This window comes from Stenotrophomonas sp. Steno-Z10-BAI, assembly GCF_056393115.1.
The window spans coordinates 114,868-230,210 of the sequence record NZ_JBWJOZ010000008.1 but is presented as its reverse complement, the minus strand read 5'-3'; the positions used below and the strand labels follow the sequence as shown (position 1 = coordinate 230,210).

Annotated in this window: 89 protein-coding genes (2 of these 89 only partly in view); 29 read left to right on the top strand and 60 right to left on the bottom strand. The window is 67.1% G+C overall.

What is annotated here, in order from left to right; translation table 11 throughout:
• From AC06E9_RS17835 to glnA, 17 genes are all read right to left on the bottom strand, one after another.
• Positions 1-450, bottom strand: the 5' portion of a protein-coding gene (locus tag AC06E9_RS17835; protein ID WP_478056535.1) for a hypothetical protein. The gene continues 279 nt to the left of window position 1, outside the view; only the first 450 of its 729 coding nucleotides appear in the window; its start codon is at positions 448-450; its stop codon lies off the left edge, out of view.
• Positions 451-944: 494 nt separating this feature from the next.
• Entirely contained in the window at positions 945-1,745 is an 801-nt protein-coding gene (locus tag AC06E9_RS17830; protein WP_478056538.1) for a hemagglutinin repeat-containing protein, read from the bottom strand.
• Between the two features lie 103 nt (positions 1,746-1,848).
• Positions 1,849-2,055, bottom strand: coding sequence for a hypothetical protein (locus AC06E9_RS17825; protein ID WP_152154167.1), 207 nt, complete (start codon positions 2,053-2,055; stop codon positions 1,849-1,851).
• A gap of 93 nt (positions 2,056-2,148) precedes the next feature.
• On the bottom strand, positions 2,149-2,430 hold the full coding sequence (locus tag AC06E9_RS17820; RefSeq protein ID WP_121044669.1) for a YrhB domain-containing protein: 282 nt from the start codon (positions 2,428-2,430) through the stop codon (positions 2,149-2,151).
• Between the two features lie 12 nt (positions 2,431-2,442).
• Positions 2,443-3,876: a toxin glutamine deamidase domain-containing protein gene (locus AC06E9_RS17815; RefSeq protein ID WP_259462223.1), complete on the bottom strand. Its 1,434-nt coding sequence runs from the start codon at positions 3,874-3,876 to the stop codon at positions 2,443-2,445.
• 45 nt (positions 3,877-3,921) lie between these two features.
• Positions 3,922-4,677, bottom strand: coding sequence for a hypothetical protein (locus AC06E9_RS17810; RefSeq protein ID WP_282261092.1), 756 nt, complete (start codon positions 4,675-4,677; stop codon positions 3,922-3,924).
• A gap of 72 nt (positions 4,678-4,749) precedes the next feature.
• Positions 4,750-5,040 carry a barstar family protein gene (locus AC06E9_RS17805; RefSeq protein ID WP_220668931.1) on the bottom strand — a complete coding sequence of 97 codons (291 nt, stop codon included), beginning with the start codon at positions 5,038-5,040 and terminating at the stop codon, positions 4,750-4,752.
• A gap of 248 nt (positions 5,041-5,288) precedes the next feature.
• Complete coding sequence (locus AC06E9_RS17800) at positions 5,289-5,768, bottom strand: hypothetical protein (protein WP_478056534.1); 480 nt, start codon at positions 5,766-5,768, stop codon at positions 5,289-5,291.
• A gap of 117 nt (positions 5,769-5,885) precedes the next feature.
• Positions 5,886-6,212: a hypothetical protein gene (locus tag AC06E9_RS17795; protein WP_147433931.1), complete on the bottom strand. Its 327-nt coding sequence runs from the start codon at positions 6,210-6,212 to the stop codon at positions 5,886-5,888.
• 175 nt (positions 6,213-6,387) lie between these two features.
• Entirely contained in the window at positions 6,388-8,499 is a 2,112-nt protein-coding gene (locus tag AC06E9_RS17790; RefSeq protein ID WP_478056533.1) for a hemagglutinin repeat-containing protein, read from the bottom strand.
• A gap of 7 nt (positions 8,500-8,506) precedes the next feature.
• Complete coding sequence (locus tag AC06E9_RS17785; protein WP_147433820.1) at positions 8,507-8,722, bottom strand: hypothetical protein; 216 nt, start codon at positions 8,720-8,722, stop codon at positions 8,507-8,509.
• Positions 8,723-8,800: 78 nt separating this feature from the next.
• Complete coding sequence (locus AC06E9_RS17780; RefSeq protein WP_478056532.1) at positions 8,801-9,424, bottom strand: hypothetical protein; 624 nt, start codon at positions 9,422-9,424, stop codon at positions 8,801-8,803.
• The gene (locus tag AC06E9_RS17775) at positions 9,421-25,926 is read right to left on the bottom strand and encodes a hemagglutinin repeat-containing protein (RefSeq protein ID WP_478056531.1); all 16,506 of its coding nucleotides are present in this window, start codon (positions 25,924-25,926) and stop codon (positions 9,421-9,423) included. Before AC06E9_RS17775 ends, AC06E9_RS17780 begins: the two co-directional genes overlap by 4 nt.
• Before the next feature lie 69 nt (positions 25,927-25,995).
• The gene (locus AC06E9_RS17770; RefSeq protein ID WP_478056537.1) at positions 25,996-27,654 is read right to left on the bottom strand and encodes a ShlB/FhaC/HecB family hemolysin secretion/activation protein; all 1,659 of its coding nucleotides are present in this window, start codon (positions 27,652-27,654) and stop codon (positions 25,996-25,998) included.
• A gap of 327 nt (positions 27,655-27,981) precedes the next feature.
• Positions 27,982-29,412, bottom strand: coding sequence for an ammonium transporter (locus AC06E9_RS17765; RefSeq protein ID WP_478056530.1), 1,431 nt, complete (start codon positions 29,410-29,412; stop codon positions 27,982-27,984).
• Positions 29,413-29,430: 18 nt separating this feature from the next.
• A complete protein-coding gene (locus AC06E9_RS17760) occupies positions 29,431-29,769 on the bottom strand; it encodes a P-II family nitrogen regulator (RefSeq protein WP_019184907.1) in 339 nt (112 codons plus the stop codon).
• A 313-nt stretch (positions 29,770-30,082) separates the two neighbouring features.
• The gene (glnA, locus tag AC06E9_RS17755; RefSeq protein WP_121044004.1) at positions 30,083-31,492 is read right to left on the bottom strand and encodes a type I glutamate--ammonia ligase; all 1,410 of its coding nucleotides are present in this window, start codon (positions 31,490-31,492) and stop codon (positions 30,083-30,085) included.
• A 277-nt stretch (positions 31,493-31,769) separates the two neighbouring features.
• Between glnA and AC06E9_RS17750 the strand changes: the two genes are divergently transcribed.
• Positions 31,770-32,564, top strand: a complete 795-nt coding sequence (locus AC06E9_RS17750) for an undecaprenyl-diphosphate phosphatase (protein ID WP_121044001.1) — start codon at positions 31,770-31,772, stop codon at positions 32,562-32,564.
• 71 nt (positions 32,565-32,635) lie between these two features.
• The gene (locus tag AC06E9_RS17745) at positions 32,636-33,460 is read left to right on the top strand and encodes a DUF4377 domain-containing protein (protein WP_478056529.1); all 825 of its coding nucleotides are present in this window, start codon (positions 32,636-32,638) and stop codon (positions 33,458-33,460) included.
• Between the two features lie 200 nt (positions 33,461-33,660).
• Here AC06E9_RS17745 and AC06E9_RS17740 read toward each other — a convergent pair whose 3' ends face one another.
• From AC06E9_RS17740 to AC06E9_RS17700, 9 genes are all read right to left on the bottom strand, one after another.
• Entirely contained in the window at positions 33,661-34,272 is a 612-nt protein-coding gene (locus AC06E9_RS17740; RefSeq protein ID WP_478056528.1) for a YbhB/YbcL family Raf kinase inhibitor-like protein, read from the bottom strand.
• Between the two features lie 10 nt (positions 34,273-34,282).
• Entirely contained in the window at positions 34,283-36,352 is a 2,070-nt protein-coding gene (locus AC06E9_RS17735) for a tetratricopeptide repeat protein (RefSeq protein WP_152153829.1), read from the bottom strand.
• Positions 36,353-36,413: 61 nt separating this feature from the next.
• Positions 36,414-37,409: a YheT family hydrolase gene (locus tag AC06E9_RS17730; RefSeq protein WP_183073831.1), complete on the bottom strand. Its 996-nt coding sequence runs from the start codon at positions 37,407-37,409 to the stop codon at positions 36,414-36,416.
• Positions 37,410-37,465: 56 nt separating this feature from the next.
• Positions 37,466-38,257, bottom strand: coding sequence for a lysophospholipid acyltransferase family protein (locus tag AC06E9_RS17725; protein WP_121043987.1), 792 nt, complete (start codon positions 38,255-38,257; stop codon positions 37,466-37,468).
• 181 nt (positions 38,258-38,438) lie between these two features.
• Positions 38,439-38,876, bottom strand: coding sequence for a hotdog fold thioesterase (locus AC06E9_RS17720; RefSeq protein ID WP_121043984.1), 438 nt, complete (start codon positions 38,874-38,876; stop codon positions 38,439-38,441).
• 25 nt (positions 38,877-38,901) lie between these two features.
• Positions 38,902-40,935, bottom strand: a complete 2,034-nt coding sequence (locus AC06E9_RS17715; protein WP_121043982.1) for a phospholipase D family protein — start codon at positions 40,933-40,935, stop codon at positions 38,902-38,904.
• Positions 40,932-41,489: a YceI family protein gene (locus AC06E9_RS17710; RefSeq protein ID WP_259462215.1), complete on the bottom strand. Its 558-nt coding sequence runs from the start codon at positions 41,487-41,489 to the stop codon at positions 40,932-40,934. Before AC06E9_RS17710 ends, AC06E9_RS17715 begins: the two co-directional genes overlap by 4 nt.
• A gap of 42 nt (positions 41,490-41,531) precedes the next feature.
• Positions 41,532-42,008: a SixA phosphatase family protein gene (locus AC06E9_RS17705; RefSeq protein WP_121043976.1), complete on the bottom strand. Its 477-nt coding sequence runs from the start codon at positions 42,006-42,008 to the stop codon at positions 41,532-41,534.
• A 13-nt stretch (positions 42,009-42,021) separates the two neighbouring features.
• Positions 42,022-42,654 (bottom strand): ParA family protein, encoded by a 633-nt coding sequence (locus tag AC06E9_RS17700; RefSeq protein WP_121043973.1) that lies wholly within the window; start codon positions 42,652-42,654, stop codon positions 42,022-42,024.
• A gap of 132 nt (positions 42,655-42,786) precedes the next feature.
• Here AC06E9_RS17700 and AC06E9_RS17695 point away from each other — a divergent pair, with 132 nt between their 5' ends.
• A complete protein-coding gene (locus AC06E9_RS17695; protein WP_152153833.1) occupies positions 42,787-44,271 on the top strand; it encodes an AAA family ATPase in 1,485 nt (494 codons plus the stop codon).
• Positions 44,272-44,281: 10 nt separating this feature from the next.
• Here the strand turns inward: AC06E9_RS17695 and AC06E9_RS17690 are convergent, their stop codons facing one another.
• The 3 genes from AC06E9_RS17690 to AC06E9_RS17680 form a co-directional block, all read right to left on the bottom strand.
• A complete protein-coding gene (locus AC06E9_RS17690) occupies positions 44,282-45,199 on the bottom strand; it encodes an AEC family transporter (protein ID WP_152153835.1) in 918 nt (305 codons plus the stop codon).
• 113 nt (positions 45,200-45,312) lie between these two features.
• Complete coding sequence (locus tag AC06E9_RS17685; protein ID WP_478056527.1) at positions 45,313-45,951, bottom strand: tetratricopeptide repeat protein; 639 nt, start codon at positions 45,949-45,951, stop codon at positions 45,313-45,315.
• 92 nt (positions 45,952-46,043) lie between these two features.
• Positions 46,044-46,667 carry a DUF938 domain-containing protein gene (locus tag AC06E9_RS17680; RefSeq protein ID WP_478056526.1) on the bottom strand — a complete coding sequence of 208 codons (624 nt, stop codon included), beginning with the start codon at positions 46,665-46,667 and terminating at the stop codon, positions 46,044-46,046.
• A gap of 144 nt (positions 46,668-46,811) precedes the next feature.
• On the opposite strand from AC06E9_RS17680, the gene AC06E9_RS17675 reads away from it, so the two are divergent.
• From AC06E9_RS17675 to AC06E9_RS17635, 9 genes are all read left to right on the top strand, one after another.
• On the top strand, positions 46,812-48,440 hold the full coding sequence (locus tag AC06E9_RS17675; RefSeq protein ID WP_478056525.1) for a TldD/PmbA family protein: 1,629 nt from the start codon (positions 46,812-46,814) through the stop codon (positions 48,438-48,440).
• Positions 48,441-48,572: 132 nt separating this feature from the next.
• Entirely contained in the window at positions 48,573-50,207 is a 1,635-nt protein-coding gene (locus AC06E9_RS17670) for a TldD/PmbA family protein (RefSeq protein ID WP_478056524.1), read from the top strand.
• Positions 50,208-50,227: 20 nt separating this feature from the next.
• Complete coding sequence (locus AC06E9_RS17665; protein WP_121043955.1) at positions 50,228-51,562, top strand: TldD/PmbA family protein; 1,335 nt, start codon at positions 50,228-50,230, stop codon at positions 51,560-51,562.
• Between the two features lie 67 nt (positions 51,563-51,629).
• Positions 51,630-52,331, top strand: coding sequence for a DUF4159 domain-containing protein (locus AC06E9_RS17660; RefSeq protein ID WP_121043952.1), 702 nt, complete (start codon positions 51,630-51,632; stop codon positions 52,329-52,331).
• A 61-nt stretch (positions 52,332-52,392) separates the two neighbouring features.
• Entirely contained in the window at positions 52,393-53,376 is a 984-nt protein-coding gene (locus tag AC06E9_RS17655; RefSeq protein ID WP_121043949.1) for an AAA family ATPase, read from the top strand.
• 10 nt (positions 53,377-53,386) lie between these two features.
• Positions 53,387-54,283 carry a DUF58 domain-containing protein gene (locus tag AC06E9_RS17650; protein WP_478056523.1) on the top strand — a complete coding sequence of 299 codons (897 nt, stop codon included), beginning with the start codon at positions 53,387-53,389 and terminating at the stop codon, positions 54,281-54,283.
• A complete protein-coding gene (locus AC06E9_RS17645; RefSeq protein WP_461769769.1) occupies positions 54,280-55,398 on the top strand; it encodes a BatA domain-containing protein in 1,119 nt (372 codons plus the stop codon). Before AC06E9_RS17650 ends, AC06E9_RS17645 begins: the two co-directional genes overlap by 4 nt.
• Positions 55,395-57,566 (top strand): hypothetical protein, encoded by a 2,172-nt coding sequence (locus tag AC06E9_RS17640; RefSeq protein WP_478056522.1) that lies wholly within the window; start codon positions 55,395-55,397, stop codon positions 57,564-57,566. The genes AC06E9_RS17645 and AC06E9_RS17640 overlap by 4 nt, the downstream gene beginning before the upstream one ends.
• Entirely contained in the window at positions 57,563-59,392 is a 1,830-nt protein-coding gene (locus tag AC06E9_RS17635; RefSeq protein WP_478056521.1) for a hypothetical protein, read from the top strand. The genes AC06E9_RS17640 and AC06E9_RS17635 overlap by 4 nt, the downstream gene beginning before the upstream one ends.
• A gap of 43 nt (positions 59,393-59,435) precedes the next feature.
• On the opposite strand, the gene AC06E9_RS17630 is transcribed toward AC06E9_RS17635, so the two are convergent.
• Positions 59,436-59,873, bottom strand: coding sequence for a hypothetical protein (locus tag AC06E9_RS17630; protein WP_121044050.1), 438 nt, complete (start codon positions 59,871-59,873; stop codon positions 59,436-59,438).
• Positions 59,874-60,101: 228 nt separating this feature from the next.
• Here AC06E9_RS17630 and AC06E9_RS17625 point away from each other — a divergent pair, with 228 nt between their 5' ends.
• Genes AC06E9_RS17625 through AC06E9_RS17615 form a run of 3 tightly spaced genes read left to right on the top strand, consistent with a single transcriptional unit; the run spans position 60,102 to position 64,078 of the window.
• Positions 60,102-62,582, top strand: a complete 2,481-nt coding sequence (locus AC06E9_RS17625) for a DEAD/DEAH box helicase (protein WP_478056520.1) — start codon at positions 60,102-60,104, stop codon at positions 62,580-62,582.
• Positions 62,579-63,694, top strand: coding sequence for a ribonuclease H-like domain-containing protein (locus tag AC06E9_RS17620; RefSeq protein WP_478056519.1), 1,116 nt, complete (start codon positions 62,579-62,581; stop codon positions 63,692-63,694). Before AC06E9_RS17625 ends, AC06E9_RS17620 begins: the two co-directional genes overlap by 4 nt.
• Before the next feature lie 48 nt (positions 63,695-63,742).
• Positions 63,743-64,078 carry an I78 family peptidase inhibitor gene (locus AC06E9_RS17615; protein WP_478050162.1) on the top strand — a complete coding sequence of 112 codons (336 nt, stop codon included), beginning with the start codon at positions 63,743-63,745 and terminating at the stop codon, positions 64,076-64,078.
• Positions 64,079-64,131: 53 nt separating this feature from the next.
• On the opposite strand, the gene AC06E9_RS17610 is transcribed toward AC06E9_RS17615, so the two are convergent.
• A complete protein-coding gene (locus tag AC06E9_RS17610; protein ID WP_478056518.1) occupies positions 64,132-65,958 on the bottom strand; it encodes a M56 family metallopeptidase in 1,827 nt (608 codons plus the stop codon).
• A 15-nt stretch (positions 65,959-65,973) separates the two neighbouring features.
• A complete protein-coding gene (locus AC06E9_RS17605) occupies positions 65,974-66,360 on the bottom strand; it encodes a BlaI/MecI/CopY family transcriptional regulator (RefSeq protein ID WP_019184134.1) in 387 nt (128 codons plus the stop codon).
• A 207-nt stretch (positions 66,361-66,567) separates the two neighbouring features.
• Between AC06E9_RS17605 and AC06E9_RS17600 the strand changes: the two genes are divergently transcribed.
• Positions 66,568-67,713, top strand: a complete 1,146-nt coding sequence (locus AC06E9_RS17600) for a serine hydrolase domain-containing protein (RefSeq protein WP_478056517.1) — start codon at positions 66,568-66,570, stop codon at positions 67,711-67,713.
• Here the strand turns inward: AC06E9_RS17600 and AC06E9_RS17595 are convergent.
• Entirely contained in the window at positions 67,670-68,791 is a 1,122-nt protein-coding gene (locus AC06E9_RS17595) for an SDR family oxidoreductase (protein ID WP_478056516.1), read from the bottom strand. The genes AC06E9_RS17600 and AC06E9_RS17595 overlap by 44 nt on opposite strands.
• Before the next feature lie 216 nt (positions 68,792-69,007).
• Between AC06E9_RS17595 and AC06E9_RS17590 the strand changes: the two genes are divergently transcribed.
• Positions 69,008-69,349, top strand: coding sequence for a hypothetical protein (locus AC06E9_RS17590; protein ID WP_123731009.1), 342 nt, complete (start codon positions 69,008-69,010; stop codon positions 69,347-69,349).
• 9 nt (positions 69,350-69,358) lie between these two features.
• Here the strand turns inward: AC06E9_RS17590 and AC06E9_RS17585 are convergent, their stop codons facing one another.
• Positions 69,359-70,423 carry a DNA topoisomerase IB gene (locus AC06E9_RS17585; RefSeq protein WP_346468085.1) on the bottom strand — a complete coding sequence of 355 codons (1,065 nt, stop codon included), beginning with the start codon at positions 70,421-70,423 and terminating at the stop codon, positions 69,359-69,361.
• Between the two features lie 134 nt (positions 70,424-70,557).
• On the opposite strand from AC06E9_RS17585, the gene AC06E9_RS17580 reads away from it, so the two are divergent.
• The 3 genes from AC06E9_RS17580 (at position 70,558) to AC06E9_RS17570 (ending at position 77,157) form a co-directional block, all read left to right on the top strand.
• Complete coding sequence (locus AC06E9_RS17580; protein WP_121043917.1) at positions 70,558-70,959, top strand: I78 family peptidase inhibitor; 402 nt, start codon at positions 70,558-70,560, stop codon at positions 70,957-70,959.
• Positions 70,960-71,130: 171 nt separating this feature from the next.
• Positions 71,131-75,585, top strand: a complete 4,455-nt coding sequence (gltB, locus tag AC06E9_RS17575; RefSeq protein WP_478056515.1) for a glutamate synthase large subunit — start codon at positions 71,131-71,133, stop codon at positions 75,583-75,585.
• Between the two features lie 126 nt (positions 75,586-75,711).
• The gene (locus AC06E9_RS17570; RefSeq protein ID WP_478056514.1) at positions 75,712-77,157 is read left to right on the top strand and encodes an FAD-dependent oxidoreductase; all 1,446 of its coding nucleotides are present in this window, start codon (positions 75,712-75,714) and stop codon (positions 77,155-77,157) included.
• A 26-nt stretch (positions 77,158-77,183) separates the two neighbouring features.
• On the opposite strand, the gene AC06E9_RS17565 is transcribed toward AC06E9_RS17570, so the two are convergent.
• Positions 77,184-77,480 (bottom strand): hypothetical protein, encoded by a 297-nt coding sequence (locus AC06E9_RS17565; RefSeq protein WP_121043907.1) that lies wholly within the window; start codon positions 77,478-77,480, stop codon positions 77,184-77,186.
• A 173-nt stretch (positions 77,481-77,653) separates the two neighbouring features.
• On the opposite strand from AC06E9_RS17565, the gene AC06E9_RS17560 reads away from it, so the two are divergent.
• Positions 77,654-78,526 (top strand): methylglyoxal synthase, encoded by an 873-nt coding sequence (locus AC06E9_RS17560; RefSeq protein ID WP_121043904.1) that lies wholly within the window; start codon positions 77,654-77,656, stop codon positions 78,524-78,526.
• A gap of 114 nt (positions 78,527-78,640) precedes the next feature.
• Here the strand turns inward: AC06E9_RS17560 and AC06E9_RS17555 are convergent, their stop codons facing one another.
• Genes AC06E9_RS17555 through ttcA form a run of 3 tightly spaced genes read right to left on the bottom strand, consistent with a single transcriptional unit; the run spans position 78,641 to position 81,354 of the window.
• On the bottom strand, positions 78,641-79,429 hold the full coding sequence (locus tag AC06E9_RS17555) for a M48 family metallopeptidase (RefSeq protein WP_282263396.1): 789 nt from the start codon (positions 79,427-79,429) through the stop codon (positions 78,641-78,643).
• A 57-nt stretch (positions 79,430-79,486) separates the two neighbouring features.
• Complete coding sequence (locus AC06E9_RS17550; protein ID WP_121043899.1) at positions 79,487-80,392, bottom strand: recombination-associated protein RdgC; 906 nt, start codon at positions 80,390-80,392, stop codon at positions 79,487-79,489.
• Positions 80,393-80,442: 50 nt separating this feature from the next.
• Complete coding sequence (gene ttcA / locus AC06E9_RS17545; protein WP_121043896.1) at positions 80,443-81,354, bottom strand: tRNA 2-thiocytidine(32) synthetase TtcA; 912 nt, start codon at positions 81,352-81,354, stop codon at positions 80,443-80,445.
• Between the two features lie 96 nt (positions 81,355-81,450).
• On the opposite strand from ttcA, the gene AC06E9_RS17540 reads away from it, so the two are divergent.
• Positions 81,451-81,654, top strand: coding sequence for a YdcH family protein (locus AC06E9_RS17540; RefSeq protein ID WP_121043893.1), 204 nt, complete (start codon positions 81,451-81,453; stop codon positions 81,652-81,654).
• A 69-nt stretch (positions 81,655-81,723) separates the two neighbouring features.
• Here the strand turns inward: AC06E9_RS17540 and plsB are convergent, their stop codons facing one another.
• From plsB to AC06E9_RS17520, 4 genes are all read right to left on the bottom strand, one after another.
• Positions 81,724-84,438, bottom strand: a complete 2,715-nt coding sequence (plsB, locus tag AC06E9_RS17535; RefSeq protein WP_121043889.1) for a glycerol-3-phosphate 1-O-acyltransferase PlsB — start codon at positions 84,436-84,438, stop codon at positions 81,724-81,726.
• Positions 84,438-85,406, bottom strand: a complete 969-nt coding sequence (locus AC06E9_RS17530; RefSeq protein WP_461769759.1) for a hypothetical protein — start codon at positions 85,404-85,406, stop codon at positions 84,438-84,440. Before AC06E9_RS17530 ends, plsB begins: the two co-directional genes overlap by 1 nt.
• A gap of 150 nt (positions 85,407-85,556) precedes the next feature.
• Positions 85,557-86,282: an orotidine-5'-phosphate decarboxylase gene (gene pyrF / locus AC06E9_RS17525; RefSeq protein ID WP_478056513.1), complete on the bottom strand. Its 726-nt coding sequence runs from the start codon at positions 86,280-86,282 to the stop codon at positions 85,557-85,559.
• Positions 86,279-87,202 carry a 5'-nucleotidase, lipoprotein e(P4) family gene (locus tag AC06E9_RS17520; protein WP_183073827.1) on the bottom strand — a complete coding sequence of 308 codons (924 nt, stop codon included), beginning with the start codon at positions 87,200-87,202 and terminating at the stop codon, positions 86,279-86,281. The genes pyrF and AC06E9_RS17520 overlap by 4 nt, the downstream gene beginning before the upstream one ends.
• A gap of 111 nt (positions 87,203-87,313) precedes the next feature.
• On the opposite strand from AC06E9_RS17520, the gene AC06E9_RS17515 reads away from it, so the two are divergent.
• Entirely contained in the window at positions 87,314-87,982 is a 669-nt protein-coding gene (locus AC06E9_RS17515) for a YceH family protein (RefSeq protein ID WP_121043881.1), read from the top strand.
• 79 nt (positions 87,983-88,061) lie between these two features.
• Here AC06E9_RS17515 and AC06E9_RS17510 read toward each other — a convergent pair whose 3' ends face one another.
• On the bottom strand, positions 88,062-88,598 hold the full coding sequence (locus AC06E9_RS17510; protein WP_121043878.1) for a GNAT family N-acetyltransferase: 537 nt from the start codon (positions 88,596-88,598) through the stop codon (positions 88,062-88,064).
• 73 nt (positions 88,599-88,671) lie between these two features.
• Positions 88,672-90,648 (bottom strand): UvrD-helicase domain-containing protein, encoded by a 1,977-nt coding sequence (locus tag AC06E9_RS17505; protein ID WP_121043875.1) that lies wholly within the window; start codon positions 90,646-90,648, stop codon positions 88,672-88,674.
• A gap of 162 nt (positions 90,649-90,810) precedes the next feature.
• Between AC06E9_RS17505 and AC06E9_RS17500 the strand changes: the two genes are divergently transcribed.
• Both AC06E9_RS17500 and AC06E9_RS17495 read left to right on the top strand, forming a co-directional pair.
• Positions 90,811-91,500, top strand: coding sequence for an SEL1-like repeat protein (locus AC06E9_RS17500; protein ID WP_152153871.1), 690 nt, complete (start codon positions 90,811-90,813; stop codon positions 91,498-91,500).
• A gap of 45 nt (positions 91,501-91,545) precedes the next feature.
• Positions 91,546-92,166 carry a thymidine kinase gene (locus AC06E9_RS17495; RefSeq protein ID WP_282263414.1) on the top strand — a complete coding sequence of 207 codons (621 nt, stop codon included), beginning with the start codon at positions 91,546-91,548 and terminating at the stop codon, positions 92,164-92,166.
• Here the strand turns inward: AC06E9_RS17495 and AC06E9_RS17490 are convergent, their stop codons facing one another.
• The 6 genes from AC06E9_RS17490 to AC06E9_RS17465 all read right to left on the bottom strand — a co-directional run bounded on the left by AC06E9_RS17490 (position 92,167) and on the right by AC06E9_RS17465 (position 99,825).
• On the bottom strand, positions 92,167-93,768 hold the full coding sequence (locus tag AC06E9_RS17490) for an OpgD/OpgG family glucan biosynthesis protein (RefSeq protein WP_478056512.1): 1,602 nt from the start codon (positions 93,766-93,768) through the stop codon (positions 92,167-92,169).
• 92 nt (positions 93,769-93,860) lie between these two features.
• Positions 93,861-96,692, bottom strand: coding sequence for a protein kinase domain-containing protein (locus AC06E9_RS17485; RefSeq protein WP_478056511.1), 2,832 nt, complete (start codon positions 96,690-96,692; stop codon positions 93,861-93,863).
• 30 nt (positions 96,693-96,722) lie between these two features.
• Positions 96,723-97,286, bottom strand: a complete 564-nt coding sequence (locus AC06E9_RS17480) for an ECF-type sigma factor (RefSeq protein WP_088435324.1) — start codon at positions 97,284-97,286, stop codon at positions 96,723-96,725.
• A 65-nt stretch (positions 97,287-97,351) separates the two neighbouring features.
• Positions 97,352-98,164: a bifunctional DNA-formamidopyrimidine glycosylase/DNA-(apurinic or apyrimidinic site) lyase gene (mutM, locus tag AC06E9_RS17475; protein ID WP_478056510.1), complete on the bottom strand. Its 813-nt coding sequence runs from the start codon at positions 98,162-98,164 to the stop codon at positions 97,352-97,354.
• Positions 98,165-98,241: 77 nt separating this feature from the next.
• Complete coding sequence (locus AC06E9_RS17470; RefSeq protein WP_478056509.1) at positions 98,242-98,619, bottom strand: EF-hand domain-containing protein; 378 nt, start codon at positions 98,617-98,619, stop codon at positions 98,242-98,244.
• 3 nt (positions 98,620-98,622) lie between these two features.
• Positions 98,623-99,825: a DesA family fatty acid desaturase gene (locus AC06E9_RS17465; RefSeq protein ID WP_176990302.1), complete on the bottom strand. Its 1,203-nt coding sequence runs from the start codon at positions 99,823-99,825 to the stop codon at positions 98,623-98,625.
• Positions 99,826-99,975: 150 nt separating this feature from the next.
• Between AC06E9_RS17465 and AC06E9_RS17460 the strand changes: the two genes are divergently transcribed.
• Entirely contained in the window at positions 99,976-100,806 is an 831-nt protein-coding gene (locus AC06E9_RS17460; RefSeq protein ID WP_121043854.1) for an ABC transporter ATP-binding protein, read from the top strand.
• Between the two features lie 2 nt (positions 100,807-100,808).
• Here AC06E9_RS17460 and AC06E9_RS17455 read toward each other — a convergent pair whose 3' ends face one another.
• Positions 100,809-102,014 (bottom strand): DUF4785 domain-containing protein, encoded by a 1,206-nt coding sequence (locus AC06E9_RS17455; RefSeq protein WP_478056508.1) that lies wholly within the window; start codon positions 102,012-102,014, stop codon positions 100,809-100,811.
• 14 nt (positions 102,015-102,028) lie between these two features.
• On the bottom strand, positions 102,029-102,910 hold the full coding sequence (locus tag AC06E9_RS17450; protein ID WP_121043847.1) for a lipase family protein: 882 nt from the start codon (positions 102,908-102,910) through the stop codon (positions 102,029-102,031).
• 257 nt (positions 102,911-103,167) lie between these two features.
• Between AC06E9_RS17450 and AC06E9_RS17445 the strand changes: the two genes are divergently transcribed.
• Entirely contained in the window at positions 103,168-104,016 is an 849-nt protein-coding gene (locus AC06E9_RS17445) for an acid phosphatase (RefSeq protein ID WP_121043844.1), read from the top strand.
• Positions 104,017-104,231: 215 nt separating this feature from the next.
• Here the strand turns inward: AC06E9_RS17445 and AC06E9_RS17440 are convergent, their stop codons facing one another.
• On the bottom strand, positions 104,232-106,502 hold the full coding sequence (locus AC06E9_RS17440; RefSeq protein ID WP_121043841.1) for a TonB-dependent receptor: 2,271 nt from the start codon (positions 106,500-106,502) through the stop codon (positions 104,232-104,234).
• A gap of 239 nt (positions 106,503-106,741) precedes the next feature.
• Here AC06E9_RS17440 and AC06E9_RS17435 point away from each other — a divergent pair, with 239 nt between their 5' ends.
• The gene (locus AC06E9_RS17435; protein ID WP_121044033.1) at positions 106,742-107,737 is read left to right on the top strand and encodes a patatin-like phospholipase family protein; all 996 of its coding nucleotides are present in this window, start codon (positions 106,742-106,744) and stop codon (positions 107,735-107,737) included.
• 30 nt (positions 107,738-107,767) lie between these two features.
• Here the strand turns inward: AC06E9_RS17435 and AC06E9_RS17430 are convergent, their stop codons facing one another.
• A complete protein-coding gene (locus tag AC06E9_RS17430) occupies positions 107,768-108,250 on the bottom strand; it encodes an Lrp/AsnC family transcriptional regulator (RefSeq protein WP_121043838.1) in 483 nt (160 codons plus the stop codon).
• Positions 108,251-108,377: 127 nt separating this feature from the next.
• On the opposite strand from AC06E9_RS17430, the gene phhA reads away from it, so the two are divergent.
• Positions 108,378-109,274, top strand: a complete 897-nt coding sequence (phhA, locus tag AC06E9_RS17425; protein WP_121043835.1) for a phenylalanine 4-monooxygenase — start codon at positions 108,378-108,380, stop codon at positions 109,272-109,274.
• Between the two features lie 112 nt (positions 109,275-109,386).
• On the opposite strand, the gene AC06E9_RS17420 is transcribed toward phhA, so the two are convergent.
• The 6 genes from AC06E9_RS17420 to pelA form a co-directional block, all read right to left on the bottom strand.
• Complete coding sequence (locus AC06E9_RS17420) at positions 109,387-110,490, bottom strand: GDSL-type esterase/lipase family protein (protein WP_478056507.1); 1,104 nt, start codon at positions 110,488-110,490, stop codon at positions 109,387-109,389.
• Between the two features lie 101 nt (positions 110,491-110,591).
• Positions 110,592-111,347, bottom strand: coding sequence for a 2-dehydro-3-deoxy-D-gluconate 5-dehydrogenase KduD (gene kduD / locus AC06E9_RS17415; protein ID WP_019184096.1), 756 nt, complete (start codon positions 111,345-111,347; stop codon positions 110,592-110,594).
• Between the two features lie 66 nt (positions 111,348-111,413).
• Positions 111,414-112,262: a 5-dehydro-4-deoxy-D-glucuronate isomerase gene (gene kduI / locus AC06E9_RS17410; RefSeq protein ID WP_121043829.1), complete on the bottom strand. Its 849-nt coding sequence runs from the start codon at positions 112,260-112,262 to the stop codon at positions 111,414-111,416.
• A gap of 217 nt (positions 112,263-112,479) precedes the next feature.
• A complete protein-coding gene (locus AC06E9_RS17405) occupies positions 112,480-113,538 on the bottom strand; it encodes a LacI family DNA-binding transcriptional regulator (protein WP_121044030.1) in 1,059 nt (352 codons plus the stop codon).
• 43 nt (positions 113,539-113,581) lie between these two features.
• Positions 113,582-115,162 carry a family 43 glycosylhydrolase gene (locus AC06E9_RS17400; protein WP_121043826.1) on the bottom strand — a complete coding sequence of 527 codons (1,581 nt, stop codon included), beginning with the start codon at positions 115,160-115,162 and terminating at the stop codon, positions 113,582-113,584.
• A 38-nt stretch (positions 115,163-115,200) separates the two neighbouring features.
• On the bottom strand, positions 115,201-115,343 hold the end of the coding sequence (pelA, locus tag AC06E9_RS17395) for a pectate lyase (RefSeq protein ID WP_478056506.1). 1,015 nt of this gene lie beyond the right edge of the window; the window shows 143 of its 1,158 coding nt (coding positions 1,016-1,158); its start codon lies off the right edge, out of view — the gene reads right to left on this strand; it ends in the stop codon at positions 115,201-115,203.

The following is a 115,343-nucleotide window of genomic DNA, read 5'->3' as shown; positions in this document are numbered from 1 at the left end:
CGACAAAGACAACTTCGCTTGCTCGCCCATCCAATGCTCGTACATCTCAATGCCTGCCTCCCAATGGTCCGGACCTGCCAGCCATGAGTACGCCATATAATCGCCCAGAGCGCCCTCGCTCACTATCTCGTGCCTGGTCCACACCCTGTCACCATTACGCCAGGCAGCCTCAGCGAAAACACGGGCATCGTCCCATTCTTTTTCGTTGATGAATCCGTTAATCATCCAAGAAGCAATACCACGTGCGACTTTAAGTTGACTCTTGTAAAAATGCGGATTCTTTCCAACGACATCTCCATTATCAAGCGAGAGATCAATCCAGCTTAGCGCTCGTTCTAGCATTGGCTTGACAGGTTCGTAACAATCTACAAGGACGCCATACACGCACTTCTCTATTTTTCCAACGGCGACACTACCCATCGGCCGGCTTGCGTCATAGGTGGTGGTCATGAAGTACTGGACCATCTCGTCCGAGAAACCATTTTCTCTAAGTTGCACTGGATTAAATATCATCCCTCACTCACAGATTGATCCGTTACAAAATCTTGAAATTGTAGAGTTTCGCGCTGAGCCAGACCCTACCGTGTGAGTGGTGAAGGTCCGGTCCAGCAACTGGTCAAGTGCTTTGGCCTTGGTTGCCGCCGGCAGTGACGACATCTCGATGGCAATGATGGCTTCTTGGCGAGCGGATTCCAATGCTGGAGACCCTTCAGCGAAGGTTGGCGAGCCCTTTACGCCAGCAGGAGTTGAGCGAAACTTGTTATCCCATAGCGTCACTGCGCCGGTCCTTGCATCCACAGAGATGACGTCTGCGCCATTCCTTCCGATAGCGTCACCGTACTTCACTACGACCTGATCCGGCAGTGACGCCACGGTGTTAGCGAGCTTGAGCTCTCCCACATAGCCATTCAGATGCGAATTGGCAATATTCGGATTAGAGCTGTTCAGAACTGTTGGCTCATACCCGAGCCCGGCGACCGGATCTGGTAGCCGTGGGTCGAGAATGACTCCATTACTTGTTCGTGGAGGCGCAGATCCGAGATCAACAGGCCCATTCGGCGGCTTGATTGCCGGAGCCCTAGCGCAGCTCCAAGCTGCGTCAACGCATACAATGCCTCCGCGACTTCAGGCGAAAGTCCAGCAGCCTGAAGCAATTGACCGCCCCAAGTCGCTGAAGGCTTACCGGAGAGCAGGGTAATGAATCCGGCCACGGTGTTGTCATACCCACCATCACCGGCGAACAGGCCCGACTGCTGGCCCACGCCCTGATAGCTGCCGTTGGATTTGCCTGCACTGGCGTAGCCGTCGGCACTCCAGGCGGTACCGAACGACACCTGCACCCGGCCGCCCACCTGGCTGTTCTTGGACATGCTTTCCGCCACGTCCTGCAGCGACTCGATGGTCAGCGTGCCGCCGGTCTTTACATCGATGCGGTCGGCCGTCGCGGTGGCACCGCGCAGGGTGGTGTCACCCTCGGCCTTGAGCGAGATGTTCTGGCCGGTGAGGGTGGTGTTCTGCCAGGTGGTGCTGTTCGCGTTGGACTTGCTGCTGCCCACGCTGGCTTCGGCGTACACGTACACGCCGGTCTGCGCGCCTACCGTGACACCCACGCCCACTTCAGCACCCGCGTTACTGCTCTTGCTCTTGTCCTGCAGATGCGCCTTACCGGCCTCCAGCAGGATGTCGCGCGCCGAATCCAGGCTCACCGTGTTGCCCGCGCTCAGGCTGCCCTTCACAACATGGATGTCACCGCTGTCAATTGGTCACGTCGACGGTACAAACATCTGTCGTCGTGACTGCGTGCCGGAATTCCCGCCGTCTACAGGACAGAGAAGGCGCAGAACGACGCTACTGTTCAACCCCCTCTCGTTCCATGAGATGGATCAGTTCATCACTAAGTGCGCTTCCAACGTCCATCGTTACGCCAATTCTCGTTCGATAAGAATTCTTACCCAACGTTGCAAATGACTCACGGAGACAGGCGAAAATAACATTCAGCTCATCTCCAGTCAAAATCAGTCCAAAGCTCCCTTCGCCCAGGCTGTTCAGGTCCATCGCTTACTCCCTCATACTCGCTCGGCGTGGCGCGGAAAGCGATCTCTACGTAACGCATCATCTGATTACGCCAGTCCTTTAAGAGAGACCGAGTCAAGCTATTCTCGCTCTTTTCTGTTCCACGTACTCATTTAGGTATTCCTCCAATGGTCTAGCTGTGCCAAGTACCACAAGCTCCCCAGAGTCCCTATCAATCAAGAAGGGTCCATTACCCGCCAATTGTGCAGAGAAGTCCCCGGTCTCTAAAAACTCTTTTGACTGGTAGCAGAAGTACCAACCTTCCTGGAACTCACCCTCAAGGCAAATCTGGAGCGGAATCTCAGACTGCCCCAAGTACTCAACAGCTTGCGATAGAGCCCGGCTGTATGTGATCACAACTCACCTCATTTACCTTGTCTTTAGAAGATGCAGGGTTTTGAACTTGCTCAAATCAGCAGCCTTACCTGTCTGCCCATCAAGGAAGCGAATTACCCCGTTTTGATTGACGACATTGAATACATGACCAGTCTGTCCTGGACCATACGACCCGTAAATTATGCCTCGAGATCCAGTTCCAGAACGCAACATTTGTTGGACGATATCATCGGGTTGAGTGATGGGGCCGAACTTTGATCCGTATTGCTTTTCCAGAACGCTCAACGGGACGCCGTTTGTGTGGTTGATTGGCAGTGCTGATGCAGGATTTCCTGCCAAGGTTGAGTCAGTGGCGATGGAACAGTTCACGCAATTGTGAGTTCGACCAAAGTTTGGATAGCCAGGGTTAACATCTCGTATCGAGCCGGCAGCCTCATCAGCTAGCCCGCCCGCATTTCGAAGATTGATGTCGCTTGCTACCTTGCCGCTTCTCCAAGCCGCGCCGAGCAGAGCCAAGTCGAGGCCCGCGAGATTTCCGAGCTTGTAGCGTCCGGCTTCGATTGGGTTACCAGATGTGTCCCCAAAGATCGGCGTTCCCACAATCATGCGTTCGTATTTGAACTCAACCGTGACAGGGTCACGATGATATTGAGGGGCCAGGGCTATATCTCCCAAGGCGAGCGCATAGCCCAATGCTCCGGTTACGAGCTCGGACGCGGGATCCACTGCCCCCATCCCCATTTGCATGAAGAATGAGCCTGTCCCTCCCCTATACGGTTTGCCGGCGGCAGTCTCGAGGAACCTCATGACAAGTTCCTTGCTTGCCGCTTGGTCAAGACCCAAGCCAAGTTGGCTCGCATCGGTCTTCCCATATGCCCATGCCTGAGCGAACTGAAGATCACATGCGCCGTCAGCTTGCTGACATGTCGCCAACATCTCCTTGCCCTGCAGTTTTGAGACCTTAGCCCAGCGCTCACTTGCCGCGCTCTCACAGGCTTCGTTGCCGTTGCACTCCTTGCGTTCCTCAGCCAATGCAAGAAGCTGCTTGGCATCGAGATAGTTGTTCTCAACAGAGTTTTTCGCGATTCCAGCGGCCAATGCAGTGCCTGCAAGCCCATCACCAGCACTGCTTCCAGCCACGGCGGCCACCGCCTGCGACAACGCCAGAATCGTCTGCTTCTGCTGATCATTCAGCTCGCCGGTGTAGCCGGGATACAGCGCCTCGGTCAGCAGCTTCGCCGCCAGTTCGCCACCAGCTGCTGCTGCCGCACCACCCCCAGCGTTACCGCCATTGACCTCAGCCAGCAGCGCACCCAACAGCGCATGTGACAGCAACTGCAACGCGGCGTTTGGGTCACTGCCGTGTTTTGCATCGAACTTGTCACCGATAAGGTTCGCCGCATACGGCGCCAGGGCATTGGCCACCACTTGGCCGCCGCCCTGCCCGGAGGTGGCACCTAACAGCAACGTGGTAACTGCGTCGAGCGCGCGGCTGTTGTCACCACCGATATCCTACTGCTTCGAGTCCCGGTAGGCCTGGCTGTATCGGGTGAGCACCGCATCACGCGCCGCTGCATCCATGGCATTGAAATTTGCCTTTTCCTGTGGTGTCAGGTCGGCAAAGTAGGCTTCAACGGCCTTGTTGGCCTTATAGGCCTGCACATCATTGGCAATCTGCTTGCTGGTGGCCATCACCGTGCCCATCGCATTGGCCATCGCCTGCTGATTGGCCAGCTGCAACTCGGCATTGGGCATCGCCTCAATCGCGCGGTGTGCGGTTGCGGCATCGGTGTTCACGCCCAGCTCGGCGGCGGTCACCTTCTGGCCGCCGATGACGATGTTGCCTTCGGTCAGCGTGGCGTAGGTGGTGCTGCTGTCGCCGCCCTTCTCGTTCATCGGCACGCCACCGCCGAAGTTCGGCGTGGCACCGGCAAACACCGGCGTGTTGCCCTCCATCGCGCCGCCGTAGCCACCGCTGATGCCGCCCGAGCTGGTGCTGTGCTGCATCTGGTTCTGCAGGTCGCTGAAGGTCAGCGTCTGCGCGGTCAGCTCGCTGTTGGTGGCATTGGTGCTGGCAATCGCACCGCCGACCAGGTTCACGTGGCCGGCATCGACGTGGTACCCACCATCACCGGCGAACAGGCCCGACTGCTGGCCCACGCCCTGATAGCTGCCGTTGGACTTGCCCGCGCTGGCGTAGCCGTCGGCGCTCCAGGCGGTGCCGAACGACACCTGCACCCGGCCGCCCACCTGGCTGTTCTTGGACATGCTTTCTGCAACGTCCTGTAGCTACTCGATGGTCAGCAACCGGCCCAATGACAACTCCGTGCCATTGATGATTTATGACAACGCAAAGCTGAACCTATCTTCCCAACCGTATTGAGCATCCTGCTCGACAACTCGTCGCAAAGTTTCGACTATGTCGTCAAAACGAGGTCCAAGCGCTAGTGCAGATTTTTGACTTGAGATCCACGACAGCTCGACTGGGCGTTCAATACTGGAGCTCAAGAGGTCCCATAGTGCGTCCAAGTTTCTGCCATAGAACACACCGACGCCTAGCTGCTCTGCAATCTGCGCATGAAAATCACGTTCTGAGTTGATAAGCTCTCCATCGATAATAATCTTATTCAATATCATTTCCATCGCCCAATGCCATGCACGGAATTATAGTGATCATTCGTGATGAACAGGAGGTCGTCGTTTGAGTAGAGGGGCCGAGTTCCTGGCTGGCTTGCTTTGGATCTTGAACCGGTTAGTTCTACATCGGCCTCCTACTAGACTCTGCCAACGCTGCTTGGAAGCACGCCGGTCGTATTGTGAAACACATCGCCACCAATCTGCCCGCCCGGGACGCTGTTTTCTAGCGCTTTGCCAGGTCGTCAGCCATTCTGCGCTGCTTCGCTCTTAGTCACATAGCTCGGAGGCAACTGACCAGTCGCCCTGAGGCAAACCACGATATCGTTCGCATCTGCTGTGGTACGCAGATCCACTTTGAGCTTCGCGTAGATTGCCGCGTTATGCGCAGAATTACCGATGCCCGAGAGCGCGTTCGGCGCCCCACCAGTGAAGTCCAGCGCATTTGGTCCTGGACCTTCCAAGCTAGGCTTTTGACCCGTCAGCGGCAACGATTCGGTCTCCACCACCTTGGTGCTGCCGCCATCGACCTTGCCCATCCCGCGGGTACTCTTGGGCCTGAGAACAAACCCTGATCCCGCGATATCCCACCCAAGCATCCCAAGCTGATTGGTCATCGGTACGGTTTGCGGGTCGACACCAAATGCAGTGAGAGTTGCACTGGGCATCCCGAAGATAGGCCCGAGCAACGCCATTTCAATCCGGTTCCTGTCGCTCACCGACATGCCGGGCGCCAACGGACCAAACTCAGAGGTTAGACCAAGCCTGCGCCAAGTTAAATTCGGCCCGCAAGAAAGCCTCCTTCCCAAGTTAGATCATTGGCACCCATACCGACCCACATCTTAGTCAACAGGCCAACTTACCCCGTCAACAAACCTTCCATGCCAGTAACGCCTAGAATATTCGTCATCTCTATCCATGTGATACACAAAATCATCAAGCCGGTCTCCCAATGGGAACTCAAACTTGTATTTTGCAGTTGCCAGAACACCCTGAATTGAATGGAGCTCATCAAATTCGGCCGCGGTCGCATCATAATCAAGACAACCAATGGAAGCAATGATCTCAGAAATTCTGAGCTCGCACGCTATTAGTGCGCGCCTCAGATTACCAACGACCTTTCGATATTCTTCAAGCTCACCTTCAAATTCAGAAAATATTTCTATCATTTCTTTCTCACTGGCTGAATATGACCAATCTGACCTGTTATCGGATTGTAAATAACCTCCAATCCTGCCCCCTCGTATCTGAAATAGCCTGGGGCACCCCTAGGGTCAGGCGTAATCACAGGATTGCTGGCGAAGACCTCCTTCACTTGTAGGAATGGAGCGAGCCTTCCTTCCTTCAAAGCCTCTCATAGTAGGACTCACTGATCTTCAGCCCGTCAACCACATAGAAGCCGTCCATTAGCTGAATTTTATTTCGCGGAGCTCCGGTTGTAGGTGTGGGCTTTGTGAGATTGCCAGCAGAATTTTGGATAAGCACCACTTGGGTGCTCCCTCCATCAACGTTAGCGGGTCCGCGGGTACTCTTGGGTCTGAAGATGAAACCTGACCCCGCGATATCCCACCCAAGCATCCCAAGCTGATTGGTCATCGCTACGGTTTGCGGGTCAACACCAAACGCAGTGAGAGTTGCACTGGGCATGCCGAAAATAGGCCCGAGCAACGCCATCTCAATCCGGTTCCTGTCAGTCAGCGACATGCCAGGCGCCAACGGACCAAACAGTGCGCCATCCCAATCCGTTTCGCGCAGCAGCCCGATCTCTCTGTTGAGCAGTGTTCCCAGATGAGGAGGCTGGCTGGACGCCTCCCGCGCAATCGCGCTGGCCAGGATCTGGTCGTACTCCTTCGTTCCAGGCTTCAGACTGAAGAGTACATACTGCTCGTCGGGCGTGAGATAGGGTGCGTACCGCTCCATGACATCACGGCTCTGCTCTTGGCTGACCTCAGCCCAGCGCGCGTCCGTGGCCTGCAGGCACACTGAGTCCTTTCCACATGCTGCACGGTCAGCATCCTTCGCCTTCCGCTGCGGGGCACTAAGGTAGTTGTTCTCCACCACATTTTTTGCGATCCCAGCTGCCAGTGCAGCTCCTGCAAGCCCATCACCAGCGCTGCTTCCAGCCACGGCCCCCACCGCCTGCGACAGCGCCAGAATCGTCTGCTTCTGCTGATCATTCAGCTCGCCGGTGTAGCCGGGATACAGCGCCTCGGTCAGCAGCTTCGCCGCCAGTTCACCGCCGGTCGCTGCGCCCGCACCGTTTGCTGCGTTACCACCATTGGCCTCAGCCAGCAGCGCACCCAACAGCGCATGAGAGAGCAGCTGCAGTGCAGCGTTCGGATCACTGCCATGGTTCGTATCGAACTTGTCGCCGATCAGGTTCGCCGCATACGGCGCCAGGGCGTTGGCCACCATTTGGCCGCCGCCCTGCCCGGAGGCAGCACCCACCAGCAGCGTGGTAACAGCTTCAAGCGCGCGGCTGTTGTCGCCACCGATGCCCCAGTTCTGCTGCTGTGCCACGGCGTCGCTGTAGCTGTACGGGAACCTGGCTGCGAGCTCATTGGACTTGCCTTCCGCGCTCTGGCTCTTGAAGCGATCCTTCTCCTCATCGGACAGGGTAGAGAGATAGGAATTCTCCAGGTCCCGCATTGCCTGGTTGCCGATATCCCCAGCAATCTGCTTGCTGGTGGCCATCACCGTGCCCATCGCATTCGCCATCGCCTGCTGATTGGCCAGCTGCAGCTCGGCATTGGGCATCGCCTCAATCGCGCGGTGCGCCGTGGCGGCATCGGTGTTCACGCCCAGCTCGGCGGCGGTCACCTTCTGGCCGCCGATGACGATGTTGCCCTCGGTCAGCGTGGCGTAGGTGGTACTGCTGTCGCCGCCCTTCTCGTTCATCGGCACGCCACCACCGAAGTTCGGGGTGGCACCCTCCGTGGTCGGCTTCCAGTTCTCTGCCCGCCCGCCGTAGCCACCGCTGATGCCGCCCGAGCTGGTGCTGTGCTGCATCTGGTTCTGCAGGTCGCTGAAGGTCAGCGTCTGCGCGGTCAGTTCACTGTGGGTGGCGTTGGTGCTGGCAATCGCACCGCCCACCAGGTTCACGTGGCCGGCATCGACGTGGTAGCCGCCATCACCGGCGAACAGGCCCGACTGCTGGCCCACGCCCTGATAACTGCCGTTGGATTTGCCTCCGCTGGCGTAGCCGTCGGCACTCCAGGCGGTGCCGAACGACACCTGCACCCGGCCGCCCACCTGGCTGTTCTTGGACATGCTTTCCGCCACGTCCTGCAGCGACTCGATGGTCAGCGTGCCGCCGGCCTTTACATCGATGCGGTCGGCCGTCGCGGTGGCACCGCGCAGGGTGGTGTCACCCTCGGCCTTGAGCGAGATGTTCTGGCCGGTGAGCGTGGTGTTCTGCCAGGTGGTGCTGTTCGCGTTGGACTTGCTGCTGCCCACGCTCGCTTCAGCGTAGACATAGAAGGCAGCCTGCGCGCCTACCGCCGACACCCACGCCCTGCGCCACGTGGATGCCACCGCTGGTGCTGGTCAGGTTGAGGTTCCCACCTGCCAAAAGGGTAAGGTCCTGCGAGACCACACTGCTGCAGTCGGCACTGCCCTTGGCGGTCTTGAAGCCGATACCGGCCTCGGCATTGAACAGTGCGTCGTCGGAATTAGTCACCATTCTTATCCAGACGGCGACAGACAACGGCGGCAGCGGCAGCGGCAGCACCTAACCAACTATAAAGCTATCTCGGGATCAACGAGAAAGTTGATTAATATACAGGGCATCTTCGACCAGAACGCAGCGCCCACCATTGCTCCAAAGCTCAAAGTACGCGGATAGGTCAATATCAAGGTTAATTAGCGGACTAGCCATATACCACGCAATATAATAATCCGCCGAAAGACCGTAGAATGCCTCAAGCAACGCATAGACAATTTCCGAATCTGAAACGAGATTTTCCAATACAGAATCAGAAATAAGATCGAAGAACCAGACATTCGGATTGTCTTTCGATAGAGCAACCTTCAGAACTTCTTCGCCAACTAACTCAATGGATGCGTGACGGCAAACCTCTGCAATCTCCTCATCACCCAACATAGTTGAGGAACGCTCTATTTCACTCAACCAGCGATGCCCTATTTTTAGCAAAGACTGCTTGTCTGCCACCACTTTAGGAAGCAGGTAAGTGGAGAGATTTCCACTGGACAGTACCGTTCTTGCGATCTCCAGGAGCGCGCCGGAATGCGGAAGATAGCTGAATATCACCGCGAGCTCCTCGTCGCTATTGTGACTTTTCAGCAATCCCAGAAAATGAGATTTATCGAAGAATGCATCGCCGCGACAGTAGGCAGACCAATCCTCTAGAAGAGTTGTCACCTCCTTACCCCCGAAGTTGGCAGCTCAGGAAGCAGATGCGGTTCGATTTTCCATTTGTCTCGCAACAGCATGACTCCTCGATTGAAATCTTCCAAAGACTTACTCCCATCAATGACGGCCTTCAACTCATTATGAAATGTGGTTGAACTATCCCTACCATGCCCGCCTTTGACGCCAGTGTAAGGATTGACCCAATCCAACTCCGAAGTTTTAGTTCTAAATCGCTGAATTTCATCCATTGAGACGCCCCATTCCTTGAACTCCGGTGCTCTACAGACCATGCACCACTCATGTAACTGGCCTGGATAGCGAATTCTAGTCTCGATAGACGTCCGTACTTCCTTATTCTGCCACAGGAGGTTTAGCTCTTCTGAACTGAGGTTGTCAAACCACTTGTTAAATTCGCCGCCTCGGGTGCCTGGCACCTTTCCATTCGGGAGGAGCTGTTCCATTGACCTAGCGGCTGGAGCGGCGCTGTCTCGAACCGCAGTCCTCGCCGCTTGCTCAACCAATACCTCAGCGGTCTCAGCAATGAGCGGCTTGCCCACCGCCCTTGCACTGGCCGTTCCTCCCCCAATCATTGCCGTCGCAATGTCTACAACCGTCAGGAACCGGGCATCCCAAGCTTCTACACCTACAACTTCCTTGCCATTAGCAGGATTGGTTCCTGTCCATCCACCCACAGACTGGCCAAGAGAATCCATGATGCTCGCGATGACCGCTGCGTTCGTTCCGCTGCCAGGTATGATTCCATTCATTGTCTCGGCATTTTCGGAAATAGCGTCCCGGAGTTGCCAGATCACTCCCTTGTAGGTTGCCTGGACATTTTTCCCCAAGAAGCGCGCGTCGTAGAAATCAACGCCTTGCTTTTCCCAATAGCGCGCATCAACTGCCGCCATTACCTTGGGGGTGATCTCATATCCGCTTGCAATCAAAGCCTCACGTGCCGCATTGATGTAGTCAGCCCGCTCTGTGTCCCGCTGTTTTGATAGCGCTTCCAATCGTTCCATGGTCGCGCAACTGTCGCCGCCGGCCGGAGAACAGTTCTTCTTGGCCTTCTCGTACTGCTCCCATTCGCCTTGGCTTAGCCAGTTGTGCTCAACCGAGTTGCCCGCAATACCGGTGCCAAGCGCCGCCTCCGCAACGCCGTTGCCAATCCCACCCGCCACCGCCCCGACCGCCTGCGACAACGCCAGAATCGTCTGCTTCTGCTGATCATTCAGCTCGCCGGTGTAGCCGGGATACAGCGCCTCGGTCAGCAGCTTCGCCGCCAGTTCACCGCCGGCCGCTGCGCCCGCACCGGTGGCTGCGTTACCACCGTTGGCCTCAGCAAGCAGCGCACCCAACAGTGCATGTGACAGCAACTGCAATGCCGCGTTCGGATCACTGCCATGGTTCGTATCGAACTTGTCGCCGATCAGCTGGGCTGCATACGGTGCCAATGCATTGGCTGCGACCTGCCCGCCGCCTTGGCCCGATACGACGCCCACCAGCAGCGTAGTCACTGCTTCCAGCGCGCGGCCATTCTGGCTGCCGATGCCCCAGTTCTGCTGCTGTGCCACGGCGTCGCTGTAGCTGTACGGGAACCTGGCTGCGAGCTCATTGGACTTGCCTTCCGCGCTCTGGCTCTTGAAGCGATCCTTCTCCTCATCGGACAGGGTAGAGAGATAGGAATTCTCCAGGTCCCGCATTGCCTGGTTGCCGATATCCCCAGCAATCTGCTTGCTGGTGGCCATCACCGTGCCCATCGCATTCGCCATCGCCTGCTGATTGGCCAGCTGCAGCTCGGCATTGGGCATCGCCTCAATCGCGCGGTGCGCCGTGGCGGCATCGGTGTTCACGCCCAGCTCGGCGGCGGTCACCTTCTGGCCGCCGATGACGATGTTGCCCTCGGTCAGCGTGGCGTAGGTGGTACTGCTGTCGCCGCCCTTCTCGTTCATCGGCACGCCACCACCGAAGTTCGGGGTGGCACCCTCCGTGGTCGGCTTCCAGTTCTCTGCCCGCCCGCCGTAGCCACCGCTGATGCCGCCCGAGCTGGTGCTGTGCTGCATCTGGTTCTGCAGGTCGCTGAAGGTCAGCGTCTGCGCGGTCAGTTCACTGTGGGTGGCGTTGGTGCTGGCAATCGCACCGCCCACCAGGTTCACGTGGCCGGCATCGACGTGGTAGCCGCCATCACCGGCGAACAGGCCCGACTGCTGGCCCACGCCCTGATAACTGCCGTTGGATTTGCCTCCGCTGGCGTAGCCGTCGGCACTCCAGGCGGTGCCGAACGACACCTGCACCCGGCCGCCCACCTGGCTGTTCTTGGACATGCTTTCCGCCACGTCCTGCAGCGACTCGATGGTCAGCGTGCCGCCGGCCTTTACATCGATGCGGTCGGCCGTCGCGGTGGCACCGCGCAGGGTGGTGTCACCCTCGGCCTTGAGCGAGATGTTCTGGCCGGTGAGGGTGGTGTTCTGCCAGGTGGTGCTATCCGCGTTGGACTTGCTGCTGCCCACGCTGGCTTCGGCATACACGTACACGCCGGTCTGCGCGCCTACCGCGACACCCACGCCCACTTCCGCGCCAGCGTTGCTGCTCTTGCTGCGGTCGGCAAGCTGCGCTTTACCGGCTTCCAGCAGGATGTCGCGTGCCGAATCCAGGCTCACCGTGTTGCCCGCACTCAGGTTGCCCTGCACCACATGGATGTCACCGCTGGTGCTGGTCAGGTTGAGGTTGCCACCAGCCTGAAGCGTGGAGCCCTGCGAGACCACGCTGCTGCTGTCCGCGCTGCTGTTGGCGGTTTTGAAGCCGATACCGGCCTCGGCATTGAACAAGGCACCGCTGCCACCGGCACCGGCCGCGTTGGCGATCGCACTGGCCGACTGGTAGGCATTGGCGGCCGCTGCCATGTTCTGCATGGACGACAGGCGACCGTCGGACTGCCGGGCCGCATCCACGTTGTTGATGAGGTCGATGAAGGGCGACTTCACCCGTGCGAACACACCGATCTTCAGATCGTCATCGCGCTGCGAGGAGTGCCCGACCTCGTCGGCGGTGAGCAGCTCGATCTGCGCGGCGGTGATGTTGATGTCCTTGGCCGACACCACATTGCTGGCAATCTGGCTGTAGGTGCCGCCGGCGCTCAGGTTGACGTTGCCACCCAGGCTGCCGACATTGCTGGCCACCTGCGATACCTGCGCACTGTCATCGTCATGCTCCTGACGGTGCCAGCCGGAGAACTTCTCGGTGTCGGAGATCTGCACCGTGCCGATCGCCTTGCTCTGCGAGGTGTTGGTGTTGCTCACCGTGTCCTGGCCACTGCGGATGGTCAGGTCGCCTGCGGCGTGGATGTTCACGTCCTTCTCGGCCACGATGTTGGCGGCGGTGAGACGGATATCCCCCTCGCTGGTCGCCATGCGCACCCCACCGCCCACCGACAGCTGGGTACCGGTGATGGTGTCGCTGCTGCCGCTGCCTTCACTGCGCGAATTGTTGGTGCCGAACGGCAGGCCACTGGTGTTGTTGGCGATGCCCCAGCCCTTGCCGCTGCTCTGGCTGGTGCTGGATTCGGTGTTGTGGGCGACATCGAACACGATGTCCTTGGTGGCCAGCAGCAGGGCATCGCCCTCGGCCGCCATCTGCGCGCCCTGGCTGTAGATCGAGCCGCCGTTGGCGATCAGGGTGAGGTCGCCGCCCGCACTGAGCTGGCTTACCCGTGCATCACTGCTGGAGTGACTCTCGTTGCTGTTGGAGCGCTGGCTGCCCGCGGTGATCACCGTGGAGGTGGTGGCCGCCCGCAGGCCGGAGGCGGCGCCTTCGGCATTGCGGGTGATCTTGCCCATGGTGGAGCCACTGTCGGCCATGCCGTCGGTGGTGGAATCGCGGGCGCTGCGGTAGGCCTTGGTGGGATCGTAGGTCACCCCCACCGAGAGGCCACTGGATTTGCTGGAGGCGCTGCTCTGCGTCTCCAGCGTGTCCTGCCGCGCGATCAGGTTGATGTCCTTGCCGGCCAGGGTGAGGTTGTTGCCGGCGGCGACATCGGAGGCCGCGATGGTCAGCTGGTTGCCGGCATTGATCAGCACGTTGCCGTCCATCGAGCCCACGGCCGAGGCCACCTGGGTGGTGGACTGGGTGGCGCTGTCGTTGGTGCTGCGCGAGCTGCTGTACCCTACCGACGCCACGCCGTTGCCGAAGCCGCCGGTGATGCCGGATTTCTTCTGGCTGAAGCTGCTGGCCTCGCTGTAGGTGTCCTGCGCCGATTCGATGGTGATGTTGTTGGCCGCGGCGATGCGCAGGTCGTTGTCCGCAAGCACGGTGGAGCCGGTGATGGTCACATCGTTGCCGGCGATCATGTCCACCGTCTTGCCACCGATGGTGCTGCCCACCGCATAGCTGGCCGAGCTCTGGTCATGGGTAGTGGTGGTGGTGCTGGACAGCGTCTTCTTCTTGCGGGTGGTTTCGTCCACCACCAGATCGTGGGTTTCCTGCGCGGTGGTCAGCGCCAGGTTGCGCCCGGCCGAGAGCAGCACGCCGCCGTCGCTGCTGTCCACCGTGGTGGCCTGCAGGGTGAGGTCGCGGCCGGCCTGCAGGGCAACGCCTTCGCCACCGGTGAGCTGGTTGCCCAGCACCCAGCCATCGGCGGCAGTGACCTCGCGCGAGCCGTTCTTGCTCTTGGCACCGCTGTCGAACGTGCGCGTGTCCACCACGGCAACGCTGTTGATATCGCGCCCTGCCTGGGCCACCAGTGCGTTGGCGGCCGAGACGTTGGCAGCGGTCAGGTTCAGATCGTTGCCGGCCTTGAGCACCACATCGCCGGCACCGCGGATGGTGGTGCCGATGTTGATCAACTGGCTCTGGCTGTTGAAGTTGCGGGCGTCATGGGTGAGCGAAACGCTGCTCTGCTCGGCCACCGAGGTAAGGCTGAGGTCGCCACCGGCCACGATGGCGGTCAGGCCGTCGGTCCCGGCGTTGGCCAGCTGCGCGGCCCGCAGCTCCACGTTGCCACCGGCGTTGACGCTGAGCACGCCGGCGCCGTCCTTGTTGGTCACGTACAGCCCGGCTACGCGGTCCAGCGTGGTGGTCTGCTGCACCAGCAGGTCGCCGTTGTCGCGCCACTCGCGCGTGGTCGAGGCGACGGTGATGTTGCCACCGGCCTTGAGCCCCAGTGCATCGGTGGCGGTGACCGTGCTGCCGATGATGTCGATGTCGTGGGTGGCCTGCAGGCCGACCTGCTGGCCGCTGATCTGCCCACCGCTGACGTTGCGGATGTTGCCGGCATCGATGCTCACCAGCTGGCGCCCGGCGATGGCGCCGCTGTTGACCAGGTCGCCGCGCAGCTTGATGTCGATGTCGGCACCGGCCAGCAGCGCACCGTTGGTATCCAGATCGCCCGGCATCACCCGCAGGTACACCTGCGGCACCAGCGCGCGCACGGTGGTGCCGTCGGCCAGGGTGACGTCCTGCTCCACCAGCCAGACGATGTCGCTGGTGAGACGGGCCATCTGCTCGGCGGTCAGCGCCACGCCGGGGCGCAGGCCCCACGCACTGGCGACGGTGGCACCGGCCTCCAGCAGCGCGCGGTACTGGTCTTCGTCGCTGGCATGGCCATCGAGGAAGCGGCGGCCGGTGAGTTCGCCGATCTGTTCGCGCACCAGCTTCTGTTCGTAGAAACCGTCACCCAGGCGCTTCTGCGTCTGCGAGGGCTCATAGCCGGCGCGCTGCAGCAGGTAGTCCGAGCTGAGCCAGCTGCGGTAGCTGGCAAAGCGCGGGTCGGTTTCCACAAGGTAGCTGCCGCGGTTGGCATCCACGTTGAACAGGCTGGCGCTGGGTGCACTGGCATTGGGCGTGGTGGTGACCACCACGTGCGGGTCATTGCCGGCGGCGGCGACGGCCTGCTTGTTGGCCAGTGCGGCATTGCCACCGCTGCCGGCGTGGCTACCGGCCTGCACGGCCCCCGGGCCGGTGGCCGTGGCCTGTGCTGCCTGCCCGGCCACGATGTCCTGCACGGTGCCCGTGCCCGGGCCCGCCGAGCCGACCTGGCTTGGCCCCTGCGCGTTGGCGGCATCGGCCAGCTGGCCGCTGGTACGGTCGGCACCCTGCAGGCCCTGGCCTGCCGCGCCCTGTGCGGCACCGGCCGCAGACGGTCCTTGGGCGTGCGCGCCATCGGCGATATGGCCACCGGCGTGCCCCGGCCCCTGTGCCGCACTGCCGGTTTGACCGTGCGCCGCGCCGGCCGCCGTCGGCCCCTGTGCGTTCACCGGGCCGGCGCCCTGGCCGCTGCTCTGCCCTGGTCCCTGCACCGCGCCTGCGCCCGGGCCGACCGAGCCTGCGCCCGGCCCACCAGTGTTGAGGTTGGCCATGCTGTCGCCATCGCGCACGTTCGGCGCGTCACGGCCGGTGTTCTCGTTGCGCAGGTTGCCGACATCGATGCTCAGCTTGCCGCCGGCGGTGATGCCCGCACCGAGCACGCCGAGCTGCTCGGAGATCGGCGCGGCATTCCACTGGCTGCGCGAGCCGCCATAGGTGATGGAGACATTGCTGAAGCTATGTGTGCGGAACAGCGTCTTGGCGGTGTTGATGATCGAGGATTCACCCACGTTCAACCCGACCACGGCCAGGTTGCCACCGGCGGCGATGCTGGCGTACTCGTTGCGCAATGCATCGGTGGCGATGCGCATGTGGCCACCGGCATTGATCACCGCATCGGCACCGGCGGAGACCACCACGTCTTCGGTGGTGGTACGGGTGGCGACGCGGGTCTTCTCGTTGCCACTGGTGTTGCTGGTGTGGCGCTGCATGTTGATCAGCATCGCCTCCGGATTGTCGTAGTCCGGGTAGGTGATCAACTGCACGCAGGTGGTGGTGCAGGTGCCGTAGGCGTTGTTGTAGGCCAGGGTGTCCGAGTCGTAACGGAACTGCCGGTTTCCCGGCGGCATCAAGGAGAGATCGCGGAACGGATCTTCGGCCCCGGCGCCCAGCTGGTCCGGATTGTTGCGGCTGTCCGCACGGCTGACGTAATAGATGACCACCGTGCCATCCTGCGCGGGCAGGCGCGAGCGCTCGCCGCGCTCGCCGTCCAGGCCACCGCGCGCGAAGTAGTAGGCGCTGGTGCTGGCCGTCAGCCGGACCACCGCGCGGCGGATCTGCTGGCCGTCGGGCGTGATGTACGCGGTGTCTTCCAGGATGTCGGCCGGATTGAGGTAATAGACCTCGTAGGGCTGGAAGTTGGAGGTGTCGCGCAGATTCCCGGCGGTGTTGTTGCCGTTCTTGAACCAACCCGGCTGGGTGAGCGTGACCGGCCCATGCTGGATGGTCTGCTGCTGCACCACCACGTTTTCGCGGATGTTGTTCACCGCCAGCGCGGACATGTCCAGGTTGCCGGCGATCTCGATGGTGGAGCTGAGGTTGTCGATGCGCTGCGCGCTGCCCACGGCCGTCAGCCCGTTGAGCGCCCCGCCGATGGCCGCATCGCCATCGCTGAAGATGAGGCTTTGGCCGCGGTTGTCCAGCACGCCCACGCCGAGGTCCAGACGCTGGCGTGCGGCGATGGTGGCCGAACGCTGGGCGCCGCCCACGTTTTCGGCCAGGTTGTTGAGGGTGCCGGCCTGGATGGCGATGTGGTCGCCGTAGATGCGGCCGGTGCCGATGTTGTTCAGCGTGCCGGCGTCGATGTGGGTGATGCGCCCGTCCAACAGGCCGCGGTTGAGCAGCTCACCGCTGGCCACCAGCCGGGTCAGGCCGACGCTGCTGATCTCGCCGGAAGCGGCGTTGTGGATGTTGCCGGCGCTGATGTTCACCCCGGCGCCCTGCAGCTTGCCCAGGTTGTCCAGGTTGCCCTGGATGGCGAGGGTGAGCGTGCCGTTGGCGGCGAGTTCGCCGGTGTTGGTGTGGCTCTGGCCCAGCTCCAGGGTCATGTCACCTTGCGAGAGCAGCTTGCCGTCACCGGTGATCTCACGCGTGCGCACGATCTGGTTGCTGCCGGCCACCAGGGAACCGCCGGCGTTGGCGATGCTGTCGGCGCGGATGTCAGAGGTTTCAGACGCGGATATCTGGCCGCCGGTGTTGTTCAGCTGCCCGGCCACCTGCACCACCAGGGTGTCGGCCAGGATCTGGCCCTGCTGGTTGTCCAGGCTGCCGGTGCCCAGCTGCAGGTGCTTGCCCTGCAAGCCCAGTGCCGGGCCAGTGGGCGCACTCAGGGTGTATCGGTTATCGATGTTGCCCGCCTGCAGGGCGAGCGTGCCACCGGCGGCCACCAGGCCCCCGCGGTTGTCCAGCGCGCCGGGCAGGACGATGTCCGCATTGCGACCCACCGTGATCTTGCCGCCGGCGTTGGCCACCGATTGCGCACGCAGGGTCAGGTCGGTTGCGCCCACCAGCGCGCCGCCGGCCGTGTTGTCGACGCTGCTGGCATTGACGGTGATCGCGCCCTGGCCGAATACCGCACCGGCGCGGTTGTCGAACGCACCGCTGTGGATCTCCAGCGTACCGCTGCTGTTGATGCCGTTGCCGTTGGCGTTCGTATTGATCAGCGCCTGGCCGGCCGTGTTGATGTGCAGGTTGCCGGCGGACTGCAGCAGCCCACCACTGTTGTCCAGCAGGCCGGTGCGCAGCGCGGCGCCGCCGGTGAGGCTGGCCACGGTGCCTGCGCGGTTATCCAGGGTGTAGCCGCGCGTATCCAGATCCACCGTGCCGGCGATGATCCGGCCGCTGTGGTTGTCGATGCCGTTGCTGGTCGCGCGCAGATCGGTACCGGCCTGGATCAGGCCGGCGGTGTTGCGTACCTGCGTGGCCGTGTCGAGCTGCAATGCGGCGCCGGCGGCCAGGGTGCCCGCTTCATTGTTGAGGGACTGCGTGGTGATGTGCGCGTTGCCACCCGACGACACCGTACCCTGCGCGCTGTTGTCGAGCAGGCCATCGACGGTGACCGTCAGGGTGGAGCTGCCATCGCTGTGCAGGGTGCCACCGCGGTTGTCCACGCTGGCCGCGGTGACCGTGGCGTTGCCGGTGGTCAGGATGCGACCGCTGCGGTTCTCCAGTGCACCGCCGAGGGACAGCTGATTGCTCCCCGCCCCGGCCGCCTGCACGGTGCCCTGGTTGTTGAGCAGCTGCGCGGTGCGCAGATCCAGCGTGCCATTGCTGGCGAGGGTGCCGGCGGTGTTGTCCAGCCGGCCGCGCACGTTCAGCGCCAGCACGTCGGTGCCGGTGGCGGTGAGCGTGCCGCCTGCGGTGACCAGTTCCCCGGTCTCGATACGGATGCGCTGCGCGGCGGTAGTGCCATCGCGCAGGTCGGTGTTCTCACCGATCAGCGCCAGGCTGCCATTGCTGAGCAGCTTGCCGCCTTGGCCGTTGAGGGTGTGAGCGTTGATCGCCAGCGTGCCGGTGCCCGCCTGCTGCACGGTGCCGCCGGCATTGCCGAGGGTGGCCGCGGTGATCTGCAGGTCGCCGTTGCTGGCCAACGTGCCGCCGTTGCCATTGTCGAGCACGCCGCTGACGTCCAGGCTGCTGGCCTGCCCGCCCGTGGCCAGCACGGTGCCGCCCTGGTTGTTGAAGGACTCGGCCTGGACGGTCAGCTGGGTTGCGTTGAGGGTGGCACCGCGGTGGTCCACCGCACCGGCCTGCAGCGCCAGTGCGCCTGCGCTGACGATGGTGCCCTTCGCGCCGTCGAGCTGGCCGACCGTCAGGGTCAGCGACTGGGTGCCGCCGTGGCTGAGGGTGCCTTCCTCATTGATCAGGCGCGCGGCATCGATCTGCAGCTGGCGGCCATTGCTGGCCACATCGCCGCGGGTGTTGTCGAACGTGCCGAGCACGTTGATGCGGGTATCGCCGGCGCCGGCCGCGCTCAGCGTGCCGTCGATATTGGACAGCGAACCGGCCGTGATCTGCTGGGCGCCATTGGCGGCGATGGTGCCGCCGTTGTTGGTGAGCGCCCTGTCCACCTGCAGGGTCATGGCCTGCGTGCCAGTGGAGGTGAGCGTGCCCTTGCTGGTGTCCAGGCTGCCCGCGGTCACCGTGACCTGACGCGCGCCGGTGGTGGCGCCACTGAGATCGAGCGTATCGCCCTTCAGTTGCAGTGCCCCGTTGCCGACGATGCGGCCACCCGCACCGTGCAGGTCGGTCGCCTCGATGGCGAGCGTGCCTTCACCGGCGTGCTCGATGCTGCCGGTCTGGTTGTCCAGGGTGGCGGCGGTGAGGTGCGCATCGCCGCCGCTGGCGATGACACCCTGGCCGCTGTTGTCCAGCCGCCCGTCCACGCCGATGGTCAACGCCCCGCCGGTCTGCAGGGTGCCGCCGCGGTTGTCTACGCTGGCCGCACCGATGACGGTCGCGCCGGTGGCGAGAATGCGCCCGCCGCGGTTCTCCAGCGCCTGGCCAAGCTGCAGCTGGTTGCTGCCCGCGCCAGCCGCCTGCAGCGTGCCCTGGTTGTTGATGAGAGTGGCCGCGCGCAGATCCACCGTGCCATTGCTGGCCAAGGTGCCGCCGGTGTTGTCCAGGCGGTTGCGCACGTTCAGCGCCAGCGGCCCCGTGCCGGTGGCGACGAGGTTGCCGCCGGCGGTGGTCAGGTCACCGGTGTCGATGCGGATCTGCTGCGCCGAGGTGGTGCCGTTGCGCAGATCGGTGGTGTCGCCGCTGAGCGCCAGCGCGCCATTGCTGACCAGCGTACCGCCGTGGCCATTGAGGGTCGCCGCGGTGATGCTCAGCGTGCCGGTGCCGGCCTGCTGCACGGTGCCGCCGGCGTTGCCGAGGGTGGCTGCGGTGATCTGCAGGTCGCCATTGCTGGCCAGGGTACCGTCGTCGCCGTTGTCCAACGTGCCATCCACCCGCACCGTGTTGGCCTGGGTGCCGGTGGAGAGCACGGTGCCGCCGCGGTTGTCGAGGGCGGTCGCGATGATGTCCAGCTGGCCGGCGCTGAGGGTGGCGTCGCGGTGATCGATCGCGTCCGCGCGCAGGGTCAGTGTGCCGGCGGTGGCGATGCTGCCCTTCTGGCCCTGCAGGCTGCCGGTCTGCAGGGTGAGGCCATTCCGGCCCGCATGGTGGATGCGGCCGGTGTCATTGACCAGGCTGCCGGTCTGCACCGTCAGGGCGCCGCCGTTGCTGGCCAACGTGCCGCGGGTGTTGTCGAACTGGCCAGCGACTTCAATGCGGGTGTCTGCAGTTCCTGCCGAACTCAGCGTACCGGCAACGTTGGACAGCGTACCGGTGTTGATCTGCTGCGCACCGTTGGCGGCGATGGTGCCGCCATCGTTGCCCAACGCGTCGCGCACCTGCAGGACCATGGTCTGCTCGCCGGTGCTGCTGAGCGTGCCACCGGCGTTGTCCAGGCGGCCGGCGGTCACCGTGACCTGGCGTGCTGCGGTGGTACCACCGCGGATATCCAGTGCTTCGCCCTGCAGGGTCAACGCGCCGTTGCTGATGATGCGGCCACCGGCGCCCTGCAGCGTGCCGGTATCGATCTGCAGCTGGCCCTCGCCGGCCTGTTCGATGCTGCCGCTGCGGTTGTCCAGCGTGCCCGCGCGCAGCTGCGCATCGCCGCCACTGGCGATCAGGCCGGTGTTGCTGTTGTCCAGCAGGCCATCCACGCCCACGCTCAGGTCGGTGGTGCTGTGGACCGTGCCGCCCTGGTTGTCCAGGCTGGCCGCGGTGACGTCGAGATCGCCGCTGGTGAGGATCTTGCCACCGCGGTTCTGCAGCGCCTGGCCGATGCTCAGCTGGCTCGCGGCGGCCCCTGCGGCCTGCAGGTTGCCACCGGTGTTGAGCAGGGTGGAGGCGCGCAGACCCAGCGCACCATTGGTCGCCACGGTGCCGCCGGTGTTGTCCAGCCGGTCGCGGGCCTGCAGTACCAGTGCATCGGTGCTGGTGGCGGTGAGCGTGCCGCCAGCAGTGGTGAGATCGCCGGTGTCGATGCGGATGCGCTGGGCCGAGGTGGTGCCAGCGCGCAGGTCGGTGGTGTCGCCCTGCACGTGCAGCGTGCCGTTGCTGAGCAGGGTGCCGCCCGCACCGTTGAGGGTGGCGGCGTTGATCGCCAGCAGGCCATTGCCGGCCTGCTGCACGGTACCGCCGGCATTGCCGAGCAGCGCTGCGTTGAGGGTCAGGTCGCCATTGCTGGCGACCAGGCCATCGTCACCGTTGTCCAGGGCGCCGGCCACGTCGATGTGGTTGGCCTGGGTGCCCGTGGCCACGAGTTGCCCGCCGCGGTTGTCGAACGCCTGTGCCGCCAGCGCGATCTGCGTAGCCTGCAGGGTCGCGCCGCGGTGGTCCACCTCGCCCGCGGTGAGCGTGAGGCCGCCGGCGGTGACGATGTGGCCGTCCTGGCCCAGCAACTGCCCGGTGCTCAGGGTCAGCCCCTGGGTGCCGGCATGGCTGAGGGTGCCGTCGATGTTGCGCAGGCTACCCGATGCCACCTCCAGTGCAGCGGCGTTGCTGGCGATCACGCCCTTGCTGTTGTCCAGCTGACCGGTCACGTGGATCTGGCTGTTGCCGGTGCCAGCCGAGCTCAACGTGCCACCCCGGTTGGACAGCGCGCCGGCCTCGATGCGCTGGGCACCGTTGGCGGCGATCGTGCCGGTATCGTTGGTCAGCTGCTCGCGCACCTGCAGGTGCATGTCCGCCGTGCCGGTGGCGCTGAGCGTGCCACCGGTGTTGTCCAGGCTGCCGGCCTGCACGGTGATCTGCGTGGCGCCCACCGCACCATCGCGCAGGTCCAGCGTTTCGCCCTGCAGGTGCAGCGCATCGGCCGCGACCAGGGTGCCATCGGCATTGCGCAGCACCTCGGCCTCGATCCGCAGATCGCCATTGCCGGAGATCGCGCCGCCGGTATTGTCCAGCAGCTGGGCCACGCGCACCTGCGAGGCGGCCTCGCCAGCGGCGATGAGCTTGCCGTGGTCATTGATGAAGCGGCCGGCGTTGATGTCCACCGCGCCGTTGCTGCCGAGGGTGCCGCCACTGTTGTCCAGCAGGGTGCGTGCCTGCACCTGCAGTGCCTGGGTGCCCAGTGCGCTGAGCTGACCACCGGCGGTGATCAGGCGCTCGCTGTCGATGCGGATCTGCTGTGCCGAGGTGGTGCCATTGCGCAGATCCAGCGTGTCGCCCTGCAGGTCGAGCGCGCCGTTGCTGAGCAGCGTGCCGGCGTGGCCGTTGAGCGTGTCCACCTTGATGGCCAGGGTGCCGGTGCCGGCCTGCTGGATCGTGCCGCCGGCGTTGCCGAGGGTGTTGGCGCTGATGGATAGATCGCCATTGCTGGCCAGGGTGCCGCCATCGCCGTTGTCCAGCGTATCGGTGACCTGCAGCGTGTTGGCGGCGGTGCCGGTGGCGATGATGCTGCCACCGCGGTTGTCCAGCGACTGCGCGGTGATGTCCAGCTGCTCGGCGGCCACGGACGCGCCGCGATGGTCGACGGCTCCGGCGCTGAGCTCCAGCGCACCGGCGGTGCCGATGCGGCCACGCTGACCGTCCAGCCGGCCGGTGGTGATGGACAGCCCGTTCTGACCGGCATGGCTGATCGTGCCATCGGCATTGACCAGGGCACCTGCCTGCAGCTGCAGTGCGCCTGCATTGCTGGCCACGGTGCCACCGGTGTTGTCCAGCGTGCCGGCCACGATCAGGCGGGTATCGGCGGTGCCGGCCGCGTTCAGCGCGCCGGCCCGGTTGGACAGCGCGCCCGCCTCGATCTGCTGCGCGCCGTTGGCGGTCAGGGTGCCGCCGTCATTGACCAGGCTGCCACGGATGCGCAGCTGCATGGCCTGCTCGCCCAGCGAGAGCAGGGTGCCGCCGGTGTTGTCCAGCGCGCCGGCACGGATGTCGACCTCGCGGCCGCGGGTCGTGGCCTTGTGCAGGTCCACTGTCTGCGCCTGCAACTGCAGCAGGCCGTTGCTGGCGATGTTGCCTTCGCCGCCGCTCAGGGTGGCCGTGGTGATCTGCAGCGCGCCGTTGCCGGCATGATCGATGCTGCCGCCGCCATTGAGCAGACGGCCGGCATCAATGCGCAGGTCGCCATTGCTGGAGAGCGTGCCGCCCTGGTTGTGCAGGGCCTCGCTGGCGTGCAGCGTGGTCTGCCCGGTGCCCGCGGCGATCAGCTTGCCGCCGGTGTTGATCAAGGTGGTGCTGTCGATGGCCAGCGCGCCGTTGCTGCCCAGCGTGCCCCCGGTGTTGTCCAAGGTGCGGGCCACCTGCAGGTCCAGTACCTCGGTGCCGGCCGAGGTGAGCGTGCCACCGGCAGTGATCAGATCGCCGGTGGTGATCACGATGCGCTGCGCGGAGGTGGTGCCATCGCGCAGGTTGGTGGTGTCGCCCTGTACCACCAGGCTGCCATTGCTGAGCACGGTGCCGCCCTGGCCCTGCAGGTTGACCGCATCGATACGCAGGCTGCCGGTGCCGGCCTGCTGCACGGTGCCGCCGGCATTGCCCAACTGCGCTGCGGTGATCTGCAGATCGCCATTGCTGGCCAGGGTGCCGCCATCGCCGTTGTCCAGCGTGCCCTGCACGGTGAGCGTGCTGGCCCGCTGCCCGGTGGACAGCACCCGCCCGCCGCGGTTGTCGACGTCGCCGGCGGTCAGGCTCACCTGGTTGGCGATCAACTGCGCCTTGCGGTGGTCGGCACTGCCCAGCTGCAGGGCGATGTCGCCGGCGGTGGCGATGGTGCCCTGCACACCGTCCAGGCGATCAGCGCGCAGCTGCAGCCCGTTGCTGCCCGTATGGCTTAGGCTGCCGCGGGTGTTGATCAGATGGCCCAGGTCCAGGCCGAAGGTGGTGGCGTTGCTGGCCAGGCTGCCGTCGCTGTTGTCCAGCGTGCCGATGGACCAGGTGGTGGCCGCGCTGCCACCGTGCGCGAGGGTGCCGCCGCGGTTGAACAGCGACTGTGCCTGCAGCTGGAAGGTCTGCGCCAGCGCCAGGTGGCCGCCGCTGTTGTCCAGCGTCTGCACCTGGGCCGAGGCCGCTCCCTGCACCTCCAGCCGGCCGTCGACATTGCGCAGCGCTTCGCCCTGCACCTGCAGGGTCTGTACCCCCAGCGTGCCGCGGCTGTTGTCCAGGCTGTTGCGGGCGCTCAGCTGGAGGATGCCGGTGGCATCGACGGCACCGCCGTCGTTGTCCAGCAAGGTGGCGATGTTGAGCGCGCCTGCCGCCAGCGGGGCGGTGGGGGTGGGCGGCGTGGTACCGCCGGTGCCGCCCTGGCCCGGCGTGGGCGTGCCGGTGCCGGGCGTACCGCCGCTGCCGGGCTGTCCGGTAGTGCCGCCGCCGGTTTCCTGCCCCGGCGAGGTGCTGGCCACCGTGCCGATCCGGCCCTGCTCGTTGCTGATGTCCGCGCCGCTCAACTGCAGCGTCTGGCTGCCCACCTGCTCGATACTGCCGCCGCGGTTGCGCAGCGCATCGGCGTTCACCTCGATGCGGCGGGCATTGAGGGTGCCGCCGCTGTTGTCCAGATCGGCGGGCGTCTCCACGCGCAGTTCGCGCTCGGCGCTGAGCGTGCCCGCATTGGCCACGCCGCCGGCGGCGGTGATCCGGGTGTCCTGCTGCGCGTGCAGCGCACCGGTGTTCTCCAGCCGGCCATCGGCGGTGACCACCAGTTCGCCGGCCTGCGCGCCGATCTTGCCGGCGTTGCTCATGCCGACGCCATGCTCGTTGCCGACCAGCCAGATGCGGTTGGCATACATGCCCCCGAGCGCGCCGACATCCAGCGCGAAGGCCGGCGCACCGCCGGTGGGGGTCTGGGCGGTCACGCTGCTGTGGTCGGCACTGACCACGTTGGTGCCCAGGCTGGCCTGCAGCTGGTTGGCCCAGATACCGGCGTTGACCTGCAGCGAGCGGGTGATGATGTCGGTGTAGTCGGTCAGGCTGGCATCCAGGCCCGCACCGGACACGCGGATCGCGCCGCCCTGGACCCGGTAGCCTTCCAGCGCGCCGTTGTTGAGGATGGGCGTGCCGGTGGTCAGGGTGACCCGGCTCGCATTGAGGAAGCCGGCGCCATCGATCTGGATGCCGGCCGGGTTGGCGATGACCACCTGGGCCCGGGCCCCGGCCACTTCGACATACCCGTTGAGATGGCTGGGGTTGCTGCCGTTGACCTCATTGAGGATGACGCGCGCGGTGCCGGTGGCCAGCCAGGGATTGCCCTGCACCCAGCCACCGATCTGCGTCTGCACGTCCGTGCGCGAATTGTTGAGGATGACGCCCTGGCGGCCGACATCGAGCTGCTGGTACTGGTTGCGCGAGACACCGGCCGCGCTGGGCGTGGTGATGTTGACCTGCGGCGTGCCGTTGGCCGAGGTCACCACCGTGGGCCGCTGCTGGGCCGGTGCGCCGGGGTCGGCGATGATGCGGCCGGCATCGGGCACCTGCTGCGCCGACAGCGGCTGCACCAGGCCCACCCAGCCGAGCACCAGCCACAGCGCGAAGCTCATCGGCCGCAGCGTGGCCATCGTGTTGCCGCCGCGCGCATCGCAGCCCCCGCGGGGTGCGGTCACCAGTTCGGAGGCGACCTGCATGACACCCAGGGTACGGTTGAAAACCAGGCGATAGACTCGATTCACGGCGTTGCTTCCTTTCAATGCGGTGTGGGGTCGCGCGCCGCAGCGGCGCGCAGGGCCGTACAGCTGGCGTCAGAACGAGACGCCGAGGTTCATGCCAAACGTGGTGTAGGCGGTCTGGAAGCCATCGGGCTTGTGCAGCGGGCTGCCGACGAAGCCTTCCCATTGCACGTGTCGCGAGCCGCCACGCAGGCCCAGCGCCATGCCGGTGAGGCGGTCGCCGAGCAGCCACTCGGTCGAGGGGCCGCCCACCTGGCCATGGTCCACGGCCACGAAGCTTTCGACACCGCCGCCCATGGCGACGGCCAGCTCGTTGCGCAGCAGCCAGCCGCGCTCACCGGTGAGCGAGAGCTCCCCGTCGAAGCCGCGCACGGTGTAGCGGCCGCCGATGGAGAAGCGGTCCTGCGGCACCAGCCGCGAACGGTTCCACTGCGCACGCCAGCTGCCGGTGTAGCGCAGTGCCTGGCGGCCCCATTGCATCGGCACGGTGAGCTGCGCATCGGCGGTCACCACCTTGCCGCGCGCGGTGCCTTCGCCAAAGCCCTCTTCTGGTGCCTGCAGCGCGTTGAACGCCCCGGTGCCGCGGCGGTAGGCCAGGTTCGCATCCAGCGTGGCCTTGCCGATGAAGTGGCGGTGCGCGATCCCCAGCTCCCACCCGGCCATGCGCCGGCGCTGCACGAGGATCTCGGTGTCGTCGATGAAGTTGTCCGATTCGCGGTACCAGCCGCGCGCATGCATGCTGGTCTTGGCATGCGCATTGCGGAACAGCATGCGGGTCAGGCGCAGCTCGGCATTGCGGCTGGAGCCGCTGTACTCATAGCTCTCGTAGGCACCGGCCACGGTCTGCTGGTAGTCGTATTCGCTGGCGTTGGCACCCAGCAGCCACCCACCCAGCGGCACGCTGTAGTGCGTGGACCAGCTGTCGGTGCCGCGGTCGCTGCCGTTGAGCACGGACTTGCCCGCATTGAAGTAGAACAGGTCGCTCAGCCCGGCCAGGTTGTCCAGCGACAGCGTGGCGCCGGCCTGCAGCTTGCCGGTGGACTGGCTGCCGGCGTCATCCAGGGTCAGGCTCACGCGCACCGGTGTGCGCTGCGCCCAGCTGATGACCAGGTCGCTTTCACCGGGCTTGTCCTGTGCGCCCTCCTGCGGTGGGGCGATCTGGATGTCGACTGCGGCGGTCGGCACGCGCTGCAGGTTCTCCAGCGCCTGTTCGATATCGCGCAGGTTGAGCACATCGCCCGGGCCCACCGCCAACGCATTCCACAGGGCGGGCGTACGCCCTTCCTCGCTGGCGAAGCGGACGGCGTTGATGCGACCCGGCACCACGGTGAGGGTCAGCGTGCCGGTCTTCAGGTCCTGCGGTGCGGCCAGGATGCGGGTGGTCACATAGCCCCGCGCGATGATCGCGTTCTGCATGCGCTTGATAACGATGTCCACGCCGCCGGTGCCCAGGCAACGGCCGGTGGCCGGATCGTCGCTCGGATCAGCCGCGCGCAGTGACCAGCGGAAGCGATCGGCCAGCTCCCCCTCCAGCACGATGCGCTGGATCGGGAAGCACGGCGATTCGGCAGCCGGCAGGCGACCCACCGCCTCTTCCGGCGCGGCCTGGAGGCGCACGTCCGGTGTGGTCTCCTGCTGTTCACGCAGGGCCCGCTCGCGTTCCTGCTGGCGCAGCAGTTCCTGATCCGGTGGGGCAACCTGCGCGCACACGGCGGCCGGCAGGCAGCCCATGGCCACTGCAACACCCACAGTCAGTCGCCAGCGCAGCGCACGGCTGCGTTCATTACGTCCCTGTTGCACGATTACGCTCTTCCTTGGAAAGAATCCGGGCCAGCCGACGCGATGGCCGCTGGCGCGCGCACTGTAAGCCAATCGGGCCGCCGGAAACAGGGTTGGAAATGACCGTTGGTCGGATCGTGTGTGAAAACGCGCGTGTGAAAGCGTGACGCCGGTCAGGGCATGTGGGCTTATGGGCCGCCCACAAAAAAGCCGGCGACCCGAAGGCCGCCGGCGAAGGTGAAGCAGCTCTCTCTCGTTTCTAATGCGGCATCGCGCGGCTCAGGCCTCGTAGGCCGATTCGCCGTGCGAGGTGACGTCCAGGCCGGTGCGCTCGGCTTCTTCGGTGACGCGCAGGCCGAACACCATGCGCACCACCAGCAGGATCAGCACGGTGGCCACGGCACACCAGACGATGGTGAAGCCGACGCTGACCAGCTGCACCCAGACCTGGTGGCCGATGTCCAGATCGGCCTTGGTGCCGCCCAGCGATTGCGCACTGAACACACCGGTGAGCAGTGCCCCGACGATGCCGCCGATGCCGTGCACACCGAACACGTCGGCGGTGTCATCGACCTTGAGCAGGCGCTTGAGACCGGTGACGCCCCAGACGCAGACCACGCCGGCGACCAGGCCGATCACGATCGCGCCCAGCGGGCCCACGGTGCCGCAGGCCGGGGTGATGCCGACCAGGCCGGCCACGGCGCCGGAGGCAGCGCCCAGCGCGGACGGCTTGCCCTTGCTGACTGCTTCGACCAGGGTCCAGCCCAGCACCGCAGCAGCGGTGGCGAGGATGGTGTTGATGAAGGCCAGCGAGGCGACGGTGTCGGCGGCGGCGGCCGAGCCGGCGTTGAAGCCGAACCAGCCCACCCACAGCAGCATCGCGCCGATGTAGGTGAACGGCACGTTGTGCGGCTTCAGTGCGGTCTGGCCGTAGCCGATGCGCTTGCCGACGAAGTACGCGCCCACCAGGCCAGCCACGCCGGCATTGATGTGGACCACGGTGCCACCGGCGAAATCGATCGCGCCCATCTCACCGAGATAGCCGCCGCCCCACACGATGTGCGCCATCGGGATGTAGCTCAGGGTGAACCACAGGGCCGAGAACAGCAGCACGGCCTTGAACTTGATGCGCTCGGCGAACGCACCGACGATCAGGGCGGTGGTGATGCCGGCGAAGGTCGACTGGAAGGCGACGAACAGATAATCCGGCAGGCCGGCGATCGGCGTGTTGCCGACGGTGTCCGGGCCGAAGCCCTTGAGGAAGGCGAACTGGGTGAACGAGCCGAAGAAGGCGTTGCCTTCACTGAACACCGCGCTGTAGCCATAGGCCACCCACAGCATCAGCACCAGCGAGAACACCACCAGGATCTGGCTGAGGATGGACAGCACGTTCTTGGAGCGGACCAGGCCGCCGTAGAACAGGGCCAGGCCCGGCACCACCATCAGCAGCACCAGCAGGGTGGAGGTGAGCATCCAGGCGACATCGCCGTGATCGAACGTGGCGGCGGACGTTTCTGCAACCGGCGCGGCGGTGGCCCCGGGCGTGGCCGGCAGCGGCTCGACCGCGACCGTCTCCGAGGGTACCGGCGTGACCTGCGCCTGGGCGTGCGCGCTGCTGGAGAAGGCACCAACGGCCAACGCGCTGAGCAACATCATCAGGCACACGGCATGGAACCGGGCTTGCCACCCGGTGAACAAAGAGGTCTTCATTGTGGGCTCCGAGTGGGGTTAGAGCGCGTCAGCGCCGATTTCGCCGGTGCGGATGCGGACGACCTGTTCGACCGCGGTGACAAAGATCTTGCCGTCGCCGATCTTGCCGGTGCCGGCTGCGGTCTGGATGGCCTCGACCACGGCCTCCAGGCGATCGTCGGTCACGACGGTCTCGATCTTGATCTTCGGCAGGAAATCCACGACGTACTCCGCGCCGCGATACAACTCGGTGTGGCCCTTCTGGCGCCCGAAGCCTTTGACTTCGGTCACGGTGATGCCCGACACGCCAGCGTCGGAGAGGGCCTCGCGGACCTCGTCGAGCTTGAACGGCCGGATGATGGCGGAGATCAATTTCATGCGCATATCCCGATGGTGGATGGAACCGGCCCGCGTGGGGCCGATGTCAGGTCAACCGGCGGCCACTTGCACATGGCCGCCGGTCGTTGCGCCGAACGTTGCATGGGCCACGCCGATGCCGACGCCCGAAGGGCGACGCCAGCGGTGACGCGGGAGGGAGGAAGGGCCCATGACGCGTCCGGTCTCTCTTGCCCCTGGTGGTGCAGCGGACCAACGGTCCGCTCTACGACGTGCTTTGCCGGCTCCCCAGCCGCCAAGGCGGCGACGATGACGAAGGGTGGGAGGGAAATCCTTCGTCATCGTCACCTGTTGCTCAGTTCGCGTAGTACATCTGGTACTCAAGCGGATGGGTCGCCGCGCGGAACTTGGTGACTTCCTGCATCTTCAGCGCGATGTAGCCATCGATGAAATCGTCGCTCATCACGCCACCTGCCTTGAGGAACTCGCGGTCCTTGTCCAGCGCTTCCAGGGCCTGGTCCAGCGAGGAGCAGACCTGCGGGATCAGCTTCTCTTCTTCCGGCGGCAGGTCGTACAGATCCTTGTCGCTCGGGGCGCCCGGGTCGATCTGGTTCTTGATGCCGTCCAGGCCGGCCATCATCAGCACGGTGAAGGTCAGGTAGCCGGACTGGATCGGATCGGGGAAGCGCATTTCGATGCGGCGCGCCTTCGGGTTGGACACCCACGGAATGCGGCACGAGGCGGAGCGGTTGCGGGCCGAGTAGGCCAGCATCACCGGGGCTTCAAAGCCCGGCACCAGGCGCTTGTAGCTGTTGGTGCCGGAGTTGGCGAAGGCATTGATCGCCTTGGCGTGCTTGAAGATGCCGCCGATGTACCACAGCGCCAGCTGGCTCAGGCCGCCGTAGCCGTCACCTGAGAACAGGTTGGTGCCGCCCTTGGAGAGCGACTGGTGCACGTGCATGCCGCTGCCGTTGTCGCCGACCAGCGGCTTGGGCATGAAGGTGGCGGTCTTGCCGTTGCGGTGGGCGACGTTCTTGATGACGTGCTTCATGCGAAGCAGTTCATCGGCCTTCTGCACCAGGGTGCTGAACTTGGTGCCGATCTCGCACTGGCCGGCAGTGGCCACTTCATGATGCTGTACTTCCACTTCGATGCCGACCTGTTCCAGCGTCTTGCACATTTCCGCACGCAGGTCGTGCAGCGAATCGGTCGGCGGGACCGGGAAGTAGCCGCCCTTCACGGCAGGACGGTAGCCGCTGTTGGCGCCATCGTACTTGTCACCGGTGCTCCAGGCCGCTTCTTCGGAATCGATCTTGAAGAAGGTGTGGCCCATGTCGTTGGCGAAGCGGACCGAATCGAAGATGAAGAACTCCGGCTCCGGGCCGAAGAAGGCCTGCTCGGCGATGCCGGAGGACTTCAGGTAGGCCTCGGCGCGCTTGGCGATGCCGCGCGGGCAGCGGCCGTACGGCTGCATGGTGGCCGGATCGAGGATGTCGCAGCTGATGACCAGGGTCGGGTCGGCGTAGAACGGGTCGATGTAGGCGCTGGACGGATCCGGCAGCAGCACCATGTCCGACTCGTTGATGCCCTTCCAGCCGGCGATCGAGCTGCCATCGAACATCTTGCCTTCTTCAAACAGCGACGGCTCCACGATGCTGACCGGGAAGGTGACGTGCTGCTCGATACCACGCATATCGACGAAACGCAGGTCGATGAACTCGATCTGGTTGTCCTTGATCAGCTTCTCAACATTTTCCACGGACATCGGTGAAACCTCAGATGGGTGATTGCGTATGTAGATACAGCAAACCCCGTGCCAACTTTTCCGCGTTCACAAATCCTTGATTTCACTGGGCGGGCGCGCCTCGCGGCGCGTGCGCGAACGCACCAAAGCAGTGCAAACGCTGCACCATGCACACCTTTGGTGCGATGCGGGATGCACTATGCTTTACGCCCACGGGCCGTCGACAGGCGACGTTGGCCACAGCGTCCGGCTGTCGCCGCTGCCCGATTCCACCCCTGCGCGAGCTCCAGTACCGCCGATGTCCGACCTGCTCTCCGCCCTCCTTCTGGGCATTCTTGAAGGCCTCACCGAATTCCTGCCGATCTCCAGCACCGGCCACCTGCTGATCGCCCAGCACTGGCTGGGCGCACGCTCGGACTTCTTCAACATCATCATCCAGGCCGGCGCGATCCTGGCGATCACGCTGGTGTTCCGGCAGCGGCTGTGGACCCTGGCCACCGGCCTGCATGAACGCGCCAACCGCGATTACGTGCTCAAGTTGGGGACTGCCTTCCTGGTGACCGCCGTGGTGGGCCTGCCGGTCCGCCTGGCCGGCTGGGAGCTGCCGGAGACGGTCACCCCGGTGGCCTGGGCGCTGATCATCGGTGGCCTCTGGATGCTCCTGGTGGAGGCCTACACCGCGCGCCTGCCCGAGCGCGATGAGGTGACCTGGAAGGTCGCCATCCTGGTGGGCGTGGCGCAGGTGGTGGCCGGTGTGTTCCCGGGGACCTCGCGTTCGGCGGCGGCGATCTTCATCGCGATGCTGTTCGGCCTGAGCCGCCGCGCGAAGGCCACCGAGTTCGTGTTCCTGGTGGGCATCCCGACCATGTTCGCCGCCAGCGGCTATGCCTTCCTGGAACTGGCCAAGGACGGCAAGCTTGCCAGCGAGAACTGGACCGATGTGGGCGTGGCCTTCCTTGCCGCGGTCGTCACCGGCTTCATCGTAGTGAAGTGGTTGCTGGGCTACATCAAGTCGCACCGGTTCACGGCGTTCGCGGTTTACCGCATCGCGCTGGGCGCGGCATTGCTGCTCTGGTTGCCGGCTGGCAACTGAACGGCCCGGCGCCGGCACAACCCCGTTGTGGATGCGCCGGCGTTTTTCCCCAGGTTCCCAAGGAGATGTACATGAAACGCACCCTGATGCTGATGCTGCCGCTGGCCCTGATGGCCGCCTGCAGCAACCCCTCCACCGCCCCGGCCGGCCGCGATGACCTCGCCCCGGCACCGACCGCCGCCGCCGACCAGGCCGCCGTGGCCCGTCTGGACATGCAGCGCCTTCAGGGCAGCCATTGGCGCCTGGATTCGGCCACCGATGCCAGCGGCAAGCGCATCGATGCGCTGTTCGCCCGCGCCGACACGCCGGTCACGCTGGATTTCAAGGATGACCGCATCGCGATCAGCAACACCTGCAACCGCATGGGCGGCGGCTACACGCTGGCCGATGGTTCGCTGACCCTCTCGCCGATGGCCTCGACCATGATGGCCTGCACGGACAAGAACCTGATGGCGCTGGACCAGGCCGTCGGCAGCCGCCTGGAAGGCACGCTCAAGACCGAACTGGGCGATGCCGGCCAGCTGACCCTGCGCACCACCAAGGGCGATGTGCTGGTGTTCACCCCGGAGCCGACCGCGGAAACCCGCTACGGCGGCGAAGGCGAAACGGTGTTCCTGGAAGTGGCCGCGCAGACCAAGCCGTGCCCGCACCCGATGATCCGCGACAAGCAGTGCCTGCAGACCCGCGAGATCCGCTACGACGCCAACGGCATCAAGCAGGGCGAGCCGGGGGAGTGGCAGAACTTCTACGACGTCATCGAGGGCTACACCCACGAAGACGGCGTGCGCAACGTGGTGCGCGTGAAGCGCTACAAAATCGCCAACCCGCCGGCCGATGCCTCGTCCAACGCCTACGTGCTGGACATGGTGGTCGAGTCCGCGAACGAGAAGAAATAAGAAAGCAGAAGGGCGGCCACCGGCCGCCCTTCTTCATCCTGTAGTGCCGGCCGCTGGCCGGCTCCCGACAGCGCAGTACCGGCCAACGGCCGGTACCTACCGGATGTGGTGCCGGCCGCTGGCCGGCTCCCGATAGCGCAGTACCGACCAACGGTTGGTATCTACCGGGGCGCGCGCCGACCCATGGTCGGCACCTCACCTCAGGCCAGCGCCGGATTCAACGTGTAGGTGCCATGCAGCGAGGCTTCGGCCAGCACGTGCCCGTGCATCGCATGCAGCACATCCGCGGCGGTGAACGGCGTGGGCAGCGCCAGCTGCGCCACGTCCAGCGCGAACACACGGAAGAAATAGCGGTGCACGCGCTCGTCGTTGAACGGCGGGTAGGGGCCGTCATAGCCCAGGTACTGGCCGGCCATGTCCGGAGTGCCGGCAAACCAGCCGGTGAAATCGTTCAGGCCCTGACGGCTGCCTGCCGGCCCCGCCGGCTGGGTCTTGCCCCCCACGGTGAAGCCATCGCTGCAGCTGCCCGCGGCGAGCTCGCGCACGTCGGCAGGGATATCGGCCATCGCCCAGTGCGCGAAGTGCGCACGCGGCTGATCGCGTGGCACCGTGCGATCCTGGCGGCCGACCGTCTCCGGCACGGTCGGCACATCCGGGTCGATGCACAACAGCGCGAACGAACGGGTACCGGCCGGCACGTCGTGCCAGGCCAGCTGCGGGTTGCGGTTGGGCGCGAAGCCCTCGGCATTGCCGGCCGCGAACGTGGCGGCGATCGGCTGGCCGTTGGTGATGCTGTCACTGCTCAGATGCATACCGGTCTCCTCACGCTTCCGGGTAGCCCAGGCGCACTGCGACCGAGGTCAGCAGCGCGAAGGCCGGGCCCATTTCATCGCGGTAATCGCGCCAGTGGCCCGGGGCCATGCGGGCCGGGCCAAGCGTGGGTGCCGGCGGGAAACGCATGCCGAACTGGGCGCCGAGGTACTCGGCCATCGCCTGCGGATCGTTGCCGATGTCGTCGATCTTCAACAGCGCGTGCGGGTACAGGTTCTGCTCGTGCAGGGTGGCAACCTGGGCCAGCGAACGCGCCAGCCATTCGGCCGCTTCGTGCACCGAGGTCACCGCGAGCGGTGCCGGGGCGCTGAAGGCGATCCACTCCAGCAGCATGTCGCGCGGGTCACGCAGCACGATGATCAGGCGGCCCTCCGGCAGCTGCGGGCGCAGCGCCCACAGCAGTGCGTTGTCCCACCACAGCAGCCAGTCGATCACCGCGCCGTCGGCGATGCCTCGGGCCGGCAACTGGCTGCGCCATTGCTCCACCAGCGCTTCCGGGGTGAGCTTGCCGGTCGAGAGTTCCTGCAGCGTGTGGTAGCGCTGGAAGGGATCATTGGGCGGCGTGGGCCCGAAACGGTCGCCGCGCATCACCGGGCTGGCGGCTGCCATCGCGGCGACCACCCGCTCCACCCCGGCGCCCGGTGCCCCCCAGATGAACAGCGGGGCGACGGCATTGTCCTCAGCCACCGGCGCCAGCTCCGGCCAGCTCAGCGGGGCTTTGGCCTGCGGCGGCAGCGGCAGGCGCTGGGGTGCCTCGGCCGCATGCAGGTCCACCCACGTCCGCAGCGCATCGTGGTACTGGCCGGCACGGTCCTGGACGGACCCCAGCCACGCGCGCAGCCCGGCCTTCGCTTCTTCAGGTGCGTTGTCATGCAGCGCCTGCACGCGCGCAATGGCGGCGGCCGGGTCGCGTGCGAGCAGGCCATCGACCAGTCGCACTTCGCCCGATGCCCGGCCCGGCTCCAGCGCGACGATGCGCTCGGCCACGGCTTCGGCCGCGTCTTCTTCGTTGTTCATGTCGTGCAGGCGCAGGCGCGTCTCCAGCGCCGGCAGATGCTCGGGCATGGCCTGCAGCCAGCGCTCGCCGATGGCGACCGCTTCCGGGCCCCCCACGGGCTCGACCGTGAGGCGCGCCATCCACAGATCATGGATGGCCGGGTGATCAGCCAAGGCCGCATCCAGCGTCTCCCGTGCCTGCTGCTCGCGGCCCAGGCGCTGCCAGGCCATCAGCAGCATCTGCAGCGTGTGGCGATCGGACGGCCACTGCGCCAGCACCGGCAACAGGTGCTCAAGCGCCTGCAACGGCTGACCGGCCTGCAGTTCGAGCTCCCCGGCCAGACGGCGCATGGCCGGGGTGTCGCCACCGGGCGCAGCCAGCACCTGGTGCATCATGTCCGACGCGCTTTCCAGGTTGCCTTGGCGCAGCGCGAGCTGGACCACCAGCCCCTGCAGGGCGGTGGTCGCCGGATTCAGGGCAAGCACACGGCGGAAGGCCTGTTCGGCGAAGGCCAACATGTCTTTGCCAAGGTAGGCGAAGCCGAGCGCATACAACACACGCGCGTCATCGGGCAGCGCCTGGCTGGCTGCCGAGAGCTGGGCCAGCGCGCGATCCACCTCGCCACGGCGCAGCGCGACCATGCCCGACAGCGCGGCCAGTTCCGGATGATCGTCGTCCACGCGCAGCGCCAGCCGGGTCAGTCGATCGGCTTCATCCACGTCGTTGCGGGCCAGCGCCAGATGCGCCTGCATCACGTACGCGGACAGTTCATTGGGGTTGAGTTCGGCCGTGCGGTCCAGCGCCGAGCCGGCCGCATCGAACTGGCGCAGGGCCAGCAGCAGGCCTGCCTGCTGCAGATGCAGGTCGGAATTGTCCGGCGCCAGCGTCAGCGCCTGCTGCAGGCTGGCCAGTGCGTCATCGAACTGGCCCTGCTGCTGCAGCGACAGCGACAACCAGCGGTGCGCCTGCGGCTGCTCCGGCTCGGCCGTGGTCCATTCGCGCGCCAGCTGCACGGCATCGTCCACCGCATTGCGGCGCAGGGCTTGGAGAATCTGGTCTTGCATGACGGTCCGAACTCGAGGGCAAACCCCGATTGTAGCGGGGCCGGACGGCCAGAACGCCCGGTCAGGCGGGCGTATTGGCCTCGATCCGCAACCGCTGGGCTACCCAGCGCTCGGAGAAGCCATCGCCGCGCCAGTTCTCCAGGAAGCCGCAGTGGCCGCCCCAGGGGGCGATTTCCAGGTGGGCATGGGCCGGCAGGCGCCAGCCGTTGAAGGTGGCGAACGGGATCACCGGATCGTCCTGGGCCATCAGGATGTCGGCCGGCACCTGCAACCCGGCCAGGCGATCACCCGCGATGGAGTAGCCATCGAAGTAGGCCTGCAGCGAGCCGAACTCGGTGTGGTGCTCGACCAGCCAGGCGGTCAGCGCGCGGATGTCCAGCTTGAGCACACGGTCGTCCCAGTCGCTCAGCTCGGGAAACAGATCGCGCTTGCGGCGCAGCGAGCCAGCCCATTTACGCCGGAAGTACCAGTCGTACATTGCCGGGCCGTTCTCGATGCTTTCCATCGTGATCGCCGGGTCCAGCACCGGGCAGACCGAGGCCACGCGGCGCAGCGGCACGCCGGCCGAGGGCGCACGCAGTGCCAGGCGGAGCACGAAGTTGCCGCCCAGCGAATAGCCGGCCGCGACCAGGGGCAGCTCGGGCCAGCGCCGGGCGATATCCCCGGCAGCCTGCACCACTTCATCGATGCGGTTGGAGTGGAAGATGCCGGGGTTGAGATGGTGGGTGTTGCCGTGGTCGCGGAAGTTCAGCCGCACCACGTCGTAGCCCTCTTCCAGCAGCCGCGCGGCGGTCATGCGCATGTAGCTGGATTCGGCACTGCCTTCCCAGCCATGCAGCAGCAACGCCATGCCGATCGGCTGGCGCCCCTGGATATAGCTGTGCCAGCCCTGCAGGCGGACGCCTTCGCCGCCATCGAGAATGAGTTCGTCGGTGTGCGCGCCGGTGGCCGCAAGCAGTGCAAGGCCGCGCTGCATGCGCATCCGGCTGGAGCTGAGCATCGACTGCAGGTGCGGATTGCGCAGCCAACGCGGGGGATGATAGTCGGCAGCAGTCAACATGGGCGCGAGCCTGCTCCCGGCCGCGACGCTGGCGTGTGAAGGAACACCACCGCTTACTCGGCGGACATGGCCGCCAGGATGCGCGCACGCGAGGTTTCTGCGATGCGGCGACGGCCTTCCAGATCGTGGGTATCAATGGGCGCGAGGAAGTGGACCTCGGCCCGCCGTGCCGGCTCTCCCAGCAGACGCAGGAAGTTGGCGAAGAAACTCTCTTTCGGGCCGAACGCAACAATGGTCTGCGCGTCACCGCGCCAGCCATAGCGCAGCGCGACCGGCTGGATCGGGACCTGGGTCTCGACCGCGGCCTGGAAGATGCGCGCATGGAACGGGCCGACTTCATGGCCACCGCGGGTGCGCCCTTCGGGGAACACGCCGACCGCCTTGCCTTCGCGCAGGCGCACGACCATTTCCTGCATCACGCCACCCAGCGATTCGGTGCTGCCACGCTGGTGGAAAATGGTCTGCCCGCGCGCGGCCAGCCAACCGACCACCGGCCAGCCGGCGATCTCCTGCTTGGCCACGAAGCCCATCATCCGCTGGCTGTGCAGCATCGAGATATCGACCCAGCTGACATGGTTGGCCACGAACAGCACCGCACCCGGCAGCGGCGTGCCGATCCGGTGCAGGCGAAAGCCGAAGATCCACATCAGGCCGGCCGACCAGGCGTTCACCGCCGCATGTTCGAAAGTGCGCTCGCCCACGCGCACGCGCCCCCACGGCGGCAGCATGGCGATCAGCAGCATCGGCAGGAACAGCAACAGGTGGACCAGCAGCAGCGGTACGCGGTACAGGTAACGGCACACACGCGCCACGCCGCCACGTGAGGCCGGAGTGGGGGAATTCATCCGCGAACGATACCCGAGCGCCGCAGGCTCTGCCAGCGGAATCCGGACAAATCGATGGCGTGCGCAAGCCAGCCGCCGCAAGCCGTCAAGCCAACGGCCACCGGCGGCACAACGGCCGTCCCCACATGCGCCGGCGCACTGTGGTGGGCCACGCAACACAGCATCCGTGCCATGCGCGCGATCAGCCCGGGCGCACGGCGGGCACCACCGCCAGGGTCAACCGCGAGGTGCAGACCAGCTTGCCGGCCTCGTCCTCGATGCGGATGTCCCAGACCTGGGTGCTGCGCCCGACATGCACCGCACGCGCGGTGCCGGTGACGGTGCCGGCGCGCACGGCGCGGATGTGGTTGGCGTTGATTTCCAGCCCCACGCAGACCTGCTGCGTGGTATCCACGCACAGATTGCCGGCGCTGCTGCCCAGGGTTTCGGCCAGCACCACCGAGGCGCCACCGTGCAGGATGCCGTACGGCTGGCGGGTGCGTTCGTCGACCGGCATGGTCGCGCTGATCCAGTCCTCGCCGGCGGCGGTGAACGCGATGCCCAGGTGCTCGATGAGCGTGTTGCGGCTGAGCGCGTTGAGCGCTTCGATGGACACCGCGTCGCGGAATACCTGGGACATGCAGCTTCTCCGTGGGGTTGCAGACTTACAGGATCGGGACCAGCCCGGCGCCGAAGGCGGTGAGCATGCGCACCAGCAGCCACTTCGGCCCGACATTCACTTCGGGGAAGTCACCGACGGCGACATAACAGGTGTGGAAGGCCGGGTCCTGCCGCTTGAGCGGAGCCGGGCACGCGGGCCCGGGCTGGAATTCGTAATCAGTGGCGTAGCGCCACGGCCAGAAATCGAGCACCGGCAACGCCTCGGAGGCCTTGCCGACGCTGTAGTTCAGGCCGGACAGCACCGGCGGCTTGGCACGCGGCGCGACCACCCAGGAGTTCTGCGGGTGGATGTCGCGCAGGATGCTCTGCGCCAGCGCCTCGGCGAACACCGGGTCATCGATGATCACCGCCCCTTCGGTGTTGTAGTTCTCACTGCGCGGATCGAAGTTGTGCGTGCCGACCACGCCGATGCGGCGGTCCACCACCATCGACTTGGCGTGCAGGCCCATGCGCGCGCCCTTGCGGGTGACCGGCAGCGGCTTGTTGACCGCCTTGGTGCCCAGGAATGAGGGCCGGGTTTCGGCACGCAGCACGCGGCGCTCGACTTCGCTGCCATCGGTACTGCGGCGGCGACCGCTGGCGCTGTTGCGATCGGCACTCCCTCGACGCGGGCCGCTGCTGGCACGGTTGTCGGCGCTGCCGCGCGCATTGCTGCCGGCCGCGCTGCCACCGAGCAGGCTGCTGCGCTTGCCCTGCGACGGCGGCACCTCGCTCCCCAGCGGTGCGGGCAGCAGATTGCGGTAATCCACCGGCGCATCCAGCGGGAATGGCTTGAACTCGTAGATGTTGAAGCCGAGCTCGCGCAGGTTGCGGCGTTTGTACTTGTAGGACAGCGCGTAGACGATCGGGTTGTCGGTGGCGGCCAGGCTGTTGGTCGAGACCACCACGCGCGGCGCCTGCTCGCGCTTGCGCAGGGTGCGGAACAGCTGCTGCGCCGGCTTGGACAGGACCAGATAGGGGGTCTGCAGCAGCACTTCGGACTGCGCGCTGGCGATCAACGCATCCAGTTGCGGCTCGGTCACGTGCTGGCCGTTGGCCGGCTGGCTGGCGCGTTCGCGGCGATGTTTGCGTGGCAGGTCCGCGACGTACTGCACCGAGGCCACCGGCAGGGCGGTGTCCACGAAGGTACGCCGCACGAACTCCGGATCGTTGGCTTCTTCGCTGACCCGCTCGACCCGCTCCGGCCGCCGGAAGTCGGCCGGCGGCATGGCCGGTACGCCCTGGCGGAGCAATGTTCGCCCCACATCGTTGAGACGCTCGGCCGGCACGCTGCGCGGCGCGCGCCAGAAGGCATCGAAGTTGGCGGCCATCTCGCGCACCTCCGGGCCGGCCACGATCACGTCGCGGTCGCGGAAGTTGTATTCACTGTCCCAGTCGTAATAGTCGTCCTGGTAATTGCGCCCACCGACCACGCCCAACGCATCGTCGACCACCAGCAGCTTGTTGTGCATGCGCTGGTTGAAGCGGCGGAAGCAGCAGACCACGCTGGCGGCGTAGTCGAAGTAGTTCAGGCGTGCCTTGCCGAAGGTCGGGTTGTAGACCCGCAGCGAAAAATTCGCATGGCTGCCGGACAGGGCGCCGAGAATCTCCAGATCGGAGATCGCCGAGAGCTGGTCGATCAGCACGCGCACCTTGACCCCGCGGCGGGCGGCCGCCTGCAGTTCGTCCAGCACCAGCCGGGCGCTGTCGTCCTTGTCGAAGATGTAGGTCTGCAGGTCGATGCTGCGGGTGGCGCTGCGGATCAGGTTCAACCGCGCGACCAGCGAGACCTCGCCTTCGTCCAGGAGGGTGGCATAGTGGCGCGGCTGGCCGGCGTGGGATTCGGCGAACGCACGGCCACCGAGGGCGCGCAGCGGCGAATCCAGCGCACAGCGATCCGGCTGGTCGCAGTCGACCACGGTCGAGCGCGCCTGCACGGCGATGCCGGCCGCGCGGTCACGCTCGGCATTGGACAGCGAGGCACAGCCGCTGCCCAGCAACAGCGTTGCCAGCACCAACAGACGCAGCAATGGGTTCACGGTTTCGGCGCCTCGCTCAGACGCGCACGCAATACAAAGGTCACTCGATCACTCAGGGCTAACTGCCAGCTGTCCATTCCATACCGGCCACGTTGGACGGTACCGCGGCTGACCACATCGCAATCATACCCGGCCCGGGCACAGGCCGGCGGCTCGACCCGCAGGGTCTCCGGGTGGCTGACCCCGCGCAGGATCAGCCGGCCCTGGATGCTGCCGCCCTTGTCCACAACCTCCGGCCAGTAGGGCAGTGAATCGAACTCGACCACCGGGTAGCGCGCCGAGTCGAAGAACTCCTCGCCGCGCATCCAGCCGGTGTAGCGGGGTTTGCCGGGGATTTCCACGTAACGGGTGAACATCCGCAGGTGCACCTGGTGGCGACCGTCGGAGAGCACCTCGATGTTGCCTTCAAAGCGCGGGAACACGCCCTCGATGCGCTGTCCCAGCCGCGTGCGGATCTCAAACCCGAAGCGCGAGCTGGCCGTATCGAAGGCCAGGGCATGGCTGGTCGGAGCCGGTACCGACGACGGCGGGGCGGCATGCACCGCCCCTGCCATCAACAGCAGCCCGAACCACGTCGCACGGACTGCCCACACTGCTTACGGCCACCAGAAGGCGGTCAGGCTGGCCACGCCAGGCTCGATGGCGGCCTCACGGTCGAAGGCCAGTACCGCGATCCCGCCCGGCGGCATGCCGCGGTAGTCGCTGCTGGTGCCCTCGCTCATCAGGGCAACCAGTTGCTCCAGGCCGGGGTTATGGCCCACCACCAGCAGGCGGTCCACATCGCGGCGCGCATCGATCAACCCCATCAGGGTGCCGGGGGTGGCCTCGTAGACGGCGTCCTCCAGCCGCTTCTCGACGAAGCCGGTGATGCCCAGGACGGCTTCCAGGGTTTCGCGGGTCCGCCGCGACGGCGAGCAGAGCACGCAGTCCGGCAGCAGATTGTTTTCCTTGAGCCAGCGGCCGGCGGCCTCGGCTTCGGCCAGACCGACCGGCGACAGCGGGCGGTCCAGATCGGCCTGGCCGGTGCTGGCGGTTTCAGCATGGGCGTGACGCAGCAGTATCAGTTCTCGCATGGGATCTCTCGTGTCAGGCTTTCTTCAGCCACTTCAACAGCGGCTCCCAGTCATTCTGGTGCTCGCGCACCTGGGCCGAGCGGTAGTCGAACAGACTCCGTCCGAGCCCGACCATCACCACATAGCTTTGGCTGTCGCGCAACTGCGCGACGACCTCATACGGCCAATCGGCCAACATCTGTATCGCCTGTTGCGAGGTCTGCGTCCAGGGTTTGGTGCGGTTGAGCACCAACCCGACCGGCAGGCTGCGGTTGTGGACGCGGGGCACGCGCGACAGGCTGTTGAGGAAGCCGACGATGGCTTCGATATCCAGCGCGGAAGGCAGCACGGGGACCACCACCGCATCGGCAACATCAAGGAAATGCGGAATATCGTCGGCCATCGCACCGGCCGGAGCATCGATGATGACCTCGTCGGTGCCCTCGGGAACCAGTCGTTCCCAGCTCTTTTTGCGATACACGTCGATCGGCAGCACGGCGCTTTCCAGAACCGAGCGGCGTTGCGCCCAGCGGGTGCTGGAGCCCTGGGGATCGGCATCGGCCAGGACGGTCCGTTTGCCTTCCAATGCCGAATGCGCCGCCAGGTGGGTGGCGACGGTGGTCTTGCCCACCCCGCCCTTGGAACCGGCCACCAGGATCGTCTTCATGCAAGCCTCGCTTCCGGGGAACGTTCCCGCAGCCTACACCGGCGCCTGTGACGGAGATAGTCGCAGCGCTGAACCAGAACCGACGGCCACGGCTTTGCTATCGTGGATGGTTCCAATGGACTCACCGCCAGCATGAGCGAACTACAGGACCTGAGCGCGCTGATCCGCGCCAACACCCCGCTGATCATCATCGAGACCCAGGATGAGGGCCGGGTGGTGGAGCTGTTCCGCCAGACCCTGATGCATGTCTGGCGGGCCCTGCACCGCTGGTCGATCACCGAGGGCCTGCGCCGGATCGACATGGACCGCGAGGACGACCCGGTCGGCCCGCCCGATGCCAGTTCGGCCCTGCAGATGATCCGCCAGGCCGAGCAGCGCGGTATTTATCTGCTGCTCGATTTCCACCCCTACCTGGGCTATGCCAGCCACCAGCGCGCCCTGCGCGACCTGATCCAGCGGCGGCACTGCGAGGCCCACGTGCTGGTGCTGGTCGGGGCCAAGGTCGAGCTGCCGGCCGAGCTGGAAGCGCTGGCCACCCGCTTCAACCCGCGCCTGCCCGACCTCAACGCGCTGCTGAAGATGCTGCGCGAGGAAGCCGAAGCCTATGCCCGCGAGAACGGCGGGCGGCGCGTGGAGGTGGACAACGAGGCGGTCCAGAAGATCCTGCACAACCTGCGCGGGCTGAGCCTGGTCGACGCGCGCCGGATCGCCCGGCAGCTGATCTTCGCCGATGGCGCGCTCAGCCAGGACGACCTGCCACAGCTGGCCCGGCTCAAGTTCGAGTTGCTCAACCGCGCCGGCCACCTGCACTACGAGTACGACACCACCCGCTTTGCCGATGTGGCGGGCGCCAACCGGCTCAAGCGCTGGGTCAACCAGCGCCGGCCGGTGTTCCTCGGCGGCGCGGGCCCGGCCGGCCTGGACCCGCCCAAGGGCATGCTGCTGCTCGGCGTGCAGGGCTGCGGCAAATCAATGCTGGCCAAGGCAACGGCGGCCGGTTTCGGCGTACCGCTGCTGCGGTTGGACTTCGGCAGCCTGTACGACAAGTACCACGGCGAGACCGAGAAGAACCTGCGCGACGCGCTCGCCTCGGCCGAGCAGCTGGCCCCCTGCGTGCTGTGGATCGACGAGATCGAGAAAGGCCTGGCCAGTGGCGGCGAAGATGGCGGCGTGTCGCGCCGGGTGCTCGGCCACCTGCTGACCTGGCTGGCCGAGCGCAAGAGCACGGTATTCATCGTCGCCACCGCCAACCAGGTGCATGAACTGCCGGCCGAGCTGCTGCGCAAGGGCCGTTTCGACGAGATCTTCTTCGTCGATCTGCCCGACGCCAACACCCGGGTCGAACTGCTGCGCCTGCATCTGGGCAAGCGCCAGCTCAATGCCGACGACTTCGCGCTGCCCGCGCTGGCGGCCGCGGCGGATGGCTTCTCCGGTGCGGAGATCGAACAGGCGGTGGTGTCGGGGCTGTACGCCGCGCATGCCGAATCGCGTGTGCTGGATACCGAACTGTTGATGCAGGAGATCCGCGGCAGCCGGCCGCTATCGGTGCTGATGGCCGAACAGGTCACTGCGCTGCGCGAGTGGGCACGGGGGCGCACCGTCAGCGCGGACGTGTGACGCCGGGGCGCTACGCCGGCAGGTGCTGCAAGACCCACACCCACGCCGGCAGCGTCACCAGCGACAGCAGGATGCCGTAGCCAACCAGCGCGGCGGCCAGGCGCGGGGCCAGGCGATGGGACATCGCCAGTGCGGCGGCGGTGATCATGGTCGGCATCGCCGACTCCAGCACATTGGCCTGCAGCATCGTGCCGTGCAGGCCGAACGCCCAGGAGATCGGCAGCGCCAGTGCCGGCATCACCAGCAGCTTCAGCAGCAACCCGATGCCCAGTGGCCTGAGCTCATCCAGTGGCAGGCGCAGCTGGATGGAGAAACCCACCGCCAGCATCACCAGCGGCAGCATCGCATCGGCCAGCTGCTTCAGCCCGGTGCCGATCCAGCCCGGTGGCTGCTCAGGCATCAGGGTCAACGCGAACAGCAACGCCCACAGCGGCGGGAACTTCGCGATCCGCAGCAGGATCTGTGCGGCGGTAGGCGGGGTGTCGCCGCTGTAGCGCGCGATCACATACAAGCCGAACGTGGACAGCAGCACAAAGGTGCCGAACTGGTCATAGACCACCGCATAGGGCAGCGCGTGATCACCGAGCAGCGCGCGCACCATCGGGTAGCCGATGAAACTGGAATTGGCCAGCGCCACGCAGATCAACAGCACCGCATGCACGTCGCGGGCGAAGCCGAAGACGCGCGTAGCCAGGCTCACCGCGGCGAGCGTACACAGCATCAACAGCCACGGCGTGGCGACCAGCCCGATCAGGCTGATATCCAGATGCAGCCGTGGGACGTAGATCAGCACCGCCGCCGGCAGGCAGACGTACAGCACGATGCGGTTGAGCACATCGGCAGTGTTGTCCGGCAGCGTGCGCAGACGCGAGAACAGCATGCCCAGGCCGAGCATGGTCAGGATGAGAGCGAATGCATCGAACGCCATCGCGACAGCCTAGCCGATCCGGCAGTGGCCGCCGCCCCGACCATGGTCGAAACGGGAGGGTACGGCGGCCCCGCCAAGGGGCAGGCCCGTATGTGCGGACCCGCCCGACCCGATCACGGCCAGGCGGGCGGCTTCTCCGCCCAGGCCCGCTGGATCTCGGCCAGCTTACTGCGTTCGCTGTCGCGCCAGCCCGGCAGCAGTTCGGCATAGCGATCCGTTCCGCTCCACTGCTGTGGCTCGGTGCGCACGGCTGCGGCATACCACTGCACGGCTTCGGCCTTGCGGCCCAGCGTCCACAGGGCCAGTGCGAAGGTGGGCGGCACCCACCCGGGATTCCCACGCAGCGTGTTCTGGGCCGCCGTCCACTGGGCCAGTGCGGCGTCGGTCTCGCCGAGGCGGAACAGGTCCCAGCCATAGTTCCAACGCACGGAACGGCCCAACACCGAACTGGCCGACGCGGTCGTGGCGGCCTGTTCGTAAAGACTGCGCCCCAGCTCCGGCCGGCCCTGCGCGATCGCTACGCCCGCCAGCTGCACGGTGGCCTCCAGCGTCTTGCGGCCGCGCTCGCGGTGTTTCATCAATTGGTCAACGAGATCCCCACCCTCGCCCTGCACCACCACCATCGGGGCGGCGGCCAGGTCATTGTCGAAGTAGAACTCCTGCACTGCCGGCAGCGATTGCGCCGACACGTTGAACACACAAGCCCCCATGGCCAGCATCACGCCGGCCAGCATCTGTCTTGCAACTGCCATGCAAACTCCCCCAGGTTGTCACAACAACCTCCCCTCCTGATCCTAACCGCAGCGCACGCCCGGCACCAAGCGCGGCCGACCAACGGTCGGATCTACCCGGCGCGCCGCCAGACCCGCAGGCGGTTGTTGGCCGGCATCGCCACGTCCTCGGCCAGCTGCAGGCCCACCCCGGCCGCCAGTGCATCCACCGCTTCGGCATCGCGGATGCCCGAGGCCGGATCGCGCGCCTTCAGCCACGCATCGAACTGGCGATTGCTGTCGCTGCTGTAGGCACCGTGGGCGTTGAACGGGCCGTAGACGCACAGCACGGCGTCCGCGGCCATCACGGCAGGCAACCCGGCGAACAACGCCTGCACGTGCGCCCAGCTCATGATGTGCAGGGTATTGGCAGTGAACACCGCATCGAACGCCAGCGGCGCCGCCGGCAGCGGGCCCAGCCCGGGCGCGGGCGACAGCGCCGCCTGCAGCGGCCACGGCGCCGGTGTATTGGGCAGGCCGGCGGCCTGGAGCCGGGCGGCGATGCCGGGCAGGTGCTCGGGATGATCACTGGCCTGCCACTGCAGGTAGGGCAATGCCGCAGCGAAGTGTTCGGCATGCTGGCCGGTGCCGCTGCCGATCTCCAGCACCCGGTGGCGGGCGGCGAGGTGGCGCTGCAGCACCGCCAGGATCGGCGCGCGGTTGCGGTCGCAGGCCTCGGACCAGCGTATCTGGCTCATCGGAATGTCACATCGGCAGGGAATCGATGTCCATCCAACCATGACCGCAGTCACTTGTGCCACTACGCGATGCCACCGAAAGTCGAAGACTTGTCCAATGTCGGCGGCCTGCGTGCCGTCGGCCGTCCTTGGGGGATGTGAGCTGTGCAACGTCGTGAGTTTCTAGCGCTGTCTGGAATGGGCCTGGCGGGCCTGGTACTGCCGCATGGCCGGCTGATCGCCGCCGAGCAGCTGCTCGAGCCGGGTGATGTGGGCCGCCGCAAGGCGCTGGCCGAGGCCGCGCTCGCCGCCGCCAAGCGCGCCGGTGCCAGCTACTGCGACGTGCGTATCGGCCGTTACCTCAACCAGGCGGTCATCACCCGCGAGGCCAACGTCCAGAACGTCACCAACAGCGAATCCTCGGGCATCGGCATCCGGGTGATCGTCAACGGTGCCTGGGGCTTTGCCGCCACCCACCAGCAGACCCCGGCCGCGGTGCTGGCCACGGTCGAGCAGGCCGCAGCGATCGCCCGCGCCAACGCCGTCATCCAGACCCGTCCGGTGCAGCTGGCGCCGGTCACCGGCGTGGGTGACGTGAGCTGGAAGACCCCGATCCGCAAGAACGCGATGGCGGTGCCGCTCAAGGACAAGGTCGACATGCTGCTGTCGCTGAACGCGGCTGCGCTCAATGCCGGGGCCGACTTCATCAACTCCACCCTGTTCCTGGTCAACGAGCAGAAGTTCTTCGCCTCCAGCGATGGCTCCTTCATCGACCAGGACGTGCACCGCATCTGGCTGCCCTTCACCGCGACCGCCATCGACAAGACCAGCGGCAAGTTCCGCACCCGCGCCGGGCTGTCCTCGCCGATGGGCATGGGCTACGAGTTCCTCGATGGCGACGCGCGCGGCAAGATCGCGTTGCCGGGCGGCGTGGTCGCCTACCGTGATTCCTACGATCCGGTGGAGGATGCGATCGCCGCGGCCCGCCAGGCGCGGGAGAAGCTCAAAGCGCCGTCGGTCAAGCCGGGCAAGTACGACCTGGTGCTGGATCCATCCAACCTGTTCCTCACCATCCACGAGAACGTCGGCCACCCGCTGGAGCTGGACCGCGTGCTCGGCTACGAGGCCAACTACGCCGGTACCAGCTTCGCCACGCTGGACAAGCGCGATGCGGGCTTCCGCTGGGGCAGCGACATCGTCAACTTCTTCGCCGACAAGACCGCCCCGGGCAGCCTGGGCGCGGTGGGCTACGACGATGAAGGCGTGAAAACCAAGCGCTGGGACCTGGTCAAGGACGGCATCCTGGTGAACTACCAGGCCACCCGCGACGAGGTGCATATTCTTGGCGAGAAGGAGAGCCACGGCTGCAGCTACGCCGATTCGTGGTCCAGCGTGCAGTTCCAGCGCATGGCCAACGTGTCGCTGGCGCCGGGCAAGGCGCCGCTGAGCGTGACCGACATGATCAAGAACGTGGAGAACGGCATCTACATCCACGGCCGTGGCTCCTATTCGATCGACCAGCAGCGCTTCAACGCGCAGTTCGGTGGCCAGCTGTACTACCAGATCAAGAACGGTGAGATCACCGGCATGGTCGAGGACGCCGCCTACCAGATCCGCACGCCGGAGTTCTGGAATGCCTGCAGCGCGATCTGCGACGAGCGCGATTTCCGCTTCGGTGGTTCGTTCTTCGATGGCAAGGGTCAGCCGGGCCAGGTCTCGGCGGTCTCGCATGGCTCATCGACCACGCGCTTCGATGGCATCAACATCATCAATACCGCACGCAGCCTGGGATGAGCCTGTCCCCGCTCCATGCCGAATGTCACTACCGCGGCGCCCGTACGGCCGCAAAAATCGGCTGTGCCGCCGCGGCGGTCGCCCTGATGTCGCTGTTTCCCTGCCACCCCCACACCGACGTGGAGAGCTGCCTTGCAAAGACGTGACTTTCTCGCCCTGACCGGGCTTACCGCTGGCGGACTGATCGTGCCGTCGTTCTTCGGCAAGGTCATTGCCGCCGAGCAACTGCAGAGCGCACTCGATCCGGCGCTGAAAAAGCGCCTGGCCGATGCCGCCCTGGCCGCCGCGCGCCAGGCCGGTGCGACCTACTGCGATGTACGTATCGGCCGCTACCTGCGCCAGTACGTGATCACCCGCGAGGACAAGGTGCAGAACGTGGTGAACACCGAATCGACCGGTGTGGGCATCCGCGTGATCGTCAACGGCGCCTGGGGCTTTGCCGCCACCAACCAGCTCGGCACCACCGATGTGGCGCGTGCCGCGCAGCAGGCCGCTGCGATCGCCAAGGCCAACGCCGGCGTGCAGACCGCCCCGGTGCAGCTGGCGGCCGCGCCCGGCGTGGGCGAAGTGTCCTGGCGCACCCCGATCCGCAAGAACGCGATGGACGTGCCGATCAAGGAAAAGGTCGAGCTGCTGCTGGACGTCAATGCAGGCGCGATGGGCGCCGGCGCCAGCTTCGTCAACTCGATGCTGTTCCTGGTCAACGAGCAGAAGTACTTCGCCTCCACCGATGGCTCCTACATCGACCAGGATGTGCACCGCATCTGGGCACCGATGACGGTCACCGCGATCGACAAGAGCACCGGCAAGTTCCGCACCCGCTCCGGGCTGTCCTCGCCGATGGGCCTGGGCTACGAGTACCTTGATGGCGTCGGCACCGGCAAGGCGGTCTCGCCCAACGGCGTGGTCAACTACCGCAACTCCTATGACATGAAGGCCGATGCGATCGCCGCGGCCCAGCAGGCGCAGGAAAAGCTCAAGGCACCGTCGGTGAAGCCGGGCAAGTACGACCTGATCCTGGATCCGTCGCACACCTGGCTGACCATCCACGAGTCGGTCGGCCACCCGCTGGAGCTGGACCGCGTGCTCGGCTACGAAGCCAACTACGCCGGCACCAGCTTCGCCACGCTGGACAAGCGCGAGCAGCATTTCCAGTACGGCAGCGACAAGGTCAACATCTTCGCCGACAAGACCCAGCCGGGCAGCCTCGGTGCGGTCGGCTACGACGATGAGGGCGTCAAGACCAAGCGCTGGGATCTGATCAGCGAAGGCAAGCTGGTGGATTACCAGACCATCCGCGACCAGGCCCATATCCTGGGCAAGACCGAGTCCGACGGCTGCTGCTATGCCGATTCCTGGTCCAGCGTGCAGTTCCAGCGCATGGCCAATGTCTCGATGGCGCCGGGCAAGACCAAACTGAGCGTGGCCGACATGATCAAGGACGTCGAGAACGGCATCTACATCATCGGCGACGGCTCGTTCTCCATCGATCAGCAGCGCTACAACGCGCAGTTCGGTGGCCAGCTGTTCTATGAAATCAAGAACGGCCAGATCACCCGCATGCTCGAGGACGTGGCCTACCAGATCCGCACGCCGGAGTTCTGGAACGCCTGCACCGCCGTGGCCGATGAAAGCGACTACCGCCTGGGCGGTTCGTTCTTCGACGGCAAGGGCCAGCCCGGCCAGGTCTCGGCGGTCTCGCACGGTTCGTCCACCGCGCGCTTCAACGGCATCAACGTCATCAACACCGCGCGCAGCCTCGGCTGACCGGTCAGGAGCCCCAATCCATGAGTATCTTCACCGAAGCCCAGGCCAAGGCCATCCTCGACAAGGTCATCGCGCTCTCCAAGGCCGATGAGTGCACCGCCGTGCTGGCCGGCTCGATCGACGGCAACATCCGTTTCGCACTGAACAATGTCTCCACCAGCGGCATCGTCGACAACACCGAGCTGGCCGTGACGGTCGCCTTCGGCAAGCGCGTCGGCACCGCCTCGATCAACGAGTTCGACGACGCCGCGCTGGAACGCGTGGTGCGCCGTGCCGAAGATCTGGCCCGCCTGGCCCCGGAGAACCCCGAGTTCATGCCGGCCATCGGCAAGCAGACCTACACTGCCAGCCCGACCTTCAGCGAATCGACCGCGGCCATCGACCCGGCCTTCCGCGCCAAGGTCGCCGCCGACTCGATCGCGCCCTGCCGGGGCAACGGCCTGATCGCCGCCGGCTTCCTGGAAGATGGCCAGAGCTTCTATGCAACGGCCAACAGCAACCGCAACTTCGGCTACCAGCGCGGCACCAATTTCAACTACACCTGCACGGTGCGTACCGAAGACGGGCGTGGCTCGGGCTGGGTGGGGCGCAGTGTGAAGGACGCGGCCGATTTCAAGGCCGACCAGGACATCCGCATCGCCATGCGCAAGGCTACCGAATCGGCCGAAGCCAAGGCCCTGGAGCCGGGCAAGTACACGGTGATCCTGGAGCCGGCGGCGGCGGCCGGCCTGATCAGCTTCATGATGAACTTCTTCGATGCGCGCTCGGCCGATGAAGGCCGCAGCTTCCTCTCCAAGAAGGGCGGCGGCAACAAGCTCGGCGAACAGGTCTACGACCCGCGTGTGACGATGGTGGCCGACCCGTGGCACCCGGACGCGGCGGTGCTGCCGTGGGACAACGAAGGCCAGCCGCGCGAAAAGCTGGACATCATCAAGGACGGCAGGATCGCCAACCTCAACTACTCGCGTTTCTGGGCGCAGAAGCAGGGCAAGACCGCCAACGCGCGGCCGGGCAACCTGCTGATGGCCGGTGGCGACAAGAGCACCGCCGAGCTGGTGCGTGGCACCCAGAAGGGCATCCTGGTCACCCGCACCTGGTACATCCGCATGGTCGATCCGCAGACCGTGCTGCTGACCGGCCTGACCCGCGACGGCACCTTCTACATCGAGAACGGCCAGATCAAGCACCCGGTGAAGAACTTCCGCTTCAATGAGTCGCCGGTGATCATGCTCAACAACATCGAAGAGCTGGGCAAGCCGGTGCGTGTGGCCGGTGACGAGTCCAGCCTGGTGATGATGATTCCGCCGATGAAGCTGCGCGATTTCACCTTCACCTCGTTGTCCGACGCGGTCTGATGAACGGTCGTGACGGCCACTGGCCGTCTCTTCGTCTGGCCGGTGACACCCGGGAACGTGCGTGGCGATGAACCGCGCACAGTTCCTGCGCCTGATGCTGGGCAGTGCCGCCTTCGCGGCATTGCCCGCGCCGGCACGCGCCCAGGCCGGGCGTTACGACTTCTGGTTCACCCGCCTCAAGTACGACTCCGGCGACTGGGACGTGGATGCGCGCATGCCATCCAACGTGATCACCTCGCTGATCGATTACACCTCCCTGCGCGTGGACCCGACCGAGCACGTGATCGCGCTGTCCGATCCGCGCATGCTGGAGGCGCCGTTCTGCTACCTGGCCGGCCACAAGCTGGTCGAGTTCAATGCAGCCGAACGGCAGAACTTCGTACGCTACGTGCGCAATGGCGGCTTCGTGTTCGTCGATGACTGCAACCACGACATCGACGGCCTGTTCGCCACCTCCTTCGAAGCGCAGATGGCCAAGCTGTTCGGGCCCAGGGCGCTGGGCAAGCTCCCGAACAATCATGCGCTGTACCGCAGCTTCTTCCGCTTCCCCGAGGGCCCACCGGCCACCGGGTTCGAGCTCAATGGCTGGGGCGATGATCTGGTCCACGATTACCTCAAAGGCATCCAGATCGATGGTCGATTGGGTGTGCTCTACAGCAACAAGGATTACGGGTGCGAGTGGGACTACGACTGGCGCAACAAGCGCTTCCTGGCCGAAGACAACACCCGCTTCGCCGTCAACATCGTGATGTATGCGTTGAACAGCTGAGCTTCTTCCTGCTTTTTCAGCCACGCATGGCGTGGCTCTACGCCGATCCTGCGAGTGCCTTATGACGACCGACCGCCTTGATGCCCTTCTTCCCAAACTGCAGCAGCTGCGCGGCGCGCTGGCCCAGGCCGTGGTCGGCCAGCACGCGGTGGTCGAGCAGCTGCTGATCGGCCTGCTGGCCGGCGGCCACTGCCTGCTCGAAGGCGCGCCCGGGCTGGGCAAGACCCTGCTGGTGCGCTCGCTCGGGCAGGCGCTGGAGCTGCAGTTCCGGCGCGTGCAGTTCACGCCCGATCTGATGCCCAGCGACATCCTCGGCACCGAGCTGCTGGAAGAAGACCACGGCACCGGGCACCGGCACTTTCGCTTCCAGAAGGGCCCGATCTTCACGAACCTGCTGCTGGCCGACGAGCTCAACCGCACCCCGCCCAAGACCCAGGCCGCGCTGCTGGAGGCGATGCAGGAGCGCACCGTCAGCTACGCCGGCACCACCTATACGCTGCCCGCACCGTTCTTCGTGCTGGCCACGCAGAACCCGATCGAACAGGCGGGCACCTACCCGCTGCCCGAAGCCCAGCTCGACCGCTTCCTGCTGCACGTACGGGTGGACTACCCCACCGAGCAGGAAGAGCGCGACATCCTGCTGCAGACCACCGGCAGCGCCAATGGCAGCGTGCCCAAGGTGATGGACGCCGAGGAGGTACTGGCGCTGCAGGCCGCGGTGCGCCAGGTCCACATCAGCGAAGACGTCCTCACCTGGATCACGCGCCTGGTGCGTGCCAGCCGTCCTGGCCGCGATGCGCCGGCGGCGGTGAACCAGTGGATCAAGTGGGGCGCCGGCCCGCGTGCCGGGCAGTCGCTGGTGCTGGCGGCCAAGGCGCGTGCGTTGCTGCAGGGCCGCTTTGCCGCGACCCGCGAGGACGTGCAGGCGCTGGCCGCGCCGGTGATGCGTCACCGGCTGTTGCTGTCGTTTGCCGCCGAAGCCGAGCAGAAGAGCGCTGACGATGTGGTCGCCGCGCTGCTGCAGGCCGTGCCGTTCCCGGGGTGATCCACACGCCGTGAGCCGCACCGCACCGATCGCGATCCCCGCCGATGTCCGCAGCCGCCTCAAGGCGCTGCGGCTGCTGCCACGCCGTGCGCGCGGTGCGCACGGAATCGGGCAGCACGCCAGCCGCAGCCGCGGTGCCGGGCTGGAGTTCGCGCAGTACCGTGCCTACGAACCCGGTGATGAGCTGCGCCAGATCGACTGGAAGCTCTACGCGCGCTCGGACCGGTTCTTCGTACGCGAATCCGAGCGCGAGAGCCCGATCACGGCTTGGGTGCTGATCGATGCGACCGCCTCGGCGCGGCAGCGCGATCGTGCACGGCCGGAGTGGTCGCGGCTGGACCACGCCTGCGCGACCGCCGCCTGCCTGGTGGAACTGGCCCTGCAGCAGGGCGACCGCTTCGGCGTGATCGTGGTCAGCGGCGGCGGCGTGCAGCTGGTGCCCGCCGGGCACGGCCCGCGCCAACGTGACCGCGTGCACCTGCTGCTGCGCCAGCTGCAGGCCAGTGGCAGCTGGCCGCCGGTGACCTCGCTGGCGCCGATCTGGGAGCGCGTGCAGGCCGGCGATCTGCTGGTCGCACTGGGCGATGGCTTCGACGAGGCCGGCATCGTGCTGCTGGAACGGCTGGCGGCCGCCCGTCGCGAAGTGCTGCACCTGCAGCTGCTGACCGCCGAAGAGCGCGATTTCCCGTTCACCCAGGGCCACCGCTTCCGCGATCCGGAGACCGGCGAAGAACTGCTGGGGGACGGCCGTGCGATCCGAGAGGACTACCTGGCCCGCTTCGACGCTGCGCAGCGTGCGTTGCAGGCGCGTCTTCAGAGCAGCGGCATCGTGCACGCCACCGGCTATCTCGACCAGCCGCTGGATCAGCCCCTGCGTGTGCTGCTCGGCGCCGGAGGTGGCGCGTGAGCCTGCTGTTCCCGCTCGGCCTGCTCGCACTGGCGGCCTGGCTGGTGCCGCTGTTGATCCACCTGGCGCGGCGCCACCAATATGCGCCGCTGGATTTCGCCGCGTTGCGCTGGCTGCGGGCCCGGATCCGGCCGCGCCAGAATGTCCGTTTCGATGAGTGGCTGCTGCTGTTGGTGCGGTTGCTGTTGCTTGCCTCGCTGGCCCTGCTGCTGGCGCGGCCGGTGCTGCACGGGGGCGCGGCCGATACCCACGCGGTCACGGTGGTCGCCCCCGGTCTGGACGGAGCGGCGCTGCGTGGCCAGATTGCCGAAGGGGACTGGCGATGGCTCGCGCCTGGCTTCCCTGCGCTGGCCGACGGCGCGCCGGCGCCCCATCAACCGCTGGCCAGCCTGCTGCGCGAGCTGGATCAGCGCCTGCCCGCCGGCGCACCGCTGACGGTGTACGTGCCTGACCCGATGCCCGGGCTGGATGGCGAGCGCCCGCGCCTGTCGCGTGCCGTGAACTGGCGGCCGATCCTCATGGCACCGACCAGCGCGCGCACGGCGGCACTGCCTGTGCTGCAGGTCGGTGGCGAGATCGCGGAAGGCGAGCAACGCGTGTTGGCCGCGTTCCAGCGCGCATGGTCCAACCAGGGGTTGTCTCCCGCACGCGGTGCCGGTACCGCCCCGGACGCCGGGCAGATCGGCGTGTGGCTCGCCGCTGCGCCGCTGCCTGCCGCCTGGCAAGCGTGGGTGCGCCAGGGCGGCAGCGCGCTGGTCGCGTCGGGTTCTACTGGGGAGGGTTGGACTCCCGCCTTGCGCGATGCGGACGGCGCGTTGGTACTGGAACAGCGGCTCGAGGGCAGTGGTCGCCTGCTGCGTTTCACTTCGCCGCTGACGCCGACGGCGCTGCCGGTGCTGCGCGATCCCGGCTTCCCGCGCCAGTTGCTGGCGGTCGTCGCCGCACCCGCCCCGCCCACGCTCGCAGCCGCGGCGACACAGCAGCCAGTGCGCGGTGGCGCCACGCCGCGTCCGCTGCCGCGTGAGCTGACCCCGTGGCTGCTGGCGCTGATCGTGCTGCTGTTCGCGCTGGAACGGGTGGTGGCCACCTCGCCGCGCCGTGGAGCAGGTGCATGAACGCCATCATCCAGCGCGGCTGGCAGCGCGCGCGCCGGCGCCAGTGGTGGATCACCGCCGTCGTCGCGGTACCGATCGCGCTGGCACTCAGTGCCGTTGCATGGCGGATCGCGGGGTTCAATGCGTTCACCGTGATCCTGCTGCTGACGTTGCTGGTCGGCGTCGGGCTGGCCACCTGGCGCGCGCGCCGCCTCGATCGCCACTGGCTGGTTCGCCGCCTGGATGAACACGCGGTGGCGCAGGACAGTGCCGACCTGCTGTTCGCGACCCCCGACACCTTGAACCCGTTGCAGCAGCGCCAGCGCTCGCATGTCGAGGCGGCACTGCAGTCGCGCCTGCCCGAGCTGCGGCCCCGCTGGCCGTGGCGCTGGGTACTGGCGTCGGCGGTGATGTCCTTGCTGGCCATGGCCCTGGCCTTCGGCTGGCCGCGCGACCAGAACGCGGCGCCACTGTTCCCAAGCGCCGCGGCACCGCCGGCCACACCGGCGCAACCGCCGCAGCTGCGTTCCACCCGGCTGGAGATCACCGCCCCTTCCTACACCGGGCAGCCCGCGCGCGTGCAGAGCGCGCTGGATGGCAAGGTCGCGCAGGACAGCCGCCTGCACTGGTCGCTGCGTTTCTCCGCGCAGCCGAAGACCGCGACCCTGCAGTTCCACGATGGCCAGCGCATCGGCTTGCAGCGCGATGGCGAACAGTGGACCGCACAGTGGACCGCGACACGTCCGGCGTTGTACCGCGTGGTCACCGAGCCTGCCCTGCGCGACACCCGCCTTTACCGGCTCGATGTGGTGCCCGATCGCCCGCCTGTGGTGCGGGTGATCGCTCCCGACCGCAGTCTTGTGCTGGGTGCGCCCGGGCAGCGTCAGTGGCCGCTGCAGTTCGAGGCCACCGACGACTACGGCGTGATCGCCACGGCACAGTTGAAGGTCACCCTGGCCCAGGGCAGCGGCGAGAACATCACCTTCCGCGAGCAGACCTTCACCCTGACCGGCACCGGCCCGGCAACGCAGCGGCGCTTCGCCCGCACGCTGGATCTCGCCGCGCTGGGCGCCACCGAAGGCAACGACGTGATCGCCCAGTTGACCGTGCGCGACACCCACACGCCCACCGCGCAGACGGCTCAGAGCAGCAGCGTGATCCTGCGCCTGCCCAGTGCCGCGGAGATCCAGGGCACCGACATGGAGGGCATGGTCAAGAAAACCCTGCCGGCGTACTTCCGCAGCCAGCGCCAGATCATCATCGACGCCGAGGCGCTGATCAAACTGCGCGGCAAGCTGCCGGCCGAGGAGTTCGTCAAACGCGCCGATGCGATCGGCGTGGACCAGCGCATCCTGCGCCTGCGCTACGGCCAGTTCCTCGGCGAGGAAAGCGAAGGCGGGGCCAAGCCACCGCCGACCAGCGATACCCTGCCGACCAGCGACACGCCGCCGGCCGCGCACGAAGACGATCACGGCCACGATGCCGACCCTGCCAAGCCCCAGGCGCAGGGCGGGCACGACGATCACGACCACGGCGCGCCGACCGATGGCACCGCTGCCGTGTTCGGCAGCGCCACCGATGTCCTCTCCGAGTACGGCCATACCCATGACCACGCCGAGGCGGCCACCCTGCTCGATCCGAAGACGCGTGCCACGTTGAAGGCCGCGCTGGACCAGATGTGGTCTTCCGAGGGTGAACTTCGCCAGGGCCAGCCAGAGCGCGCCCTGCCGTACGCCTACAAGGCGCTGGGTTTCATCAAGGAAGTGCAGCAGGCCGAACGCATCTACCTGGCGCGGGTCGGCCCGGAGCTCCCGCCGATCGACGAGGGCCGGCGCATGACCGGCGAGCGCGCCGACCTGGCCAGCCGCACGTTGCCGTTGCGTGCGCTGGAGGCACCCGACCAGGCCATCGTGCAGGTCTGGCAGCAGCTTGCCGATCCCGCCAGCGCGCCGGATCTGGATGCACTGATCCAGTGGCTGCGGCGCAATGAAGCGCGCCTGCCGGACCCGCTGGGCCTGGCTGCCGCCATCGAGGAGCTCCGCATCACCCCGGACTGCGCCGACTGCCATCAGGCCCTGCGTGCGCAGCTGTGGCGTGCGCTGCTGCGGCCGCTGCCGCAGGTCCCTCGTCGCATCGCACCGGATGCCATGGGTCAGCGCTACCTGGATGCCCTGGAGGCCTCACCGTGAGCGAACCGCGCTGGATCCTGATCGCGCTGCTCGCCGTACTGGCGCTGGCCAGTGCGCGTCTGTGCTGGCAGCAGTGGCGTGGACCGGCGCGGGCAAGCGGCGTGTTCGCCACCCTGCTGTTGTTGCAGGCCATGGTGACCGTACTGCTCTACCTGACCCTGGTGCCACCGATGCAGCGCGTGGCCGGTGGCCAGCTGACCGTGCTGACTGGCGCGGCCGATCAGGTGCGCTGGTCGGCGGCGCCGGGCGAGACCGTGGTCGCGCTGCCGGAAGCGACGAAGGTGGCAGACGCCCTCGCAGCACCCGACCTGTCCACCGTGTTGCGCCAGCATCCGGGTGCCACTTCCCTTCGGCTGATCGGCGATGGCCTGTCGGCCCGCGATCGCGATGTCGCGCTGCCCCGTGGCGTGCGTATCGAATCGCCCAACGCGCCGCAGGGCTGGATCGCGCTGCAGCCGCCGGCGGTCACTGCGCCCGGTGCGGTGTTCACCGTGAGCGCGCGTACGCAGGGCGTGCCAGGCGCGCGCGCCGAACTGGTGGATCCCGCCGGTGTGGTCATCGACAGGGCCACGCCGGATGCCGAAGGGAAGGTGCAACTCAGCGGTGTGGCCCGCGTTGCCGGACAGAGCGTGTTCGGCCTGCGCCTGCTCGACGCCGAACAGCATGTGATCGATACGCTTGCCGTTCCCGTGGACACCGCCGCCGCCGCAACGCCTCGCCTGTTGCTGCTGGCCGGTGCACCCGGCCCGGAGTTCAAGTACCTGCGCCGCTGGGCCACCGATGCCGGGCTGCGGGTGCAGGCGCAGGCCAACGCGGGCGGTGGCGTATCACTTGGCGATGCACCGATCGCACTTACCGCTGCCACCTTGGCCGAGACCGATGTGGTGCTGCTGGATGAGCGCAGCCTGGCCGGGCTGTCGGCCGCGCAACGCAGCGCACTGCAGCAGGCGATCCGCGCCGGGTTGGGCGTGCTCGTCCGCACCAGTGGCCCCCTCAGCGACAGCGCGCGCCAGGCGCTGCGCGGCTGGGGCATGCCCGTCAGCGGCAACAACCAGGCCGCCCCCCTGACCCTGCCGGCCGACGCCGATGCCGCTCTGCTGCAGGCACGCCGTGGCCCCCAGCGGCCCGCGTCGGACACCACCGCCTACGTCGAAGAAGCCGACACCGCCTCGCATCAGGCTGCGCTACCAGTGTTGGAGCAGCTGACTCTCAAGGCCACCGATGCAGCCGCCCTGCTGCACGATGACAAGGGCGCTGTCGTCGGCGGCTACCGCGCTCTCGGACGCGGCCGCGTTGCGCTCCTGCCCATCACCGACAGCTATCGACTGGTGCTGGCCGGCCGCGACGATCGCCACGCCGAGGTGTGGAGCAGCGTCATGGCCAGCGTGGCGCGCCCGCTTCCTGCCGCGGATGTGCCACGCATCGGCACCCACACGCCGTGGGCCGGCGAGCGCATGGCGCTGTGCCAGCTGCAGGTGACTGCACAGGTGCGTGCACCGGATGGCGCGCTCATCCCCCTGCAGCTTGATCCGGCGAGCGGTCCCGAGCGCTGCGCCGGCTACTGGCCGAACCAGCCGGGCTGGCATCAGCTGCAGCAGGGCGAACGCCGCCACGCGTTCTACGTGTTCGATCCGGCCAGCGCGCGACCGCTGTATCGTCAGCAGCTGCGCGATGCGACTGCCCAGCGCTTGGCCACCGGCGCCGCCGCTTCATCGGCTGTCGTGGTCGAGACGCCGGGCGCACGGTGGCCGTGGCTGCTCGCCTTCGTGCTGGCGGCAGGGTTGCTGTGGTGGCTGGAGCGACGACGGGGGGTGACAGCAGGCTGACGCGCGCACAGCGTTGAGTCCCACAGTGCGAGTGGGGTAACCGTCAGGGTGTTCCGCCGGGCTCCGGCAGCGCCGGGCACCCACCCTGCTGCACACACACCTCCTGCGCGCGACGCTGCTCTTCCTCGGTCAGCTCCGGCGGTGGGCGCGCGGTCGCGGACTGGATCTGATCGGGTCCGCCAGTAAGTTTGTTCACGCCCTGGGCGGCGGCGGCCAGCCCCTTGTTGATGCCCATCATCAGATAGCCACCGCTCATGCTGACCTGCTCGGGCGACGGGGGCTCGCTCCAGGTGCGGCTGAAGCGGTTCGGCTGCACCTGCACCGGATTCTTGAAGCGGTACAGATCCAGCGGTTCGTCGTCGGGCTTGAGGGCGCGCACCTCGCCCAGCGTGGTGACATCCCCCTGCGCTGTCGCGGGCGGCGGTTCCACGGGTTCAGGTACGGCGGCCTGCTGGGCCTGCCCGGCAGCGGCCAGCAGCAAACCCGCAAGCACTGCCAAGCCTTGATATTCACGTAATGCCACAGCGACTCCGTCCGTGTTGGTAGCGGGCTGCCACCAAGGATACGGATGCCGGTGTCAGATTTCGTTGCTGGCAGCTGTCCACGCGACGCCGGCAGGCACTGAACCATTCACCCCGGCGCAGCGCGATGTCTCAGACATTGAGACGCGGTCATGTTTCCATAGCGTCCTTTGCAGACCGTTGTGACCATGGCTTACGAACTCGCCAAGCGCACCGAGGACGCCGAGCGCCGCCTCGCCACCACCGAAGGGCTGCCCTCGCGCGATGGTGCGCTGCTGACCTCGCGCCTGCAGCGCCGCTACCACGACCGCATCACCGGCAGCTTCACGATTCCCGCGCGCGAGGGCCGGTACGCGCCGATCCCGACCGATGTCCCCGATGCCTTGGTCAGCGCACTGAAGGCACGCGGCATCGAGCAGTTGTACAGCCACCAGGCGGAGGCCTGGGAGGCCAGCCAGCGGGGCGAGCACGTGGCCATCGTGACCCCGACCGCCAGCGGGAAATCGCTGTGCTACACCCTGCCGGTGGTCAGCGCCGCCATGCAGGGCAAGGCCAAGGCGTTGTACCTGTTCCCGACCAAGGCGCTGGCCCAGGACCAGGTGGCCGAGCTGCTCGAGCTCAACCGCGCCGGCGACCTGGGGGTCAAAGCCTTCACCTTCGATGGCGATACGCCGGGTGATGCGCGCCAGGCGATCCGCCTGCACGGTGACATCGTGGTCTCCAACCCGGACATGCTGCATCAGGCGATCCTGCCGCATCACACCAAGTGGGCGCAGTTCTTCGAGAACCTGCGCTACGTGGTGATCGATGAGGTGCACACCTACCGCGGCGTGTTCGGCAGCCACGTCACCAACGTGCTGCGCCGGCTCAAGCGGATCTGCGCGTTCTACGGGGTGGAGCCGCAGTTCATCCTGTGCTCGGCCACCATCGGCAACCCGCAGGCGCATGCCGAGGCGCTGATCGAAGCGCCGGTCACCGCGATCACCGAATCCGGCGCGCCGACCGGGCCCAAGCACGTGCTGCTGTGGAACCCGCCGGTGGTCAATGCCGATCTCGGCCTGCGGGCCTCGGCCCGCTCGCAGAGCAACCGCATCGCCCGCATCGCGATCAAATCCGGGCTGAAGACCCTGATCTTCGCGCAGAGCCGGTTGATGGTCGAAGTACTGACCAAGTACCTCAAGGACATCTTCGACCACGACCCGCGCAAGCCGGCCCGCATCCGCGCCTACCGGGGCGGTTACCTGCCCACGGAGCGGCGGGAGACCGAACGGGCGATGCGCGCGGGGCAGATCGACGGCATCGTCAGCACCTCGGCGCTGGAGCTGGGCGTGGATATCGGCAGCCTGGACGTGGTCATCCTCAACGGCTATCCGGGCAGCGTCGCCGCGACCTGGCAGCGTTTCGGCCGTGCCGGCCGGCGCCAGCAGCCCGCACTGGGCGTGATGGTGGCCAGCTCGCAGCCGCTGGACCAATACGTGGTGCGGCATCCGGACTTCTTCGCCGAAGCCTCGCCCGAGCATGCGCGTACGGCACCGGACCAGCCGCTGATCCTGTTCGATCACATCCGCTGCGCCGCCTTCGAGCTGCCGTTCCTGGCCGGCGATCCGTTCGGCCCGATCGATCCGCTGGTGTTCCTGGAAGCCCTGGCCGAGACCGAGGTGGTGCATCGCGAAGGCGACCGCTGGGAGTGGATCGCGGACAGTTATCCGGCCAATGCGGTCAGCCTGCGCTCGGTGGCCGATGGCAACTTCGTGGTGGTGGACCGCAGCGACGGCAAGCAGCAGATCATCGCCGAGGTGGATTACTCCGCCGCCGCGCTGACGCTGTATGAAGGCGCCATCCACATGGTGCAGTCCACCCCCTACCAGGTGGAGCGTCTGGACTGGGAAGGCCGCAAGGCCTACGTCACCCGTACCCACGTGGACTACTACACCGACAGCATCGACTTCACCAAGCTCAAGGTGCTGGACCGCTTCGACGGCTGCATCGCCGGGCGCGGCGATTCCCACCATGGCGAGGTGCATGTGGTGCGCCGCGTGGCCGGCTACAAGAAGATCCGCTATTACACCCACGAGAACATCGGCTACGGCCCGGTCAACCTGCCCGACCAGGAGCTGCACACCACCGCGGTGTGGTGGCAGTTGCCGCAGGCGCTGCTGCTGACCGCGTTCGACAGCAAGCAGGAAGCGCTGGACGGCTTCCTCGGCGCCGCCTACGCGCTGCACATCGTCGCCACGGTGGCGGTGATGGCCGATGCGCGCGACCTGCAGAAGGCCGTCGGCAATGGCGATGGTGCGTGGTTCGCAGTGGCCGACCAGAGCGGACGCGGGCAGCTGCGCGGCGCCGAGTTCGATGCCAGCGCGATCGAGCTGCAGCAGCAGTTCGTGCCGACGGTGTATCTGTACGACAACTTCCCCGGCGGTGTGGGCCTGAGCGAGCCGCTGTGGCTGCGCCAGGCCGAGCTGCTGCTGCGCGCGCGCGAGCTGGTGCAGGGCTGTGACTGCAAGGCCGGCTGCCCGGCCTGCGTGGGCCCGGTGCTGGCCGGCCAGGAGGACGACGCCACCACGCCCAAGGCGCTGGCGTTGAAGGTGCTGGATCTGTTCGACAGCGCCGCGCTGCCGTCTGCTCAAGAGCAGGAGCGCCGTAGCGCCGAGGTGGTGACGCCGTGAGCCTGAGCCTGGACAAGCTGCGCCTGCTGCGCCGGCAGGCCGGTGATGCGACGGCGGCGCCTGCCTCTGGTCCGGCCATCGCCCCTGGGCGCGGATCCGCTGCCGCTGACACGGGCGCTCCCGGCGGCACGGGCAGCGCCCCGCTTCCGGCCGCCGCCAACGATGCGCGTGCGCGTACGCCCGCACCGGCCTCCGTCTTCGGCTGGGTCGAGCAGGAGATCCGCCACAAGCCAACCGGCGCGGCCGCACGCGAGACCGCACCGGCAGTTCCCGCTGTTCCTCCTGTTCCTGTTCCCGCGCTGCGCAAGCCGGAGATCGGTGGCCTGCGCCGTCTGCTCGGCCTTCGCGATCGCGGCCTCAGCACCGCCACCCCGCGCGAGAACGCCAAGGATCGGCATGTGCCCGGTGAGGAAATCGCGCCGGGCCTGTTCCTGATCGAATCGTTCGTTCCCCAAGCCATTCCGACCGAGCCGTTGTCGCTGGCCTTCGCCAAGCGCGAAGGCGAGCAGGTGCAGCCGCAGGACCTGCTGTTCTTCGATACCGAAACCACCGGCCTGGCCGGCGGCACCGGTACCCGCGCCTTCATGATCGGTGCGGCGGACTGGCACACGCATCCCGACCGCGGCGACGGCCTGCGCATCCGCCAGCTGCTGATGACGACGATGGCCGCGGAAACCGCGATGCTGCGCGAGTTCGCCGGCTGGCTGCAGCCGAGCACGGTGTTCTCCAGTTACAACGGGCGCTGCTACGACGCGCCGTTGCTCAAGACGCGCTATCGGCTGGCCCGGCAGCGCTGTCCGATCACGCCACTGGATCACGTCGATCTGCTGTTCCCGACGCGCCGCCGCTATCGCGGCACCTGGGAAAACTGCCGGCTGGCCACGATCGAGCGCCAGCTGCTGCAGATCGTGCGCGAAGACGATCTGCCCGGCTCGGAGGCCCCGGCTGCGTGGCTGAACTACCTGCGCGGCGGCAGTGCGGTGAACCTGCGCCGGGTAGCCGAGCACAACCACCAGGACGTGGTGACCCTGGCGCTGCTGATGCGGCGGCTGGTGGCCGAGGAACAGCGCGACCGGGAGACGTTGGCGCTGCAGGCCATTGACGCGGTGTAAAGGCCGGCCCACGGACACTGCGGGTACTTACCGTGGGAGGACCACCACATGCGCCTGAACCTTCTGTTCGCCCTGGGCTGTGCCCTGCCGCTGGCCGCCTGCAGTCCTCCGGCCAAGACCGCCGCGACGCCGCCTGACAGCCCGACCTCGACCGCCCCACCCGCAGTAGCCGGCAGTGGCGGCCAGTGCGATCCGGAAAAGCTCACCGGCCTGGCCGGGCAGGCCGCCACCGAGGCGGTCATCCAGAAGGCGGTGAAGGACAGCGGTGCCCGCAACGCCCGCGTGCTCAAGCCGGGCATGGCGATGACCATGGATTACCGCGAAGACCGCCTCAGCATCGAAGTGGACGAACAGAACAGGATCGTGCGCGCCAACTGCGGGTGATCGGTTGCAACCGGCGGCCTGGCATGCAGGCCGCCGTGGCTGGCGTGTGCCGATCAGTTGCGTACGCGCTGCGCTTTTCCGTTGGCCAGCGCCTGATCGATCGCGGCCCGCACGTCGCGCACCGCACGCGCCGAGGCCACACTCTGCTGCTGTGCCAGGCGCGCCTGTTCCTTGCCGAGTTCAGCCTGCTCACGCGCCACCAGCGCAATCTGTCGGGCGTCTACGGCCCTGGCCGAGGCGGTACGTGCCTCGCGTGCGGTCTGGCTGGCAGCGGAGGCAGCGGCGCGTGACTGGCGGGCACCCTGGCGTGCCGCCCGGTCGGCTTCGACAGCGGCGTCGAGGCCAGCCTCGCGGATAGCGTTGTTGACCACCGCGCTGACATCCACCGAGGCCATTGCATCGGCCGTGATCTGCATCGATGCCGCCGCGATCTGTTGGCCGACCACCGCTTGGCGGTTGCCCAGCTCGGCCTGTGCCGTTCCCAGCGCGGCGACCTGCGTCTGGGCCTGCCCCAGCGCCTTGAGTACTGCGGGATCGCGGATCAGATAGCGATCCTGACCTCGGCGCACCCACAGGGCCGGTTGATCGTTGCCGGCATCGCGTCGGGCCTGTTTCAGATCAGCGACGGAGGCGTCGACGAAATTGCTCTCGCCGCCGATCAACACAAAGGCCTGCGCGGGTTGCCGGCTGATGTCGAGTTTACCGTGGGTCACGAAGGACATCCCGTCATCCAGGTCCTTCGGCGGTTCCGGCGCAGGGGGCGCGGCGGGCGCGGCGGGCGGTTCCGGAGCAGGCAACGGTTCTGGTGCCGGCATCGGCTCGGGCGCGTGGACCGGCGCAGGTGCCGGCCGTGCCACAGGTGCGGGCAGGGGCGTCAGCGCGGTCGGCGGCGGCGGTGCAGCCACCAGACGCAACGGTGCAATACCGATCACCACGAACAACGCGGTGATTGCCAGCGAGGCCACGCGCGGGACGCTGCGGGTCTGCTGCAGCGTCCGCAGCCGGCGCTTGAGACTGCGCAGGTTCGGCGAAGCGCTGGCCACGCCGACGGCGGGACGGGGCGCCACACCCAACTGCACCAGCAGGCGACCGTAGTCATGGCGGCAGTGATCATGTCCGGCCACCACCGCACCATCGCAGGCTTCTTCGCGCGCCAACGCATATTCGCGGGCCGCCACGTGGACCAGCGGGTGGAAGAAGAACAGGTGCTGGGACAGCGCCGGCAGCAGGCCCCACCACAGGTCGCGACGCTGCAGATGGATCAGCTCGTGGGTCAGCGCCATGTCCAGATCGTCCGCCGACATGGTCGGCAGCTCGCGCGCCGGCAGCAGCAGCACCGGCCGCCACGGGCCGATCAACTGCGGCGACCGGATCTGCGCGGAGAGTTTCAGCTGCGGCGAGCGCCGCAGGCCATGCGCTTCGGCGGCCAACTGCAGCGCCTGCTGCAGGCCGGCGTCCGTGCACTCTGTGGCGCTGCGCACCAGCGCGCGGCTGGCGCGGTAGCCGCGCAGGCTGTGCACCAGCATCAGCAGCACACCGGCAGCCCACACGGCCAGCAGCAGCAAGGGCCAGGACGCTGTCATTGTCGCCGTCTCGACCGCATTGGCGGCGTAGGTGACCGGCGCAGCCTGCACGGCGGCATCGAACGCGGGCAGCGCCATCGCCGGTGCCGTCACGGCCGCCGGGGCCGGCAACACGGCCAGTTCCAGCGGGCTGCTCCAGACCAGGCCCAGCACGGCCTGCGCGGCCACCAGCCACCATAACCGGCAGCGGGTGGCCGCCGGCAGCTGCGGCACCAGCCGGCACACGCCCCACACCAGCGCCGCCAGTACCGCGCTCTGCACGCTGGTCCAGCCCAGCCGCATCAGCACTTCACTCATCATCATGTCCATCGCTCAGCCCTCCCGCTTGCGTGACTGCAACTGTGCGACCAGCGCTTCCAGCTCGGCCAGTTCCTGATCGCTGACATCCACCTTGTGCGACATGAACGCCACGAACGGCGACACCGAGCCCTGCAGCGTCTTCTCCACGAAGCTGGCCACGGCGCCCTGCACCACGCTGTCCTGGCCGCTGGTGGTGGCATAGCGGTAGACGCCGTCCACCTGCTTCCGGCTCAGGTACGACTTGGCGCGCAGGCGCTCCATCATGGTCAGCACGGTCGAGCGTGCCAGCCCGCGCGGCTCCCCGAAGCCGGTGGCGACCTCCCCGACACTGGGGCGGTCCTGTTCCGCGATGTACTGCAGCAGGGCCAGTTCCTGGTCCCCGATGGTCTTGCCGCGCATGGCGCACTCCCTATGACTACACGTGTCGCTACCGTGCCAGTGACTACAGGTGTCGTCAAGTGCCGGACGGACCGTGCCGACGAACGGTAGGCGCTGCGCGATGGGCATGCCGTGGGCCTTAAACCTTTTCGCCCCGGCCCGCATCCAAGCCTTCGAGCTGGGGCATTCCGCCCTGGCATCGCGCCCTCTTCGCCAAGGACCCGCCGCATGCGTTCCACCCATCGCGTGATCGTGATCGTCGCCCTGTTGTTCCCGCTGGGCGTGCACGCGCACGCCGGCAGCGTGGAGACCGCCAACCAACAGACCCGGCAGTTCATCGGCCAGACCATGGACGCGCTGCGTATTCCCGGGTTGCAGATCGCCGTGGTCAAGGACGGGAAGGTGGTGCTGTCCGACAGCCACGGGCTGGCCAATGTCGAGAACGCGCTGCCGGCCACGCGCGCCACGCGTTTCCCGCTCAACTCGGCCACGAAGTCATTCACCGCGGTGGCGATGATGCAGCTGGCCGAAGCAGGCAAGGTGAACCTGGATGCGCCGATCTCGGCCTATCTCGCCGACCTGCCCGACGCGTGGCGCAGCGTGCGGGTGCGCCAGTTGCTGGCGCATACCTCGGGACTGCCGGACATTCTGGATGCACAGGGCCTGCTCGGCGGCGGGACCGAGGCGGCCGCCTGGACCGCCGTGACGCAACGCCCCGTAGACGCTGCGCCCGGCACGCGCTTCACCTATAACCAGACCAACTACGTGCTGCTGGCACGAATCATCGCCGCACAGGCCGCGATGCCGTATGACCGGTACGTGGCCACGCGCCAGTTCGATGTGGCCAGGATGCCGTCATCCACGTTCGGCGACAGCTACGATCTGATCGCCAACAACGCCACCATCTACAGTTGGTTCCCGCGCCGCACCGATGCGCCGGACGCCCCGCCACGGCTCTCGCACTGGTTCTACGACATGACTCCCGGCCTGTGGGCTGGCGGCGGCATGCTGACCACTGCCGACGACGTGGCCAAGTGGCTGGTCGCATTGACCGGCAACCGCTTGGTCAACGCCGCCAGCACCCGCCGGATGTGGACCCCGGAACGGCTCAATGACGGCAGCGACGGCGCATGGGGCGCCGGCTGGGCGGTGCTGCAACGCGCACCACAGCGTCAGGTGGCCGGCATGGGCGGTGCACGCTCGGCGTTCATCGTGTACCCCGACCAGGGGCTGGCCATCGTGGTGCTGACCAACCTGGTCGGGGCCAACCCGCAGACCTTCATTCCGCAGATCGCCGCGTTCTATGGTGCCGGTACGCAGGCGCCGGCGGTCAGCCGCGCGGCCCGCCCATCACCGGCAGGATCACGCCGCTGATGTAACTGGCGGTGATCGGCGAGGCGAGGAAGACGTACGCCGGCGACAGTTCTTCCGGCTGCGCCGGGCGACCCATGTCGCTGTCCTGGCCAAACTCGGCCACATCCGGAGCCTTCTTGTCGGCCGGATTGAGCGGGGTCCAGACCGGACCCGGCGCAACCGCATTGACCCGGATGCCGCGTGGCAGCAGCTGGCTGGCCAGCGCCTTGGTGAAGGCATGGATGGCACCCTTGGTCGCCGAGTAGTCCACCAGCGCCTTGCTGCCGAACAGGCCGGTTTCCGACCCCGTGTTGATGATGCTGGCACCTTCGCCCAGGTGTGGCAGCACCGCGCGCGCCATCTGGATGTACCCGCCAATGTTGGTCTGCAGGGTTTCCTGCAGGTGGTCGTCCTCGAGGTCTTCCAAGCGGTCGCAATGCAGCTGGAAGGCCGCGTTGTTGACCAGGATGTCGACACCGCCAAACGCCTTGACGACCTGCTTGACGGCCTTGTTGCAGAACGCCGGATCGCGCACATCGCCGGCGATCACCACGCAGCGACCGCCTTCTTTCTCGACGTGCTCGCGGGTGATCTTCGCGTCCTTCTTTTCATCCAGGTGCAGCACCGCCACATCCGCCCCTTCGCGGGCGAACAGCACGGCCACCGCGCGGCCGATGCCCGAATCCGCGCCGGTGATGATGGCGCGCTTGCCCTTGAGCTTGCCGCTGCCCTGGTAGTCAGGCGCAAGGAAACGCGGGGCCAGCTGCATCTCGTGTTCGTTGCCGGGTTTGGCCAGCTGCTCGGCCGGCATTTTCTCAGGCTGGCGACGCGTGCCGGCCTGGGTAACCTTCTTGGCCTTGGACGCGGCGACCTTCTTCGCCGCACGCGCATCCTTTGCCTTCTCCTGGTCCTGCAGACGGCGCTGGCGGGCCGCCACGCGCGCAGCGCGCGGATCGGTGGCGGCGGCCTTGCGGGTCGCGGTTTTGACGACCGGGGTACGGGTGCGCGGTTCGGCCGCCGCAGCAGCCGCCTCCGCCGGACGCGGACGCTTGCGGGAGGTGGGGGTCTTGGTGGTCTTACGGGTTTTGGCCGTGGCCATGTTCGACTCCTGTTGCCGGATCAGATGCGTGGATCTCACGCGGGCGCATGTTCGTCTGTTCGTCGCGGCGCTGGCCGCCGTGGAAATGCGCAGCCCCACTATGGTCAACCCGGCGGCCAGGGACGGTGAATGGAGCGTGCCCACACCGTGTAGAGATTCATGCGCCGCATACGGCCACCGATGCACCCTGAGCGCAATTCCCATGGAGTGCGTCGCATGCTTCGTTACCTGTCCGCGGCTGTGGCCGTCCTTGCTTTGTCCGCCTGCAGCAGCACCCCCATCGCGCAGGTCCAGCCGATCGACGGCGTCATTTCCGGCCAGTGCCACGTGGACAAGGTCCGCGGCGCCGTGGGCCTGGCGGCATCGCAAGCCACGGTCGAGCGTGCCCGCGTGGACAGCGACAGCTTGCAGGTCATCGTCGTGCGCAGCGAGCGTGCCGCAAGTGGCGCCACTGCCAGTGGCGCGGCCAATCCCACCCCGGGTGCAGAGCAGGGCGGCGAACGGCTGACCATCGAAACCGGTCGTACCAACAACATCACCGCCCTCTACTGCGGCTGATCGCTGCGCTCATCCCGCGCGGGCACGCCGGACGGTGCGCCGCGCGGCTTTGAGTACTTTCAGCGTGGCCAGTTCCCACTGGCGCTCGCCACGCAGGCCGGCAAGGGCCTTCAATGAGCCGGCCCGCCAGCCATCGAATACGCAAGGATCGATATAGGCCTTGCGGCACACCGACGGTGTGTTGCCCAGCAGGTTCGCGACCTCGCATACCACCTGTTTCTGCAATGCCGCCAGCGCGCGCTCACTGGAGGGTTCGGGCAGCTCGGTCACGGCAAGCTGACGGATCGCCTCCAGCGTGCCGCCCCAGGTGCGGAAGTCCTTGGCGCTGAAATCCTCGCCCATCGCATCGTGCAGATAGTCATTGACCATGCCCGAATCCACCGGTTGGACCGCGCCATCATCATCGCGGTACTGGAACAGCGCCTGCCCGGGCAGCTGCTGGCAGCCACGGATCAGCTTGACCAGTTCGCGGTCATCCACGTCCACCTCATGCGCCTGCCCGGACTTGCCCCGGAAGCGCATCTGCGCCCGGCCGCCCTTGACCAGCGCGAGGTGGCGGTTGCGTAGCGTGGTCAGCCCGTAAGAGCGGTTGTCACGTGCATAGACTTCATTGCCAACGCGCACCAGCGTCTGCGCCAGCAGCGCCACCACGATCGCCAGCACCTTGTCGCGCGGGAAGCCGGGCAGCTTCAGATCGCGGCGCAGGCGCCGGCGCAGCGTGGGCAGGGCGGTACCAAAGGCAATGATGCGATCGAACTTGCCATCGCCCCTCACCCGCGCCCAGTCAGCGTGGTAGCGGTACTGCTTGCGCCCGCGCGCGTCACGCCCAGTGGCCTGCAGATGACCGTTGGGCAGTGCGCAGATCCACACATCAGTGTAGGCCGGCGGGATCGCCAGCGCGCGGATCCGGGCCAGGGTGGCGGCATCGCGGACCGCCGCACCATCGGCATCGCGGTAGGCAAAGCCCTTGCCGGCCTTGCGGCGGGCAATGCCGGGCAGTTCATCGCTGACATAGCGCAGGCCGGCCTGGCGGGCGGCGGCGACTTCGGGGGTGGCGGTGCGGCTCGGGCTCATGGAGGCGACGCGGATCAGGGAAGCGCAGTGTTACCGGTCCCGGTGCGGCACCGCGTCAATAACGCAACACAAACACCTCACACCGCGCTTGGCGATATCCTCCAGCGTTTACTGGCTCGCTCTCTGGAGTACTGATGTCGTCCCTGTCGTTCCGCCGCGCGCGGCGTTCTTTCGGGCTGATTGCCCTGTTCCCCGCCTTGTTGGTCCTCGGTGCGTGCAGCGCTCCGCCCATGGACGAGCAGGAAGCGGTTGCCACCCATGCACAGAAGGCGGCCGAAGCAGCTGCCGCACCGACCGACGAGGCCGGCAAGGCAATGGAAGCACCGCCCGTAGGCAGCTGCGATGCGACCCAGGTGCAGAGCCTGGTCGGTCAGCCCTACACCGACCAGATCGGCAGCCAGGCCCAGCAGGATGCCGGCGCCACCACCCTGCGCGTGCTCAAGCCGAATGACATGACCACGATGGAGTTCATCGGCGAGCGTCTGAACGTTGAAGTGGATGCCAAGAACGTGGTCGCCGGCGTCCGCTGCGGCTGAACAGGCGGCGGGGAAACCCCTGAAACACAAGGGTTTGGTTGCGGCTGCAACCGTGTATTGCGGCGTTGCAACAACTGTGATCTAGTCGGGTCATCCGGTGCTTCGACCCGCGCTGCAAGGACTGAGCGGGGACGAGTGTCGCCGCTCACCTGACATCGCATCGAGGCACAGATGGCCCCCCGCAACCGCCAAGGGCTTTACGACCCGCAAGATGAGCGAGATGCCTGTGGTTTCGGCATGGTCGCCCAGCTCGACGACCAGCCGTCACGGCTGCTGGTCGACACGGCCATTGCCGCACTCTCGCGCATGACCCACCGCGGTGGCGTCGCCGCCGACGGTATCACTGGTGACGGCTGCGGCCTGTTGCTGCGCCGCCCCGATGTGTTCCTCAAGGCGCTTGCCGCCGAGGCGGGCCTCACGCTTGGCGCGCGTTTCGCTGCCGGCGTGGTGTTCCTGCCGCATGACGCCGCCGCCGCACAGGCCTGCCGCGACACGCTGGAACAGCAACTGCGCAACGCCGGCTGCCAGCCGGTCGGCTGGCGCGTGGTGCCGACCGACCCCAGCGTCTGCGGTCAACTCGCCCGCGACACCCTGCCGCACATCGAGCAGCTGTTCGTCGATGCCGGCGCCGCGCAGGACGAGGCCGCCTTCACCTTGGCCCTGTTCCTGGCCCGGCGCCGCAGCGAACAGCTGCTGCGCGAGCACGCCGATTACTACGTCACCACGCTCAGCCCGAATGCGATCAGCTACAAGGGCATGGTGCTGCCGGACAAGCTGAGCCGCTTCTACGTGGATCTGCAGCGCAACGATCTGGCCTCCAGCGCGATCGTGTTCCATCAGCGCTTCTCCACCAACACGCTGCCGCGCTGGCCGCTGGCGCATCCCTTCCGGATGCTCGCCCACAACGGCGAGATCAACACCATCGAGGGCAACCGCCGTTGGGCGCAGGCGCGCAGCAAGGTGTGGAAGACCCCGCGCTTCGACATCGGCGAGTTCGATCCGGTGATCTCCATGCATGGCTCGGACTCGCAGAGCCTGGACAACATGCTCGAGCTGATGGTCAGCGCCGGCATGGACCTCATCCAGGCACTGCGCATCCTGGTGCCGCCGGCGACCCAGTCGCTGGAGTTCAAGGATCCGGACCTGGCCGCGTTCTACGAGTTCTACGGCCTCAACAGCGAGCCGTGGGACGGCCCGGCCGGGATCGTGGCCTGCGATGGGCGCTATGCCGCCTGCACGCTGGACCGCAACGGCCTGCGCCCGGCGCGCTGGATGCTGACGTCCGACCGCCACTTCCTGGTCGCCTCCGAAGCCGGCGTGTGGGAAGTGCCGGCCGAGCGCGTGGTGCGCAAGGGCAAGCTCGGCCCGGGCGAGATGATGGCCATCGACCTCAAGCGTGGCGACCTGCTCGACTCGGACGCCATCGACCGCATCAACCGCGGCCGCGCGCCGTACAAGCAGTGGCTGCAGCAGAGCGTGACCTATCTGCAGACCGAGCTGATCGATCCGTCGCTGGTCGAGGAGCCCTTCGACGAGCGCACCCTGCGCAGCTACCACAAGCTGTTCCAGCTCAGCACCGAGGAAGTGGAGCAGATCCTGCGCCCGCTGGCCGAGACCGAGCAGGAAGCCACCGGCTCGATGGGCGATGACACCCCGATGGCGGTGCTCAGCCAGCACAGCCGTCCGCTCTACGATTACTTCCGCCAGGCGTTCGCGCAGGTCACCAACCCACCGATCGATCCGCTGCGCGAAGACTGCGTCATGTCGCTGTCCACCCAGCTCGGCAAGGAGACCAACATCTTCCATGCCGGCGCGGAAACGGTGAACCACGTCATCCTCAACTCGCCGGTGCTCAGCCAGCGCAAGCTGCGCCAGCTGATCAAGATGGAGCAGTACGCCGACAAGAACCGGCTGATCGATCTGTCCTACAGCCTGGACGAAGGCCTGAAGGCCGGCATACAGCGCATCTGCGCCGAGGCCGAAGCCGCTGCGCGCGAAGGCATCGTCATGCTGCTGCTGAGCGACCGTTACCCGGTCGCCGACCGGCCGATGGTGCATGCGCTGCTGGCCACCAGCGCGGTGCATCACCACCTGTCCAACGCCGGGCTGCGCTGCGACGTCAACCTGATCCTGGAAACCGGTACCGCGCGCGACGCGCACCACATGGCCTGCCTGCTCGGTTTCGGCGCCACCGCGGTGTACCCGTACCTGGCCTACCAGACCCTGTTCGATCTGGGCCGGCGCGGCATCCTGCAGCTGAGCAAGGGCGGCGAGCAGTCGCAGATCGGCCGCCGCTACCGCAAGGGCATCTACAAGGGCCTGTCCAAGATCATCTCCAAGATGGGCATCTGTACGGTGGCCAGTTACCGCGGCGCGCAGCTGTTCGAGATCGTCGGGCTGGATGACGAGGTGGTCGACCTGTGCTTCCCGGACACCGCCTCGCGCGTGGCCGGTGTCGGCTTCGCGCGTCTGGACGACGAGGCCCGCGAACTCACCGTGCGCGCCTGGAACGACCTGCTGCGCCCGGATGTGGGCGGCGTGCTCAAGTACGTGCACGGCGGCGAATACCACATGTACAACCCGGACGTGGTCATGACCCTGCAGCGCGCCGCGCGCAGTGGCGATGCCGCGGACTGGCAGCGCTACTGCGAGGCCGTGCACGGCCGCCCGGTGTCGGCGCTGCGCGACCTGCTGCAGCTCAAGGCCGCGCCCACGCCGACCCCGTTGGACGAGGTGGCTCCGGCCGAAGACCTGTTCCGCCGCTTCGATACGGCGGCGATCAGCCTCGGTGCGCTGTCACCCGAAGCGCATGAAGCGCTGGCCATCGCCATGAACCGTCTCGGCGGGCGCAGCAACTCCGGCGAAGGCGGTGAAGACCCGGTGCGCTACGGCACCGAGAAGCGCAGCAAGATCAAGCAGGTGGCCTCGGGCCGCTTCGGCGTTACCGCCGAGTACCTGGTCAATGCCGAAGTGCTGCAGATCAAGGTCGCGCAGGGCGCCAAGCCCGGCGAAGGCGGCCAGCTGCCCGGGCACAAGGTCAACGAACTGATCGCGCGGCTGCGTTATGCCAAGCCGGGCATCGGCCTGATCTCACCGCCGCCGCACCACGACATCTACTCCATCGAAGACCTGGCCCAGCTGATCTATGACCTCAAGCAGGTCAACCCGACCGCGCTGGTCTCGGTGAAGTTGGTCAGCCATGCCGGTGTCGGCACCATCGCCGCGGGCGTGGTGAAGGCCGGTGCCGATCTGATCACCGTCTCCGGCCATGACGGCGGCACCGGGGCCAGCCCGGTCAGCTCGATCCGCTATGCGGGCGTGCCGTGGGAGCTGGGCGTGGCCGAATCGCACCAGGCACTGGTGGCCAACGACCTGCGCGGGCGCACCCTGCTGCAGACCGATGGCGGCCTGAAGACCGGCCTGGACGTGATCAAGGCCGCACTGCTGGGTGCGGACAGTTTCGGCTTCGGCACCGCGCCGATGATCGTGCTGGGCTGCAAGTACCTGCGCATCTGCCACCTCAACAACTGTGCCACCGGCGTGGCCACCCAGGACGAGCGCCTGCGCGCGCAGTACTTCACCGGCCTGCCCGAGCGCGTGGAGAATTTCTTCCGGCTGCTGGCCGAGGAAGTGCGTGGCTGGCTGTCCTACCTGGGCGTGCGCTCGCTGGACGAGATCGTCGGCCGCACCGACCTGCTGCAGCAGCTGGAGGTCTCCCCGCGCCCGGGCGTCAAGGTGGATCTGTCGCGCCTGCTCAACCCGGCCGAGTACGCCGGCAGCCACTGCGCCGCGCAGCGTCTGTACGAATCGCCGGACAGCCTGGCCACGCAGATGGACGGCCTGCTGGCCCCGGCGATCGCCGGCAAGCTCGGCGGCGAACACCGCTTCCTGATCCACAACACGGACCGCTCGATCGGCACCCGCCTCTCCGGCGAGATCGCGCGCACGCACGGCAACCAGGGCATGAGTGATGCGCCGCTGACCTTGCGCTTCCGCGGCACCGCCGGTCAGAGTTTCGGCGCGTTCAACGTGGGCGGCCTGCAGCTGGAGGTCGAAGGCGAGGCCAACGACTACGTCGGCAAGGGCATGGCCGGCGGCCGGCTGGTCGTGCGCCCGCCGCGTGGCGCGCGTTTCGAGGCGCGCAACACCGCGATCATCGGCAACACCTGCCTGTACGGCGCCACCGGTGGCGAGCTGTTCGCCGCCGGCCGTGCCGGCGAGCGCTTCGGCGTGCGCAACTCCGGCGCGCTGGCGGTGATCGAAGGCGCCGGTGACCACTGCTGCGAGTACATGACCGACGGCATCGTGCTGGTGCTGGGCAAGGTCGGGCTGAACTTCGGCGCCGGCTTCACCGGCGGCCTGGCCTACGTGCTGGATATCGACCGTGATTTCGTGGACCGCTACAACCACGAACTGATCGACATCCACCGCATCTCGGCCGAAGGCTTCGAGAACCATCGCCAGCACCTGCATACGCTGATCAGCCGCCACCGCGAACTGACCGGCAGCATCTGGGCGCAGCAGATTCTTGATGAGTTCCGCGATTACGTCGGCAAGTTCTGGCTGGTCAAACCCAAGGCCGCCAGCATCGAATCGCTGACCGACTCACTGCGCCGCGCTGCGTAAGCGCGGAGAAGCGCCGGTATCGACCGGCGCCTCGTGTTCCCACCGCTGTAGTGCCGGCCGCTGGCCGGCAACCTCACATTGTAGTGCCGGCCGTTGGCCGGCAACTCACCACCGCAGGGCCCACCCATGAGCCGCAAGCAAGCTTTCCAGTTCCTCGATCTGCCCCGGACGATGCCGCAGCGCATCCCGGTCGAACTGCGCACCTCCGGCGACTGGGGCGAGCTGTACGGCAAGTTCGGCAAGGAAGACGCGCAGTTCCAGGCCGGTCGCTGCCTGGATTGCGGCAATCCGTACTGCAGCTGGAAGTGCCCGGTGCACAACGCGATCCCGCAATGGCTGCAGCTGGTGCAGGAAAACCGCATCCATGAAGCGGCCACGCTGTGCCATTCGACCAACCCGCTGCCGGAAGTGTGTGGCCGCGTGTGCCCGCAGGACCGGCTGTGCGAAGGCAGCTGCACGCTGGAGGAATTCGGCGCGGTCACCATCGGCGCCGTGGAGAAGTACATCGTCGATACCGCGCTGGCCACCGGCTGGCGACCGGACATGAGCGCGGTGGAAGCCACCGGCAAGCGCGTGGCGGTGATCGGCGCCGGCCCGGCCGGGCTGTCTTGCGCCGACAAGCTGGCGCATGCCGGCATCCAAGCCGTGGTGTATGACCGCTACGAACAGATCGGTGGGCTGCTGCAGTTCGGCATCCCCAGTTTCAAGCTGGACAAATCGGTGATCAGCCGCCGCCGCAACGTGCTGGAGGGCATGGGCGTGCAGTTCCGCCTCGGCGTGGAGATCGGCCGCGATGTGAGTATCGATGCGCTGCTGGCCGAGTACGACGCGGTGTTCGTGGGCACCGGCGCATACCGCTATACCGATGGCGGCCTGCTCGGCCAGGACCTCAAGGGCGTGCTGCCGGCGCTGCCGTTCCTGGTGCAGAACAGCCGCATCGTCAGTGGCAGCGATGCCCATGGCCGGCCGATCGCTGGCTGGGAGGACCAGATCGCCCTGCCCGATCTGGAGGGCAAGCGCGTGGTGGTGCTGGGCGGTGGCGATACCGGCATGGACTGCGTGCGCAGCGCGATCCGGCTCGGCGCGGCCAAGGTGACCTGCGCCTACCGCCGTGACGAAGCCAACATGCCCGGCTCGGCACGCGAAGTGGCCAACGCCCGCGAGGAAGGCGTGCGCTTCCTGTTCAACCGCCAGCCGTTGTCGATCGAGGCGGGTGCCGATGACGAAGTGATCGGGGTGATGGTGGTCGAGACGACCCTGTCCGATCCGGATGCCCAGGGCCGCCGCAGCGCGGTGCCTATCGAAGGCAGTGAATCGCTGCTGGAAGCGGACGTGGTGATCATCGCCTTCGGCTTCTCGCCGAGCGCACCGGGCTGGCTGACTGACCACGGCGTAGAGGCCGGCAACAACGGTCGCATCGTGGCCGGCGGCAGTGGCCGCCTGCCGTTCCAGACCGCGCACCCGCGCCTGTTCGCCGGTGGCGATGCGGTCCGCGGCGCGGATCTGGTGGTGACGGCGGTGGCCGAGGGCCGCGATGCGGCCGGCAGCATCATGCAGCTGCTTTCGGCGTAACGGCGGGCCCTACCCAGGCGCGCCTCTCAAGCGGCGCGCGCTACCGCGGGTACCGGCGTGTGACGCACGCCGGCCCGCTCGATCTCCAGCGCCATCAGCAGCTCGATGTTGTCGAGCTGGTCGCGGATGCAGCGGTTGCTGACCACATCATCGTGGCCGCGCCCGATATGCGCATCCAGCATGCGCGCCAGCCCGGCCAGCAGCATCTCGGCATCGGCCTGGGGTGCCTCGCGCAGCACGGCGGCCAGCGCGCGGATGCGGCGGCCCGTCTCCGAGGCAGCGGGCGGGGATGAGGTGGTGACGGGGGAAGGGAAGAGAGTCATGGCAGGGGTTTCCTGATTGACGGGCGACCACCACTGTCGGATACGGCCCCTGTCGACACCATGCAACAACTACGAAAATGCGTGAAGGCGCGTGAAGCACATCACATTTTGCAGCTTGCATCGATGCAACCTGAACGGCTTACACTGGCGACGACTCCCTTTGGACTGCCCCCATGCGCATCGGCCTGGCCGCGAACCGCCTGCACCACCATGACAAGCACGCCGCGCTGTTCCGCTGGCTGCGCGCCAGCGACACCGGCCTGCGCGAACTGGGCGTCGAGCTGCATGCGGTCGGGCGCACCTTCGATGCGATCCAGCGGCTGGGCTTCCTGCAGGACTTCGCCCCGCTGCGGCGCTACCCGAACGGCCGCGAGGGCGGCCTGATGAAGCTGGTGGCCGAGGTGGTCGGGATGGGCACGCCGGAGCGCACGCTGGACGGCGCGATCTACCTGATGGACCCGGTCGATCCTTCCTCGGTCTTTCCGGAAGCCACCGCGCTCAAGCGCCAGTGCGTGATCCACGGTAAACCCTTCATCTCCACCGTCGCCACCGCGCGCGACTGGGTCGAGGTGGAGCGCCTGCATGCCGGCCTGGCGCCGGACCCGGGTGCCGATGACCTGCATGCCTTCGAACAGCACACGCTGGCCCTGATCGCGCATGACGCGATGAAGCCGGCGATGCTGGCCTTCGCCGATGAACACTTCGCGGTGCTGTCGCGGTTCCGCAGCCGCGTCGGCACCGGCACCACCGGGCAGCGCCTCAACGAGCTGGCCTGGGGCCGCGGCTGGCCGCAGGGCGAGGAATGGGTGACGCGCTACCAGAGCGGCCCGATGGGCGGCGATGCGCAGATTGCCGACCGCGTGCTGGAAGGGCATTGCCAACGCGCGATCTTCTTCGAAGATCCGCACGTCGCCCGCCAGCACGAAGCCGACATCCAGCTGCTGGAGCGTGCGGTCACCACCGTGACCGATCAGGCCGTGTGCATCACCGCGCCACGGGTGGCGGCGCGGTGGGCGCAGGCTGCGGCGGTGCGGATGGGCAACTGACGGCACACCGCTCCGGTAGTGCCGGCCGCTGGCCGGCTCCTCATCAACTCACCCCCGCGTGATTGGCGGCCAGCGGCCGGCACTACCGGTGAGGAGCGAGCGTTGCCGCCGCCGTTACGGTGCCGGGGTCAGCAGCTGCCGCAGCATCGCCTTGAGCCGCCGCCCTTCGAGCTGGAAATAGTCCCGCTCGGCATGCCACGCCGGGAAGCGCCTTTCCACTTCGGCCCAGAACGCCGGCGAGTGATTGGCCTGGATCAGATGGCAGAGCTCGTGCACCAGCACGTACTCGAACGCCGAAGGCCGCCCCAACACCAGGGCCAGATCGAGCGCCATGCTGCCATCCGGCGCCAGCGAGCCCCATTGCGAGGACATCACCTTCAGCCGCAGCCGCGCCGGTGCACGCGGCAGACCAGGCAGATAACGCGGCAGCCACTGGCCGACATCGGCACGGGTCTGGGCTTCGTAGAACTCGCGCAGGGTGCGGCGCAGCGTGGCATCGGTGCCACGGGTGGGCCAGTGCAGGCAGGCGCCCTGCTCATCCACGTGCATGTGCGCGTAGCGGCCGGCTTCCCAGCGCAGCGGCAGCAGCGCACCGCGCAGCGGCAGCACCCCCGGCTCGCCGATCACCAGCGGTGGCGGCAGGTTGGTGGCCTGGTAGCTGCGCAGTTGTTCGGACAACCAGCCGCGATGCTGGTCGAGAAAACGCTCGCCCATCACCAGGCTGGCGCGCGGTGGCAGGGTCAGGCGTACGCCGCGCTCATCGACGCTGAGCTTGATCCGGCGCGCACGCGGATCGCGCACACGCAGGACATCGATCTCGGCATCCTCCAGGCGCAGCCGTACCGTATCGCGCTGCAGCGTGCTGACAGCCGGCGAAATCAGGCGGCGGAGGAATCCGGACATGGGTACAGCATAGCGCCGGCCGTGACCGGCGCATGACTGGGGACTGATCGGAACCGATCAGTCCGCCTTGCTCAGCTTGAAGGCCTCTTCCAGCAGCAGGAACAGGCGGCGCACTTCGCCGCTCTGCAGGGCGAAACGGGCATCCAGTTCGGCGCGGCGGCCGTCATCGTCGGCGTGCTCGAGCTGGTCCAGCGCGCCATCCAGGAACTTCAGCTTGCGCACGATCAGGTCGTCGCCCAGCACGAAGGACAGGTTGTCCTCGAAGACCAGGGCCAGCTTGGTCACCTGCTTGCCGGCGTCCAGATGCTTGTCGATCTCGTCGCAGCGCAGTTCCTGGTGCTGGCACTTGACCACTGCACCGCCCTCGGCCGGGTCCTTCATCTCGCACTCTTCGCCCAGGCTCAGCCCGGTCGGCAGGGTTTCCCCGGCGATCCAGCCGGTCAGGATCGAGCGCGGCGCCACTTCGGCATTCAACGGCATCGCCGGGAAGCTGCCGAGCAGGCCACGGATGTCGGACATCATGTTCTCGCCCTTCTTGCTGCTCGAGCAGTCCACGGCGACGTACCCGTGGGTCAGGTCGATCAGCGCGTCGGTACGCGAGCTCTTCACGAAGGCGCGCGGCATCAGTTCGTGCAGCAGATCGTCCTTCATGCGCTTGCGCTCGCGGCCACCGGGCTTGCGGCCTTCCTTCTCTTCGATCTCCTCGAGCTTGCGCGCGAGCAGATCGTTGACCACCGCGCCCGGCAGGATCTTGTCCTCACCGCCCACGGTCAGCCACAGCGCATCGCCCACGCGGTGCGAGAACACGGCCTTTTCTTCACGGCCGAACGGCGAGATGAAGCCGCGCGAATTCATTTCAAGCGGACCGACCGGCTTGAGCAGCACCTGCGGCAGCAGGGTGTCTACGTCGGAGAAATCGGTGGCGGTCGGGAAGCGGAACAGCGTCAGGTTGCGAAAGAACATGGACGTCCAGAGTAAGAGCGTGAAAGGGAGGGCGGGCGCGCCGGCGTGGCTCAGGCCGGGCCGGGGGCGTGGCCGGGGTCGTGGGCAGTGCCGGCCCAGGCCGGCGGGTCGGGCAGCGGGGCCGCAGTGGCGCGCCCCAGTGCCATGAAATCAAACAGGGCCGGATCGGCCAGCTGCGAGGGATGGATGTTGCCCAGCGCGCGTGCGATCTGGTCGATGCGGCCGGGCTGCTCGCGTTCCCACTGCTGCAGCATCTGTTCCACCTGGCGGCGCTGCAGGGTGTCCTGGCTGCCACACAGCGTGCAGGGAATGATCGGGAAAGCGCGCGCCTGCGCGTAGGCGCTGATGTCTGCCTCGCTCACGTAGGCCAGCGGGCGGATCACGATATGCTGGCCGTCGTCGCTGCGCAGCTTGGGCGGCATCGCCGAGAGCTTGGCGTGGTGGAACAGATTGAGGAAGAACGTGGCCACGCTGTCATCGCGGTGGTGGCCCAGCGCGATCCTGGTGAAGCCGTGTTCGGCCGCATGCCGGTACAGCGCGCCACGGCGCAGACGCGAGCACAGCGAACACATCGTGCGGCCTTCGGGAATCACCCGGCTGACCACCGAATAGGTGTCCTGCTCGATGATCTGGAACGGCACACCGATCGAGGCCAGGTAGGTCGGCAGCACGTGCTCGGGAAAACCCGGCTGCTTCTGGTCCAGGTTCACCGCGACCAGCTCGAACGGTACCGGCGCTTTTTTCTGCAGCTGCAACAGGATGTCGAGCAGGGTGTAGCTGTCCTTGCCACCGGACAGGCACACCATCACTTTGTCGCCGGCCTCGATCATGCCGAAGTCCGCGATGGCCTGACCGACCTGGCGGCGCAGTTGCCGCGCCAGCCGGTCCTGCACGCCGCCGGGCGCGCGCGGATCGCGGGCGCGCGGGACGGGATCGGGCAGGCGGATGACAGCAGCGCTCATGCACGCATTCTACCGGCTGCAACGCGCCCTCACAGGGGCCGGGAAGTGACTGCGTTCACTCCCGGCGGTCATCGGGGATGTGTATGCTCGGAGCCTGTGGACACCATGACACCCGCCGATATCACTGCCCGCCTTGCCCTCCTTCGGCAGGAGCATCGTGCGCTGGATGATCAGATCCTGCGCATGGCCGCCAACGGCGACGATGAGCTTGAAGCCAAGCGCCTGAAGCGGCGCAAGCTGCAGTTGAAGGACTGCATCGCCAAGCTGGAAGACATGCTGATTCCGGACGAGCCGGCCTGAGCCAGCCACGCATCGCGTGGCTCTACCCGTAGGCAAGGACGGTGCGTCCGGATTGACGACGTGCCGTCGTCAATCCGTGGCGACCGGCTCTTCCGGCTTTGCCGCTTCCGGGCTGACACGCTCGATGGTATGGCGCAGCTCGCGGCCGAGGATGAACTTCGCATCCTTCGCCCACGCGTCCAGGCGCGCATCGAACAGCAGCTTGCTGTTTTCATCCGGCCACACCAGGCGCAGTTCGCGCAGCTTCTGGATGAAGCCGCGGAACAGCGTGCGGTCGAAGAACTCCGGCGCGGCCGGCGCATAGAGCAGGCTCAGGCGCTGCGCAGCCTGCTGGCACAGGCTTTCCAGCTCGGCCGCGCCCAACGTGCCGGGGCCGTTCTTCACCAGCACCGAGATCGCGATGTAATAGCGCTCGAACGCCTGCTGCAGCGAATGGCCGATCGCGCGCAGGCGGAAGACTTCGTCGGTCTGCCCGGTGTTGCGCGCCAGGATCCCGCCGTCGTCATCATTGATGTTCTGCAGCAGCCCTTCGCGCACGAACACGTTGATGGTCTGCTCGATGCGCTGGGCGAACTCGTCTTCGGTCCACGGCAGGAACAGCTCGGCCTGCAGGAACGGATACACCGTGCGGCCCAGCTGGACCAGCCCGGTGCGGCTCATGCGGCGGTTGTTCTGGAAGCAGCAGGCCACCCACGACGAGGCGGTGAACAGGTGGATGACGTTGTTGCGGAAGTAGCTCAGCAGCACCGCGGTGTCGCCACTGACGCTGAGCACGTCGCCCAGCGGGTGCTTGATGCGGGTGAGGACGTTGATTTCCTCGGCGTGGGCGATGATCCGCTCCGGCGAGTGCGGTGTCACCGTCACCCGGTCCGAGTAGGGCATCTCGACCAGCAGGGTCTTGCACAGTTCGATCTGCGCGATCAGGTCCGCCTCGCCCATCGCATGCTTGGGCGTGGACAGCAGCGCCAGCGCGAGCAGGTTGATCGGATTGACGTCGGCAGCACCGTTGATATGCACCTGGATGCGTTCGGCCAGGTGATCCACCGTGCCGGACAACCACGAGGGCTTCTCGTCTTCGCCCACCGGCTGGCCATTCCAGTCCGGTGCACGCTGGGCGAGCACGTCGTTGAGCGCGATCGGCTCACCGAAGTTCACCACGACCTGGCCGTAGTTCTGCTTGAGCACCTTCGGGATCGACCACAGCAGCGACCAGATCGATTCCTTTTCCTTCGGCCGGCCGGACAGTTCGTCCAGGTAGCTGCCGCCCTCCATCAGCTTTTCATAGCCGATGTAGACCGGCTGGAACAGCACCGGCTTGCGCGGCTGGCGCAGGAAGGCGCGCAGCGTCATCGAGATCATGCCGCCCTTGGGCTGCAGCAGGCGCCCGGTGCGCGAGCGGCCACCTTCGACGAAATACTCGATCGAGTAGCCGCCGGCGACCAGCTGCGCCACGTATTCGCTGAGCACCGCCGAGTACAGCGCGTTGCCGCGGATCGAGCGGCGGATGAAGAACGCACCGCCCTTGCGCAGCAGCGTGCCGACCACCGGCAGGTTGAGATTGATGCCGGCCACGATGTGCGGCGGCACGATGCCGCGGTCGTACAGCAGGTAGGACAGCAGCAGGTAATCCATGTGGCTGCGGTGGCTGGGCACATAGACCACTTCATGCCCGGGCGCGGCGGCCTTGAACTTGTCCAGGTGGTGGACCAGCACGCCGGCGTAGATGCGGTTCCAGACATGGCTGAGCATGAAGCTGGCCGAGCGCACCACCGGACTGGAGTAATCCGCGGCGATTTCCCACGCGTAGGCGTGGGCTTTTTTCCAGGCATCGGCCGGCTTGGAGTTGTCGCGCTTGGCCTGTGAGGCGATCGCTTCGCGCACCGTGTCCGCGTCGAGCACCTTGTCCACCAGCAGGCGGCGGGTCGACAGATCCGGCCCGATCACCGATTCGCGGATGCGGCGGAAATGGGTGCGCAGCACGCGCTGCAGCTTGCGCACGGTGCGTTCGGGGTCCAGCCCCTCATCGACCGTGGTGCGCAGCGAGATCGGCGGGGCGAAGCGCACGATCGTGCTGCGGCCGTTGAGCAGCACCGCCAGCAGGCGACGGAAACGACCCACCAGGGCCCAGTTTTCCGAGAACAGCACCGCGAACCAGCCGCTCTGCTTGTCCGGCGCGCGGCCGACGAAGATCGACACCGGCACCAGGTGCACGTCCAGCTCGCCGCGGGCGCGGTGCGCCTGCAGCACCTTGGCCAGCGAGTCCGAGTGGGTCTTGGCGCCACGCTGCTCGGGGATCAGCGAGTTGCTGCTGCTCCGGCGCGACAGGGCCAGGTAGGCGCGCCTGCGCCCGGTCGGGTCACCGGCGATCGGCACCAGCGGCGAGGGCAGGCCGGCTTCGCGGCAGGCCTTGTCCAAGATCAGCGCGTTGGACAGACCGTAGTCCTCCAGCACGTAGACCACCGGGCGGCCATCGTTGTACTGGCCGGGGTGTTCGGGTTCGATCTTCAGCGACAGCCACGGCTCGACCAGGCGGCCAAGCAGGCGCGCCCACCACGGCGGGCGACCGCTGGGGGGGCGGGTGCCGGGCACGATCGCGGACGGCACGACGGTGGACGGCTCCGCATCGACGGCAACGGCCTCCACGGGCGCGCCAGCGGCCGGTGGAACCGGGGCGGCAGCACCGTCGGACGGCACGGTAGCGGGCGACGAGGACATGGCGTCCGGCGTCTTGGGCGGCTCTTCACCGGGGAAAGGCAGGGGATTCTGGTTCGGCATCGGCTTCATTATGGCTTAGCCGATGCAGAAGCACCGTCCTTGACCGCCGCCGCCGCCTCTGCGTCGGCCGCTTGGCGGGCGTCATGTTCAGCTTGTGCGGCGTCGGCGGCCTGCAGCAGCGCATCGGTGTCTTCCAGCGTGCGGGTCACGTACCAATGCCCGTCGCGCCGTGTCATCCGCACCTGGGCGTCGATCTGTTCGCCGGCCAGCGTGTACTGGATCCGCACCACCGCGTCGTCGCCCAGCGCGGACGTCAGCTCGCCGCGCAGCTCGGTCAACGCCGCGTCCAGCGACAGCCCGTAACTGGCCAGGGCCGTCTTGAAGGCTTTGATGAAGGGCCCGAGCCGGCGCAGGCTCTCTTCCATGCCCGCGGCCTGCAGTTCGGCATCCGTGGACAGCCCGGCAGTGCGCGCGGTAGCGGTGAGCAGGGTGATGGTCGTCTTCGCCCGCTGCTTGTCCGTCAGTGGCGCCGCGGCGGCCCAGCGGCTGAGCGCGTTCACCACCTGGGTGTAGTGGGCGCGCTCGCTGTCGCTGTACTCGCTCTGGTTGCGCAGGTACTGCTCGCCGAACAATCCCATCGAATGGGCCGCCTGGCGGACCTGCGTGGCCTGGCCGGCGATCTGGGTATCGAACGAGCGTTGCAGCCGCTGCGGCGCGTCCGGCCGCGACAGCGCAGTGAGCATCGGCAGCAACTGCCCATCCAGCGGCAGCTCGGTCAGCGGCCAACGGCTGTGGCCCTGGCTCCAGGCGCCCTGCAGGCGCGCGTACTGGGCCGGCGGCACCGCTGCCTTCGCGTAGCCGACCAGATCGTTGTCGGCGACCCGCTGCGCCAGCTGCTGCAGGGCCGCGACCGGCTCGGACGCCGGTGCATCGGGGTCGATCTGCTTGTCCTTGCAGGCACTGAGCAGCACCAACCCGCACAGGGCCAGCGCCAACGCCTGCCCTCGGTACTGCCACGGCTTCAACGACATGGACATGAATTCGGACTCCCCGGACCGGTCCGCATCTTGCGGCCTGTTCGGTGACAGCGGCAAGCCGGCAGACCTACCGACCCTGCGCTCCGTGCGCAAGCCCTTGAATGTACAGAAAAACCAGGTGTGACGGGGCGGTGCCGCCCCGTCACCGCCTCAGCGCGCGGCGAGCGCCTGGGCGATCTCGGCCTGGATGGCGCGCGCGGCGGCCTGCGGGTCGCTGGCGAGCCGGATCGGGCGACCGACCACGATCGCATCGGCGCCATCGGCGAACGCCTGGGCCACGCCCACGGTGCGCTTCTGGTCATCCCCGACCGGCCCGCCGGGGCGGATGCCCGGGCAGACGATCGAGAAGCCGTCGCCGGTGGCGGCGCGGATCGGCCCAGCCTCCTGGCCGGAGGCAATGACGCCATCGATGCCGACGGCCTGGGCGGCCAGCGCGCGTTCGACCACCACCTCGACCGGCTCGCGGTCGATGCCCATCTGGGCCAAGTCGCTGCGCCCCATCGAGGTCAGCACGGTCACCGCCAGCAGGCGCATGTCGCTGCCGTTGGCGGCCGCGCAGGCCTCCATCATCGCCGGGTGCCAGCCATGGATGGTGGCGTAGCTCACCGGCCACTGCGAGAGGCGCTTGATCACCGCCGCGGCGGTGGCCGGGATGTCGAAGAACTTCAGATCGACGAACACCCGCTTGTCGCGTGCGGCCAGCGCCTCGAGCACCTCGAAGTACTCGCCGGAGGCCAGCAGTTCCATGCCGATCTTGTAGAACGACACGGCATCACCGAGGCGATCGACCCAGGCCAGCGCGTCGGCGCGGCCGGGCACGTCGAGCGCGAAGATCAGGCGCTCCTCGTCCCGCAGCGGCAGCGGCGCGCGGCTCACGGTGCGTAATCCAGCGCGGCGCGCTTGGCGTCGTGGCGGGCCTGGCGCGACTGGCTGTAATCGTTGTTGAACTGTGCCGGCTCGAAGCCGCCGTAGGTCGGGTTGGGCAGCATCCACCAGCGCTCGCCGAACCAGTCGTGGTACTGCTGCAGCAGCGCATCGCGGCCATCGTTGGTGTTGGCGGTGACTTCCACGAAGTCGCCCAGCTGGTCGCCGAACTGCATCAGCACGCGGTAGTTCTGGCCGGCCAGGCGGCGGCGGCAGTTCTTCTCGCTGCCGGCCTGCTCGCAGCCGTCCACCACGGTGCCCAGGCCGAGGAACACGCTGTCGTCGGCCACCGGCAGGCCCTGCTCGCGCAGGTTGGCCAGGGTGGCGTCCTTGAGATGCACGGCGCGGTTGGAGATGTACAGCAGGGTCACGCCCTTGGCGTTGGCGGCCTTGGCGAAATCGACCACGCCCGGAATCGCCTTGGCCTTCTTTTCGGCCACCCACTGGTCCCAGCTCAGCTCGTCGTATTCCTTGCCATCGCGCACCAGGCGCGCCTGGTAGGGCGAGTTGTCCAGCACGGTTTCGTCCACATCCAGCACCACGGCCGGCTTCAGGCCCTTGGCGGCATTGCCGCGTTCTTCAGGCACCAGCGCGTCCCAGTTGGGTTCCTTGAGGGCCTTGTCCAGGTGATCGGCGGCCGAACGGTAGGTCTGCTCGGTGATCGCCCGGTACTCCTGCGAACGCTGCATCCACAGCACGGCATTGAGGTTGTCGTTGGCGGCCACGGCGGCATCGCCGGTGGCGGCCGGTGCACTGGCCGCGGCAGCGGCGGCTGGCGGGGCGGCATCGGCCGGGGTTTCAGTGCGCTTGCAGGCACTCAGCGCCATAACGGCGCAGGCAAGCACGGACAGGGAAACAGCACTACGACGCATGGCATTCACCGGCAACAGATTCGCGCCAGTTTACCGGCTTGTCCCGCGGCATTCATGCCGCAGGCGGGGCTCGGCTATGCTGCACGCCCCTGAAACACCCCGGAGCGCCCCATGACCGACGACACCCAGACCCCTGCCCTGCCCGTGCTCAGCGCGGCCCAGGCCCGCGCGTTGGGCTGCCTGATCGAGAAGGAGGCGACCACCCCGGACGCCTACCCGCTGACGGTCAACGCCGCCCAGGTGGCGGCCAACCAGAAGACCGCCCGCGAGCCGGTCATGGCCCTGTCGGCCGGCGATGTGCACCACGCGCTGCGCCAGCTGGAGACCCTGGGCCTGGCGCGCCAGCAGTACTCCTCGCGCGCCGAGCGCTACGAACACCGCGCCGGTGCCGCGCTGGACCTGACCCGCCAGCAGCTGGCGATCCTGGGCCTGTTGCTGCTGCGCGGCCCGCAGACCCTCAATGAACTGCTGACCCGCAGCGAGCGCCTGGTCCGCTTCCAGGACGTGGACGAACTGCGCCACCACCTGGAGCGCATGATCCAGCGCGGCATGGCGGTCCAGCTGCCACGCGCCAGCGGCCAGCGCGAAGACCGCTACATGCACCTGCTGGCCGGCCCGGTGGACGTGCAGGCCTTGGCCGAGCAGTACCGGTCGGCGCCGTCCGGTGCCGGCGGCGGCGGTGCCACTCCGGTACTGGAGTCCCGCGTGCAGCAGTTGGAGGCCACCGTGGCCGAGCTGCAGGAACAGCTGGCAGAGCTGCGCGCACAGTTGGGGGGCTGAGAGCAGCCGACCAACGGTCGGCTCTACCCAGTGGTGCTGATTGGCTGGCTTGCGGAGCGCAGCCGAGCGACGGTCGGCTTTACCGTTGGGGGGCCGGCGCGCCCGGCGTGGCAAACAGCAGCACCACTTCTTCGTGTGGCGGCGGCAGCAGCAAGTCGCCGCGATCCTCCATGCCCAGCTTGCGCAGCAGCGCGGCGGAGCGCACGTTGTCCGGCGAGACGATGCCGTACAGATCGGCATGGCCGAGTACATCGCGCGCGTAATGCAGCACCCCGCGCGCGGCTTCCAACGCGTAGCCGTGGCCTTCGTACTGCGACAGCAGTGCATAGCCGATGTCCGGTGCCGGCAGCCCGGCGCGGCGGACCAGACCGGCGTTGCCCAGCCATGCGCCGTCCTCGCGGCGGATCACGGCGTACATGCCAAAGCCATTGAGGGTGTAGCTGCCGAGCACGCGCTCGGCGGTGTAGTCACGCGCCTGCGCCAGGGTGCGTACGCCGCGGTCGGCGATGTTGCGGATGAAACCGGGCTCGTTGAGCAGGGCCAGCATGTCGGCCGCGTCATGGTCGGGGTCGATCAGGCGCAGGTGCAGGCGGTCGGTCTGGATCACGGCGGACATGCGGGTACCGGTGAAGGGTGATAGGCCGATTGTGCCGTAGAGCCACCCATGGGGTGGCTCTACCCGACGATGCTCAGTCGAACAGTGCCTGGATCGCCGCCAGGCCCGCGCTGGCACGCTCTTTCTTGCGCGCGGCATCGGCGACGGGATCTGCACCATCGCGCTGCATTTCCTCGGCCGGTATCTCATCGAAGAAGCGGCTGGGCTTGAGCCGCACGTGCTCGCCGAACTTGCGGGTGAGCTTGCTGTAACTCATCCACAGCTGCACCTTGGCGCGGGTGATGCCCACGTACAGCAGGCGCCGCTCTTCCTGCAGGTTGCCTTCGTCCAGGCTGACCTGGTGCGGCAGCACACCGTCTTCGCAGCCGATGATGAACACGTACGGGAATTCCAGGCCCTTGGAGGCGTGCATGGTCATCATCCGCACCTGGTTGCCGCCGTCGTCCTTGTCGTTGCGTGAAAGCAACGCCAGCTGCGCGGCCAGATCCGCCGTGGAGGCACCCCTCGGGCCGCCTTCGAACCATTGCGCCAGTTCTTCCAGGTTGCCAAGGCGGCGCTGGTAGACAGACTCTTCCTTGCATGCACTGCGCAGGTCCGAGACCAGCCCGGAGTCCTTCACCAGCTTGCGCACCAGATCACCGGAGCTGAGCTTGGGCATCTCCGCGCGCAGGTCGCGCAGGATGTCGGTGAAGCGGCTCAGCCCGTTGGCCGCGCGCGGCGGCAACTGCGAGAGCGCACCGATCGCTTCGGCAGCATGCGCCATCGGCAGATCTTTTTCCGAGGCCAGCTCGGCCAGCTTGGCCAGCGTACCGGCGCCCACTTCGCGCTTGGGCGACTGCACCGCGCGCATGAACGCCGTATCGTCATCCGGGTTCACCAGCAGGCGCAGCCAGGACAGCGTGTCCTTGACCTCCTGCCGTTCCAGGAACGCGGTGCCGCCGGTGATGTGGTACGGCGCACGCACCAGCTGCAGCGCTTTTTCCAGCGGCCGCGACTGGAAATTGCCGCGGAACAGGATGCAGAAATCGCTCCACGGAATCTTCTTGGAGGTGGCCAGGAAGGCGATTTCCGCCGCGACCTTTTCCGCTTCGTGCTCGCTGTTGCGGCACTCCCACACACGGATGCGCTCGCCGTCGGCCTGGTCGCTCCACAGCTTCTTCAGATGCTCGTGCGGGTTGTTGGCGATCAGCGCGTTGGCCGCGCGCAGCACGCGGTTGGAGCAGCGGTAGTTCTGCTCCAGTTTGATGATTTCCAGCGCAGGATAATCGCGCGCCATCTGCTGCAGGTTTTCCGGGTTCGCACCGCGCCAGGCGTAGATCGACTGATCGTCATCGCCCACGCAGGTGAAGTTGCCCTTGCTGCCGGCCAGCTGCTTGAGCAGCCGGTACTGCGCATCGTTGGTGTCCTGGCATTCGTCGACCAGCAGGTAGCCGATGCGTTCGCGCCAGGCGATGGCGATCTCCGGATTCTCTTCCAGCACCTGCACCGGCAGCCGGATCAGATCATCGAAATCGACCGCGTTGAACGCGGTCAGGCGCAGCTGGTACCGCTCGTAGACGCTGGCCGCTTCCTTCTCGCGCGTGCTGCGCGCCGCGGCCATCGCCTGCTCGGGTGAGAGGCCGGCGTTCTTGGCGCGCGAGATCAGGTTCTTCACGTCCTCGATGTCGTCCGGCTTGGCCCCGTACATCAGGTCCTTCACCTGCGCGGTCGAATCGTCTGCATCGAAGATCGAGAACCCGCGCTTGAGCCCGACGGCCGCATGTTCAATCTGCAGGAACTTCAGCCCCAGCGCGTGGAACGTACAGATCGTCACTTCATCGGCGTCGCCACCGCGCAGGCGCTTGGCCACGCGCTCGCGCATTTCCTTGGCCGATTTGTTGGTGAAGGTGATCGCCGCGATCCGCCGCGCCGGGTAGCGCTTGCTGGCGATCAGCTGGCCGATCTTCTCCACGATCACGCGCGTCTTGCCGCTGCCCGCGCCCGCAAGCACCAGCAGAGGACCTTCGCAGTGCATCACTGCCGCGTGTTGGGGAGGATTGAGACCGTGCATGCCATCTCCAGGGGAGGGGCATTGTACCGGCCTTGCTCGGCCTGCATCGACGCGCGACCGCGCGGAGTTGACGCCTTCACATCAGTGGATCGAACATGGCGCCCATCGACGCAACGGAGGCGACGTGACGTGACTATCAGGAAGGCGTGGCAGATGGGGGGCATGATCGCCGTACTCGTGACCGTTCCGGCATGGGCGCAGTCCAGCCAACCGGATCTGCGCGCCCAGGACGCACAGGAGACCGATGCGTTCCTGGTCAGCCACCCCGACCTGCGCTACCGCAAGCACGGCAAGGAGGCCCAGGCCCGCGGCCGCTTCGAAGACGCACGGCGCTACTACCGCCTCGGTGCCCGCTACGCCGACAAGTTGTCCCAGGCCGCGCTCGCCGAGATGTGGTGGAACGGCCAGGGCGGCGCCCAAGACCGGGCCGTGGCCTATGCGTGGATGGACCTCGCCGCTGAACGCGGGACCGGATTTCTGCTTGGGCTGCGCGAACGCTACTGGGCCGGGCTGGAGCCGGCCGAACAGGCCCGTGCTCTGCAGGTGGGCCCGGCGGTGTACGCCGAGTTCGGGGACAAGGCGGCCCAGCCGCGGCTGGAGCGCGAGTTGCGTCGCGGTCTGCTCAACGTCACCGGCAGCCACACCGGCGCGGTCGGCGGCATGCGCATGGTGGCCCGGGATGCGCGCGGCCTGCGGTACCTGGAGCCGGATGTGTTCTACCGCGACGAATACTGGCAGCCAGCCCAGTACTGGCAATGGCAGGACCGGCAGTTGGAGGCGGCTGGCCGTGCCATCGGCACCGGTTCGGTCGAGGTTGGCCTGCCGGCCACGGTGCCGGGCCATCAGGACTGAGGCGACAAGGGCATGCCAGGACCGCCGAAGGGATAAAATCCCGGCATGGCCAAGCTCTATTTCTATTATTCGGCGATGAACGCCGGCAAGACCACGACCCTGCTGCAGTCGGCGCACAACTACCGCGAGCGGGGCATGCGCGTGGCCATCCTGACCCCACGGCTGGACGATCGCGCCGGGCGCGGCGTGGTCGCCTCGCGGATCGGCCTGAAGGCCGACGGGATCGCGTTCCAGCAGGGCACCGACCTGCAGCAGCTGATCGCCGAGGACATCGACACGCACGGCCCGCTGGGCTGCGTGCTGGTCGATGAAGCGCAGTTCCTGACCCGCAGCCAGGTCTGGCAGCTGAGCGAAGTGGTCGACCAGATGCGCATCCCGGTGCTCTGCTACGGCCTGCGCACCGATTTCCGCGGTGAGCTGTTCGAAGGCAGCCAGTACCTGCTGGCCTGGGCCGATGAGATGCAGGAGATCAAGACGATCTGCCACAGCGGCAAGAAGGCCACGATGACCGTGCGCGTGGACGAGCACGGCCACGCGGTGCAGGACGGCCCGCAGGTGGAGATCGGCGGCAACGAGCGCTACGTGTCGGTGAGCCGCGCGGAGTTCAAGAAGATCACGCGCGGCGAGGGAAGAATCGACCCGGCACAGGTCCCATTGCCGCTTTGATCAATACAACGTGCGCTCCGGCGCACCCTTCGGCGGCGGGCTGTACTGATACAGCCAGGTTTCGGTCAGGGTCTTGCCGCCGCTGCGCAGGTACAGGCGGATATCGATCTGCTCGGTCGAGTCATCCGGTGGCACCACGTCGAACATCGCGCGGTAGCCCTTGATCTCGCGCAGCGGGCGCGCCGAGACGATCTCGGTGCGGCCACGGCTGACCTGGACCACGGCTTCCACTTCGTCCTTGTCGATCAACGCGGCCAGTTCGCCGCCTTCGAAATCGACCGCGAAGCGCCACGAGAAGTACTCGCGCTTCTTGCCGATCACCCCGCCCAGGCCGGTACGGCTGGCCACGCAGTGCGCCAGCGGGGTACGCGCCGGCGGCTGCGCGCCCCAGTACAGGCGGTAGCCGAGCAGCAGCTCCTGGCCCGGCTGCGGCTTGGCCTCGGGATTCCAGAACGCCACGATGTTGTCGAAGGTCTCATCCACGGTCGGGATTTCAACCAGCTGCACCGAGCCCTTGCCCCACTGCCCTTTCGGTTCCACCCACAGGCAGGGGCGCTTCTCGTAGAAGACGCCGTCGTCCTGGTAGTGGTCGAAATTGCGGTCGCGCTGCAGCAGGCCGAAGCCGCGCGGGTTGTTGTCCACGAACATGTTGAAGCGCAGGTGGTACGGGTTGCACAGCGGGCGCCAGATCCATTCACCGGCCCCGGTCCACATCGACAGGCCGTCGGTATCGTGGATCTCCGGGCGCCAGTCCCAGGCCATGCGGCGGTCGTTCTCGCCCACCTGGTACATGCTGGTGCACGGGGCGATGCCGAGCCGCTCGATCGCCTTGCGCGGGTACAGCGCGCAATCGATGTCCATCAGCAGCACATCACCGTTGGTGATCGCGAACCGGTAGGCGCCGGTGGTGCTTGGCGAATCCAGCAGGGCATACACCACCAGCGTGTTGGAGTCGGCCGCCGGCTGCTCCAGGTAATAGGCGATGAAATCCGGGAATTCCTCGGGCTTGCCCATGCCGGTATCGATCGCCAGGCCGCGCGCGGACTGGCCGTACTGGCCCTCCTTGCCGACCGCGCGGAAATAGCTGGCACCGAGGAACGCGGCGAAATCGCGGTCGGTGTCCTTGCGGGTATTGAGCCGGAAGCCGGCAAAGCCCAGGTCGGCCGGCAGATGGCTGCCCTTCAGGCCACTCTTGCCGTAGTCGAACGCCGCGCCGTCGTAGGCCAGTTCCTGCGCCTTGCCGTTGGTCACGTCGAACATCCGCACCGGCGAATGGAAGTACAGGCCGAGGTGGAAGAACTTGGCCTGGTAGCGGCCGGGCTGGTCGGCCCACAACGCATGGTCCTGGCGGTACTGGATGGACTGGTACTGGTCCCAGTCCAACGCTTCGACCGGACCCGGCAGGGTCCGCTTGTGGCTCTGGTAGGCGGCTTGGGACAGCGCGCGGGCCTGCCCTTTCAGCGAGGCGAAATCGAACGGCTGCGGCTCGCCCAGCCGGCGCAGGCCGACCTGGTTGCCCTGCGCGGCACAGGCCGGCAGTGCAGGCAGGCCGAAGGCGGCCAGGGCCACGGAGGCATTGCGGAGGAAGTCGCGTCGTTGCATGCAGGCAGCGATGGCAAGGGAGGGCCGGCCATCATAGGCACGCAGACGTTAATTCGCCGAGGTGAATGCGGGGCGGCGTTCAGCCAGCGTGCTCACGGGCTGGCCGCGATCTGCGCCGGTGCGCACGCCTCCCGCACCCGGTTCACCTCCTGCAGCAGCTGCCCACCCTGCGGCCACTGCGCCTGCAGTTCCTGCTGCAGCTGCACCAGCGCCTCACGCGCACGCGCCGGTGCGCTCGTGCAGTCCAGCTGCGCCATCGCGGCACGGGCGCGCCAGCGCAGGACGCGGCTGCCCTGATCCGCGGCGTCGCCCACCAGCAACGGGGCCAGCGCGCGGCGTGCCTCCACCGCCTGGCCCATGCGGCCCAGGTTCCGGCCCCAGGCCAGTTGCAGCGCGCGCTGCAGCGCCGGGCTGGACGGCCCCGCCCGGCCCACCCGTCGCATCAGCGCCGCCAGCTGCTCGCCGGCCTGATGCGGGTCGCCGAATGCGCTGATTAGTTCGGCCATGCGCCGATCCGCCTGTTGCACCGACGCATCGTCGTCGCCCCGTTGCGCGGCCTGCCACTGCCGTCCCTCGTGCAGGGCAGCCAGCGCCGCCTGCCAGCGCCCCGCCTGGGCCAAGGCTTCGCCCAGGTCATACAGGCCCTGCGGCAGCAGCCCCACGCAGTCGGGTTGCCGCCAGATCGCCACCGCCCGGGCGAAGTCGTCGATCGCCAGGGTGCTGTCACCGCGCTCCAGTGCCGACCTGCCCAGCGCGTGCCAGGTCAGCCCGGTGTCGCGGTGTTGCTCGCCCAAGGCCTGCCGGGTCAGGTGATGGACCTGCTGCAGCTGGGTGTCGGCCTGCTGCAGATCACCGCGCTGCATCGCCAGCAGGGCACGCAGCCGGCGGATCGACAGGGTTTCCGGGTGATCCGGCCCATACATGCCCACCGCATCGGCGCTGGCGATCTTCAGGGCCCGCTCGGCTGCGTCCAGATCGCCCTGCGCAGCCAGTGTCTCGCCCATGTGCCGGCGCAGCGCGATCAACTGGGGATACCGCACGGTGTCACCGGCCTGCAGCAGCTGCAGCGCTTGCTGGTAGCCGGCCAGTGCCGCCGGGCCGCGGCCATCGTCGCTGTCCAGTGCGGCCAGGTCAGCCAGGCTCTCCGACGTGCCGGGGGTATCGCGCAGTACATCGCGCCGCAGCACCAGGGCCTGTTCGAAGGCGGCGCGGGCGTTGTCGCGGTACCCCAGGAGTTGTTGGCAGCGCCCGAGCTGGGTGTGGTACTCGGCCACGGCGGCCGGCAGCCGCAGGCGATACTCGGCGGCCAGCGCCTGCATAGGGGTGAGGTGCGTCACGCACTCGCGCGAGCGGCCCAGCATGCGCAGCGCACGGCCGCGCTGGGTCACCGCTTCCAGCTGCAGGGTAGGCGGCACCTCGCCGGCCTCCTCCAGCAACGCGCGCTGTCGGTCCAGCGTCTGCAGCGCCAGCTGGTAGTCGCCCATACCGATCCGCAACCGCCCGATCACGCCCTCCAGCTCGGCCAGCGACAGCGGTTGATCGCGCAGTTCGGCCTCGCCACGTTGCTGACCGGTGGCCAGCAGCTGGCGCAGATCGAAGCTGCCATGGCGCACGCTGGCGGCGCGGTCGAACAGGCCCACGGTGAAATCCTGCATGGCCTGCGCACGCGCGATCTCGCGCCGCGCCTGCTGCATCTGCCACAGCGCGGTCAGTGCCAATGCGAGCAGCGCCAGCACCGCCATGGTGCCCAGCGCGACGCCCCAGCGATGCCGGCCCAGGTATTTGCGCAGCCGGTAGCCCACGTGCTGGGGGCGGGCGTGGATCGGGCGGCCCTCGAGGAAGCGACGCAGGTCCTGCGCCAGCGCTTCCACCGAGGCGTAACGCTGCGCAGGCTCCTTCTGCAGGGCCTTGAGCAGGATCGTATCCAGATCGCCACGCAGGCGCCGCGACAGGCGCCTGGCCGCCCCGGCCGGCTCGCCACCGGCGGCGGCCACGCGCGCCATGACGGCCGAGGCGCGCGGTGCCTGCACCTCCAGGATCGAGCGTTCCCACTCGGCATCACTGTGCCGGCGCAGCCGATAGGGCTTTTGCCCGGTGATCACCTCGAACAGCACCACCCCCAGCGAGTACACATCGGTCAGCGTGGAGACCGGCTCGCCGCGCACCTGTTCCGGCGCGGCGTAGTGCAGGGTGAACGCCCGCGCTTCGGTGGGGGGATGCACGGGCGGCTTGCCCTCGTCATCGTCGAGCAGTTTGGCGATGCCGAAGTCCAGCAGCTTCACCTCGCCTTCGGCCGTGACCAGGATGTTGGAGGGCTTGAGGTCACGGTGCACGATCAGGTTGGCATGCGCATGGCTGACCACCGCGCAGACCTGCAGCATGAGCTGCAGACGCCGCTCCAGCGGGAGCGCCAAGCGCTGGCAATACGCGGTGATCGGCTCGCCTTCCACATAGGCCAGCGCAAGATAAGGCTGCCCCTGCAGATCCACGCCGGCATCCAGCAGATGGGCCAGGTTCGGGTGCTGCAGCCGGGCCAGGATCTCGCGCTCGCGGCTGAAGCGCTGGCGCAGGCCGGGATCGGCGTAGCCGCTGCGCAGCAGCTTCAGCGCGACCTGGCGCTCGTACAGGCCATCGGCGCGCTCGGCCAGCCAGACCTCGCCCATGCCGCCCTCGCCGAGAGGCCGGAGCAACCGGTACGGGCCGACCCGTGTGCCCACCCGGCTGTCTTCCGGCGCAGCGGTCCACAACGGCTGGGCCAGGAACTCGTGGCTGTCGCGCTCATGTGCGAGCAGGCGCTCGACATCGTCGGCCAGGCTCGGATCGTCCTCACGCAGGCGCAGCAGCCGCTGCTCTCGCGCCGGTTCGGGCAGTTCCAGCAATTGATCCAGCAGGCAGGACAGCTGCCGCCAGCGTGACGCCTCCATCGGTCCTCTCCCCGGACGATGCGTGGCCTTTCAGGGCTCCCCGACCGAGGCCAGCAGGAACATACGCGCCTTCTGCCAGTCGCGGCGGATGCTGCGCTCCGAGCGTTGGCATAGATCGGCAATCTCCTGCTCGGACAGGCCAGCGAAGTAACGCAGTTCCACCACCTTGGCCAGGTGTGCATCCACCGCATGCAGCTGGGCCAACGCCACATCCAGCGCCAGCAGGTCTTCATCCAGACGCACGCCGCTGCTGCTGTTTTCGGGCAGCTCCACCCGCTTGAGATCACCGCCGCGTTTGCGCGCCAGCCGGTTGCGTGCGTAATCGACCACCACGCTGCGCATTGCCGAGGCGGCGTAGGCGAAGAAATGCGCGCGGTCTTCGAAGCGGGCCGCGCCGCGGGAGCCGAGCAGCTTCAGGTAGGACTCGTGCACCAGCGAGGTGGCATCCAGGGTGCGCCCCTGCTGCCCGGCAAGCTGCCGGCGGGCCATGCTGTGCAGCTCGTGATAGAGCAGGGTCAGGACCCGGTCGAGCGCGGCGCGGTCGCCCGCCCGGGCTGAATCCAGCCACACGGTGATATCCGGTCCTTCGTCCATCGCACACCCCCGCCGGTGACGTTGGGCGGACTATACCGCCGGGCAGGCGACAGGCGCGCGACGATTCAGCGCTGACAGTGCCCGCACCAGACGCTGGCGCGCTGGCCGATGGTGGCGTGGCGGAGCAGCCGGCCACACTGGCGGCAGGGCTCGCCTTCACGCCCGTAGACCAGCAACTCCTGCTCGAAGTAGCCCGGCGCCCCGTCCGGATTGATGAAATCGCGCAGGGTGGTGCCGCCGCGGGTGATGGCATAGGTCAGGATCTGTTTCACCGCATCGGCCAGGCGCTGGTAGCGCGCGCGGGAGATCTTGCCGGCCTCGCGCAGCGGGTTGATCCCGGCCATGAACAGGCTTTCGGCGGCGTAGATGTTGCCCACCCCGACCACGATGCCTTGGTCCATGAGGAAGGTCTTCACCGACGCGCTGCGACCGCGGCTGCGGGCGAACAGATAGTCGCCATCGAAGGCCTCATCCAACGGCTCCGGGCCGAGTCCGGCCAGCAGCGAATGGGTTTCTCCGTCCGGCTGCCAGAGCAGGCTGCCGAAGCGGCGCGGGTCGTTGAAGCGCAGCAGGCGCCCGTTGTCCAGGCTGATGTCGACGTGGTCGTGCGCGCGCACCGGGGTGTCGCCGGGCAGCACGCGCAGGCTGCCGGACATGCCCAGGTGCAGCAGTGCGCTGCCCACGGCGGTATCGAGCAACAGGTACTTGGCACGCCGGCGCACGCCTTGGATGGCCTGCCCGGGGAGCAGCGTGCTGATCTCCGGCGGGATCGGCCAGCGCAGGTCGGGCCGGCGCAGGATCACGCCGTGGACGTTGCGGCCTTCCAGGTGCGGGGCCAGGCCGCGGCGGGTGGTTTCTACTTCAGGGAGCTCGGGCATGGGGGAATTCTAAGGGGTCCGCCGATGAACCACGGTGTAGCGCGGGGCGCTGCCTCGCGGCGATCCGAGCGCGACGCTCAGCGCGGCGGCGCAGCCAACTCGCGCGCACTCAAATACCCGTCGCCATTGGCATCCTGCTTGTGGAACCGCTGGATCAGCGTCTGCCGCTGCTGCTCGCGCGTGATCGGCGGGCCCTTGCCACCGGGCAGCTCATCGGCGCTGAGTACGCCATCGCCGTTGCGATCCATGCGATCGAAGGCGTACAGCAGCCACTGCACGTACTCCTCCACGCTGACCCGGCCGTCGCCGTCGGTGTCCATGCGCTGCAGGTAGCTGCCGGTATCAGTGACCTGGGCCTGTGCCGTCGCACCCAGCAACCCAACGGCCAGGCCCAGACACGCAAAACGCCGCGCTAAGCGGCGTTTCGCGGAGACCTTCCCGGTCGGGAAGCGCATCGATCAGTGCGCCGTCAGTGCGTAGCCCTTCAGGCGCGCGGCGTAGTTCTGCAGCGCGGCGATGCCACTGGCTTCGGCTTCGTGGCACCAGGCCTGCAGCAGCTTCAAGCGCTCGGCGGCGTCGTTGCCGCGCGCTTCCAGCAGGGCGGCCAGACGGGCGCGGTGTTCCACCAGCACGCGGATGCGCGGGCGCTGCTCGACCCAGGTACTGAGCTGGGCGCGGCAATCCGGCTTGAGCCAGCGGCCGTCGTTGACCAGGCCACGGCGCATGCGGCGCGGCAGCAGCTTGCGCAGCTTGGCGCCAGCCATCGCAGCTTCTTCGCGCAGGGCCGGGACGAACACATTGCGCTGGTAATCGGTCATCGCCTGGAAGCGGTGCGACAACAGGGCCTTGAGCGTTTCCGCATCCGGCACGGCGATGTTCGGGCGCACGTCCATGCTTGGCGCCACGCGCAGCACCTTGGCCAGGCGCAGGGCCTGCAGGCCGCGGATCACGGCCCAGCCGATATCGAACTCCCAGCGGCGCATCGAGAAGCGCGCCGAGCTCGGAAAGGCATGGTGATTGTTGTGCAGCTCTTCACCGCCCACCCAGAACGCCCACGGCGTCAGGTTGGTGGAGGTGTCGGCAGATTCGAAGTTGCGGTAGCCCCACCAGTGGCCCAGGCCATTGATGACGCCGGCCGCCCAGAACGGGATCCAGGCCATCTGGATCGCCCACAGCGCCACGCCGGGCAGGCCGAACAGCACGCTGTTGATGACCAGCAGTGCGACCGGGCCGAGATTGGCGTGCGGGGTGTACAGGTGGCGCTCGATCCAGTCATCCGGGGCGCCGCGGCCGTACTGCTCGATATCCGCGCGCATCGCGCGGGCCTCGCGGTACAGCTCCACGCCCCGCCAGAACACCATGCCGATGCCCTTGGTCACCGGGCTGTGCGGGTCTTCATCGGTTTCCACCTTGGCGTGGTGCTTGCGATGGATCGCCACCCACTCCTTGGTGATCATGGAGGTGGTGAGCCAGGTCCAGAACCGGAAGAAGTGCGCGATCACCGGGTGGAAATCCACCCCCCGGTGCGCCTGGCTGCGGTGCAGATACAGGGTCACGGCGAAGATGGTCAGCTGGGTGAACACCAGCAGCACCAGGCCCATGCCCCACCAGCCGAGGCCGACGACACCGCCGGTCAGGAAGTTGAGGAGCGTATCGAACATCGCAGGACTCCGGGCCGCACTCGGCCGTCAAGGAAACAGGGATACCTTCGGACATGATGGGGCCTGACGTTGCAAACTTCATCCCTTCGATGCCATTTTTGCGCAGTCATTCAGTTCTTCCCTTACCTTCGTGAGCATGCCCCCGCATTCATGACAGTCGCAGCCTCGCCGGCGGTGCCGGCCTCCCCCGTCCCCCTGATCGAGCTCGACCGCGCCTGTGTCATCCGCGGCCAGGTCCGGGTCCTGCACGATCTCAGCCTGCGCATCGAACAGGGCCAGCACACCGCCCTGCTTGGCCCCAATGGCTGCGGCAAGTCGTCCTTCATCAAGCTGATCACCCGCGAGCTGTATCCGCTGGCGCACGGTGATGGCACGGTGGCGGTGCGCGTGCTCGGCCAGAACCGCTGGCAGGTGGACCGGCTGCGCTCGCAGCTGGGCATCGTCACCGGGGACCTGAGCAGCAATCTCTCCGACATGCCCGGGCTGACCGTGGAAGAGGCGGTGCTGACCGGCTTCTTCGCCAGCTTCGTGGTGCCGGCCTTCCGCGAGGTGAGCCCGGAGATGCGCGAACGCGCGCGTGAAACCCTGGCCATGACCGGTGCCCTGCCGCTGCTGCAGCGCGGCTATGCCGAACTCTCGGCCGGCGAAACCCGGCGCGTGCTGATCGCCCGGGCGCTGGTGAACCGGCCGCAGGCCCTGCTGCTGGATGAACCCTCCACCGGGCTGGACCTGATCGCCCGCGAGCAGCTGATCGCCACCATGCGCGAGCTCGCCCGCCAAGGCATCACCCTGGTGCTGGTGACCCACCACATCGAGGAGATCATTCCCGAGATCGAACGGGTGGTGATGCTGCGCGGCGGCAAGATCCTCGCTGACGGCCCGCGCGCGGCGCTGCTGCGCGATGCACCGTTATCCGAGCTGTTCGGCGGCCCGATCCGCGTGGTGGATCAGGCCGGCCGGCTGAGCGCGTTCGCGGGTTGAACTCAGAACCTCACCGCCACCGCACGTGATTCGATCGGTGCCATCCGGCTCTGGTCCTGCAGCTGCAGGTCACGCACCTCGAACGGGGCGGCATAGCCGCTCGGCAACGCCACGCTGGCGAACGGCAGCCGCAGCTCACCCGCCCCTACCGTCGCGAACCACGCCGCACTATGTGCCTGCGCCACTGGCCGCAGCGTCCCGTCCGGGCCGGTGGCATACAGGGTGCCACGCGCCTCATAGCGGCCCGGCGCACCGATCTGCAGCGGCAGGCGCACCTCGCGGCGGCTGGCATCCGCCTCGACCTGGCCCTGGAAGCGCGCCGTCGCCTGCGCCACCGCGAACGCCACCTTGGCATCGCGCTGCACGCCGTCGGCACTGACAAACGCCTGCAGTTCCCACAACCCCTGCGCCGTGCCGATGTCCTGCGGCACCGTCACCTGTGCACGCAGACCGTCTCTGGCGGCGACCAGCGGAACCGGCCAGCTGCGGCCATCGGGCGCCACCAGCAGGGCCTCGCCTACGGCCGGCAGCGGCCGCGGCCGCGCACGGGCGGCCTGCGCCGCTGCCAAGCCACCGTCGTTGACCAGCCGCGCGCTCAGCGCCAGCGTGCCACCGGCCAGCACCCGGTCGCTGCTCGCCTGCAGCTGCAGCGCGATCGGGCTGTTGGGTTCGAGTACCTGCACCACGTAGCGGCCTTGGGCCTGCGTGCTCTGCAGCCGGTAGCTGCCTGCCGCGGAGGTGGCGCCCGTGCGGACCATCGCCGTGCCCGGGCCGACCGACATCCCCGCCGCACGCAGTTGCTGGTCATCGACCACCTTGTCCACCGCCAGCGCACCGGAAGCATCACGCACCTGCCATTGGGTGGTATCCAGCGCACGGGCGCCCTGCACGGGGCTGACCTGGATCACCGCATCGGGCGCGGTCAGCGGCAACGCCAGGCCCTGTTGCAGCGCCGGTGCATCCACCATCTCCCAGTAGCTGCGGCTGCTGGCCATGAAGGTCGGTGCGGGGGTCAGTACCTGGCCTGGATCCAGCGCCCAGGCAAAGCTCAACGGCGCCTGCTCCACCGGTCCGGCCGGCAAGGGCGCACGCTCTACCGCACGTGGCACCTGGTCACTGGCGCGGGCGGCCAGCAGCGGCTGTGCCGCCTGCAGTGGCAGCGCTGCCAGCGCGGCGAGCAGGGCCGCCGCGATCGTCGTCTGTCGCATCATCGGGGGGCTCCTCACAGGGTCAGGTCGTTGCGCAGGATCGTGCCCAGGCCGAAGCACTCGCGCCGGCTCTGGTTGTGGCTGAGTGGCTCGGCGCCTTTGGTGCGCTGCGTGTCGGTGAACCAAGTGGTGCCGGCCGCCTTCTGGCTGCTGCACTCCAGGAAGCCGTCCGAGCAGCTGCTCAACCAGTTCTGGGTGAACTCCAGGCCCACGTTCTGCGCATAGCCACCGCAGTAACTGTTGCTGTCCCACACCGCCGATTCCACATCCGAGCCGACCACCGCGCGGAACGGCCTGGGCAATGCGGGGCGACCGGCCGTGCCGTACAGGTTCTGCGCGTTGTAGGTGGCCATGTGGCCCACCTGCTGCTGGCGCACGGCATCGCTCTTGTAGCCCAGCAGCCAGCCCACCGAGGTTTCGAACATGTTGCCGTTGAGCACCGCGTCGGCCAGCGGCGTACCGGCCGAGGACGGCGCCAGCGCGGTGACCTTGCTCACCGTCTGGATGATCTTCGGATACCGGCTGTCATAGGTGGGGTTGGAGAGGATCCAGCGCACCACGTTGCCGCCGTTGGAATGGGTGATCACCACCAGCCTGGTGATGCCACGGGTGTTGATGAAGCTGGTCAGCTGCCCCGCCAGACAACCGGCCGCTTCGGGCGTCCACATGTACTGCTCGAAATCGCAGTTGATGACGGTGTAGTTGCTGCTGTTGGGCAGCCCGAGGCGCACCGTATCGATGATGCCCGGCTGCCAGTAGTCCGCGCGCGCATCGGTCTGTTTGCCGGTGCCGTGCACGAACGCCACCCCCACTACATCGGCCGCGTGCACCGTGCCGCACGCCAGCATCAGACCCAGGGCCAGACCGCCCCCCCACCTTCCCGCGCTGCTTCGCATCCGCTGTCTCCTTGCAGGTAATCCCCCTGATGACCGGCGCTGCCGCGTTGCCATGGGTGCATGTATCCATGGAGATATGACGAACGATGGCGCCTTCGATGACGCTATGTCGTGCGACCCATGAAATCCGTGAACCAGTCGCGGGTTTCCGTCATCCGGGGCACGGCCATGCCGGATCTGGCCGGATGACGAACGGCCGCTGTCGTCACCGGATGAAGCTGCGATCATGCCGCTCCCCTCTTCTTCGAGACCTGCCGATGTCGTCGTCCCTGCGCTCCGCTGCCGTTCGCCCGATGCTGGCGACCGCCCTGCTCGCCGCCCTCGCCGGCTGTTCGTCAACGGCCGCACCGCGCACCACGCCGGTGGAAGCCTCGGTCACCACCAAGGCCGTCGGCTACCTGCAGAGCACGGCCGTGCCGGACAGCCTGGCACTGGTACCGGCGCCGCCGGCCGCCGGCTCGGCCGGCTTCGCGCTGGACGAACAGGTCAGCCGTGAAGCCCGTGCCCTGCGCGGCAGCCCGCGCTTCGAGCAGGCCCACCGCGACGCCGAGCTCGCCTTCCCGGCCGGTGCCAACCAGTTCTCCTGCGCGATCGATGTCGACGTGGATGCGGTGAAGACGCCGGCCCTGTACCGCCTGCTGGAACGCAGCCGGATCGATGCCAGCGCGGCCACCCGCACGGCGAAGAAGCACTACCAGCGCGCGCGGCCGTTCATGGTCAATGGTGAGCCCACCTGCTCGCCCGAAGACGAGCAGGACCTGCGCGGCAACGGCTCATATCCGTCCGGCCACACCTCGATCGGTTGGGCCTGGGCCCTGATCCTCTCGGAGATCGCCCCCGACCGCGCCGATGCGATCCAGGCACGCGGCCGCAACTACGGCGAGAGCCGCCTGGTCTGCAACGTGCATTGGCAGAGCGACATCCTGGAAGGCCGTTTCATGGGCGCCGCCGCCGTGGCACGCCTGCATGACAATGCCGCGTTCAACAGCGACCTGCTGGCCGCGCGCAGGGAGATCGCCGCGGCACGCAAGTCGGGGCAGCATTCCGCGCGGGATTGTGCGGCTGAAGAAGCGGTGCTGAAGGTGCGCCCGGCGAGCGCGTTGTAAGGCGGCGCCACCTGTCGATGGCATTGTGGGTAGTGCCGGCCGCTGGCCGGCTCTCCGCGATCTCGATCAGGACGATGCAGAGCCGGCCAGCGGCCGGCACTACCCATCCGCGTTCAACAACATCAGCTCAGAACAGAAAACGGCGCGGATCTCTCCGCGCCGTTTTCGTTTTTCAAGATGCCCACCTACGCTGGGCACCTACCGCATGACGTGCATCAGAACTTAGCGGTGAACTCCAGACCGAACGTGCGCGGCTCGTTGAGGAAGCCGGTCAGGTTGTTGAAGTCGATCGCGCCGACCACACGGACCTGGTCGGTCAGGTTGCGGCCGTACGCGGCCACGTCGTACTGGCCGTAATCCCAGTTGTAGCCCAGGCGCAGGCCCCCTTCCAGCGAGGAGCGGCTGCGGAACTCCGGCGACTCGTACAGGAAGAAATTCACCGGGCTGCGGTACGCCCAGTCGGTGTAGACGTAGAACTCGCTGGCATCGTTGACCGGGAAGCCGGCGCGCAAGGTCAGGTTGTGGATCCACTTCGGCGCCTGCGGCAGCGGGTTGCCGTTGACCAGCGCGTAGGTACCGCCATCGATGACCGTGGTCGGGTCAGTGATGGTGCAGCCGCCGCCACAGATCGCCACCGCCAGATCCTTGTCCTTGATCTCGGTGTCGTTGTAGCTGCTGCCCAGGGTCAGCAGGACGTGGTCGGTCAGGTAGGCCTCGAAGTCCAGCTCCGCGCCCTGGCCGAGGGTCTTGTCGGCGTTGAGCAGGGTCGCGGTGTTGTTGGTGCCACCCACGGCGATCAGCTGCTGGCCGTCGACGTTGTAGCGGAACACGTTGAAGCCCAGGCGGGCGCGGCGGTCGAACAGGTCGGCCTTGATGCCGGCCTCGTACGAGATGACCTTCTCCGAGTTGGCCTGCGACAGGCCGGGCGAGAATGCCAGGCGGCCCTGGATCGACGGGGCGCGGAAGCCCTTGGCCACGCGGGCGTACGCGTTGAGGTTGTCGGTGATCTGATAGACGCCGCTCAGGTCCCAGCTGACGTCGTTGACGTCGGTCCTGGCGATGTACGGGCCACTGACCGGGGTACCGAACGGCACGGCCTGCAGCACGCTGGCGCTGAAGTCCTTCTTGTCCTGCGTGTAACGCACGCCACCGCGCAGCTTGAAGCGCTCGGTCACGTCAAAATCGCCGGAGGCGAACGCGGCCCACGCCTTGTTGCGCTGGTTCTGCACGACGTGGCCGGTCTGCGGGTTGCCGGGGGTCAGCGAGTCGTAGTTGAAGTTGTCGATGGTGACGTCTTCATCGAAGTAGAACACGCCGGCCTGCCAGTCGAAGCGGCCCCACTCGTTGGATTCCACGCGGAATTCCTGGGTCCACTGGCGGTGGTGCGGCAGGCCATCGGCCGATTCGGACGCGAACGGGATGTTGCCCGGGCCGTAGTTGCCGGCGCCCAGGAAGCTGGCACCGTAGCCGCCGTCGATGTCGCCACGGTTCAGCGATTCAGCGGTCTCGTACCCGGTGATCGAGTGCAGGGTGACGCGGCCCAGATCCCACTTCAGCCGCGCGCTGCCGCCCCAGGTTTCCAGGTCGGAGAAGTTCTGGCCATCGGTGGAGACTTCATCGCGGTCGAAGTTTTCGACCAGCTGGTTGGTGCCCGGCTTGAGGATGTTGGCGCGGAACAGGCGCGCGGTGCCGTTGAGCTTGCGCTTGTGCAGGTTGAACAGCGCTTCGACGTCGTCGCCTTCGTACAGGAACTGCACGCGGGCGGCGGCTTCGTCATAGCCCTCGAAGCCCTGCGCCGGGGCGCCCTGGCGGGTGTTGGTGACCCAGTCGTCGCGGCGCTGGTACAGCGCGGACACGCGCGCCGACCAGCGGTCGGTCAGCGGGCCGCCGTAGGCGCCCTGCGTGTTCCAGGTGTTGTAGCTGCCGTAGGCGACCTTGATGTACCCGTCGGCATCCTGCGAGGGACGCGCCGAATCGAACTTCACCACGCCGGCCGGGGTATTGCGGCCGAACAGCGTGCCCTGCGGGCCGCGCAGCACTTCCACACCGGCCAGGTCGAACAGCGGGAAGCCCTTCAGCAGCGGGCTTTCCTGCACCACATCGTCATACACCAGCGACACCGGCTGCGAGGCATTGAGGTCGAAATCGGTGTTGCCCAGGCCGCGGATGTAGAAACGCGGGAAGGCACGACCGTAGGACGATTCAATGTTCAGGCTCGGCACACGCGCCGACAGGAAGCGGATGTCATCGCCAGCCGAACCGAGTACGTCGAGCTTTTCACCCTGGATGGCCGAGATCGAGACCGGCACGTCCTTGGCGTTTTCGACGCGGCGTTGCGCCGTGACCTGCAGCGTATCGAGGGCGACCGGATCCTTGGTGGCGGGAGCGTCCTGGGCTGCGGCCGTCAATGGCAGCAGGGCGGCGAGGGCGACAACGAGCGGGTGCACGGACGGGAAACGGCCGTGGGCAGTGCGGTTCGGGAACATGGCGTTTAGGCTGTGTTGGGAGGGGTGGTGGACCGGCGCTACCAGACAATTGTTGCAGTACAGCAACAGAGCCGCAAACAACCGCTATTCATTACCCCCTTCCGGGAGCGCGCGTTGTGACGGCGGTCGCGGCCCGGCATCCCCGGTCATGGCCTGAATGCCCTGCCCCGCCGTCCTGCCGGGCTCGCCACCGCTTCGGTATGCTGGCGGCCCTCGATGCCCATTCAGTTGCCACGCCGATGACTTCACTGCGCCGTACCCGCCTGACGCTGTCCGTTGCCCTGCTCGGCCTGCTGGCCGGCTGCGGCGGTGATCCCGTGCGCCCGACCCCGCCGCCGGCGGCGATCCCGGTGACTCCGGCCAAGCCGGTCAAGATCGGCATCGCGCTCGGCGGCGGCGCGGCCAAGGGCTTCGCGCACATCGGGGTGATCAAGATGCTGGAGGCCAACGGCTTCGAGCCGGTGGTGGTGTCCGGCACCAGTGCCGGCAGTGTGGTCGGCGCGCTGTATGCCAGCGGCATGGACGCGTTCCAGATGCAGTCCAAGGCGGTCGCCCTGGATGAAGCCAGCATCCGCGACGTGCGGCTGTTCTCCGGCGGTCTGGTCCAGGGCCAGAAGCTGCAGGATTACGTCAACACACAGGTCGACAACCGCCCGGCCGAGAAGCTGAGCAAGCCCTTCGCTGCGGTTGCCACCCAGCTGGAAACCGGCGAGCGCACCGTGTTCGTGCGCGGCAACGTCGGCCAGGCGGTGCGCGCCTCCAGCAGCATCCCCGGCGTGTTCGAACCGGTGAAGATCGGCAAGTACAACTACATCGACGGCGGCGTGGTCAGCCCTGTGCCGGTGGATGCGGCGCGCCAGCTCGGCGCGGACATCGTGATCGCCGTGGACATCTCCAGCAAGGCCAGCGGCAAGGCGCCGACCGGCATGCTCGGCATCGTCAACCAGTCGATCTCGATCATGGGCCAGCGCCTGGGCGAGCAGGAACTGGCGCGCGCGGACGTGATCATCCGGCCGAAGGTGCTGGACATCGGCGCCGCCGATTTCGGCCAGCGCAACAACGCGATCCTGGAAGGCGAGAAGGCCGCGATGGCGGCGATGCCGCAGATCCGTGCCAAGGTGCAGCAGCTGCAGAAGGCGCGTGCCGCCGCGCTGGCCCCGCCGCCGGCCGCGCCCAAGTGCGATGAGCCTTCGCGCGTGGGCAAGCTGATGGGGCGCAAGGAAAAGTGCGTGTAACCCGGTAGTGCCGGGCGCTGCCCGGCGGCCTTACTCCAGCTGCGACAGCGGCAGCGCGCGGAAGTCCTTCACCGTGCGCAGCACGAAGCTGGAATTGACGTCGGCCACGCCGGCGGCATTGAGCAGCTTGTCGAGCAGGAAGCTGGAGAAGTGCTCCAGGTCGCGCACGTAGATGTGCAGCAGGTAATCCATGTCGCCGGTGAGCGCATGGCAGGCCACCACCTCATCCCATATCAGCACGCTGTCGGCGAACACGCCGATGGCGTGCTGGTCGTGCTTCTCCAGCTGCACCCGGACGAAGGCCTGCAGGCCCAGGCCGATCTGGCGCGGCTCCAGGCGGGCGCCATACCCGGCGATCACGCCCTCGCTTTCCAGCCGCTGGACGCGCCGCAGGCAGGCCGACGGGGACAGATTCACCCGTGCGGCCAGCTCGGCATTGGTCGCGCGGCCGTGTTGCTGGATTTCCGCCAGCAAGCGCAGATCCGTGCGGTCGAACTGGGTATCTCCGGCCATTGCTGCCCCGCAACATGAGGTGGACGCAATGATCTTGCGCCAGAAGCCCATATCCGCGCAACTTTGCAAACCTCTTGCGCGCACCCTGCCCTAGCATCGACAGATGACTTCCCAGGAGACCACCACGATGGAAACCGCCACCGCCCCCCGCCGCGTCGAACACCAGCAGACCGACAAGGGTTACGTGCCGGTCTATACCACCGCCATCGTGGAACAGCCCTGGGACAGCTACACCGCCGACGACCACGCCACTTGGAGCACGCTGTACCAGCGCCAGCGTGCGCTGCTGGAAGGCCGCGCCAGCAAGGAGTTCCTGCACGCGCAGGACGAGATGGGCATGAGCGCGCACATGATCCCGCGCTTCGACCAGCTCAACGAGGTGCTGGGCGCCGCCACCGGCTGGACCCTGGTCGGGGTGGAAGGGCTGCTGCCCGAGCTCGATTTCTTCGATCACCTGGCCAACCGCCGCTTCCCGGTGACGTGGTGGATCCGTCGCCCGGACCAGATCGACTACATCGCCGAGCCGGACATGTTCCATGACCTGTTCGGACACGTGCCGTTGCTGATGAACCCGGTGTTCGCCGACTACATGGCCGCTTACGGCCGCGGTGGCGTCAAGGCGCATGCGATCGGCCCGGAGGCGCTGCAGCACCTGACGCGGCTGTACTGGTACACGGTGGAGTTCGGCCTGATCAACACCGAGGAAGGCCTGCGCATCTATGGCGCCGGCATCGTCTCCTCCAAGGGCGAATCGCTGTACTCGCTGGAGTCGGCGGCGCCGAACCGGATCGGCTTCGATCTGGAGCGGATCATGCGCACCCGCTACCGCATCGACACCTTCCAGAAAACCTACTTCGTCATCGACAGCTTCGAGCAGTTGATGGCCGCGACCGCACCGGACTTCACCCCGATCTATGCCGCGCTGGAGGCCAAGGAGCATCTGCCGGCCGGTGAGGTGCAGGACGGTGACCGCGTGTTCCAGAAGGGCACGGGCGAAGGCTGGGAAGACGGCGGCGACGTGTAACGTCGTGACGCAATTCACCGGGGCGGTTGAAGTTTAGACACCTAACCTTCAAAAGCCTCGGGAGCTTTTGAAGGTTGGCAATGGGTGGAGCCGGGTCATGCGCTGCTGCTTTTCATCGCGGATACGCCAGCAGCACGACCAGATCCATCTCCCCCACCTGCTGCAGCGCATGCGAACTGCCCGTTCGCGTCAGCAGCGCATCCCCCGCCGCCACGTCGTACTGCGTCCCATCCAGCACGTAGCTGCCCTGCCCGCTGACGATGTAGTAAATCTCGTCCTTGTGCTGGGGATGCAGGCCGATGCCGGCCCCCTTGTGCAGCACGCGCTTGCGAAGCACGAACGGGAGGTCGGTGTCTTCGGCGAAAAACGGATACGCCGTGGTCGGCCCCGCTCCACCATGCGGGCCGGGCTGGGTCACCGCGATGTCACGCTCGTGGACCACGCGCGAGGGCCTGGCGGCCTCACCGCCCTGCCCCGCACTGCGCACCTCGCAGTCGATATCGCGCTTCAGCGCCGACGTGAGTCCGGGCTGCAACGCCACCCAGTCGCGCATCACCAGACACGCCACTGCGGTCGCCCCTGCCACACTGAAGTGCGTGCCATCGGCCTTGTTCTGCTCGGGCACGAACAGGAAGTACGGCTTGGCACCCTGCTCGCCCAGCCCGCGGATCCAGCGCGTGGAACTGTCGTTGAGATCGATCAGCGCGACCTGCTCGCGGGTGGCCGGCGCCTTCACCGCCTGGGTATACACACCGTGCGTGTCCAGCAGCGAACCGAAGTCATACAGCAGCCGCGCCACCGGGGTGATCAGCACCGGCGTGGCGCCCTTGTCGCGGGCCAGCTGCACGTAGCGCATCAGGAACTGCGGGTACGCGGTGGCAGGATCGGTGTAGCGCGTGGGGTCTTCGAACTTGGCGTCGTTGTGGCCGAACTGGATCAGCAGCACGTCACCGCGCTGAAGCTCGGCGGCGATCGCATCCAGGCGTTTCTCGTCGATGAAGCTGCGGGTGCTGCGGCCGCCCTTGGCGTGGTTACGGACCTCCCACACGGCGGGATCGAGATAGCTCTGCAAGGCCTGGCCCCAGCCGGCCTGTGGCGCGCGCTCCGGGCCGTACTCGGCGGCGGTGGAATCCCCGGCAATGAAGATGCGGTGCGGGGCACACAGCACGCTGGGGGCCGCGAGAAGCAGCGACAGGGACAACAGCAAACGCAGCATGGTCATGCTCCTGGGTGAAGAGCTGCCGGCCAGCGGCCGGCACTACCGGAGCCCACGATCTGCAGCGCAGATCGTGGGCGCGCCAGCGCGTCGCGATGGTGTTACCGGGCGAGCCAACCACCGTCGACCGGCAGCACCGCGCCGTTGACGTAGTCCGAGGCGCTGGAGGCCAGGAACACGGCGGTACCGCCGAGGTCTTCCGGGGTGCCCCAGCGTGCGGCCGGGATGCGATCGAGGATGGACTTGTTGCGGTCCTCGTCGGCGCGCAGCGCGGCGGTGTTGTCGGTCGCCATGTAGCCCGGGGCGATCGCGTTGACGTTGATGCCCTTGCTGGCCCATTCGTTGGCGAGCAGACGGGTGATGCCGGCGATGCCGCTCTTGCTGGCCGTGTACGACGGCACGCGGATACCGCCCTGGAAGGACAGCATCGAGGCGATGTTGATGATCTTGCCGCGGCCCTGTGCGATGAAATGCTTGCCGGCGGCCTGCGAGATGAAGAACGCGGACTTGATGTTGACGTTCATCACGTCATCCCAGTCCTGCTCGCTGAACTCCACCGCATCGGCGCGGCGGATCAGGCCGGCGTTGTTGACCAGGATATCCAGGCCGCCCAGGCCTTCGATGGTTTCGCGGATGACGCGCTCGACCGGCTCGATGCTGATCAGGTTCGCTTCGATCGCCAGGCAGCGGCGGCCCAGCGCGGTGATCTTGGCGATGGTCTCGGTGGGCGGCGCGATGCCGGCCACGGCGACGTCGGCACCGGCCTGCGCCAATGCGACCGCGATGCCCTGGCCCAGGCCGGTGTTGCCACCGGTGACGAGGGCGACCTTGCCTTCCAGACTGAACGGATTAGCCATTGCGTATGTAGTCCTTCTCCAATGCGTAACAGACGCCGCCGGCGCGATGCCGGCGGCGCGTCGGGGTCACTTGAGCTGGCAGATGTCCAGCACGTGCATGTCGGTGTAATCCAGGTTCTCACCGCCCATCGCCCAGATGAAGGCGTAGTTGCTGGTGCCGGCGCCCATGTGGATCGACCACGGCGGCGACACGACGGCTTCGTTGTTCTGGATGACGATGTGGCGCTGCGCGTCCGGCTCGCCCATGAAGTGGTACACGCGGTCGTTCTGGCCCAGATCGAAGTAGAAATAGACCTCGCTGCGGCGGTCGTGAAGGTGCGGCGGCATGGTGTTCCAGACGCTGCCCGGCTTGAGCACGGTCAGGCCCAGCAGCAGCTGCGAGGACTGGCAGGTGGCCGGCACGATGTACTGGTAGATGGTGCGCTCGTTGCTGGTTTCCAGCGCGCCACGGTCCAGGGCCACGGCATCCTTGATCGACAGCGCCTTGGTCTCGAAGCGCGCATGCGCCGGGGTCGAGGCCAGGTAGAACTGGGCCGGAGTGGCGGCGTCATCGGACGCGAACACCACCTCGGTGCTGCCCATGGCCACGTACAGGCCATCCTTCGGCCCGAGCTTGAACACGGTGCCATCGACAGTGACGGTGCCGCTGCCGGCGCCGACGTTGATCACGCCCAGCTCGCGGCGCTCCAGGAAGGCATGGCCGGCGGCCGAGGCCGGTTCGGTCTGCTTGGGCAGCGAGACCGGGCCGTTGACCGGGGCCGCACCGCCGAGGACGAAGCGCTCGTAGTGGGTGTACTTCAGGGTCACCGCATCGGCGTTGAACAGACCGTCGAGCAGGTACAGATCGCGCAGGTCGTCATTGCTGGCGCCCTTGATGGCGTCGGGATGGGTGGCGTAATGGGTCTTGCAGTACATGGCGTCTCCAGAGCAGGGGTGGGGCGATGCGTCGGCCCCGGCACGATTCCAGGTGATTGTAGCCAGTTGGTAAACCGGTGTCATTTTGCAGCGCAGGATAGGCCGGGTGGCCCGCGGACGGGGTCGGGACAGAAGGCGACACGACAGAACAGGGGGGACGACAGAAGAAGCGTCACGACCAACGGTCGTGACCTACCGAGGGTTGACGCCTTGGGCGTCAATCCTCGGGGGGCTGGCAGGAGTCGCGCACGATCAGGTGCGGGCGGACGCTGGCGTGCTGCATCACGGCTTGGCCGTCGGGCTGGATCAGCATCGCCGCCGCTGTGCGGCCGGTGTCGCGGGTATGCCGGCGCACCGAGGTCAGCGACGGCCACAGGCGCGAGGCCAGCGGGCTGTCGTCGTAGCCGATGATCGAGAGCTGGCGCGGGATGTTGATGCCCGCACGCAGCGCGACCTTGTAGATACCGGCGGCCATTTCATCGTTGCCGGTGAAGATGGCGGTCGGGCGCTGCTTGCCCAGCAGCAGCTTCTCGGCCGCGGCCACACCGGATTCGAAGGTGTAACCGGCCTCCACGATGCGTGCCGGGGGAAGCTCGATGCCGCGCTTGGCGAGGGCATCGATGAAGCCGGCGGTGCGTTCGTGCGCCGAGCGGTAGGCACTCGGGCCGGTCACCAGGGCGATGTCGCGGTGGCCCAGCGAGAGCAGGTAATCGGCCGCTTCGGCGGCACCGTCGCGGTCGTGGGTGACCACCATCTGCGAGGTATCATCCAGCGGCAGCGAGGCGATCCGGGTGAAGCGGCAGCCGATTTCATCGAGCATGTCCACCAGCGCCTGGTCTTCGGAGGCACGTGGCACCAGGATCACGCCGTGCAGCTTCTGCTGCTGCACGAAGCGGCGCACACCGTCGATGTAGCCGGGGCTGCGCGAATCGCAGGGGTGCACGACCAGCTCGAAGCTGGAGCCGCGCAGCGCATCCAGCGCGCCGTACTGCATGTCCACGATGTACTGGGCGGTCGGGTTGTCGTACACCATGCCGATCAGGAACGAGCGCCGGAAGGCCAGCCCGCGGGCCAGCGGATCGGGCGTGTAACCGACCTCGCGCATCAGTGCTTCAACCTTCTCGCGCGTGTCCTTACGCACCAGCGGTGAGTTGTTGATGATGCGCGAAACGGTCTTCTTCGATACCCCGGACAGACGCGCGATGTCGTTGATCGTGGCGGCCTTGCCTTTGGTCAATCCGTGCGGCGACGGATCGGTTTTGCTGCGCAATGACATGTCGTTCAAACCGGGGATGAGTCAAGGGATTCTAGCGGGGAGCTCAATCGAGGGCGCGGTAGCGGAAATTCCGGAACTGGACCTTGCCGTCGCCAGCAGCATAGATCGCCGGCTTCAGGGCCAGGAACTTGCCTGCCACATTGTGATGGTAGCCGGAGACTTCCATCTGAACCGGGTACTTCTGCCAGGTTTTACCATCCGTGCTGGAGTGGATGGTGACGATATGGCGGTTGTTGGTCACCCGCAGCCACAGCGTGCCGCCGGTGGCGCTGGGGGTCAGCCGGGTGGGGCGCTCCTCGCCGTAGCGGTGCATGATGAACTTCTCGCCGTTGCTGCCCACGCCCACATACAGGCGGTCGCTGTAGTAGAGCAGGGCACCGCCCACCGCGCCCGGGGCGATCTCCATCTCGACCTCGAACTGGTAGGCCTTGTCGCCGGCGATGGCGGTCAGCGGCGAGCTGTCGCGCGGGGTGCTGCCCTTGCCCTGCAGCACCATGCCCTTGCCGGTGAAGGCCAAACGCTTGTACTCGTCCTGGGCCGGGTTGAAGAACGACCACTGCGCACCGAGCGTGCTGCCGCGGAAATCGTCGGACAAGGCCATGCCGTGCTGGCCGACCGAGGTGCCCGACGGTTTGGCGAGCGGCTGGCCGAGGTCACCGCCCTTGGCCACGAACCAGCCATCGGCGGTCCATTCGATCGGCTCCAGCAGCGCCTGGCGGCCCAGCGTCCAGTACCCGTTCTCGTAGCCGTGATACATCATCCACCAGCGCCCGTCGGTGCCTTCAATGACCGTGGCATGGCCGCGCGACCACCACGGCTCGGCGGCCGACCGGGTGCGCATGATCGGGTTGTTCGGCGCATTCACCCACGGGCCGTGGATCGAGCGCGAGCGCGCGGTGATCACCATGTGCCCGGTCGGCGGGCCGGCGGTGCCGCCCACAGCAGTGGTCATGTAGTACCAACCATCGCGGAAATTGATCTTCGGGCCTTCCTGCGCATAGGCCTCCACGTCCCAGCTTTCCGGGTATTTCCAGCCGTCGTAGACGTGCTTGGGCGTGCCGACCACGCTCAGGCCGTCATCGGCCAGCTGCACGTAGTCGCCACCGCTGAGGAACAGATAGCGCTTGCCGTCTTCGCCCACCGCATGGCCGGGATCGATGTAGCCGCCCAGGCCGATGTCGATCGGCTCGCTCCACGGGCCGTTGATGCTGTCGGCCCAGACCACGAAGTTGCTGCGGGTTTCGCCGGTGCGGGCCGGGAAATAGATGTAATAGCGGCTGCCGTGCTTGACGATGTCCGGGGCCCAGATCGCACCTACGTTCCTGGTGATCGCGTGGCCCAGCGGCTGCCAGTTGACCAGATCGCGCGAGTGCCAGATCGGCAGGCCGGGGTAGGCATCGAACGAGGACAGCGTGAGGTAGTAATCCTCGCCATCCTTGAGCACGGAAGGATCCGGGCGATCACCGGCGAACACCGGATTGAGGAAGGTGCCGTTGCCCAGATCGGCCTGGCGCTGGTTCTCGATCCCGCGCGTCCAGTGGGTGGCCGGCTCGGCGGAGTGGCCGGCGCCTGCCAGCAGCAGGCAAGCGGTGGCGAAGCTGGCCAGGGTCTTCCTCAGGTGCATCGTCTTTCTCCCTTGAACGTATCGTGGGCCGGCTGCGCTCAGCGCGCCCCGGTCCCGGCAAGACGCTGTTGCCAGCGTGGGTACTCGGTGGTGATCAGGGCCTGCGGCCAGGTGCCGTACCAGTGATAGCCGGTGCGGCGCTCGCGCGGGATGTCGTTGAACGTGGCGACGCGTTCGCCCT

Coding starts and splice junctions, on each gene's coding strand:
- AC06E9_RS17590 (WP_123731009.1), top strand. CDS start 69,008: ATGCTTCGTTACCTGTCCGCGGCTGTGGCCGTCCTTGCTTTGTCCGCC.
- AC06E9_RS17490 (WP_478056512.1), bottom strand. CDS start 93,768: ATGCAACGACGCGACTTCCTCCGCAATGCCTCCGTGGCCCTGGCCGCC.
- AC06E9_RS17565 (WP_121043907.1), bottom strand. CDS start 77,480: ATGACTCTCTTCCCTTCCCCCGTCACCACCTCATCCCCGCCCGCTGCC.
- AC06E9_RS17690 (WP_152153835.1), bottom strand. CDS start 45,199: ATGGCGTTCGATGCATTCGCTCTCATCCTGACCATGCTCGGCCTGGGC.
- gltB (WP_478056515.1), top strand. CDS start 71,131: ATGGCCCCCCGCAACCGCCAAGGGCTTTACGACCCGCAAGATGAGCGA.
- AC06E9_RS17800 (WP_478056534.1), bottom strand. CDS start 5,768: ATGTCGGTGAGCGACAGGAACCGGATTGAAATGGCGTTGCTCGGGCCT.
- AC06E9_RS17580 (WP_121043917.1), top strand. CDS start 70,558: ATGTCGTCCCTGTCGTTCCGCCGCGCGCGGCGTTCTTTCGGGCTGATT.
- AC06E9_RS17440 (WP_121043841.1), bottom strand. CDS start 106,502: ATGTTCCCGAACCGCACTGCCCACGGCCGTTTCCCGTCCGTGCACCCG.
- ttcA (WP_121043896.1), bottom strand. CDS start 81,354: ATGAGCGCTGCTGTCATCCGCCTGCCCGATCCCGTCCCGCGCGCCCGC.
- AC06E9_RS17560 (WP_121043904.1), top strand. CDS start 77,654: ATGCGCATCGGCCTGGCCGCGAACCGCCTGCACCACCATGACAAGCAC.
- phhA (WP_121043835.1), top strand. CDS start 108,378: ATGGAAACCGCCACCGCCCCCCGCCGCGTCGAACACCAGCAGACCGAC.
- mutM (WP_478056510.1), bottom strand. CDS start 98,164: ATGCCCGAGCTCCCTGAAGTAGAAACCACCCGCCGCGGCCTGGCCCCG.
- AC06E9_RS17765 (WP_478056530.1), bottom strand. CDS start 29,412: ATGAAGACCTCTTTGTTCACCGGGTGGCAAGCCCGGTTCCATGCCGTG.
- AC06E9_RS17500 (WP_152153871.1), top strand. CDS start 90,811: ATGATCGCCGTACTCGTGACCGTTCCGGCATGGGCGCAGTCCAGCCAA.
- AC06E9_RS17435 (WP_121044033.1), top strand. CDS start 106,742: ATGACTTCACTGCGCCGTACCCGCCTGACGCTGTCCGTTGCCCTGCTC.
- AC06E9_RS17720 (WP_121043984.1), bottom strand. CDS start 38,876: ATGTCCCAGGTATTCCGCGACGCGGTGTCCATCGAAGCGCTCAACGCG.
- AC06E9_RS17445 (WP_121043844.1), top strand. CDS start 103,168: ATGTCGTCGTCCCTGCGCTCCGCTGCCGTTCGCCCGATGCTGGCGACC.
- AC06E9_RS17700 (WP_121043973.1), bottom strand. CDS start 42,654: ATGAAGACGATCCTGGTGGCCGGTTCCAAGGGCGGGGTGGGCAAGACC.
- plsB (WP_121043889.1), bottom strand. CDS start 84,438: ATGAAGCCGATGCCGAACCAGAATCCCCTGCCTTTCCCCGGTGAAGAG.
- AC06E9_RS17450 (WP_121043847.1), bottom strand. CDS start 102,910: ATGCGAAGCAGCGCGGGAAGGTGGGGGGGCGGTCTGGCCCTGGGTCTG.
- AC06E9_RS17725 (WP_121043987.1), bottom strand. CDS start 38,257: ATGAATTCCCCCACTCCGGCCTCACGTGGCGGCGTGGCGCGTGTGTGC.
- AC06E9_RS17405 (WP_121044030.1), bottom strand. CDS start 113,538: ATGTCATTGCGCAGCAAAACCGATCCGTCGCCGCACGGATTGACCAAA.
- AC06E9_RS17710 (WP_259462215.1), bottom strand. CDS start 41,489: ATGGCAGGGGCGGTGCATGCCGCCCCGCCGTCGTCGGTACCGGCTCCG.
- kduI (WP_121043829.1), bottom strand. CDS start 112,262: ATGTACTGCAAGACCCATTACGCCACCCATCCCGACGCCATCAAGGGC.
- AC06E9_RS17740 (WP_478056528.1), bottom strand. CDS start 34,272: ATGCATCTGAGCAGTGACAGCATCACCAACGGCCAGCCGATCGCCGCC.
- AC06E9_RS17825 (WP_152154167.1), bottom strand. CDS start 2,055: ATGGACCTGAACAGCCTGGGCGAAGGGAGCTTTGGACTGATTTTGACT.
- AC06E9_RS17595 (WP_478056516.1), bottom strand. CDS start 68,791: ATGGCCACGGCCAAAACCCGTAAGACCACCAAGACCCCCACCTCCCGC.
- AC06E9_RS17550 (WP_121043899.1), bottom strand. CDS start 80,392: ATGTTCTTTCGCAACCTGACGCTGTTCCGCTTCCCGACCGCCACCGAT.
- AC06E9_RS17485 (WP_478056511.1), bottom strand. CDS start 96,692: ATGGAGGCGTCACGCTGGCGGCAGCTGTCCTGCCTGCTGGATCAATTG.
- AC06E9_RS17520 (WP_183073827.1), bottom strand. CDS start 87,202: ATGCGTCGTAGTGCTGTTTCCCTGTCCGTGCTTGCCTGCGCCGTTATG.
- AC06E9_RS17605 (WP_019184134.1), bottom strand. CDS start 66,360: ATGCGCGGCAAGACCATCGGGGACCAGGAACTGGCCCTGCTGCAGTAC.
- AC06E9_RS17610 (WP_478056518.1), bottom strand. CDS start 65,958: ATGAGTGAAGTGCTGATGCGGCTGGGCTGGACCAGCGTGCAGAGCGCG.
- AC06E9_RS17600 (WP_478056517.1), top strand. CDS start 66,568: ATGCGTTCCACCCATCGCGTGATCGTGATCGTCGCCCTGTTGTTCCCG.
- AC06E9_RS17455 (WP_478056508.1), bottom strand. CDS start 102,014: ATGCGACAGACGACGATCGCGGCGGCCCTGCTCGCCGCGCTGGCAGCG.
- AC06E9_RS17795 (WP_147433931.1), bottom strand. CDS start 6,212: ATGATAGAAATATTTTCTGAATTTGAAGGTGAGCTTGAAGAATATCGA.
- kduD (WP_019184096.1), bottom strand. CDS start 111,347: ATGGCTAATCCGTTCAGTCTGGAAGGCAAGGTCGCCCTCGTCACCGGT.
- AC06E9_RS17460 (WP_121043854.1), top strand. CDS start 99,976: ATGACAGTCGCAGCCTCGCCGGCGGTGCCGGCCTCCCCCGTCCCCCTG.
- AC06E9_RS17480 (WP_088435324.1), bottom strand. CDS start 97,286: ATGGACGAAGGACCGGATATCACCGTGTGGCTGGATTCAGCCCGGGCG.
- AC06E9_RS17745 (WP_478056529.1), top strand. CDS start 32,636: ATGAAACGCACCCTGATGCTGATGCTGCCGCTGGCCCTGATGGCCGCC.
- AC06E9_RS17625 (WP_478056520.1), top strand. CDS start 60,102: ATGGCTTACGAACTCGCCAAGCGCACCGAGGACGCCGAGCGCCGCCTC.
- AC06E9_RS17680 (WP_478056526.1), bottom strand. CDS start 46,667: ATGAGCCAGATACGCTGGTCCGAGGCCTGCGACCGCAACCGCGCGCCG.
- AC06E9_RS17750 (WP_121044001.1), top strand. CDS start 31,770: ATGTCCGACCTGCTCTCCGCCCTCCTTCTGGGCATTCTTGAAGGCCTC.
- AC06E9_RS17570 (WP_478056514.1), top strand. CDS start 75,712: ATGAGCCGCAAGCAAGCTTTCCAGTTCCTCGATCTGCCCCGGACGATG.
- AC06E9_RS17495 (WP_282263414.1), top strand. CDS start 91,546: ATGGCCAAGCTCTATTTCTATTATTCGGCGATGAACGCCGGCAAGACC.
- AC06E9_RS17530 (WP_461769759.1), bottom strand. CDS start 85,406: ATGTCCATGTCGTTGAAGCCGTGGCAGTACCGAGGGCAGGCGTTGGCG.
- AC06E9_RS17685 (WP_478056527.1), bottom strand. CDS start 45,951: ATGGCAGTTGCAAGACAGATGCTGGCCGGCGTGATGCTGGCCATGGGG.
- AC06E9_RS17695 (WP_152153833.1), top strand. CDS start 42,787: ATGAGCGAACTACAGGACCTGAGCGCGCTGATCCGCGCCAACACCCCG.
- AC06E9_RS17705 (WP_121043976.1), bottom strand. CDS start 42,008: ATGCGAGAACTGATACTGCTGCGTCACGCCCATGCTGAAACCGCCAGC.
- AC06E9_RS17465 (WP_176990302.1), bottom strand. CDS start 99,825: ATGTTCGATACGCTCCTCAACTTCCTGACCGGCGGTGTCGTCGGCCTC.
- glnA (WP_121044004.1), bottom strand. CDS start 31,492: ATGTCCGTGGAAAATGTTGAGAAGCTGATCAAGGACAACCAGATCGAG.
- AC06E9_RS17470 (WP_478056509.1), bottom strand. CDS start 98,619: ATGCGCTTCCCGACCGGGAAGGTCTCCGCGAAACGCCGCTTAGCGCGG.
- AC06E9_RS17640 (WP_478056522.1), top strand. CDS start 55,395: ATGAACGCCATCATCCAGCGCGGCTGGCAGCGCGCGCGCCGGCGCCAG.
- AC06E9_RS17735 (WP_152153829.1), bottom strand. CDS start 36,352: ATGCAAGACCAGATTCTCCAAGCCCTGCGCCGCAATGCGGTGGACGAT.
- AC06E9_RS17760 (WP_019184907.1), bottom strand. CDS start 29,769: ATGAAATTGATCTCCGCCATCATCCGGCCGTTCAAGCTCGACGAGGTC.
- AC06E9_RS17655 (WP_121043949.1), top strand. CDS start 52,393: ATGACGACCGACCGCCTTGATGCCCTTCTTCCCAAACTGCAGCAGCTG.
- AC06E9_RS17665 (WP_121043955.1), top strand. CDS start 50,228: ATGAGTATCTTCACCGAAGCCCAGGCCAAGGCCATCCTCGACAAGGTC.
- AC06E9_RS17505 (WP_121043875.1), bottom strand. CDS start 90,648: ATGCACGGTCTCAATCCTCCCCAACACGCGGCAGTGATGCACTGCGAA.
- AC06E9_RS17515 (WP_121043881.1), top strand. CDS start 87,314: ATGACCGACGACACCCAGACCCCTGCCCTGCCCGTGCTCAGCGCGGCC.
- AC06E9_RS17420 (WP_478056507.1), bottom strand. CDS start 110,490: ATGCTGCGTTTGCTGTTGTCCCTGTCGCTGCTTCTCGCGGCCCCCAGC.
- AC06E9_RS17430 (WP_121043838.1), bottom strand. CDS start 108,250: ATGGCCGGAGATACCCAGTTCGACCGCACGGATCTGCGCTTGCTGGCG.
- AC06E9_RS17810 (WP_282261092.1), bottom strand. CDS start 4,677: ATGTCCAAGAACAGCCAGGTGGGCGGCCGGGTGCAGGTGTCGTTCGGC.
- AC06E9_RS17770 (WP_478056537.1), bottom strand. CDS start 27,654: ATGGGCTGCCTGCCGGCCGCCGTGTGCGCGCAGGTTGCCCCACCGGAT.
- AC06E9_RS17555 (WP_282263396.1), bottom strand. CDS start 79,429: ATGTCCGGATTCCTCCGCCGCCTGATTTCGCCGGCTGTCAGCACGCTG.
- AC06E9_RS17615 (WP_478050162.1), top strand. CDS start 63,743: ATGCGCCTGAACCTTCTGTTCGCCCTGGGCTGTGCCCTGCCGCTGGCC.
- AC06E9_RS17400 (WP_121043826.1), bottom strand. CDS start 115,162: ATGCACCTGAGGAAGACCCTGGCCAGCTTCGCCACCGCTTGCCTGCTG.
- AC06E9_RS17585 (WP_346468085.1), bottom strand. CDS start 70,423: ATGAGCCCGAGCCGCACCGCCACCCCCGAAGTCGCCGCCGCCCGCCAG.
- AC06E9_RS17660 (WP_121043952.1), top strand. CDS start 51,630: ATGAACCGCGCACAGTTCCTGCGCCTGATGCTGGGCAGTGCCGCCTTC.
- AC06E9_RS17510 (WP_121043878.1), bottom strand. CDS start 88,598: ATGTCCGCCGTGATCCAGACCGACCGCCTGCACCTGCGCCTGATCGAC.